Origin of the sequence: Parafrankia elaeagni (assembly GCF_000374165.1) — a bacterium.
GTDB classification, from domain to species: Bacteria; Actinomycetota; Actinomycetes; order Frankiales; family Frankiaceae; genus Parafrankia; species Parafrankia elaeagni.
In genome coordinates, this window is sequence record NZ_KB893724.1 from 1 (window position 1) to 96,320 (window position 96,320).

The following is a 96,320-nucleotide window of genomic DNA, read 5'->3' on the forward strand; positions in this document are numbered from 1 at the left end:
AAAAAGAACGTCGCGATCGTGGCGAGGATGCCCATCAGCCAGTTCCTCGCGTTGTCCAACACCGCCTTCAGATCCGGAGCGGTCGAGACCGGCGCCGGGGCCGGCGGCGCCTCCTGTCCCGTCACGACCGCCGCGGCCCCGGCCGCATCGGACAGCACGACCAGCAGGGCCAGCACGGCCGCCGCGCCGACCGCGAGCCGCAGCAGGTCCGCACGCCGCGGTGACGGGCGCGCCGCCACGCCACCGGCCTGCACCAGCAGGATCACCAGCGCGCTGGCCAACGCCGCACCCACCAGCCGCAGCACGCCCTCGACCGACCCCGGCACCAGCGCCACCACCCCGCTCGGCGCACCGCCGGGCTGCGCGAGCAGCCACCCGGCTGCGGCCAGCCCCGCAGCCACCCCCACCCACACCGCGCAGGAGACCCGCCCGAGCACACGCCGCAGCGGGGCCACCGCGGCCCGCGCGGCCGTGTCTGCCCGGCGCCGCAGGGCCTGGCCTCGGCCCGTCATCGGCCACCCGTGCCAGGGCCCAGGTCGCTGACCGCGATCGCCGCGGCCAGGCACCGCTCCGCGCGGCGGCGGCGCACCGCGAGCTCCTCACCCGGCCACTGCCGCGACGACAACTCCGCCAGCGCCACCCCCCGCAGCCGGGTCGCCACCAGCAGCCGCGCGTCCTCCGGGCTGATCACCTCCCGCTCGGTCGCCTGCGCCAGCAACCACCGCGCGTCCAGCCACGGCCACGGCGGCACCGCGCCCAACACCGGCAGATCCGTCCCAGGCCTGCCGTAGGAGTCCACCTCCGCCAGCCCCGCCCGGTACCCCCCGAACACCACCCGGGCCGCAATTCCCCGCGCCCCGGCCGGCAGCCCGGCGAACACCTCAACGAAACCGGTCAACACCTCGGCGTCGAGATCCGCGATATCCCCGCGGTACGCCGGGGCCAGCGTGGCGGCGATATGCCGCAGCGCCGGCATCGCCATCCCCACCGCCGCGACCTTCCACGCGTCCACCTCCCGCGAACGCAGGAGAAACGCCCACACCGCCTGCCGGGTCACCACAGCTGTCTGCGGCCGGTCCACCTCCACCCGCAACTCCCGCAGACCGAACCACCGGTCCGCCAGCCCCGGGAAATCGGCACCGTTCACCCCCAGGCCGCCCGGGGACTCCGTCAGGGTCAGGAACGACCTCTCGACCAGGTCCAACGAGGATTCCGCGGTGTTCTCAGACTCGTACAACACGATGGTTGGACTCCCGTCCGTAAGGGCCTGTGTTTCGCCGGCCCCAAGGACGCCACACCCCATCTGACGGTGATCTGACACTCGTCCACGCCCGGGTAGACGGCGTGAAGAGGTGTCCGGACGCGACCTGACGGTGATCTGACACATCACCATGAATCATGCAGATGATCAGGTGTCAGATCTGTGTCAGATCACCGTCAGACGCCCTGGTCTTCACTCGGACCCGAACAGCCCACGGCCACCAGCCGCCCTTTTCGCAAGCGGTGAACTGGCGGCATCCTGTTGCGGAGGAACCGAGTGCCTCAGCCCCGTCCCACCCGAACCGATCAGCCGCGGATCATCCCACTCACCGTCTGGCCCACCACCACCCCGGAAATCCCCGGGGCTCTCCCCGCCGATGCCGCGGCCCGCGCCATCGCCACCTTCAGCCACACCAGCGATCTTGTTATCGGGATCGACGACAGCGGAATCCTCATCGGTGCCGCTGACTACCTCCAGCGCCGATACCACGCGCTCCACCGCACCCAGCGGAGCGCCGCCACCCCGATTCTTCCGCACTGCCGGGAACGCAACGCCGGCCTCATCATCGACCATCCGCCGGTCACCACCCCGGATACGCTTCTCTCCGACCTGAGCGGGCTCGTGGGAATACTCCGACCAGGGGGGTATCTCCTCACCGTGCACACCCCGATCGGTGGGGAACACGACCCGCTCGCGGACACCATCACCGCCGCCCGTGCCGCTGGGCTGCGTTACCTCCAGCACATCATCATCCTCACCAGCCCCATCCAGGGCGACGAGATCCACCCGCCCGCCGAGAACCCCATCAGAATCGGGCTGGTGGAACCCGTCCACACCGACCTGGCCGTCTTCGCCCGGCCCGGCGGTGGTGCGCGTGGCTGACCGGCACACACCTGTTCCGCTCACCGTCTGGGCGGTGTCGCAGACCCACCCCCGATTCCAGCGGCTGCACCGCTACACCCCCGAATCCATGGCGCACCCCGCCCGCATGCTGCCCGCTCTCGCCCGCCACATCATCACCACGTTCACCGAGTCCGGGGATCTCGTCGTTGACCCCATGTGCGGTATCGGCACCACCCTGGTGGAGGCGGCCCATCTGGGCCGGCACGGCCTCGGGATCGAATACGAACCCCGCTGGGCCGCGATAGGCCGTACCAACGCCACCCTCGCCCGCACCCACGGCGCCAGCGGAACCATCCAGCTCATCACCGGTGACTCCCGTCGCCTGCCCCACCTCGCCCCCGAGGCTGCCCGCGGAAAAGCCGCGCTGGTTCTCACCTCACCGCCGTACGGGAAAGCGACCCACGGCGCGGTCGACGCCGACCAGGTACACGGGGTCCGTAAACGCGACTACACCTACAGCAATCGGCGAGGAAACCTCGCCGCCGCCGACCTGGACGAACTCCTCACTGGATTCACCGACATTCTCACCGGCGCCGCGGCCCTTCTCCGCCCCGGTGGACTGGTCGCGATCGCGGTCCGCCCCTACCGCCAGGACGGTGAGCTCATCGACCTCCCCGGCGCCATCCTGCACAGCGCCAGCGGGGTCGGCCTAGTCCGCGCGGGGCGCGCCGCGGCCCTCCTCGCCGGCCTCCGCGAGGACCGCCTCGTGCCCCGCACGACCTTCTTCGCGCTCCACAACGCTCGCACCGCCCACGCCACCGGCACCCCCCTCCACGTCACCGCCCACGAGGACATTCTTCTGCTCAGATCCGCCCAGTAAGACACGATAGGGCGCTGACCTGCGCACACGTGATCTGACGGTGATCTGACACAAGTTGCACACGCAACATCGGTCAGATCACCGTCAGATCGCTGTCGGGTCCCGCGCCGCCCCGGGCCGCCCGCTCGTCGCCCGATCGGTGCGAGCGAGCCCACTCGGGGCGCCTGGGACGGCGCAGCACCCCCCGCTCGATCACCGGGCGTCCTCGGGATCCTTCCGCGCCCGCCGCGGAGCCTCCCGAGGCCCGCGGCCAGAGGAGAACCCACGCATCCTCGCGAGGAGCCGAGTGAAAACGTGGACCGCACAGGACATAGAACAAATCGGCGCGACGGTCGGCATCGTCGTCGCCGGTGAAATCCTGGGAATAGGCCGGACGAAAGCCTACGAACTCGCCGCCCGCGACGAATTCCCCGTCCCCGTCCTTCGTGTCAAGGGCAGATATCAGGTCCCGACCGCACCCCTGAAACATCTTCTCGGAATCCGTAAAGAAAATGGTGGATCGGCTTGACAGGAACCGAAACGGCGAGCCTGAATCGGATGCGGCGCCGGACGGCGTATCCGATTATCCGGACGGCCGGCACCCTACCCTTCATATTCTTCTGCTGGAGTGCCCGTGACGAGCCCCATGGCTAACCCGAACGGAACTATTTACAAACGGTGTAGCTGCCGAGACCCCCAGACCGGTCGGCAGCTGGTGAACAGGTGTCCGAAGCTGCGGAGGAAGAACGGGGCCTGGCATTCTAGCCACGGCACCTGGGCCTACCGCATTGACCTTCCGACCGCCGGCGGTCGGCGCCAGGAGGCCCGCCGGTCCGGCTTGGCCACGCGCGACCAGGCTAACGCCGAGATCAGGCGCATCCAGGATCTCCTGGCCATTCCTGGCACCGACACTCACGGTATCGACCAGATCCGTACGCTCATCCTCGACGCGCTCAAGGCCGGGGATCCGTTGCCGGACCCCGCGGTCGTGAAGGAGCGGTACCGGCGCCGCGCGGACCTCAACCCACAGATCACTGTCGCGGACTGGTTGAACACCTGGCTGACGGGACGGCGCACCATCCGGCGGTCCACCCGCGAAGGCTACGAGATAACGATCCGCATGCACCTGGTGCCCTTCGTCGGAGATATCCGTCTCGATCAGCTGACCATCGGCCATCTCGATGACATGTTCGACCGGATCGACATCCGTAACGAAACGATCCGCCGGATCCGCGCCGGGAAAGACCCCGAACTCCGCGCAAGGTTCAAAGGCCAGAAAGTCACCAGCGACGCCTACAAACAGCGGATCCGCGCCACACTCCGCGCCGCGCTCAACCACGCCATCCGCATCGGGCTGATCACATTCAACCCGGCGGCTTGGGTGGAACTACCCTCCGGGAAACGCCCCAAAGCACTGCTGTGGACGAAGGAACGCGTCGCCCGCTGGCACGCCACCGGCGAGATCCCCTCACCCGTGATGGTGTGGACCCCGGCCCAGACCGGGGCTTTCCTCGACCACGCGGAAACCCGGAACGACCGCTACTACGAGCTGTATCACCTCATCGCCCACCGTGGTCTTCGCCGCGGAGAGGCCTGCGGTGTCCACTGGACCGACCTCAACCTCGACGTCGACGAGGGCAGTCTCACCGTCCGCTGGCAAATCACCCAGCACGGCGCGGACACCGTGATGGGCGCCCCGAAATCCGACGCCGGGGACCGGCAGATCTCCCTCGACGCCGACACCGTCACCGTTCTCCGCCACCGCCGTTCCCGCCAGAACGCCCACCGGCTCTCCCACGGCAGGAACTGGACCGACAGCGGCCTGGTCTTCACCGAACCGAACGGTGCGCCGCTCATCCCCGACGACGTCACCTCACACTTCAAGGAACTCGTCACCGCCGCCGGTCTGCCTCCGATCCGGCTGCACGACCTCCGCCACGGCGCCGCCACCCTCGCCCTCGCGGCCGGCGCCGATATCAAAACCGTCCAGGAACTCCTCGGACACGCCAGCATCGCGATCACCGCCGACACCTACGCCCATATCCTTCCCGAACTCGCCCGCGAAGTAGCCGAGAACGTCGCCCGCCTCATCCCCCGACAGAAAACCGCACCCACCATCAAGGCATAGCCGCACAGTGCTGATGGCCGGGCAACGTCACGTTGTCCGGCCATCAGCGCGTCGGAGGACACCCGGCAGCCCGCGTCGCCGAGGCGTGAGGGCTACTCGACCACCTGGCCAGGCTGCGCCGGCCGGACCGCGGTCCACGCCCTGCGGCTGGCCATCCGCGTTGCCGGTTAGGGTCCTTCGAGGCCGATGACGGTTCCGAACGGGTCGATGATCTGGCAGATCCTTCGCCCTTCGGACACGGTGAGCGGGCCCCGATGGTGGACGCAGCCCGCAGCGAGGAGACGCCCGCGGGCGGCGTCGAGGTCTGCGACGGCCCAGTAGACGACGGGGGAGCCGCCGCGGGGGTTGCGGTCGTCGTCGGCCTGGTGGAAGCCGATCTCGACGCCTGCGGTGGTGAGCCAGGCGTAGACCGATTCCCCGTCGATGTCGAGATGGACCTCTGCGCCGAGTTGGTCGGCCCACCAGCGCGCGGATTTCTCGGGGTCGTCGGCGAACGTCATGACGGTGGTGACGGGACCGAACATGGGGTGGGGCCTCTCCGCGGGCGGGCGATGATCTGGAGAGGCTACCCAGCCGTCTCGGGCCTGTGATCGGTTCAGAGGTCGAGTCCGTGCAGCGAGGTCAGTCCGGTGGCCGCCGCGAAGCCGCCGAGTGCTGCGAGCAGGTTTCGGTCGGTCCAGGTCACTCCGACGCGGGCCAAGTGGTGGAGGTAACGGGCGCGTACCCACGGTCCCGGCCGAGGGTGGTGTGCGCGGGTGGCCAGGTAGGCGAGTGTCACGACGTCCGGGAGGCCGGTGACGTCTGGACGTAGGGTCTCGACGTCGACGAGCGCGAGCCGTCCGCTGGACTGGCGGCGGACATGGTCGGCTGCCAGGTCGAGGTTGCCCACCGGGACATGCGCGGGTCCGTGCGCGGTGGCGACGAGGTGCAGCATCCGCCGCCACGAGGGCGCGTCCTCGACCCAGGGCGGATCCTGGGTCAGCAGGGTGTCCACCCGCCACTGCACCATCGCCTCGCGCACGGCCGGTTCCCATCGTGCGGATGCGGTGTGCACGCGTGCCACCAGGTTGATCAGGTCGTCGAAGACGTCGAGGTCGGTGAGGTCGGCTGTGTCGGGCAGGTAGTCGACGAGCAGGGTGCGGGCCTCGTCGCAGCTTCCTCGCAGGCACGGGAGGAGCCGCTCGGCAGCCAGCAGGTCGTAGGCGAGGCGTTCCCCGAGGTAGGCGGCTTCGTCCGCATGCCATTTGACGATCACGTGGGGAGGATCGCCCACGGTGAACGTCGCGGACCGGTCCCGGGTGGTGAGGCAGCATACCGGCCCGGTCGTGTCGGGATGGTGGGTGGCGAGGAGTTGGCGGGCTTGTGCGGTGACGGTGTCGCGGTCCGTGGTGAGGGGACGGGCGAGCCACCGCTGCGGGCGGGGGTGGGCTGCGCCGGCGAGGGGTCCGGCGGCGACGGCGGTCACGGCGCGCTCGGGGCCGGCGCCAGGCCGGTGAGCCGGGCGAGGCTTTCGGTGTAGCAGCGGGCGGCGAGGTCGGGGCGCTGGTGTTCGCCGTAGACGGCGAACAGGGCGTAGACCGGGGAGTCGAGCCGTTCGCCGACGTACCAGCCCTGGTAGGAGCCGCCGACGATGTCCCAGACCTGCAGGCGGCCGGCGAGCAGGGCGACGAGATCCTGGTAGAAGATCTCGATCCCGAACGGGTAGGTGGCCATGGCCTCGTCCCGCAGGGTTGTCGGGACGGGCGCGAACGCCGGGCCGGTGATGTCCCAGGCGTAGGAGGCGATCTGGTCGAGACGGCCGGGTGGGGCGAGCAGTCGCAGCAGCAGGCGGCGGCCGTCGAGGGGGCCGTACAGGTAGTCGTGCAGCGAGGTGGCGAGCGCGCCGGTGCGGGTAGCGATCAGATGCCGGGCCAGCCGCGGGAGTTCGGCGGCGACGAGCCGCTGTACGGCGGCGCTGTCCTCGGGGGGGATCGCAGGGCCGACCGGGGTCGGTTCGACCGGCCGCGGGTCGGCGAGGAAGGCGTCGAGCCTGTCGAGACCCGCCTGCTCGGCGGCGGCGTCGATGCTGACCCAGGCGGCCGAGCCGGTGGTGAGGGGCCCGTCGGGTGGGACGGTGAGCTGGTCGCCGGGCCGCGGGCCGTGGACCCGGAACAGATGCTGGAGCAGGTTCGCGGCCTGGGCGAGGGCCCGGTGGTCGGCGTAGAGGAACGGTCCGTGGGGGCTGCGGGGGGCGGTGAACCCGTTCCCGCACAGCGCCACCTCGCGGACCCCGTCCAGCGGTTCCAGATAGTCGATCAGCAGCGTGTGCAGCGCCTGGATACCGGTGGTGCGATGACGCGGCCCGTCGAGACCGGGCAGCAGGTTGACGTCCGCGCCGAGCGCGCCGTACGGCACGGACTGGGTGTTGTTCGACACGACCGCCAGCCATGGCACCGGCATTCGCCCGGCGCGGATCTGTTCCACATACAGGTCGGAGATGTCGGCATCGACACCGATGAACACATCCCGCGCCGATCCGGCGCGGCGGACGACGGGCTGCACGACCCGGCTTTCCCAGAACAGGGTGCGCGCTCCCGCCGGGTACAACCACACCTCAAGATCACCGATGGTGATGGGCTGGTGGTGGCTGTGGCGGTGGACGGTGAACCCGAGTGTGGTCAGCGCCTCGACGACGGCGGCGGGCAGCGTCTGCCCGGTGTGGATCGGGGTCGTGCGGTCCAGCAGAGCCAGTGACGCGAAGTGCAGATGGTCAAGGTGCTCGTGGGTGAGGAGGACCGCGTCCGGGGCGGGCATCGCCCCGTGATCGACGCGCCGCGGCGGCCAGACGGGAAACTCGACGGCGCCCGCGCCGAACGCGGGGGTGAGGATCGGATCGACCAGCACGACCGTGTCACCGGCGCGCAGGTGCCAGCTCTGGTGGCCGAGGAACGTCAGCTCGACGGATCCGGCAGAAGCAGCGGATGACATGCGGGGCTCCCTTCGACAACAGCGGCGACCGAGGCCGGGGCGCGGGTCTCACCGGACGGTGTCCCCGCACCCCGGCCACGGGGCTCTACCGGTGGTAGGCGACCAGGGCGGTCGAGGTGACACCGGTCCCGGCGAACGCGGCGACCCGGCGCTGGAACGCCGCGACCGCCTCCGCCGTCGGCGCGGCCGGCGGGGTACTGGTGCTGGTGGTCATGTGCACTCTCCTGTGGGTGAACCCGAAGCGGCCTGTACCGCCCCGGTGCACCTATCAGGGAAGCGCTTCCTGCCATGCAGGAACAGCTCCTGGGGTTTCTCTTGGTTTCTCTCGTATTGCGCTGTTTCTCGCGGTCCGTCATCCTTGAAACGCCCGTCTCCAACGACAGGAGAAGAGCGGATGCCTCGACCCCGCGCCACACCTATCCAGAACATGCGGTTAGCGTGTCTGATTGAGGAAACGGGACGCACCTACACCGCTATCGCCGCTATGATCCGCCGCGTCAGCGGCGAAAACGGCACCGAGACGCGGTGCACCGCCGCGTCACTGGCACGTTGGCTCAACGGCGCCGCCCCCCAGCCGGCGATCGTTCCTGCTGCGGTAGAAGCATTCGCTCGCCTTCTTGACCGGCCCGTACTCACCCCGGCTGACCTAGGCTGGTCGTCGGGCTCCACAACCCGCGATGCGCAATCCGAGGACCCCTGGCGCGGTGACCCCGTCGCCTGGGTCATCCGCCTGGGACGGACTGACATGCTCAACAGACGTGCGGCGGTCACGGCCGGCCTCTACTCCCTGGCCGCCGCCGCTACCCCACTTCCACCTGCGGCCCGACCAGCCACCCGGCCTGGCACGTCGATCCGCGTCGGTCCGGCCGACGTGACCCGGGTCCACGCGATGGCCGCGTACTTCGGTGAGATCGACGATCTGTTCGGTGGCGGCCACGCCCGCTCGGCGGTCGCCGCCTACCTCGTCAACGACGTCGCCCCCCTACTCCAGGGCGCGTCCGGCCCGATCCGCGCGGACCTGTTCACCGCCGCCGCCGAGGTCACCTACCTCGCCGGGTGGATGGCCGCCGACGACCTTCAACCCGGTCTCGCGCAGCGCTACTACATCCAGGTCGTCCGGCTCGCCGCCGAAGCCGACGCCCCCCTGATGCGGGCCACCGCGCTACGTTCCCTGGCCTCACAAGCAGTGGAACTGGGACACCCCGCCCAGGGCCTCGCGCTGGCGGACGCCGCCGCCGACGCCCTCCACAACACCGCACCCGCCCGTACCCGGGCGTGGGTGAACGGCATGCGCGCCGAGGCCCTCGCCGCCACCGGCCACAACCCACGCCGGGTGATCAGGCTGCTGGCCAGCACCGAAACAGACCTCGAACGCGCCGACAGCCCACCAGCGTCCGACCTGACCGGTAACTACCGCCGCGAAGGCTTCGAACACCAAGTCGGACTGACGCTGCTGAACATGGGCGACCTGCCCGGCGCGGAGGAACACCTCTCCGCGTCCACCGCCGCGCGCAGACCCGACGAACGCCGGACCCGCGCGCTCATCGGAACCCGCCTCGCCACCGTACAGATCCGCCAGCACCGACCCGAAGCAGCCGCGGCCACGCTTCTCGGACTGGCCGACGACCTCACAGCGGTGAAATCCGCGCGCCTACGCCGGACACTCGGTCAGATCCGCAGCTCCTGGCAGACGAGCCGCGGCGACCCGACAGTGGCTCAGGCGGATCGGTTGCTGCTCTCGGCGCGAGCCACGGGCGGGACGTAGGCGTCAGATCCGTCCGTAGAGGCGAGCCGCGCAGACGAACGTGAATGATGTTGGAGACCGCCTACTCGACTTCCCCAACTCGGTTACTCGGCGGGGCGGTACGCCTCGGTCTGCGAGCGATGGCCGGTGGAGATGCCCGCCGGAGCGGCCCCAGGCCCGATCCCCGACCAGCCGGAGGGACTCGCCGCATAAAGAGCGGCGATCGTCCGGCACACGGACCTGGGGCGGATGGACCGCGCCCTCGCTGACGCTCCACACACCACGGCGGTACTCATCCCGGCCGGGGTCGTCCTGCGAACGCCCCGGCCGCAGCCGGTTAGCCCGCGTTGTAGCGGAACGTGAAGTGGTGCCGACGGCCGCCTTCCTGCACGCCGATCGACTCGTAGTGCTCGAACAGCACAGCGAGCCGGCGGTGGGTCTCGTCCTGGCCGATCCAGTACCGGCGGGGTATGACGCCCCAGTTCGCCGCCGCGTAGACCTGGTCGGTGTAGTCGTCCTCGTCGTAGGTGGCCCGCTTGTTTCCCGTGCTGTGGATGAACACGAGGCCCAGTTCGGTCTGGATCCGGGACAGGGTCGTGAACTGTGCGGTGAGCGCGCGGACCATCTCCTCGACCGGGGCGGACACGTCGAGGTCGGCGAGGCGCTCGTCCGCGGTCAGTTCGTAGACGGCTGCCTTCATGGCCAGGACCTTCACCGCTTCGGTGACCAGGTGTGGCGCGTCGTCGTCGAGGTCCCATTCGGCGATGAGAGGAAGGCCGGTGAAGGTCGCCCAGCTGTCCGGGTACGTCAAGGTGCTGGTGCGCAGCCGGTCGAACTCGCGGTGGTTGCGGATCTCGTCGAAGATCTTCCCGGCGCGGCGCGCGACCTCGAACGAGTTCGGGAGAGCCTCCCGCCCGTCCGCGTCGGACAGCACGGCGGCGATGGTGCTGGTGGTCATGAGAGCCTCCTGGCTCACTCGTGAGGATGGGACCGGTACCCCGACGGGCTGGACGCCGACGCTGTCAGGGCAGGTGCCAGACCGGCCCCGCCCGCGGATTGGCCCAGGTCCGGGACAGTGGCCGACGTGTGTCCCGCCGTGCACGATCCATGACACACTGCGCACCAGATGCGAGACAGATTGCGTGCCGCACACGCGATATGTGCTGCCAGCACCCGCCGTGCGTGCGTGCGGCACACATCCCAGTACCGCGGTTCGGGAGGGGGCGTCCCGTGCAGAATGGCCACCGCCAGCCACGACCAGCTCGTGCGCGCTACATCGAGCACGCCGAGGCTTTGATGCGGCAGAAGCACCTCAGCTACACCAGGCTGGCCGAGGAGATGACCACGGTCGCCGGCTGGCGCCGGATCGACCGGGCCACCGCGACCGCCGCGGTTCGGGGCCACCAATCAGGAAAACCGCATCTCCTACCCACACGGGAGACCGTGGAGCACCTCGATCAAGCCCTGGGCGCCGCCGGGGAACTCGTCGCCCTGTGGTGGGACGCCTCCATGGAGGACCACGCCATTCAGATCGGGGACAGATCACCGGGCACATCCGCGGGTATAGGTGGACGTGCCGGCGCCGGTCCGGCGACAGTGGAGCGAGGCGAGGAGGTGAGTCCCACGAATCGACGCGACGCCCTACGCGGCGGGCTGGTGCTCGGTTCAACGGCGGCGGCAGCCGCACTCTCTGAACGCATCGCGGCAGCCGACCCACGCCCCGCCAAACTGGACCAGTACGAAGCCGACATCCACCACATCGCCAGGGTGTACCGCACCACCCCACATCATGATCTCGCGGAGCGCCTCGAACCGGCCTGGGCGCACACCGAAGGCTTCCTCGACACCCGTGTGTCAGCCAGGACCCGTCACCGGCTCACGTGGATCGCGGGCTGGCAGGCGTTCTACCTCGGAACGCTCGGCTTCGACACCGGCGATGACGACGCGGCACGCGAGTTCCTCTCCCTCGCAGGCCAGCACGCCACCGACATCGGCGATCGGCTCCTCGCCGGTTCGGCCGCCGCCATGCGCTCCACGGTCGCCTACTTCACCGGCGCCTACGACACAGCCGCGGACATCGCCCACCAGGCCAGGCAGAACGCCCACAGCTACACCCGGCCGGTCCTCGCCGGCTGCGAGGCACGCGCGGCGGCCCTCGCGGGCCGACCCGAGGACGCCCACACCGCACTCGCGGACATGCAGGACCACGTCTGGACCGGAGGAGTCATGCCCGGACCGAACCCAGGCGACGAAGCGTTCACCCACGCGTTCCTCGCGGTCACCTACTCCCACCTCGGAAAGGGAAAACGAGCCGAGCAGCACGCACAGACCGGCCTCGACCTCGAACTCGCCCACGGCCCCGGCCCCGGCCCCGGCCCCGGCCACTATGTCCAGGTCTCCGGGAAGTACACGGCGCTCGCGTTGACCCTCCTCCACCGAGAAGATCCCGACCCCGAACAGGCCGCCACGGCCACACGGCAGGCACTCACCGTCCTCGGCAACACACCCACCCGCAGCACGATCCAACGCGCCGGAGAGGTATGGCGCGACATGAACGGACGCTGGCACGAGCTCCCAGCCGTCCGAGACCTCGGCGAGATGATCACCCAACAGCGGCGCGCTCTCCCAGCCGCGACGGCCTGATCCCGAACGTCTGATCGCCCATGTCGCGCACATGGCCGTCCCACCGTTGAACGATCGGCCCTGGCCGACGCGGGCCGCGGCGCCTCCAGCAAGGCGATCGCGGCGCCGTCGCCAGCATGAGCCGCAGCCGCGCAGGGCCCGCACCCACCCGCGGTCAGACTCCCCGAGCTTGAGACGGACAGAACCAGCCGAGGGCTGACCGTCCGCGCTAGGACAGCACCGTTGACGGCAGACCAGCGAGCAACGCCGCGCGGTTCTCGACAATGAAATCTTTGATCGTCACGGGTCTGAGATCACACCCCGCGAGTTGATCCAGCGGAATCCGCTCCACCTCATAGCCGCCCCGAGCGACATCAATGTGCTCATCACCGCACCGCACCGCCGCGTCGAGCCCGACCAGGCGAGCCACGAAGAAGTACTGCACGGACTGACCGCCATCCACTGGTGTCGCCACCAGCGCCACCTGCCGACCCACGGCAGCCGTCGCGCCGAGTTCCTCCAGCAACTCACGTTCCAGCGCCGCCTCCCTGCTCACATCCTCCGGCTCGATCCCCCCACCCGGCGTCGTCCAGTACGGCGCCACCCCGGGCCTGGTCCGCTTGATCATCACCAGACGGGCCTCGTCATCGATCAGCACCGCCCGAACCGACCGGCGTACAACCGGCGACACCGCCATCAGCACCGGCTCGGCAGCCATCGCCTCACCGGGCAACACCGAACAGATCCCGCCGCTGCGCACCCCGACCCTCCGAGACCCGTCACAAGACCTCATCGTGCCCACCCCACCCCTTCCCACCAGGGGCAACCCAGACCACAGGTATCCGCGCGACGAGGACGCTCCCATCAACCGGGATCGAGCGACCCACCGTTCCGCCCCAGTCTCTCCGAGGCGACGGTGCGGGTTCACACCGCCGACGATCCCGACGGGTCCAGACGGTGGCACGACGAAAGACCGAACTGATGCCGAGCCGGGATGCCAGGCAAACACGCCAGGACAGCGTGCTGGCGACCTGCCGGAGGGCGCCGTCAGCAACCCGCCCGACATGGGCCACGCCGGCGAGCAAGGGAAGACAGCGACAGAGAACCCGCATCCACTATCACGACATGGACACCAGGAAGCATCGCACCGATGCCGCCATGTCCGCGTTTCGAGCCCGCCATCGGCCCTGGCGGCGCCAGGAACGTCCGATCCCACCCCGCGGTGGCCATGGGGGTGGAACGGCGGACCGGCCACCGTCAACCGGCGCGCGCCGTTCTTGCCACAGTCCAGCAACCCGGGACCGCCGATAGTAACGGAACGTAACCGCTTTAAGGGTGGCGTCGCGACCGCAGATCCCGGCCCAGCCACCCAAAGAGGACGCCCCACCGATGATCGTTCTGAGCACAAACCCGCCAAATGCGCACACAATGCGCACACAAACCCGGTTTGATCTTGTCAAAATGATCTTTAACTCTGCAAAACCGCAGGTCAAGGGCCATTCTCCTGGAGCCGGCGAGGGGACTCGAACCCCTAGCCGCTCGATTACAAGTCGAGTGCGCTACCAATTGCGCCACGCCGGCCAGTGCCACCAGCGTACCGGACGGTGTCGGTCGCCCGGGCCGACCGCCAGCCCTCACCGCACCCCCGGCCACCGCCCGCCGGGTCGACTCGAGTGTGGCCGGTTCGAGCCTGCCGGACCGGCCTGAGGAGGGCGGGGGCGCCCGCGGCCGCGAAGGCCGTCTCGCTGGCGGTTCCGGGGATCGCGAGGCACAGGGGCAACGGGCACGGAAGCCGACACGGCCCCGGTCGGCTTCCCAGCGGGTGGTGCCGGGCCGCAGGCCACTGGTCGTTCCTGCTTCCACCCCGGCTCCGAAACGCCGCCGCGGGCGGCCGTACGACACCCGGCGAAGGGTGTCGGGTACTGGACATTGAATATTCTGGACCAGGTCGGATGATCTGATCGTACATCTCTTTAGTTCCGGAGGTCTTCCCTCAAATCAGGCTGGCTGGTCCGGATTCGCGGTTATGATTCTGCCGGGCCCGCCGCGTAAGCGGGTCGAAGGACGGGGACGACGATGGTGGGAATGGAAACGACAACGGTGTTGGTCGTGGATCTCGTGGGTTCGACACGGGCCATCGCCTCCGTTCCACAGGTTCGCATGGACGAAATGATGACCGAGGCCATGCTGCCGGTTCGCCGGGTCATCGAGGAGCTCGACGGTGAGATCATCAAGTTTACGGGTGATGGCTATCTGACCGCGTTCCGGTCGGCGACGGGCGCGCTGCACGCGGCCGCACAGATCGTCAACCTGTTCATCTCCGGGCGGCGGTTGCCGATCGGCGAGTGGGTGGAGGGGTGCCGGGTCGCGATCCACACCTGCGACACGATCAGATTCGAGAACGATCTGCTCGGCGAGGGTGTTGTCGTCCCGGCCCGGATGGAGAAGCAGGTGCCTACGAACGAGGTGTACGTGACGTCGACGACGGTGGAAGCCGCGAAGTCGGCGGAGTTCACCTTCGACCTGATCGGCGATCTCTCGTTCGGCGGGATTCCGCGGCCGGTGCGCGTCCATCGGCTGCTCGCGGAACGCTACCGGGGAATCGAGCGCGAAACTTTCCTGACGGTGACCGATCTGATCGGCCTGAACGCGCTGGCCGCCCGGGTCTCGCTGACCGCGCTGAACGAACGGCTGCACAGCTGGGTCGGCATGCACCACGAGGCGCTGGGCGCAACGCGGGGTCGGCTTCGCTCCGTCGCCGGCGACAACATTCTGTCGACGCACGACAGCGCGGACGACGCAGTGGACTTTCTGGTCATGTTGGATCGTCTGGCCCGCGACCAGGTTGGCACGCCAGTCCCCGAGCAGGCCGCTGCCACGGACCCGGCAGCGGCAGGTGTGACGGTCGTTCCGGGGCCGGGCGAGAGGCTCCAGGCGCCGTTCGCCTTCAGCGCCGTCATCATCTACGGGGACCTGTTCGTCCCGGATTTCGGACTGGCCGGACCGGCCGTCAGCACTGCCTGCCGAACACTGCAGGCCCTCACACCGGGGACGAAGATCGCGGCAGCGGAGGTGCTGCGCCAGCTCACCGCGCCACGCGAGGATTTCGGCGGCGCACCACCCCCGCTGCCGGACGGTTACCACCTGTTCGGGCCCCCCGACGGCGGCGAGGCCGCCTTCTCCGGAGCCTGACCGAAGCGGCCGCAGGTCAGCTCAGGGCAGCCGCCAGCAGCGCGCCGACGAACAGGCAGCCGATGTGCAGGGACTGGTCCGCCAGGTAGATCCCGTTGAGGCCGCCGCTGTCGATCTCGGCGAAGCGGGGGGAACGCCCCCGTTGCAGGATGCGGCGGACCGGCCATCGACGATCGATGAAGGCGTGGGTGACGAACGACCAGGCCAATGCTGCCGCAACACCGGCAGGTCTCAGCGGGACATCGATCAGCACGAGCCCCAGCAGCGCCGCGCCGATACACAGGTGGTAGTTGAGCAGATGACTGGTCATCGCCCGGGCCGCCGCCCAGCCCGGACCGTGCTTGCGGGTGGCCTGCCAGTCGGTCTGCGCGACGTGATCACCAAGATGATGCCCGACAAATAGCGCGATGAACACAGCAGAGAATAGTGCGGGCTGATTCACGGACATTTCCCCCTCCTGCCGAAATCACAGTAGGACAAGAACGCGGGAGATATCCGCGGGTTCGGTGGAGAGAGGGCTCGGAACGCGCCATCTGACTGGCATCGCCGCCTCCAGTCGTCGCGCAGCCGGGCGGAACGACGAAAATCAGCGGTGTTCGTCCCGATACGTGACGACCAGCCAAGACAGAATACGCATATCTGTTTTATATGGACAGAAGCGGCAACCGGGGCCCTGCTGAGCCTGGTTCCGGCGACCAGGCGCGGCGTGCGGGCTGCCCCGCAGCGCCTCGGCTCGGAACCGTGGCCCGGTCAGGGCTACCGGCCGAAACGGAAGGCCCGACCGGTCGAACCGACCGGTCGGGCCTGACGGTGCTGCGAGGCGGTGCGGCGGTGCTACAGGGTGCGGGTGCGGGTGCCGGTGGAGCTGACCGGGCCGGAGAACAGGACGTTGCCGTTCAGGTCGTAGGCGGTGGCCGTGCCCGTGGAGGTGTACGTGTTCCACGCCGTGAAGGTCGCCGAGTGGCGGATGTCGATGGTGCCGATCACCGAGCCGTTCGGGCCGGGCAGGCTCCGGACGAACTTGTAGGTGAAGGTGCGCGGCCCGGTCGACTTCCAGCTGCCGGTGAAGGAGCCGGTCGGGGTGGCGACCTGGAGGGTGCCGTTCAGCAGGAACTTCGTCTCAACGGCCTCGGTCTGGCCGGTGGAGGTCGTCGCCGTGCCCGACCAGCAGCCGACCGGCAGGTAGTAGACCGACAGGGCCGAGGTGTCCGCGGTGGCGGGAGCCGCGGTGGCGGCCGGGGCACCGGCCAGGACGAGTGCCCCGGCCAGTGCGGTCAGGATCAGTGTCACGCGCGTGGCGGCGGCCCGGACGCGAGATCTCAACATTCATGTGCTCCTTTGTTGCCGTCATCATCGAGGCGCCTGAACACCCGGACCGACATGCGGATGCCTGGGGGATCACGTCGGTATGCGCACTCAGGCGGCGTCGCGCACACATGCCCGCCCCGCGACAGATCTGGGACTCCACGCCCCCCGTCCGTGGTGTTGGGGGTTCGTGTCGGCATTCACGGCACGAACCCCCGACCTCACGGCTGGCGGACCCCGTTCTGTCAGCATGCGGGCGACGGCGACGACGAGCGTGCAGAAAAAAGGGGGGAAGCGGGACGTGTCAACGTCCACACCGAGTGCTTCTGACCAGTCCCCCGCCGCTGGGACGACGACCTTCCAGTCGTCATCGACCCAGCCCACCCCGACCCGCATCGCCGCCGTGACGACTCCACCGCCGCCCCCGGACCGGGTGAGAACATACCGTACAACCGCGTTCCCGGATGAATAACGCTCCATCTGCCATCCGCTGGTCTCAGTCAGATCAGGAACGAAGTAGGTATGCTCCCGGATTTCTTCGGCCTCCCGGCGGATCATCGGGGTGGCCGGCGACGGGCCTGACCGTTGCCGCCTCGGCCGTCAGCAGCAGCATCGTCATGCGACGTCTCCGGGGGTGATCCGGGGGCGCGAGCTGGCCGGCGGCAGGTCGGCCAGCTCAGGGTGGTGGTCAGTGCCGGCGGCCATCCGGGCGGCCGCGAGCAGCGCGCGGGCGACCTGGGCCCATTCGCTGCAGTCGCCGCCTATTGCGCCGCGGATCGTTTCCAGGCTGTGCAGTTCATGGGAGAGGCCCCCGGCGACGTAGGCGGGCATGCGGACCATGACCGCCGGCCGCCGGCTGTTCGGCGGGTCCTCGACCTCGATCGGGTCCTCCCAGTCGACATAGATCTCCATCTCCACTCCGGGCACCCGGCCGTGCGGCCGGGGCAGGTCGAGGTCGTGGCTGGGCATGGCGGCCTCCTGCTGTCCCCCCGGACTGATCACGTCTGTCCTGGCGTTACGGGCCGGAACCGGGCCGGACCCGCATCGAAACGGTCCGATCACGGACCGTTTTGCCATGGACCATCCGCAGGCTCACCGGAAAGTGCCAGCTCCAGCGCATGGCGCACCAGGTGGACGAGCGTTGTCTGGGCACTGTCCGCACGCCGGGCGTCGCAGTACATCAGTGGTCGGTGCGGTGCGAGGTCAGCCGCATCGCGGACCATCGGGAGGGGGTACTCGCGATTGTTCGCGTCGAACCGGTTCACCGCCACCAGGAACGGCACCTGACGGTTCTCGAAGAAATCGATGGCGGGGAACGAGTCGGCCATGCGGCGGGTGTCGACCAGCACCACCGCGCCGATCGCGCCGCGGACCAGCTCGTCCCACATGAACCAGAACCGGTCCTGACCCGGCGTGCCGAACAGATAGAGAATGATGTTGTTGCTGAGCGTGAGGCGGCCGAAGTCCATGGCAACGGTCGTGGTGGTCTTGCGGTTCACGGCGGAGGTGTCGTCCACGCCGACGCTCGCGCTCGTCATGGCAGCCTCGGTGGTGAGTGGCTCGATCTCGCTCACCGCCCCCACGAAGGTCGTCTTGCCTACGCCGAAGCCGCCGGCGACGAGCACTTTCACCGCGGTGGGCGCGCGCCTAGAGAGTGGTGAGACCATGCAGAACCCTCCGTAGGAGTTCCGGGCTGGGCCGATCGGGATGTTCGGGGCGGTGGACGGAGACCATTCCGTCCCGCGCCATGTCGTCGATGAGGACCCGCACGACCATCAGCGGCAGTTTCAGCCGGGCGGAGATCTCGGCGATCGAATGGATGCGCATGCAGAGGATCGCGATGTCGTGTTCCTCGGGGGCGAGCCGGCCACGGCGCCGGATCGCGGCCATGCCACCGTCCGTCGTCGCCACCAGGGCGACGAGTTCGAGCGGCACGGCCGGAGTGGTGCGTCCCCGGGTCACCGCGTAGGGGCGGACCAGCGGTTCGGCGTCATCCCAGCTCTCGCCCGGTGCCGGTGACCCGGACCAGTCCTGCGCCACCGTGTTCCTCCTCCCTGGTCGGGCCGGTCCCCGCGGTCCGTCGTCAGGACGGCAGGGCCGCCCGCATCTGGTTGCGCAGTTCGGGGGTCAGGAAACGGCCGGCTCGGCTGACCAGGTGGGCCATCTCGTAGGCGATCTGGCCGACGTCGGCGTCGGCGGTGCTGGAGACGGCGAGGCAGGCGCTGTGCCCGACGGCCGTGATGAACAGGTAGCCGTTCTCCATGTCGACCATGGTCTTGTTGACCTGGCCCCAGCCGTGCTGCCGCGCCGCGCCGCGGGCGAGCGCGTCGAAGCCGGAGGCGACGGCGGCGAGCTGGTCGGCCGCGGCCCGGTCGATGCCGCTGGAGGTGGCCAGCAGCAGTCCGTCGGCGGACAGGACGACCGCGCAGAGGATGTCCGGCACGGTTTCGCGGAGCCTGTCGAGCAGAAAGGACAGGTCGGGCTGTCGGGGCATCGCTTATCTCCCGTCGAGGTCGTCGGCGTCACGCATGCCGCGTTCGAAAGCACTGGTGAAGCCCTGCGCGAGTGCGCGGGCGGCCTCGGGGTCGGGCGTGCGGGCCATCCGCCGGGCAGCCGGCTCGCCGGGTGCCCCACCGGGGTCCTCGCGCAGGCTTTCGGCGAGGTGTGAGCCGCGGCGACGCCGTGGGAGATCTTCCAGTCGCGGGTGACCGCCGGCGCCGGTCGACGCGGTCGACGCGGCCCCGTCGGTGCCTCGTAGTGGTCCGAACAGGGGGTCGAACATGCCGTTGTCAGCCAGCTCCGTGGCGCCGTGGGCGGCCGGCCCGGGCACCCGGCCGTCGGTACGGCGCGGCGGGGCGGCGTCGAGATCCCGGTTGAGGCGGATGTGCCGCGAGTCGTCCGCGAACCGGTCACCGACGCCGCCGGCATCCCCGTACCCGCCTGTCCGGGCCGTCTCGCCGTACCCACCGGCAACCCGCGCTCCGTCCCCACCCCGCTGGGCCGCGGGGCCGGCCTGTGCCTCCGCGGCGGCGCCGTCGAACCGCCCCGCATAGCCGTCCCGCCCGCCATAGCCGTCCCACCCCGGGTAGCCGTCTCCACCCGCGTGACCCTCCCCGCCTCCGTGGCCTTCCCCACCCGCATAGCCGTTCCCGCCCTGCCTCGCGTAGCCGTCGTGACCGGGCTGCCTCGCGTGGCCGTCGTGGCCGGGCTGACCGTCCCGGCCGGCGGAACCGTCGGGCTGTCCGCCGTAACCGTCGGGACGTCCGTTGATGTCGTCGGGACGTCCGTTGAGGCCGTCGGGACGTCCGTTGGGGCCGTCGGGACGTCCGCCGTAGGGGTCCTCCGCACGCGGGCCCAGGTGGTGCGGTGCCGTCCCGGCCGCGCCGGTCAGCGCGAGCTCCTCGGTGGGGGCGTGCATCCCGCGCATCCCGGCCCGGCCGCCGGCGCCGGCGCCGGCGCCGCTCCCCTCGCCGCCCGAGCCGAGCTCGGCCATCCGGTGGCCGGAGGCGGCCGGGCCGCCGGGCGTCGCGGCCCGGCCGGCGGGGAGCAGGGCGTTCTGGCGCGGAACCTCGGTGTGGATCAGTGCCGCGGGAATGATCGTGACCACGTGGACGCCGCCGTACACGCTCGGCTTGAAGCGCACCGCGATCCGGTGCCGGGCCGCGAGCCGGGCGACCACGAACAGGCCGATCTGGCTGCCGTGGGTGGAGGCCTCGAAGGGCGGCGGGTTGGCCATGCGCTCGTTCGTCGCGGCGTAGGTCTCGTCGTCAAGGCCGACCCCGCGATCCTCGATCTCCACCGTCCAGCCCTGGCCGACCCGGCTGGCCTGGACGGTCACCGGGGTGTCCGGCGGCGAGAACGCGCAGGCGTTCTCGATCAGCTCGGCGAGCATGTGGGTCAGGTCGCCGACGGCGGTGGCGACGATCTCGACATCCGACGTCGGCAGGTGCACGTGGACCCGGGTGTAGTCCTCGACCTCGCTGACCGCCGCGCGCAGCACCTGGACCAGGCGCACCGGCCCGCGGAACGTGCGCCCGGGCTGGCCGCCGGACAGCACGATCAGGCTTTCCGCCAGCCGCCGCATACGGGTCGCCTGGTGGTCGACACCGAACAGTCTGGTCAGGATCTCCCCGTCCTGCTGGTCGCGTTCCAGCTCGTCGATCAGCCGCAGCTGGCGCTGGATGAGCCCCTGGGTGCGCCGCGCGAGCGTCTGCAGGATCGCGCCGACACTGCGGCCCTCAGCGACCTCGTAGGCGGCGGTGATGGCCGACGAGTAGGTGACGTTGAAGGCACGCGCCACGTCACCGATCTCGTCGCCGGCCGCGGTGGCGAACGCCGGTGGTTCGGCGGCGAGATCCACGGGGTGTCCCTGCCGCAGCCTCGAGGTGATGGCCGGCAGCCTGCTCTGGGCCACGTCGAGCGCACCGGCCCGCAGCATCCGCAGCGCGCCGACCAGCCGGGAGGCGACACCGACGGACACCGCGATGGACAGCGCGAGGACGCCGGCGGCGAGCAGACCGGAGAGGATGGCCTGGCGCAGCGCCGCCTCGGCGAGGGTGCCGCTGCGGTTCTCCAGATCCTCCACGACCCGTCGCTGCACCGCGCGGGTCTGCTCGGACTTCGCTCCGCTCGCGGACGCCCAGGCGGTGAAGTCGATGCGCTCGCCGCGCAGCACCCGGTCACGCAGGTCGGTGACCGGAGCCTGGGTCGGGCCGACCAGCCGGTCGTACAGTGCGGCCTGGTCAGCCGTCGCGGACAGGCGGAACTGGGTCAGCCACGCGGTCTCGGACCCGGTCGCGGCCTGGACCCGGGTGACGCTGTCCGGCACCGCGGTGCCGAGCACCGCCGCCGAGGCGACGTACCCGTACTGCTGGCTGATCGCCTCGCCGACCCGGGAGATCGCGGACAGCGCGGTCGCGACCCGGACGAGCTCGGTGTCCTCGCTGCCGATGCCGACCATGGCGGCGCCGACGTCCAGCCAGCCGGAGATCATCTGGTTGTAGGTGACGGTGCCCGGGCCCGGCCGCAGGGTCTGCGCGTCGACACCGGCCCGGACCGTCGCCAGCCCGCCCATCTGGCCGCGCGCGGCGGTGACCGCGTCCCGGACCTGGTTACGGGGGCCGGCCGGAAGCTCGCCGGCGGCCTCCGTGACGGTCGCGAACGCTCCGTCGACCGGGCCCCGCGCGTTCATCGAGCGGACCGCGAAGTCCCGTTCCCGGTACCCGGAGCCGACCAGGCTGGAGACGGCGTACCGCTCGGTCTGCAGGGCATACACAAGATCGTTGACGTGGATGAGGAAGCGGGCCGCGGTGCGGGTCTGCTCACTCGCCTGCTGGGCCGCGAGCTGGCCGGACACGACCCAGCTCCCGAAACCGACCAGGGCCAGCAGCGGCAGGAGCAGGACCAGCGTGATCTTGTAGCGAATGGGCCAGTTCCGCACTCCGCCACCTCTCGTCGGGGACGTGGCCGTCCTCTGGACGTCAAGTCGGCCGACGGGACCGGACTGTGGCAGGGAGGGGACTCACCACGCCCAGCCGCACGCGCGCTGGGTGTCGTGGCGACTGCACGCCGATTTCAGTCGCCACACAGAGCCACGCTGAGCAGCTGCACCGATCCCGTCGGCGATTCCCGACGGTAACCGCGGCAGACGGTTGGCCGGAAGAGTAATCATGTGACGCTTAAGGGACGCCGTGTCCTGTTCATGCCATTCCGGCCGTGGATAGGCCGAACTGTTGACAGATCGGTCACCCTCGCGCGCGCTTCGCCGGTGCGCCCTGCGGCGGACGTCCCGCGCGGCCCCGGGCCCCCGCCCTCGACATCCGGCCCGGACCCCGGTCGGGCGTCCGGTGCCGCTCGGCCATCCGTCGCCGCTCGGACGTCCGGCGATAACGACGGCGACGGCGACACCGCCGGGCGCGACGGGCTCGGCGGGCTCGGCACGGCGCTCGCGCGGGTGGGCAGCCGCGCGCTGCCGGGGATCGCCAGCACCCCGCCGGTCCGGATCACCGCGGCCGGACCTGCGCCGTCCACCGCGCGGCCCGCCCCACCGGCGCCGACCCCGCCAGAGGCATCGGCCGTCCCGGCTGTCCCGGTGAGATCGGCGATCTCGGTTTCCTGGGGGGCCTGGACCAGGAAGCCGGCACGCGCGGCGGCGGCACCCAGCTGGAACCGGGTCAGCACCCCGAAGCGTTGGCACAGTTCCGCCACGTCCCGTTTCACCGTCCGGTCGGAGACGCCGAGCTCGCGGGCCGCCCGGCTGTCGTCGAACCCGATGGCCAGCAGCCGCAGCAGCGCACGCTGGCGGCGCAGCGCGGCGGGCTCGTCGACGGTCCCCGCCGGGGTTCCCCGGCGTTCGGCCGCCTGCTGCGTCCGGGTCACCATGTCCGCCACCGCCAGGACCAGCGTCGGCGCCACAACGACGAAGGCGCCCTCGTCGAGATCGTCGTCACGGACGGGGACGAGCGCCGCGGCGCCGTCCCACACGATCGCGCGCATCGGCAACGCCTGGGCCACGTGGATCTGGCCGATGGGTGGCAGCCGCCGGCCCTGGTTGCGCCGCCGGGCCGCCGAGATCGCGCTTTCGGTCCACGCGCTGGAGATCCGCACGCCGCGACCGACAGCTGGCACGAGCAGGTCTGTGACCTCGCCACCGAGCCCAGGGGGCTGCGGTCCGTTCAGCAGGAAGCGGATCGACTGGTTCGACTTCCTGGTGAACTCGGCCATCCGGGGAAAGATCTCGTCGCGGGCGAGCACCTGCACTCCGGAGCTCGTCCCGGCCCGGCGGCGGCCGGCGACGTAGTCGCCGAACAGGCCGGAGCGGTAGAGCTGGGCGCGCTCGTCGGCCATGCGGGCCCGCTCGGCCACCAGCGCCGCCTCGCGTGCCGCGTGCCGGGCCTGCAGCACACGGGCCGGGTCCTGTGGCTCCCACTGGTGCCCGACCTGGCGGACGAGGCCGGCCTCGACCAGGCGTTCCAGCTCTTCCTGGACGATCGACTCGGGTCGACGCAGCCATTCGGCAAGCAGATCGACGCCGCAGGAGGGGTGCCGCGCCACTGTGCGCCACACCTCGTCGGAGAATTCGTCCAGCCCGTCGAACCCGAGTTCGGACAGACGCATGCGCACCCCTTCCCGCGTGACCTGCCGCCACGAGCAACGAACATTCCAGATACGCCCCGGAAACACTTCGCTGGATTCACGGGAAATCGCGGTGTGCGACAGACCACACGTTGCGCTGACACACCGATTACAACTGGTTACAGCAAGCTATACCAGCCCAGCCGGTTCTTCAACGGCTTTGCACGAAATCGCAGAGAGATCCCCGCAACACCACAACGCCATCCCAAAGATGATCGATCATTTGCGTTGCCATGTTCTTGCATGGTGTGTCCGAACGCGGATATGGCCGGAATCCGGCTACCGCGATCAGCACACCAATACACGCCAACGGAGGCACATCGAAACGCCGTGCACGGCCATCCGCCCACGTCAAAAGGCCGTCGCCGACACCGAGACGCCTGGGCGGTCCGCCATGCGCCGGGCACCGAGCGGTAACTCGTCTGTTACCCGGAAGTCGCCCGGTGCCTGGGCGGGAATCACTGCTCGCCACTCGGAGAACTATTTACCGAACGGACATCACCGACCCGGAGACATCGGGTTCAGAATAGCCATCCGACGGAAATGCGGTCCTACCCGGCTCTCCTACCCACCGTGTCGCCCGTACCCACCGGTCGCCCGTACCCACCGGTCGCCCGCGCCCGGCGGCGCAGGCGCCCGGCGGCGCAGGCGCCGGGCGCGCGAAAACGTGACTACCGAGGGGACTCCCGGTCGCGCCACGGCACCGTCGCGACAACCTCGGTCGGGCCGCCGGCCGGACTCTCCAGCCGCAGTGATCCGTCCAATGCCCCCAGGCGTTCGGTGAGACCGGCGAGACCGCTCCCGATGCCGGGCCGCGCACCGCCCTTCCCGTCGTCGGTGATCCGCAGCAGGAGCCGGTCACCGGCACGGCGGACGTCGACGGTCGCCGCCGCCGCACCGCTGTGCTTGCTGATGTTGGTGAGCAGCTCGGCCGCGGTGAAGTAGACGATGCCCTCGATGGCCGCGGCCGGCCGCTCCTCGAGGTCCACCGCGACCTGCACCGGCACGGTGCACCGCGCCCCGAGCGAGGGGATCGCTCCGGGCAGACCGCGGTCGGTGAGGATCGCCGGGTGGATCCCGCGGGCCAGGTCACGCAGCTCGCGCAGCGCGAGCTTGACCTCCCCGTGTGCCTCTTCGACCATCCTCGCCGCGGCGTCCGGGTCGTCCTGGAGCTTGTCGCGGGCCATCCCGAGACCCATCGCCAGCGCGACGAGGCGCGCCTGGGCGCCGTCGTGCAGGTCCCGCTCGATGCGGCGCAGATCGGCCGCGGCGGTGTCGACTACAGTGCCGCGGTCGGCCTCGAGCTCACGGATCCGCCGTTCCATCCGGTCGGACGGTGCCAGCAACGTGCTGATCATGGCGGCGTCGGCGGCGGCCAGGGCACGTGCCACGACCGGCAGCACCGGCCAGCCGACGAGGAGCACGACGAGCACCACCACGAAGGTGAAGATCACCCAGGGGAGCCGGACGAGGAAGTACAGCGCGTGCCGCCACCCGACCGGGTCCGCCACACCGGCCCACAGACGGGCGACGATGCCGGCCGAGGACGAGCGGGGCTTCGACGCCGACGGGACGCGCACACCCAGCATCGCCCCGGCCCGCGCCCGCTCGACCGTGCCGAGAGCACGCACCCCGACCAGCCCCAGGGCCAGCAGCGGCAGCCCGACGACGGTGACGGCCAGGCCGACGCCGACCGAGAACCAGGCTGCGACGAAGACGAACCCGACCAGCCCCAGCGGGAAGTCCAGCAGCAGGAAGAGCACCCGCCGCCAGGAGCGGACATCCAACGCGAAGACGGGCTCCTCCGCGGTACCCGTCTCGCCGGAGCCGACGGGACCGCCGAGACCGATGGGACCGGTGGGACCGGCGGGACCGGCGGTGCCCGGGCTCACGTCGACGGGACCGGCCACCAGACGCTCCTCTCCGCGGTACAGCGCCGAGGGCAGGGAAGCGCGGTTTCCCGGGTTCGTCAAGCCGCTGATCCACCGGCCTTGCGGCGGCGTGGCGCCCGGCGGCGCTACGAGAACTGCCAGCCACCCAGCAAAACAGAGCATACAGATTATTTAAATTTGCTTCACGCACCTTGTCGGGACCACATTGTGAGACGGCGGGCCCGCATCGAAGAAAAGTCGGCCTTCCGTACCACCACGGTCGCACTCCGTGTAAGAATGAAGCCGAACACGCACGTCACGGGGCGCCCTCCCGCCCTGGTCCACTGAGGATTCAGCGAGATCGCCGGGATTCAGCGAGATCGCAGGCGTCGCCTCCAGCTGGCCGTCCAGCGGTTCCGGGAGGCATGCTCCATTGGGGGGAAGATCTGAATCAGCAGCAGCCGACGGGCGGCGAATCGCGCCGATGCCAGGGCGCATCGGCCACGGCCATGCCCGCAGAATCCACCTGCGCCGGCCCCATGCCGGGCAGACGGTCCGTATCGTGTTCCGAGCTCGCCGCAGCCACTGCCGAGCACTGGCCCACATGGGCAACCACTGTCCCGGAAGGCATCCGGGGAATGCGCTCGCGGCGGCGTGCGGCAACCGGCCGCCGTCCCCGTCACCACGGCCGGAACCGCAGCGGCAGCCATAAAACGGCCCAGGCGTTGACCGAATCCAGGCGTCCAGACTGGTTCTGACCGCCTGCCGGTCGGGTGTCACCGCCGAGCTTCCGTTCCCGTGAGGACGGCGGCCGGCGCCGTCACCGCGTGATTCTGCCCGCGCTTCCACAAAGACGTCGACGTTCGAGCGACACCACTCCCGCATAACATCGCGCCTTCGAATCTCCCGCCGATTCAAAGGTGTCGTCCCGGCATACCTTTCCGGGCACGGAACAGGCCGCGCCGCGCCGTTCGACACACGAGCACAGACCTGTGTTCCGCATCCGTCGTTCCGCCGCGGTGTCGTTCCGTCGTTCCCGACGCCACATCACCCGGCTCCGGCCGACGAACCACCGGTGCGCTGGCGCGCCGACGCCGCCCCCGCCAGCTCCGCGAGCCGGCGGGGGCCCCGCGTGCGCTCGGTCCCTCGCACCTGATCTCGCACGGAGGACTCATGTACGTCCCGCTGCCCGCTGCCGAAACGTTCACCCCTGCGGGGCTCGGCCCGACCGAACCGCTCCACGCTCCCGGGGCCCAGGCGGTCGCCCCAGCCACTCGCGAGGCATCGCCCGACCACGCGACCGTCCTGCTCGACCTGGTCTCCGGCCTGCTGACCGACGTGGTGGGTGTCGCGTTCCTGCTGTACCTGTCGACCGGGCTGCTCGGCATCCTGGTCGCCCTCGTGCTGCGGGCCGGCCGCCGGCCGTCCCGGCCCGGTCCCGGCCCGGCCGCGTGAACCTGCTCGACGCCGACGGCGGTGACGCCCGGCTCCTCGCCGCGATCATGATCGCTTTCGGAATGCTCTACCTGCTCATGATGCTGGTGCTCTCCCGCGTCCACCGGGCCCGGACCGGGCCTCCTCCGACTGGCATCTTCTTCGTCTTCGTGATGCCCTGCCTCAACGAGGAGGCGGTCATCGAGGCGAGCCTGCGCCGTCTCCTGCTCTCCCCCGACCCGAACCGCCGGGTGCTTGTCGTGGACGACGGCTCCGACGACCGGACGTCCCAGCTGGTGCTCGACGTGGCCGACGATCGGGTGTGGCTGCTGCGCCGCGACCTGCCGGACGCCCGGAAGGGCAAGGGCGCCGCGCTCAACGCCGCGATCGCCCACCTGGCGACCCGCGACGAGGTCGCCTTCCGCGACCCGGACAACGTGATCATCGCTGTGGTCGACGCGGACGGACGGCTTGACCCGCACACGGTGGACGCCGTCGCGCCCTACTTCGCCGACTCCCGCACCGCGGGGGTGCAGACCGGCGTGCGCATCAACAACCGCGGCGGCAGTCTGCTCGCCCGGCTCCAGGACATGGAGTTCGTGATCTACACGGACGTGTTCCAGCGCGGCCGGGGCGAGCTGGACAACGTCGGCCTCGGCGGCAACGGCCAGTTCGTCCGGCTCTCCGCGCTGCGCTCGCTCGGCAGTGGCGGGCCGTGGTCGCACAGCCTCACGGAGGACCTGGACCTCGGCGTCCGCCTGCTCCTCGCCGGCTGGCGCAACCAGTTCTGCCCGCAGGCGGACGTCCACCAGCAGGGAGTCGTCCGCCTCGGTCGGCTGCTGCGGCAACGGTCCCGCTGGTTCCAGGGCCACCTGCAGTCGTGGACGCTGCTGCCCCGGGTGCTGCGGCAGGCGCGGGCCCGGGCGCTGCCGGACATGCTGTTCCACCTGTCGAGCCCGCTGCTGATCCTGCTGGCCTCGATGCTGACAGCGGCGTTCGCGCTGAGCACCGTGGCCGTGCTGACGCGCTGGCTGGCGGGTGGGGTGGCGCCGGATCCGCGCTACTTCCTCGGTGCCTACGTGATGGCCGCCTGCCCGGCGCTGATCTGCGGGCTGATCTACCGCTCGCGGGAGCCGCTCGTCGGCCTCGGCATGCTGCGACTCGCCGGCTACGCCCATCTCTATCTGCTCTACTCGCTGGTCTGGTTCGTGGCCGGCTGGTGGGCGCTGGCCCGGGTGGTGGGACGCCGGACAAGCTGGCACAAGACCGCCCGCACCCCGGAACCGGCACGCTCCGAGCCCAGGGCGCCGGTACCCGCCATCCACGACAGCTCCGGCCGATGAGGGCCGCGACGCGGGCCGCCGCCGGACGCCAGAACGACGGGCCCCAGGCTGCCGGACGACGGGCCGCCCGACACCAGACCGCCCGACACCAGACCGCCCGACACCAGGCCGCCGGTCGAAGGCCGCCGCGACGACAGCCGAACGGGCGACCCCGCCGCGGCGCCCATCCGGTGCCGGTGGTGGTCCTGCTTCTGCTGGGCGCCGTCGCGGCGCTGACCGCGGTGTGGGCGGTGGTCCAGCTGGGCTCCGACGGCCGTCCCACCCGCTGGCGCGACGGGACCGCCCACGGCCCCTGGCAGGCGATCTTCGACGGCTACGGGCGCACCACCGGGCACACCGTCGGCGGCGATCTCGTCATCACGCTGGCCCCGCAGGTCGCCGAGGGACCCGAACACACCCACGCCGGCCTCGTCATCAGCTCCGAGGAGTACCGCGACGTGCGCTTCACGGCGCAGGTCCGCACCGTCCGCCAGCTCCGCCCGGGTTCTCCGTCCCCCTGGGAGGTCGGGTGGGTCCTGTGGAACTACACCGACTCGGCGCACTTCTACGCCTTCGCGCTGAAGCCCAACGGGTGGGAGCTCAGCAAGCAGGACCCGGCCTATCCCGGCGGCCAGCGGTTCCTGGCGAGTGGGCCCACACCGCGGGCCCAGCTCGGCAGCTGGCACACCGTCGACGTGGTCCACGCGGGGAATGCGCTGGCGGTCTCGGTGGACGGCGTCCCGACGGTGCGGACCCAGGACGCCGAGCGCCCCTACCACTCCGGAGCGGTCGGCCTGTACTGCGAGGACGCGGTCGTGGAGTTCCGCCGGGCCGGGGCCCGCAGCCTGCGACCGACCGACCGGCCGGCCTCCTGACCCACCTGCCCACCTGCCCACCTGCCTGCCTGCCTGCCACATCCGACACGCGATCAACGATGGGAGGACGACGTGACCAACAGCTTCACCGGTCACACGGTGCTGCTTGTGTACGGCACGAGACCCGAGGCGATCAAGATGGCGCCGGTGGTCCACGAGCTGCGCCGGGGCCGGTCGCTGCGACCGGTCCTGGCCGTCACGGGCCAGCACCGAAGCATGCTCGACCAGGTCAACAGTCTGTTCGGGCTGGTGCCTGACTACGACCTGGAAATCCTGCAGCACCGCCAGTCCCTGTCCGGGGTGACCACGCGTGCCCTTGCCGGCCTCGAGGCGGTGATGGCCGAGGTGCGGCCGGACGCGGTCGTCGTCCAGGGTGACACGACCACGGCGTTCACCGGCGCGCTGGCGGCCTTCTACCAGAACGTGCCCGTCGTCCATCTGGAAGCCGGGCTGCGCACCGACGACCCGTCCTCACCCTTCCCCGAGGAGATCAACCGCCGGCTCACCGCACAGCTGGCGGACCTGCACCTCGCCCCGACCCCGTCGGCCCGCGCCAACCTGCTGGCCGAAGGCGTCCGGGCGGACTCGATCCTCGTCACCGGGAACACGGTGATCGATGCCCTGCTGCAGGTGACCGCGGCGCCACCGCCCGACGACCGGCTGCTCGCCGACGTCCGGCAGCGCATCGGCGACAGCGGGCGGCCGGTCGTCCTGGTCACGGCGCACCGGCGCGAGTCCTGGGGCGAGCCGCTCGCGCGGGTCGGCGCGGCGCTGGCCCGGCTCGCGACCGAACGGCCCGAACTGTTGATCGTGCTGCCCGTCCACCGCAACCCCGCCGTGCGGGAGGCCGTGCTGCCACCACTCGCCGGACTGCCCGGCATCATCGTCGCCGACCCGGTCGACTACGCCGCGTTCGCGCACCTCATGGCCATGGCGACGGTCGTCCTGACCGACAGCGGAGGAGTCCAGGAGGAGGCGCCGAGCCTCGGCAAGCCCGTGCTGGTGCTGCGGGACAACACCGAGCGCCCCGAAGGCGTGCGGGCCGGCACCGCCCGGCTCGTCGGCACCGACCCGGGCCAGATCGTGTCGGCGGTGGGGAACCTGGTGGACGACCCGGCGGCATACGCGGCGATGGCCGGGGCCGTCAATCCCTACGGGGACGGGCAGGCTGCCCGCCGTGCGGTGGCGGCGATCGAGCACCGGCTGCTCGGCGCTCCCGTTCCGGACCCCTTCGTCCCGCATCTCCCGCTCCCGCCCGCGCGCCCGATCACCATCCCGCGCCAGCCGGCGGTTCCGGACCGCGAGCGCACCAGCACCGTGGTCGCGGCAGACCGAGAGGAAACCGGCGGATGACCTACCCCGGGAGACCCCGACACCATCTCCTCGGCCGCGCCCGAAGCGTCGGCAGCCGCCGGGTTGCCGCAGGCCGTCAGACCGTCGGCCGGAGCCGGAGCCGGAGCCGGAGCTCGAGCCGGCGGCCGGTGACGCTCGCGGCGGCCGGGCTGCTCGCGGTCGCCATGAGCGCCGGCGCCACCACCGCCTCTGCCACGGCCACCGCTCCCGGGGCCGCTCCCGGGGCCGGGGCCGGGACGGCGCGGTCATCGGTGCAGACTCCGCTTCACGCCCGGGCGGCTACCCCCCAGGTCCATCACGCTGACGCCCGGACCGACCTGCTTCCGGCACCGCCGGCGCCGCCGCGGACACCGCCGCCGCGGCGCGCGCCACGGCCGGCACCGCCCGGTAGGGGGACGGACCCGCCGCCCGCCGCGGCAGCGGCCGGTGTGGGGACGCTGATCCTCTACGACACGACCGGCGCGTGGGGCTGGCTCGGCGAGCAGTACGCCATGCAGGCGGCGAACCTCGCGTCGCGGTTCGGCACCTGGCAGGCCCGGCCCGTCAGCACCTACACCGCCGGCCAGCTGGCCGGCTACGCGGCTGTGATCTACATCGGGTCCACCTATGACGAACAGGTGCCGACAGCCTTCCTGACGGACGTCCTGGCGGGCACCCGCCCGGTGGTCTGGATGTACAACAACATCTGGCAGCTCACGGCCCAGTCGCCGACGTTCCCGGCGACCTATGGCTGGAACTGGTCGGGCTTCGACACCTCCGCCGTCGGCGCCGTTCGCTACAGGGGGACGGACCTCACCCGGTACACCGGCAACGCCGCAGGGATCATGAACTACGCGGCGGTGGACACCACCCGGGCGACCGTGCTGGCGGAGGCTGTCCGCGGCGACGGGACGAGATTCCCCTGGGCGCTGCGGGCAGGGAACCTGACCTACGTCGGTGAGATCCCGTTCGCCTACGCCGACATGACCGACCGCTACCTCGCCGTGGCGGACGTTCTCTTCGACGTGCTGGCGCCGCAGACACCGACCAGGCACCGGGCCCTGGTACGCCTCGAGGACGTCGGGCCGGATGCCGACCCGGCCGAGCTGCGCGCCATCGCCGACTACCTCTCCTCGGCGCGGGTCCCGTTCTCGGTCGCGGTCTACCCGCGGTACGTCGACGCGAACGGCACCTACAACAACGGCGTCGCACAGGACTACAGTCTCGCCGCACGGCCGGACGTCGTCTCCGCACTGCGCTACATGACCCAGCGCGGCGGAACGCTGATCATGCACGGTTGGACGCACCAGTTCTCGAACGCGGCCAATCCCTACTCCGGGGCGAGCGCGGACGACTTCGAGTTCTTCCGGGCCCATGTCGACGCGCAGGACAACGTCGTGTACGACGGGCCGGTCCCCGGTGACAGCCAGGCCTGGGCCACCAGCCGGATGAACGGCGCCGCGGCCGCTTTCACCGCGGCCGGGCTGGCTGTGCCGACCGTTTTCGAGTTCCCGCACTACGCCGCTTCCGCACCCGACTACGCGGCGGCCCGGGCGAAGTTCCCGCGCCGGTATGACCGTGGGCTGTACTTCCGCAACCAGCTGGCCGGCGGGACCGTCGACCACACGAAGTACGGAGGTCAGTTCTTCCCCTACCCGGTCACCGACGTCCACGGGTCGTTCGTGATTCCGGAGAACATCGGGAATGTGGAGCCGGCGGCGTTTAACAACCACCCGGCGCGGCTGCCCGCGGATCTGATCGACGCGGCACGGCGCAATCTCGTCGTCCGGGACGGGTACGCCAGCATGTTCTACCACCCGTATCTTGGCGTCGACTACCTGCGGCAGACCGTCGAGGGTGTCAGGGCGCTCGGGTACTCCTTCATCGCCGCCTCGGCGGTCTGAGCGCAGGGACCCGCCGGCGGGGAGGGCGTGGGAACCGGAGTTCCCGTGCCCTCCCCGCCCGCCCCCGCCCTCACACCGGCCGATGCGAGTCAGGCCGGGGGCTGCCGGTCAGCGCCCGCCCGCCCGGTGGCCGTGACCGTGACGCGCGCGTCGACACCGGTCAGGTAGAGCGGACTGGTCTCGGTGAAACCGGGGCCGTCCTCCTCCCCGATGTAGAGATCGAGCCGACGCTCGCCCCCGAACCCCGGGGTGAACTCGTCGCGCACCTCCCAGGTCGTGCGCCGCAGCGCCTCGCAGGCGGCCGGGTCGATCGCGGACCCGTCCTCCTCATGGCCGCAGTCGTCGATCACGAAGGCCGTCCCGGCGGGAAGGGTCGACGGATCCGCCGCGGCGCTGCGGAAGGGAACCAGGGCCCGGCCGGCGGTGTCGCTGGGAATGTGGTCGAGCCAGAAACCGGTGTCGAAGGACCAGTTGAGCATCGACCCCGATCGCGGCCCACTGGTGATACGCCCCGTCCCCTCATCGCGTACCGCGTCGACGAAACCGGCGGGAAAGGCCCCGAGAAGCTCGTCACCGAAGGCGCAGTCACGCTGCGGGCAGCCGCGCACCGTCGTCAACGGCGTATTCGTGTGAAAACCTTCCACCGCGGTGTAGTAGACGGTGAGATGCCAGCCTTCACCCGTTCCGCCCGTAACCTGGCCGCCAGCAGGCTCCGTGCAGGAGACGGTGCCCACAGCCGATGTCAGCAGCACCGCCCCGGCCAGGATCCGCCGGCGCAATCCCCGCGGGAATCTCACAGACGACGCCCGGATGTTTTCCGCAGTTTTCACAGCCACCACTCTGCGGGCACCCCCCGGACGCCGGCAATGCTCCGGTTCAACCGGGTCACCACAACGCCAGGAAGGCCACAGCCGCCGACTTCGGCCCCATCATCCCGCGATGGGACGGGAATCAGATACCAGAAGCGACGAAGTGCCGGGATGAAACGCGGCCGATCCTGCCGGTGCGGGCCGATCAGACCATTGCGGCAGATTTCGGCGGGCCCTGTGCCAGCGGGAGGCACCGGCAGTGCGCGGGCAGCGGCAGCGGGCCCGGCGGACCCAGGAAGTCGCCCTGGCCCTGGTCCACACCGGCCGTGGTCAGCACCCGCATCGCGCCGGTCGTCTCGATACCGGCAGCGACCAGGGTCGCCCCGATCTGCCGGGAGAAGTGCACCAGTGCCTCGACCAGCGCACGGCGGGCCGTGTCCGCGCCGACCTCGGCGGAGAGCCAGCGGTCCATCTTCACGACGTCCGGCAGGATCTGCACGAGCCGGCGCAGGCTGGCATAGGCCACGCCCACATTGTCGACCGCGACGCGGACGCCCAGATCCCGCAGCTCCTGCAGCCGGCCGAGCGTGCCGGGCAGGTCGTGGATGCCCTCCCGCTCGGTGATCTCGACGACCACCTGGTCGGCGGCCGGCCCGCTGAGCAGCTCGGTGAGACGTCCGGAGGCGATGGTCGCCGGTGCGGCGTTGACCGCGACGGACAGGCCACGCGGGAACCGGGGCAGCACCGCGAGCGCCGCCCGGATCGCCGCGAGCTCGAGATCGATGCCCATGCCGACCGACGTCGCGTAGGCGAACCACCGCTGGGGGGCCAGGCCGCCGTACTCCGGCCGGCGAGCCCCGTTCCCGGTCCCGATCTCGGCCCCGGCCCCGCTCCCGGCCCCGATCTCGGCCCCGGCCCCGGCCCCACCACCGTCACCCTCCTGGCCGCCCGGCGGCGGGAAGGAGGGGAAGCGCGCCAGTGCCTCCGCCCCGACGATCCCGTGGGTCGGCAGATCGAACACCGGTTGGAAGACCATCTCCGGACCACCGCGGTCGATGATCCTCCCGATCACCGACCGGAGGTGGTCGTCGTCCGCGCCGCTTCGGTGCAGTGCCGACACCGTCTCGGTCAGGGCCTCGGCCAGCAGCCGCAGGAAGTGACCGTCCCTGTCGCTCAGCTCCGGGTCCGGGTCGGTGCCCAGCGCGCACAGCATGCCGTAGAGGTCACCGGAGTCCAGATAGACCGGCGCTCCGACGTAGGAGCCGATCCCCAGCTCCCGGGTGACTGCCAGGCCGGCGGTGCGGCTGTCGGCCCGCGCGTCGGGAATCACCGCCGGCAGCCGCCCGTCCAGCACCCGGGCACAGTACGTGTGCTCCTGGTCGACCTGACGCCCGACCAGGCTCTCGACCAGGGCGCCGTCGCCGGCGACCAGGTCGATGACCTGGTTCTGCCCGCTGAAGCGGGACAGCCAGGCGACGTCGGTGCGCAGGTGGCGGCGGGCCAGATCGAGCACCCGCGCCATCTCGTCGGTGTGCTCCCGCGCCGCCCGGCCCCGGTCGCGCCCGCCGTGCCGGTCGCTGTCCGCACCGCCAGGATTCGCCTGCCCGCGCACGGCCTCCCGTCTGCCGTTGGCCACACGCTCACTCACGGGTGCACCTCCCGCTCCCCGGCCGCCGGCGCCGACCGGCGGTCCTGCCCCGTCGGTGGCGCTTCGTGCCGTCGCTGCTCCCCTGGCCGCTCCTCTGTTCATGGTGCGCCGGCCCGCGTGCCTGCGCAGCTCCGCCGGCCCGCAGGCCTCCGCGGCTCCGCGGAGCCCGGCCGGGGGAGCTCAGCCGGCCGTGAGGGCCTGCCGGCGACGGCGGGCGATCTCCGCCAGTGCGACGCCGGCCGCGACACCGGCGTTCAGCGACTCCGTGGCTCCCGCCATCGGAATCCGGACCCTGAGGTCACAGCATTCACCGACCAGCCGGGAGAGCCCGCGGCCCTCCGACCCGACAACGACGACCAGCGGGTCGGTGGCGACCTCCAGGTCGTCGAGGCTGACCTCGCCGTCCGCCGCCAGACCCGCGACGAACAGGCCCGCTTCGGCGTACGACCGCAGCGTGCGGGTCAGATTCACGGCGCGCGCGACCGGCAGCCGCGCCGCCGCGCCCGCGGACGTCTTCCAGGCCGCCGCGGTCATGCCGGCGGCGCGCCGCTCCGGCACCACCACCCCGGTCGCGCCGAAGGCGGCTGCCGAGCGGACGACCGCCCCGAGGTTGCGCGGGTCGGTGACGCCGTCGAGTGCGACGACGAGGCCGGGCTGCGCGCCGCGGGTGGCCGCGGCCAACAGGTCGTCCGGGTGGGCATAGCTGTACGGCGGGACCGTCAGCGCCAGCCCCTGGTGCGGGGCGTTCGGGCAGAGCCGGTCGAGCTCGATCCGCCCGATGTCGACGACGCTCAGCCCGGCCCGGCCGGCGAGACGGCGGGCGTCGGCGACCCGCTCGTCGAAGTCGAGACCGCCGGCGATCAGCAGCGTGGTCGCCGGCACGCCGGCACGCAGCGCCTCGACCACAGCGTTGCGGCCGACCACGTACTCGTCGGACTCGCCGCCGCGCCGTGCGGCGTACGCCGCCGAGCCGCCAGCCGGGCCCGCCGCCCCCGCGCCGGCGCCGCCGCCGGCGGCACGCTCCGCCCCGGGACGCCCACGCGCCCCCCGGGTGGCCGCGTTCGCCGCCGCGGCTGCCCGGCGCTGGGCCGGATGGCCCGGCCGCATCTGCGCCGGCGGTGTCGCGCCCTTGCCCTCCAGCGCCTTGCGGCGCTGCCCGCCGCTGCCGAGCGCCGCGCCCTTACGGTGGGAGCCCGCCTTCCCGGCCCGGCCCCCCTGCCCACCGCGGGCGATGCCGCCACCGCCCCGGCCCTGGCCACCGGCCATCACAGACCACCTCGTCACTCACGCGTCGGGCCGTCGACCCGTCTGCGAGCCAACGATCATCAGACCGCACCCGGGTGCCGGCGCAGGCCGGCGGGGTGTTGTCGTCCATCAACGGTATCCGCCGACATCACGCCACGCGGCGGACACCGTCACCGGCGCCCCTCGGCACCTCCACGCCCCGCCGGGCGCCGGAACCACGGCCCCGATCGGCCCAGACGGGCCCAGGCCGGCCCGCGGCCGCGCCGACCGGCCGCGCCGACCGGCCGCGCCGACCGGCCGCGACTGACCCGGTCGGGGCACCAGTTGGCCAGGACGTACGCCGGAGCGGCGCCTTGCTACCTATCCTCAGGGTGATGCGCGGACCGACATCTGGAGGGCAGGTGGCAGGCTTCTCCGGAGCGGGAGCGACGGATTCCGACCCGTCCGGCGCTCGCCCTCCCACCCGGTCCCACACCCATGCCCGCGCCACCGCTGCCGGCGCCTGGCGACGGGCACACCCCGCCGTCTCCTGCCCGGTCTGCGCCAGCCCACTGGGCCGCGCCGCCGGCCGCGGCGCCGGCCGGGCCGGCGCCGGTGGGCACCTGCGGGAGAGCGGCTTCTGCCCGCGCTGCCGGACGCCCTACTCCTTCGCACCGCCGCTGCGCGCCGGGGACGTCGCCGGCGGCTACGAGATCGTCGACTGCCTGGGCGCCGGAGGCCCGGGGCCAGGCGGCTGGGTCTTCCTCGCCGTCGCGCCCGGCGGCCCGGTGGGCGCCGGGCGGCGGGTGGTACTCAAGAGCCTGCGGCGAGCGGGGGCACGCCCGGCCCCGCTGAGCACGCGGTTCTCCCGACGCCCGCTGCCGGATCCCCCACTGCGGCATCCGGCGATCGTGGAGACCCTCGGCGAGGTGCGGCACGGCAACATCGTCTACACGGTGATGGACTTCGTGCCCGGCCCGTCGCTGGCGGAGCTGCTGCGGTCCAGGCGGCTCACCCGCGGCGCGGCGGGCGCACCGCTGCCTGTCCCGGACGGGATCGCCGGCGCCCTGCGGCTGCTCTCCGCCCTGCGGTACGTGCACGAACGCGGCTACGTCCACGGCGACCTCGCGCCGGGCAACGTGGTCTGGAACGGCGACCAGGTGACGCTGATCGATCTCCAGTCGGTGCGCCAGCTCGGCCGGCGCTGCGGGGCCTTCCACGTCACGGCTGGATTCGACGCCCCCGAGCTCGCCATGAGGCCCCCGTCGGTGGGTTCTGACCTCTACGCTCTCGGCAGGCTCTTGGCAACCGCGGTGCTCGATTTTCCACACCGTGCGTCAACATATCGCTACGCTCTTCCGGCGGAGGAGGTCCACCAGGTGCTGGCCCGGAACGAATCCCTGCACCGGTTCCTCCTTCGTGCCACCGCGACCGATCCCGCGCGGAGGTTCGGCACCGCCGGTGACATGACCGCGGCGCTCGCCGCGGTGGCGGCGAACGCTGCGCCGCAGCGCCCCGCCGACGCCGAGCCTCGCCCGGCCGGAGCCCAGCAGAGGCCGCTGACCAGGCAAAAGGCCTGGGGGGCAGCGGAGGTTCCGGAGCACGCGCGGGCGGCGGGCGTACTGCAGGGGAGAACTTCCGGCATTCCACGCAGGACGGGCGGACGTTGACACCGAGGCAGACACCGAGATCACCGGCGTCGACGCACCTGGCGGACCATGCCACTATTCATCTCGGCGTCCTTGGATCTGAGCAGGTCGACGTGATATATCCGGTCCCCACAGGACGGGCAGGAGGCACTTACCACATGGCTCCGCGCCAGACGGCTCCGCGCATACCGCCCAGACTCGCTGTCACTGGCGGGCCGCTGCCGCGGCCGGTGGCCTGACTGTGGACCTCAACCCCCGCCCGGGGCAGAGCTATCCCGGGCACGGCTACCCGCCGGAGAGCCCGGGTGCCCCCCGCCCCGGTGACGGCTACCCCGACGAGTCGGGCCAGCAGGGCCGGTACCAGGGTGGCGATCTGCCGCCGGAGGGCTACCCGACGGAGGAGTTCCGTCCGGAGCACCGCGGGGAGGCCTACGCCGCGGGCCACTTCCAGGACGCGCCCTATTCCGGGAACGGCTACCCCGAGAACAGCTACGGCGAGGGCGGCTACCCGGAGAACGCCGGCTACCCGGAGAGCGGCTATCCGGGCGGCGCGGCCTATCCCGGTGCCGGCTACCAGGCAGAATCGGGCACCTATCGGGACAGCGAGTACCGGGATGGTTACACGGAGCGCGGTTACGAGGCTGGGACCTACCCGCCCGGCGGTTATTCGGACGGTGACTACTCCGGCGGCGGATTCACCGACGACGGGTACAGCCCCGACTCCGATCCCGCCACGATGCTCCTGGGCCACCGCGCCTCGCCGGTGAGCGAGTCCGCTGCCGGTGAGGAGGTCGTCCGCTGCCCGGTGTGCGCGGCGCCCAACTACAGCGACGCGCGGTACTGCGAGGCGTGCGGCTTCGCCTTCACCGGCGCGCCGGTGGGTGGCGGCGACGCGGACCACCGCGAGATCGACCTGGGCCCGCTGGCCGGGGTGTGCGACCGCGGGGTCCGGCACACGACGAACGAGGACTCGATGGGCGTGGCGATCGTCCACGGAACGCTCATCGCCGTGGTCTGTGACGGCGTCTCGACGACCCCGGGTTCCGGCGAGGCGTCCGCGGCAGCCACCTCGACCGCGACGGCGATCCTCGCGGACGCGGTGCGCGCCCACGGGCCCGGCGAGACCGTCCCGTACGAGGAGCGCACCGAAAGCTCCGCGAACGATGTTCTGGACGTCCTGGAGGAGTACACCGAGTACGACGAGCCGCGTACCGCGCCGCGCCGGATCTCCGGAGGTTTCGGCCCGGACGAGGCCGACGCCGCCCTGCACGCCGCGGTCGAGGCTGCCCAGGCCACCATCGCCCAGCTCAGCGCGGCCGAGGGCCGGATGGCTCCGTCCTGCACCATCGCCGCGGCGATCATCACCCCACCCTCGGTGGACGGCCCGGGCATGGTCACCGTCGGCTGGGTCGGCGACAGCCGGGTCTACCTGCTCGGTCCGCGCTGGTGCGAGCGGCTGACCGCGGACGACACCTGGGCGGCCGAGGCGGCCCGCGCCGGGCTGATCCCCGCCTCGGAGGCCGAGACGCACCGGCGTGCCCACACCCTGACCCGCTGGCTGGGTGGCGACGCCGAGGACGTCACCCCGCATACGGCCGCCTTCCCGATCGAGACGCCGGCCACGGTGCTCGTCTGCAGCGACGGGCTGTGGAACTACTCCTCCCGGCCGGACGTGCTCGCCGCGCTGGTGAACCAGCTCGACCCCGGCGCCGCCGCGCTGGACGTCGCCCGCCACCTCACCGACTTCGCGATCGACCAGGGCGGCCATGACAACATCACCGTGGTCGCGGCCAGGGTGACCAGTCAGTGACCTTCCACGGCCGGCCGGAAACGGCCCGGGGCGGGGATGCCCGGCCGTCGACCGCGGCGACACGGCTGCCAGACCGGTGATCCGGCCAGGCGATTCGGGAGGCCCTCACCTGGGGCAACGACGCAACCCACCGCCTCCTACAGGAGGCGGTTCACATCGACATTCCAACAACGGGTACGGTTCGTCTGAAGAAATACGTCGAGAAGATGGACGAGATGGTCCGCGACTCGTCGATGTCGGCCAGGACCGTTCGGGTGAACAGGTGATCAGGTGAGCGCACGCTGCCCGGAGGGGCACCTGTCCCACGATCCTGACTACTGCGATCAGTGCGGGCTACGGATCGTGGGCGGTCAGGATCGTTATGGTTTCCGCCAGGACGATGGCGGCCGTGATCCCGCGTACCCGGCGGGCGCACCCGCCGGCCGGGCGGCGGACCCGTACGCGCGACGGGCACCGGAGCGGGACCCGTCGGTTCCGCCGGGTCCCGACGGCGCCCAGGGCGGCTACGACCCGCTCGGGATCCGGCGCGCGCCGGCCGACGCCCCCGGGGTGGCGGACCCGCCCCGCGGCGCGGGCCGCGGCGGTGACCCGTACGGCGGCTACGGCCGCGAGGGCTACGCCGAGGAACCGCGCTCCGCTCGCGGTGGCTACCCGGCGGACCCGTACGCCCGCGAGGGCTACGGGCGGCCGGAGGAGCGCGGGCGTCCCGACGCCCGCGGTGAGCGGCACGACCCGTACGGGCGTGAGCCCGACGAGCGCGGCGCCGGCTTCGGCGGCCGTGACGACCGGACACCACCCGGGTACGGCCGCGAGAGCCGGGACGGGCGGGACGGGCGGGGCGGCTACCCCGTCGGGCGCGCCGAGCCCGACGGCGGGTTTCCCCGCGGCCGTGACGACCGCGGCGGCTACGGCGGGCCTGAGGGCCGGCCCGACGGCCGCGGCGGGTACGGCGCGGGCGAGCCGGCCCGGGTTGCCCCGGACGCCGACCCCCGGCGCGGCTACCGCGACGGCGGGTCGTTCGGTGCACCGCCCGGCGGCGGCTACGGCGCCGACCCACTGGGCGCGGCGGGCGCCGGCTCCACGCCGGTGCCGGCGGGGCCTGCCGGGCCGGGTGTCCGGGACCGTGCTGCCGACCGCTACGCGCCCTGCCCCAACTGCCGGTCGCTGAACGACCCGTCCGCACGCTTCTGCGAGAACTGCGGGCTCGACTTCAGCACCGGCCAGCTGCCCGCCCCGGCGGGCGCCGCCGGGCTCGACGACGCGGGTGTCACCTCGCGGCAGCCCGGGCCGCGGCGCGGCCAGGAGGCCCGCCACGCCACCGATCCGAGGATGGCCGACCCACGCCTCGGTGACCCCCGGCTGGCCGACCCGCGACTGGCCGACCCGCGGATCGGCGAGCAGCGCCGCGACGACCCCAGGATGGGCGACCCGCGCGCGGGGAGCCGGGGCCACGACTGGGACGCGCCGCAGGCCGGCACCTGGGAGGCTGTCGTCGAGGCCGAGCGGGAGTACTACGACAGCGGCGACGACCACCGCGTCCCGTTCCCGGCCTTCTACCCGCGCCGAGTCTTCGCGCTGACCGAGTCGCAGATGCTCATCGGGCGGCGCAGCGAGTCCCGGGGCATCAACCCGGAGATCGACCTGTCGGGCGCGCCGGAGGACCCGGGGATCTCCCGGGCCCACGCGACGCTGGAGCGGATGCCCGACGGAACGTACGCCGTCCGGGACCCGGGGTCGACCAACGGAACCCGGCTGAACGACGAGCCCGACCCGATCGAGCCCGGCCGCCCGATCCCGCTGCGCGACGGCGATCGCGTCTATGTCGGCGCCTGGACGAGGATCACCGTCCGCGCGCAGTGAGAACCGCCGTCCAGGCTGTGGCCTGAAGCCTCGGCACGGCCCCGGCCCGCGCCGCTGTCACCAGCGGGCGCGGGCCGGGGCCGTTTCCGGGCGGGGGCCGTGTTTCCGGGCCGGGGCCGGGGCCGTTTCAGGCGAGGTGCCAGCGCTGGCCTTCGGGCGCGTCCTCGATGACGACGCCGGCGGCGGCGAGCCGCGAGCGGATCGAGTCCGCCTCGGAGTAGTCCCGCCGGGCCCTCGCCGCCGAACGCAGATCGAGCAGGACGTCCATGACGCCGTCGAGCGCCGGGCGCAGCTCGGCGCCGGCTGTCGGCCACTGCTCCACCGGGTCGAGCCCGAGCACGGTGAGCATCCGGCGGGTGACGTCGACCCAGCCGGCCAGTTCCCGGCTGTGCGTCTTGGAAAGCACCTGGTTGCCGCGGCCGACCACGCCGAACAGCGCCGCCAGCGCACGGCCGACCGAGAGATCGTCGTCCAGCGCCGCCGCGAACTCGGCCCAGGCCTGACGGGGCGTCAGGTCATCGCCTGCGGGCGCGGCCGCAGCCGCCAGCCTCCCGGGCGGCAGGCCCCGCTGCGCCGGCCCCGCGGGACCGCCTCCCGGATCCGTGCCGTCGCGGTCGGTCTCCGCGGCGAGCGCGGCGGCCTCGTCCGGCCCGCCCAGGATGTCGAGGGCGTTGCGGACGAACGTCTCCACCCGGTCGTGCGCCGCGCCGGACTCGTCGAGCGTCTGCGCGCTGTACTCCAGCGAGGAGCGGTAGTGCGCCGAGAGAAGGTGGTAGCGCAGCACCTGCGGGCGGACCGCGGCGAGCGCGTCCGTCACGAAGAACGAGTTGCCCAGCGACTTGGACATCTTGGTGCCGCCGGTGGTCAGCAGACCCACGTGCAGCCAGTAGTTGGCCATCTCGGCGGTGTCTGGACCACCAGCCGAGCAGACGGTCTGGGCACGCTCGTTCTCGTGGTGTGGGAAGACCAGATCGAGCCCACCGCCGTGGATGTCGAAGACGTCACCGAGGTACTTGCCCGCCATCGCCGAGCACTCCAGGTGCCAGCCGGGACGGCCAGGCCCCCAGGGCGACGACCAGGAGGGCTCACCGGGCCGCGCCGCCTTCCACAGGGCGAAGTCCCGGGGATCGGACTTGCCCGGCTCGGCCTCCGGAGACGGGTGCATCGACGCGGGCCGCTGGTGGGACAGGGCACCGTAGTCCGCGTAGGAGCCGACCCGGAACCACACCGAGCCCGCGCCCGGGTAGGCCAGCCCCCGCTCCACCAGGACCGAGACCATCTCCAGCATCTCCGGGATGTGCCCGGTGGCACGCGGGGAGATCGTCGGTGGCAGGACGCCGACAGCCCGGTAGGCCTCGTCGAACGCCCTGGTCTGCCGGGTGGCGAGCTCCCAGACGGTGGTGCCCGCGAGGTCCGCGTTGACGATGATCTTGTCGTCGATGTCGGTGACGTTCTGCACGAAGGTCACCGCGAGCCCGCCCTGCGTCATCCACCGCCGCAGCAGGTCGAACGCCAGCGCGGTGCGGATATGGCCCACATGCGGCGGTGACTGGACGGTGGGCCCACACACGTACACGCCCACATGACCGGGGCGCAGCGGCACGAACGGCCGCACGCGCCGGGTGCGCGTGTCATAGAGGCGAAGACCCATCTGTCAAGGGTACGGCCCCCGGCGGTCACCACGCCGAAGGGAGGTACTGGAATGGGGTCGCGCCGGGGTGACAGGGCGCCGCATCGCGGAACCGACCCCCCTACGACGGGAGCCGCGGGCGGTGCCAGCCCGTGGTGAGAAGGTCAGCCCGTGGTGAGGACGCGCTCCGCGATGACGCGGATCACCAGCCTGACCTCGTCCGGCCCGTCCCAGCCGTACGGAGAGCCGGTGTACTTCGTGGACAGCAGGTCGATGAGCTCCTTGCCGCCCTCCTCGGAGAGCGAGGCCACACCGCGGATCTCGACGTAGGCGTACGGGTCGCGCTGGTCGAGAAACATCAGGCCGACCCGAGGGTCCCGGGCGATGTCCCGCTCCTTGGCCCGGCCGCGCACCGTCGACAACAACAGGTCGTCACCGTCCCGCGCGATCCAGAGCACGGTGAGGCGCGGCGCGCCGTCCGGACGGATCGTCGCCAGCGTCACGTAGGTCGGAGCATCCGCGAGTGCCCTGACCGCCTCCGGGAGCCGCGCCGCCATCACACTCCTCCGAGACTCGCTCACCGGGCACACCTTCTCACTCCCCCAGCATCAAACTACGTCCGATGCCAGTCAGGCATGCCAACAATCCGGCAACCGCGCCTGCCACCCGGGAGCGCGAACGCCGCCGGCCGAGGCCGGCGGGAGTGGACTCAGAGGCGAGCGACCAGGGCCGTCGCCACCGCGGCCAGCCCCTCACCCCGCCCGGTCAGGCCGAGGCCGTCCGTGGTCGTCGCGGACAGGTTGACCGGGGCGCCCAGAGCCGACGACATCGCCTCCTGCGCCTCGAGCCGCCTGGCGGCCATCCGGGGGCGGTTGCCCACCACCTGGACAGCGACGTTGCCGATCAGCCAGCCGCCCTCCGCGAGCAGCCGGGCCGTCTCGCCCAGCAGTGCGGCGCCGGAGGCACCGGACCACTCCGGGCGGCCCGTGCCGAACACCGCGCCGAGGTCGCCGATGCCGGCGGCGGTGAGCAGCGCGTCGCAGGCCGCGTGTGCGGCCACGTCACCGTCGGAGTGCCCGGCCAGGCCGGTCTCGCCCGGCCACTGCAGGCAGGCGACCCAGCAGTCGCGCCCTGTCTCGAAGGGGTGGACGTCCACCCCTGTGCCCACACGGGGCAGCCGCGGCGCGGTCATCGCTGGCCGTCCCGGGCCAGCGAGTCGGCCAGCAGCGCCTCCGCGAGGACCAGATCGACCGGCCGGGTCACCTTGAACGCCTCCTCCGCGCCGGGAATCGTCGTCACCGGCACCCCGAGCGCCTCGACGAGGCCCGCGTCGTCGGTGACGGGCAGGTCGCGGTTCGCGTAGGCGGTGCGCAGAATGTCCCGCCGGAAGCCCTGCGGGGTCTGCACCGCGCGCAGCATGTCCCGGCGCGGGGTCCGCACCACCCGGCCGTCCGCGTCGATCTCCTTGACGGTGTCGGTCACGGGCAACACGGGGATCACCGCCGGATGACCGGCGAGCACCGCCGTCGCGACCGCGTCCACCAGCGTGGCCGGCGTGAGCGGCCGGGCCGCGTCATGTACGAGGACGACCCCGATGTCATCGTCCAGGGCGTCCAGCGCGGTACGCACCGAATCCACCCGCTCCCCGCCGCCCGGCACCACGCACACGCCGGGGCCGAGGATCTGCCCGACGACATCCACCAGCGTGGGTGGCGCCGCGACAACGACCTGGGTGACGTGCGTGGACGCCAGAAGGGTCTCCACCGCCCGCAGCAGCATCGGACGGCCGGCGAGCGGCCGCAGTGCCTTGGGCGTGCCGCCACCGAGGCGCTCGCCCCGGCCGGCTGCCGGCACGACCGCCCCCACTCGGGTGCTCACCACCTACGGCCTCCGCGGCGTCCGCCTGTCGCGACCCGGTTGATCCGGGCAGGCGAGAGGCCCCCTTTCGGGGGCGCTCCCACAGGTACGGAAATCTGCCGCAACCACGATTCGGTCGGGAACATCAAGCCTTCCGCTGACGTCGAGCGGCGTGTGCAAAGCCGCCCTGGTGTTGCCGACCGTGCAGGTCCGAGGTGGCGCCGGTATCAGCCGGCGAGGACCTCGTCGAGCATCGCTTCGGCCTTGTCCTCATTGGTTCCCTCAGCGAGCGCGAGTTCACTGACAAGAATCTGCCGCGCCTTGCTGAGCATGCGCTTCTCACCTGCGGAAAGACCGCGCTCGCGATCACGCCGCCAGAGATCGCGAACCACCTCGGCGACCTTGTTCACGTCGCCGGAGGCGAGCTTCTCCAGGTTGGCCTTGTAACGCCGTGACCAGTTGGTCGGCTCCTCCGTGTGCGGGGCGCGCAGCACCTCGAACACACGCTCCAGGCCGTCCTGGCCGACAACGTCACGCACGCCCACCATGCCGACGTTGTCGGCTGGAACACGGACAGTGAGATCGCCCTGAGCGACCTTCAGCACGAGATAAAGTTTCTCTTCACCCTTGATGACGCGCGTTTCAATCGCATCAATCAGAGCAGCACCATGATGCGGGTAAACAACGGTCTCGCCGACTTGGAACGCCATGTGTCACGTGCCCCTTCCGCCTCTACCAGCGTAACACGCACGCATCGCCGCAGGTCAGACGCGCACTCCCGGCCGGCGGGGGAAGAGCGCCGCCGTCGTGTTCCGGCCACCCTCCGGGACGGACGGCTGCTGCATGCGACCGGGTCGGTGCGCAGGCCGACCGGATCCGTGCAGGTCGGGGCCTATCAAGAGGCGGATCGACCCGGCTGGCGAAACAGATGGCGATGCGGCGGAAGTTGTCCGGTTGTTGGTATCAAGGGCGTCGCGACACTACCGCTCCGGCCACGCGTCCCCCCGCCGACCCGCCGGATGTCCCCCCGGCACCGGCCGCGCCGGCCGGGCGTGTCGCACCGCCGCCCCCAAAGGTCTGGCACCCCACCCGTTGGTTCCGGGCACGGTCCGGCCCCGTCCGACAGGTGCACCGGCGCCCCGCGCGGACGCCGGCGGACCGCCCGGCCGCCCGCCGATGATCATCGGCCCGAGGTGGCCAACGGCCCGCGATCCCCGTGTACTGCGGCCTTTTCCGGCCGGACCGGCGGGGACCAGGCGGCCTCCCCCGCGCGTGCCAGGCCCGGGCGGGCCCCCCTTTCCGCGGCTCCACCTTGGCCGGAGCGGACGGGTCCCGAGCGGCGGCGCACACCGTGGACATCCGCGTCCTGTTGCGCGAGCCAGGGCCGAAACGCCATGCTCTCGATCGCTCGCCCCCGACCCCCGCCGGCACCCTTCCGCCCGCTCCACCTGCCGGCCGGCTCCAGGGGGGCCTGGTCAGACCGGCACCGGCGGCCGCCACCGGCCCGGGCCCGGCCCGGCCGGACGGCGGCGTTCCTGCCGCGGCGCCCCGCCCGGGCCCGCGGACGGTTTCGTCTGGGCCGTTCGGGCGGCGCCGAGCCGTCCGAACGGTCCAGATGTCGAGCCCGACACGTACCAGACGCACATTGAGGGCCGGGATGGCTAGTGTTAGCCCCGCACCCGCGGCCCGACCTGGGTCTCGCGGGTGACCGGGTGCGCTCCCGGTGTGCCATGGACGATCCACCGGCTGGACTCTCCACGGCCCGCGGGGGAGCACGCCGGCCGCTGCGGATTCCCGCAACGGCCACCTGACCGGTCACGACCGTTCGGCACCGGCGCCAGCCGCGCCGGTCCCTGCGCAGGAGGAGCCACCGAGCCGTGAGCCGCCGTCTGGGTGCTCGTTCCGCGACGTCCACCACCATGGGGACGCCGCCCGTCGACGCCACCGATACCGATGGCCCCAGCCACGCACCGCGAGCCGGGGTCGGCGCACCCGCCGCCCGCCGCAGCGGCACGCGCAGGCGGGCCGCCATCGCCGCGTCGTCCGTCGCCGCGGCCATTGTCACCGCCACTCTCAGCGGCTGCGCGTCCGGGACGGACGCGGTCACCAACTCCGCCCGCACGACAACCAACTCGGTGAGCGGATCCGTCGGCTCCGTCACCCTGCGGAACGTCTACGTCGCCGGGCCCGCGGACGAGGGCGGCACCGCCCAGATCATCTCCGCGGTGTTCAACGGGGGCGCCGAGGAGGACAGTCTCATCACCGTGTCCTCGCCGGCCGCGAGTGGCGGGCAGGCACCGTCACCGTCGATCATTCGTCCCGGCGGCGGCAACATCTACATCGCCAACGGCTCGGCCCCGACACTGACCGGCCTCACCGAGGACCTGATGGTCGGCGCCGAGATCCCGGTGACGTTCACCTTCGCCAAGTCCGGCAGCGTCACGCTCGACGTACCGATCGAGCCGCCCGCTCCCGGCGCCTCGGCGGCCGCGACAGCGAGCACGACCCTGCCCGCCACGGAGCCGGCGACGACGTCACCGGCCACCGCCGGCGCCCCGCCCGAGGCCGGCGCCGGGACACCTGGAGCCGGTGGGACCGCACCCGCGCCCACGGCACCCGCGGAGACCGCACCCGCGGCCACGGCGCCCGTGCCCACCTCCTGACCGGGGGCTTCCTGACCCCGCGGCGCCGAGGGCGCAGGCCCGCCTCGCCCGAGCAGGCCGCGGGCCCTGACTGGACGGCGCGCAGCCGCCGGGCCCGAACTGTCGGACCCGGCGGCTACCGTGGCCGTCATGTCCTCTGTTGGCCCTGCGGGGCGGTCGGCCGGTGGCCTGGGGCGGGCTCCGTCCCGCGGCGCGAGCTCCCGCAACCCCGCCGGAGGCTTCCGCTGCTCCGCCTGTGAGACGGAGACCGTCCGCTGGGCCGGGCGGTGCCCACGCTGCCAGGCCTGGGGCACGCTCGAGGCACAGGCGCCGTCCACCCGCCGCCCCGGCGCTCTGAGCGGTGGGCTGGGCGGCGGCGGGCTGGGCGGCGGAGCGCGGCTCGGGGCCGCCGCGCCGGTGACCGCGCCGGCGACTCCCGTCACCGCGGTCGACACCACGGCCACCCGCATGCGTCCCACCGGCATCGGTGAGCTCGACCGGGTCCTCGGCGGCGGGCTGGTGCCGGGCGCGGTGATCCTGCTGGCCGGCGAGCCGGGGGTCGGCAAGTCCACACTCCTCCTGGAGGTGGCCGCGCGCAGCGCCTCCGGCGGCTCCCGGGCCCTCGTCGTGACCGGCGAGGAGTCCGCGGCCCAGGTGCGCCTGCGCGCCGGTCGCATCGGGGCGTTGCACCCCGACCTCTGGCTGGCCGCCGAGACCGACCTCGGCGCCGTGCTCACGCACGTCGAGGAGGTCCGTCCGGAGCTTCTCGTCGTCGACTCGGTGCAGACGATCTCCTCGTCGGGCTCCGAGGGCTCCGCCGGCGGCGTCACGCAGGTGCGCGAGGTGACCGGGGCACTGATCCGCACGGCCAAGGCGCTGGGCCTGGCGACCGTGCTGGTCGGCCATGTCACCAAGGAGGGCACGGTGGCCGGCCCGCGGCTGCTCGAGCACCTCGTGGACGTCGTCCTGCACTTCGAGGGTGAGCGGCACTCCACGCTGCGGCTGGTGCGCGCGGGCAAGAACCGGTATGGCCCGGCCGACGAGGTGGGCTGCTTCGAGATGCACGACTCGGGCATCCGCGAGGTCGCCGACCCCAGCGGGCTGTTCCTCTCCCGGTCCGGCGGTGCGGGCCCGGCGACCGTGGCCGGCACCTGTGTGACGGTGACGGTCGAGGGCCGCCGGCCCCTGGTCGCCGAGGTCCAGGCCCTGGTCGCCGAAGCGTCCGCGCAGGTCCCCCGCCGGGCCGTCTCCGGGCTCGACGCGGCCCGGGTCGCGATGATCCTCGCTGTCGTGGAGCGGCGGGCCCGGGTCCGCTTCGGCCGGGCCGATGTCTACACCGCGACCGTGGGCGGGGTTCGGCTCGCCGAGCCCGCCGCCGATCTGGCCGTGGCGCTGGCCACGGTGAGCGCCGCGCGGGACCATCCCCTCCCCGGCGACCTGGTCGCGATCGGCGAGGTCGGCCTGGCCGGCGAGGTGCGGTCGGTGGGGGCGGTGCGGCAGCGCCTCGCCGCGGCGGCCCGGCTGGGCTTCCGGCGCGCGCTCGTCCCCACCGGCTCCGGTGAGGCTCCGGAGGGCCTTGTGGTCCAGGAAGTGCCCGATCTTATCGCGGCCATTGCGCACATGTACGACGAATGAACATGCTTTGGCGATTGCCGGATATGGTGAGATGGCGCTGAGCCTGCGCTCATCCGCACGGGGCCTACCGATACCATCAGGGCGACAGGCACGACACGACGGGGGCGTTCGACGCACAGGACGTCGGAGAACAACGAGGGAGCCTGATGGCAGGACCACCCGGGGATGACATCTTCCGGGCGACACTCGCCGCGGTCGCGCCCGGAACTCCGTTCCGTGATGGTCTCGAGCGCATCCTGCGTGGTCACACCGGAGCCCTGATCGTGCTGGGCCACGACAAGGTCGTGGAAGGTCTGTGCACCGGCGGGTTCGAGTTCGACGTCGAGTTCTCCGCCACCCGCCTGCGCGAGCTGGCGAAGATGGACGGCGCGATCGTGCTCTCCTCCGACCTCACCCGCATCGTCCGGGCAGCGGTGCATCTGGTCCCCGATCCGACCGTCCCGACCGAGGAGTCCGGCACCCGGCACCGCACCGCGGAGCGGGTCGCCAAGCAGACCGGCTTCCCGGTGATCTCCGTCAGCCAGTCGATGCACATCATCGCCCTGTACGTCGCCGGGCGGCGCTACGTCCTCGACGGGGCGGCGGCCATCCTGTCCCGCGCCAACCAGGCGCTGGCGACGCTCGAACGGTACAAGCTGCGGCTCGACGAGGTCGCCGGCACGCTGTCCGCGCTGGAGATCGAGGATCTCGTCACCGTCCGCGACGCCATCTCGGTCAGTCAGCGCCTCGAGATGGTCCGGCGGATCGCGGACGAGATCGAGAGCTACGTGGTCGAGCTGGGCACCGACGGCCGCCTGCTGTCCCTGCAGCTCGAGGAGCTGATGGCCGGGGTCGAGACGGAGCGGGAGCTCACCGTCCGCGACTACCTGCCGGTCGGAGCCCGGGCCGGGAACGCCACGCAGGTCCTCACGGAGCTCTCCGCGATGTCCCCGACCGACCTGCTCGACCTCACCGTGATCGCCCGGGTGATCGGCTTCTCCGGCGGGGCGGACATCCTCGACCGCCAGATCAGCCCGCGGGGCTACCGGATGCTGGCCAAGGTGCCGCGCCTGCCCCGGATGGTCGTCGACCGCCTCGTCGACCACTTCGGAACGCTGCAGAAGCTGCTCGCGGCCGGTGTCGACGACCTGCAGGCCGTCGAGGGCGTCGGGGAGGGCCGGGCACGGGCCGTCCGCGAAGGCCTCTCCCGGCTCGCCGAGTCCAGCATCCTCGAGCGCTACGTCTAGCGTCTGGCGGCGGTCACCGCGCCAGTGCCGTACGGCAGGTTTCGGGTTCGCCCGGCGCCGATACCGGGCGCGCCGGGAAAGATATCAGCACCAATAACGGCACCATTGTTCTTCGAACGGGAGAATGCCTTTCTGCTCCGCGGCATTTCCGGTCCGCCGGGAATACGTCCTCGCCGCGATGCCGAACCGGGCTGCCGAACCCGGGCTGCCGAACCGGGTACCGAACGACAAACGGACCAGCGACCTGATCCGGGCACCCGGATGGCACGATGGAGCCGATGACATCGACGACGACATCCGGGATCGAACCGGCCGGAACGGCCGACCCGACGCCGGCACTCGCGGAGCGCGTACTGGGCTGGTTCGGGGCCCACGCCCGGGAGCTGCCGTGGCGGCGGCCGGAGACCGGCCCGTGGGGCGTTCTCGTCAGCGAGTTCATGCTCCAGCAGACCCCGGTGAACCGGGTCCTGCCGGTCTGGGAGCTCTGGCTGCGCCGCTGGCCCACCCCTGCGGATCTCGCCGCCGAGCCGTCCGGTGAGGCGGTACGGCAGTGGGGGCGGCTCGGCTACCCACGCCGGGCGCTGCGCCTGCACCAGGCCGCCGTCGCCATCGTGGAACGGCACCGCGGGGCCGTTCCGGACGACCTGGACGACCTGCTGGCACTGCCCGGGGTCGGCAGCTACACCGCCCGGGCCGTCGCCGCGTTCGCCTTCCGCCAGCGCCACCCCGTGATCGACGTCAACGTCCGGCGTTTCGTCGCGCGGGCCGTCGAAGGCGTGGCCGAAGGGCCGGCCGCGGTGTCGCGGCGGGATCTGGAGCTCGTCGCCGGCCTGCTGCCGGCGGACGCGGAGACGGCGGCCCGGGCGAGCGCGGCGTTCATGGAGCTGGGCGCACTGGTCTGTGTGGCGCGCACGCCACGCTGCCCGGCCTGCCCGGTCAGCGATCTCTGCGGGTGGGCGGCGGCCGGTAGCCCGCCTTCGAACGTCCCGGCCCGGCGCCCGCAGGCGTACGCCGGAACCGACCGTCAGGTCCGCGGGCGGCTGCTCGGCGTGCTCCGCGACGCCACCGGCCCCGTCGAGCAGGCCGTTCTCGACCAGGTGTGGGACGAACCTGTCCAGCGGGCCCGCGCGCTCGCCGGGCTCGTCACGGACGGGCTGGTCACCCAGCTGGCACCCGGCGTCTACGCCCTCCCGGGCTGAGTGGTTCCTCCACCGGACGGGGCGGCTCCCGCGGGCCGGCCCACCCTCACACCAGAGGCCAGAGGCCGGGCTTCCAGGTCAGGCCGGGCCTCCAGGTCAGGCCGGGTGCGGTGAGGGCGGTCGGAAGCGGTATCCGACGCCCCTGATGCTCTCGATGAAAGGCGGGCGGGTGGGAAGGAGTACCCGTGCCGTCACGATCGCCTTCGAAGAGCCAGGAGCCTGGGGCACCAGGGCGGCGGCTGCGCCGCCCGTGGGCGGGGCGGTCCCGGGCTCCTCCCCCATGGTGGTGGAGATCGAGTCGCCGAGGCGGCGCCGGAGGCGACGCACGTGTACCGCCAGCGTGTTCGGGTCGGTGTCCGGAGATCCCCAGACCTCGGTGAGCAGGGTCTCCCGGGTGACGACCCGGCCGGCGTTGCCGAGCAGCAGGTGGAGCAGCCGGAACTCCCGCGGCGGCATGTGCACGGCCCGACCGGAGACTGTGACCTCGTGCGCGTCGACGTCGAGCACGACCGGACCCACCCGCAGCACCGCCGGCCCGGGTCTGGGTCTGACCAGTCCGGGCCCGGTGACTCCGGCCGGTTCGCCCTGCCCGCCCGGGGCACCGGCCATGGTCGCGCTCGCCCCGCCGGCGGCACCTGCGGCGCCGACCATGGCCAGCACCTCGTGCACGCGGTAGGGCTTGCCGACGCAGGCGCTGGCCCCCGCCTCCAGGGCGGCCGAGGCCTGCTCCCGGTCGTCCGCGCCGACCGCGAACAGGATCGGGGTACCGGTCCGCTCCGCCACCGAGCGGACGGTGCGGATCAGGGTGACCCCGTCCACGATCGGCAGCCGTGCGCTGATCAGGATCACCGACGGATCGAGACGCCCGATCTCCAGGAGCGCCAGCGCCCCGTCCGTGACGACGCTGACCTCCATTCCCTGGTCCCGCAGCGCGGGCAGCAGCTCGTCGTCCGCCTCGTCGTCCGCGATGAGCAGCGGCCGCTGCCGACGGCCGCCACCCGCCGACGCGACCAGGTCGTCGCCCTGGTCACCGTCTGCTTCCCACCTCTCGGAACCGATCAACCGAACCGCCTTAGACATAGTCCGACCGACCAGGTGGAAAGCCTGGCCTCTCGGGCTGCTCAACGGCACAGCGTCCCCGATCCGCTGAACCCTGCTGCTGACAGCACGCTGGAAGGCAGACGCGCCGCAGGTAGAACGCGCCGGCCGATCCGACCTTCTCCGCACCGGCGGCCGGCGCAGGACATCCGGCACAGGACTTCCATCCGGCACAGGCCCTCCGGGCAGGTCCGCTCAGCCGAAACGGCCGGTGACGTAGTCGTTGGTGGCCGGCACCTTCGGGTTACTGAAGATGATGCTGGTCTCGTCGATTTCGATCAGCTTTCCGGGCTTTCCGGTGCCGGCGATGTTGAAGAAACCGGTGCGGTCGCTGACCCGGGACGCCTGCTGCATGTTGTGGGTGACGATGACGATGGTGAACTCGGCCTTGAGCTTCTGCATCAGATCCTCGATGGCGAGGGTGGAGATCGGGTCCAGCGCCGAGCAGGGCTCGTCCATCAGCAGCACGGCGGGCTTGACCGCGATCGCCCGGGCGATACAGAGCCGCTGCTGCTGACCACCGGAGAGGCTGGAGCCGGGCCGGTTGAGCCGGTCCTTGACCTCCTCCCACAGGTTGGCACCCCGCAGCGTCTCCTCGACCAGGCTGTCGAGGGCCGCCTTGCGCATGCGGCCACCGTTGAGCTTCACCCCGGCCACCACGTTGTCGTAGATGGACATGGTGGGGAACGGGTTGGGACGCTGGAACACCATGCCGACCTGCCGGCGCACGGCGACCGGGTCGACCCCGGTGCCGTAGAGGTCCTCCCCGTCGATGAGGACCTTGCCTGACACCCGCCCGCCGGGCACGACCTCGTGCATCCGGTTGAGCGAGCGGAGGAAGGTCGACTTGCCGCAGCCGGACGGGCCGATCAGCGCCGTCACGGTTCGTGGCTCGATTTCCATGTTGACCTGCTCTACGGCTTTGAAATCGCCGTAGAAGATGTCGAGGTCGGAGACCTGGATGCGCTTTGACACCGCGGCGCCCTTTCCGTGTTCCGTGTGCAGCGGCTGGTTCAGCGGCTGTTCGGCAGCGAGAAGATCCGGGAGATGAAGCGAGCGATCAGGTTCAGCAGCATCACGATGATGAACAGGGTGAGCGCCGCCGCCCACGCGCGATCCACGCCGAACTCCGGACGTGCCCCGGGAATGCTGTAGGAGCTGTAGGTGAAGACGGGGAGCGACGCCATTCTGCCGTCGAAGAGGTCGTAGTTCACCCTGGTCGTGGCGCCGACGATGATGAGCAGCGGCGCCGTCTCACCGATGACCCGGGAGATGGAGAGGGTCACACCGGTCGCGATACCCGCGGCGGCGGTACGCAGGACTACCCTGATGATTGTGAGCCACTTTGGCACGCCGAGCGCGTAGGAGGCCTCCCGCAACTCGTTCGGCACCAGCTTGAGCATCTCCTCGACCGAGCGGATCACGATCGGCACCATCAGCACCGAGAGCGCGACGGCGCCGCCGATACCGAACCGGACACTCGGCCCGAAGAAGATCGAGAAAAAGGCGAAGGCGAACAGGCCGGCGACGATCGACGGGATGCCGGTCATCACGTCCACCAGGACGGTGACCGCCCGGGCCAGCCGGCCTTTGCCGTACTCCACGAGGTAGACGGCGCACATGATGCCGACCGGCACGGAGATCACCGCCGCCGCCGCGGTGATCAGGAGGGTGCCGATGATGGCGTGCAGCGCCCCGCCGCCCTCACCGACCACGCCCACCATGTCGGAGCTGAGGAAGGTCCCGTCGAACCGCGCGGAACCGTTCTCGACGACGGTGACCAGCAGCGACAGCAGCGGAAGCATGGCCAGCGCGAAGGCGAGCGTGACCGTGACGGTGGCGAGCCTGTCCCTGGCCCGGCGAGTCCCTTCGACCTGCCAGGAGACGACCGGCAGGATGATCAGGTTCAGCACTCCGGCGACCATGAACATCGCCAGCGGGGTGAAGCCGAGCAGGAGACCGAGGAGCAGGGCGACCGCCAGGCACCCGCCCACCACGGCCCAGGGTGCCCAGCGGGGAAGCGATCCCCGGGTCAGCTGTGACAGGGTGACCGGCCCGGGCGGAACGGCGGTGGTCATGCGTTCGCTCCCGAGAATTCGCGCCGGCGGGCGATGACGGCCCGGGCGGCGAAGTTGACGACGAAGGTCAGCACGAACAGCACCAGACCAGAGGCGATCAACGCGTTCACCGCCAGACCACTGGACTCGGGGAAGTCGAGCGCGATGTTGGCCGCGATGGTGTTGGAGTTGGTTGTGCCAATCAGGTCGACGGTGACGATGCTGGAGGCGGAGAGGACCATCGCGACCGCGAGGGTCTCGCCGAGCGCGCGGCCGAGGCCGAGCATGGAACCGCTGATGACCCCGGAACGCCCGAACGGCAGCACCGTCATCCGGATCATCTCCCAGCGGGTGGCGCCGAGCGCCAGGGACGCCTCCTCCTGCAGCCGCGGTGTCTGCAGGAAGACCTCCCGGTTGACCGCGGTCATGATCGGAAGAACCATCACGGCGAGCACCAGCCCGGCGGTGAGCGTCGTCCGCCCGGTGGTCGACGCCGGGCCGTCGAAGAACGGGATGAACCCGAGGTTGTCGTCGAGCCAGCGGTACACCGGCACCAGCTCCGGGGCCAGGAAGAAGATGCCCCACAGCCCGTACACGACGCTGGGCACCGCGGCGAGCAGATCGACCAGGTAGCCGAGGAACGAGGCGACCCGGCGCGGGGCGAAGTGCGAGATGAACAGCGCGATGCCGATCGACAGCGGCGCGGCGAACACCAGCGCGATCAGGGCGGCGAACACCGTGCCGAACAGCAGGGGGCCGACGAACGACAGGAAGCCCTCACCGCCGGGCAGATCCTCGCCGTCCGCGGTGAGGGCGGGGAAGCCCTCCACGATCAGGAAGATGCCGACGGCCGCGAGGGTGAGCAGGATCAGGATGCCGGCGCCGACCGCGGTGCCGGCGAAGATCCGGTCACCGATCCGACCGCGGGAGCGGTCCAGCCCCAGAGCGGGACCGCCGGAGGTCTCTTCCGATGACTTGCCGCCCGGCGACGCGCCACCTGAGGGCGGGTCGGCGGAGGGGGTACCGCTTTTCGCGGTGGCGGGTTTCGTCACGGATTATGCCTCCTCGGGCCGTGGCGTGACGGGTGGTGCGGGAGATGACCGCGGGTCTGGGCGGCCATCTGGTGACCGCCCAGACCCTGGATCAGGAACCTGGGAAAAGGTTCAGAGCCTGGAAACCGAGTGTGTCGAGCTCAGGAGGCGGTGATCGCGTCGATCGCGCCCTGGGCCCTGCCGCGCAGCTCGTCGGAGATCGGGGCGGAGCCCGCGTTCTCCGCAGCGGCCTGCTGCCCCTCCTCGCTGATCACGTAGCCGAGGAAGGCCTTGACCAGGTCGGCCTGCTCCTGGCTGTCGTAGTTGGCACAGGCGAGCTGGTAGGAGACCAGCACGACCGGGTAGACGCCGGCCTCGGTGGTGTCCCGGGGCAGATCGACGGCGAAGCTGTACTCCGAACGCCCGGGCACGACCTCGGCGGCATCCACGACGGCAGCGGCGGCCTCGGGCGAGTACTCGACGAACTCGTCACCCACCTGGACGGCGGCGACGCCCAGGTCACCGGCCTGCGATGCGTCGAGGTAGCCGATGGTGCCCTCGCCGCCGCGCAGCGCGGCGGCCACACCCTGGGTCTGCGCGGCGGCCTCGCCACCCTGCACCGGCCAGTCACCGGAGACCTCGTGCGGCCAGTCCGCCGGGGCGGCCTTGGAGAGGTAGTCGACGAAGTTCTCGGTGGTGCCGGACTCGTCCGAGCGGTGCACCGGCGTGATGTTGGTGGACGGCAGGTCGATGCCGTCGTTGAGCTCGACGAGCGCCGGGTCGTTCCACATGGTGATCTTGCCGTCGAAGATCCGGGCCATCACCGACGGGGTGAGCTTCAGGCCCTCGACACCCGGCAGGTTGTAGGCCACGGCGATCGGGCTGATGTACCCCGGGAACTCGATGAAGCCGTTCGGGCCGCAGGTCTCCTCGGCGGCGGCGATCTCCTCGTCGTCGAGGTAGGCGTCCGAGCCGGCGAACTGGACACCACCGCTGGTGAACTGCTCGCGGCCGCCACCGGAACCAATCGGGTCGTAGGTGACCGACGCGTCCGGAGCGACCTCCGCGAACCCTGCGATCCACGCCTCCATCGCCGATCCCTGGGCGGAGGAGCCGGCGCCGGCGAGGTCACCGCTGACAGAGGTGGTCTCGGTGCCGTCAGCACTGTCGGTGCTGCTGTCGTCGTCATCACCGCACGCGGCCACGGTGAGGGCGAGCATGACGGCGACCGGCAGGCCGGCCAGCCGGAGGAGCTTACGGTTCACGACGAGTTGCCTCTCTGAGGTCGGGTGGCGGTTCACCGCCCGCAGGTGGGGCGAATTACCGTCTCAAACGCCGAGCAAGTTATGAGCTGCGCCTGAACTACCAGCCGGAGCACGCGGAACGCAAGATGAACGAAACATGTCCTTTGCCCCACCCTGAATCACTTCATGGTCACGACCCGAAGGTCAACACCACGCCAGACTCCCACCAGGACCCCGGGCTCCAGAGCCCGGAGCCACCCGGTCTACCCATAGGGCCCCTTAAGTAGTATCTTGGAAGTTTTGCCATAGAACTGGCATCGACCTTCAGTCCGCGTGATCCGTCGCGTGGCACGGAATGACCTCACGAACGAGCGATGGGCCGCGCCGGAGCCGCTGCCGCCCCGCCGTCGCGGGCGAGCGCCCCGAAGGCCCGACCGTCGGCGACGATCGCCCCGTTGCAGCGAGACCACCGTCAGACACGAGAGCGACCACGCCGAGCGCGATAACTCGCCAAGGCGTCATATCGGGCGTCTAGTTACCCAGACGGACGAAAGATTCGCTCTGCGTGACGAGACGTCCACTCTGCCCCGAGATCACCACCCACCTTCCCTCTCGCCACCTCACTTGCTATAAAGCAAATCAGCGGTAGCTGACAGCATTAGCCCGTACCCACAGAGTCAGGAGGCGCCCGAGGTTCGATCCGCTCGCACGCCACGGCGAAACGACGCCAGTCCAGTCCGCGCCAGGCTCTCCGGGTACCTCACGGACCCCTCGGACGCCCCGTCACGCCTCCGCACCGGTGCCCAGCGATCACGCCGTCCCACCGTCACCGTTCAGTCACCGTTCAGTCGATGATGGTTCACGTCAGGTTTGGTGACGGGCCGCCCGGCCCCACCAGGCGACGCGAACGCCCTCCCGCCCCACCGAGCCAGGCACGGCTGTTCCAGCCATCCCCGGCGGCACCCCCAGACCCGCCGGTGAGCCCCCTTCCCCGAGCACGGAGCCAGGCCACGGTGGCGAACCTGCGCGCTGAACGCGTCGGTCTGACGTCTCCGCCCACGCCCATGCCACCGGTCTCGGTGACCGCCAGCAACAGGAAGGCAGCGCGCACGATGAACACCGTCGACACCGGCGAACTCATGCCGGAGCCCAGACCCGTATCCGGTGGTCCGCCGCCGTCGCTGGCGGAGGTCGTCACCGTGCGGGCGGGATTACTGGTCGAGCACGAGCTGGTGCTGTCCCCCGGCGCCACCGCCGCCGACCTGACCAGCGCGATGATCCTGGTCCCGCCGACCGCCGCCCTCGTCAGCCACCATGGCGACGTGGACCTTTCGCTGGTGTTCCGCGAGGTGCCCCGCCCGGCACCGGAGGCTTCCTCCGAGCCTCGCTGACACCGCGAGCGGAGCGGCCCGTCCACGGGGGGCGGGCCGGCTCCGCCGTACTCCCGCTCCGAACCAATATCGTGGACGACGTGGCTGTTATCACCCCCCGCTCCACCGACTTCCCACGCTGGTACCAGGACGTGCTCGAGAAGGCCGAGCTCGCCGACAACGGGCCGGTCCGCGGCTCGATGGTCATCAGGCCGTACGGCTACGCGCTGTGGGAACGGATGCAGGCCGACGTCGACGCCCGGATCAAGGCCGCGGGCGCGGTGAACGCCTACTTCCCCCTGTTCATCCCGGAGAGCTACCTGCACCGGGAGGCCGAGCACGTCGAGGGGTTCAGCCCGGAGCTCGCCGTCGTCACCCACGGCGGCGGCAAGGAACTGGCCGAGCCGGTCGTGGTCCGCCCCACCAGTGAGACGGTCATCGGCGAGTACATGGCCAAGTGGACGCAGAGCTACCGCGACCTGCCGCTGCTGCTGAACCAGTGGGCGAACGTCGTCCGCTGGGAGCTGCGCCCGCGGCTGTTCCTGCGGACCAGCGAGTTCCTCTGGCAGGAGGGCCACACCGCGCACGCCGATGAGGCCGACGCCGCCGCGTACGCCCGCCGGATCGCGCTGGAGGTCTACCGGGACTTCCTGACCTCGGTGCTCGCGCTGCCCGTCTTCGTCGGCGCCAAGACCCGCAAGGAGCGCTTCGCCGGCGCCACCAACACGATGACCTGCGAAGCGATGATGGGGGACGGCAAGGCCCTGCAGATGGCGACCAGCCACGAGCTCGGCCAGAACTTCGCCCGTGCCTTCGAGATCGACTTCCTCGGCGCCGACGGCGGCCGCCACCTGGCGTGGACGACGTCCTGGGGCTGCTCGACCCGCATGGTCGGTGGGCTGATCATGGCCCACGGGGACGACAACGGCCTGCGGGTCCCGCCGACGCTGGCGCCGACCCAGGTGATCGTGCTGCCCGTCCGCGATGACGAGGCCGTGGTCGCGAAGGCCCGTGAGATCACCGAGGCGCTCACCGCGGCCGGCGTCCGGGTGCGTCTCGACGCCCGGCCGGGCCTGTCGTTCGGCCGCCGCGTCACCGACGCCGAGCTCAAGGGCATCCCCGTCCGGATCGAGATCGGGCCGCGCGACCTCGCCGCCGGAAACGTCACCGTGGCCCGGCGGGACACCGCGGAGAAGTTCCCCGCGCCGCTCGCCGAGGTCGTCGCGCGGGTGCCGGCGCTGCTCGACGAGGTGCAGGCCGATCTCCACGCCCAGGCGCTGGCCCACCGGGACGCCCGCACGGCGGATGTCACCTCGCTCGCCGAGGCGGTCGAGGCCGCCGCGACCGGCTTCGCCCGGCTGCCGTGGCGCCTGGTCGGCGAGGACGGCGAGGCGCGACTCGCCGAGGACTCGGTCACCGTCCGGTGCCTGCAGACGGCCGACGGCGAGCTGCCGGCCGCGGGCACTCCGGAGGACGATCTCGTCTGCCTGGTGGCTCGCTCCTACTGAGCACCGTGGCGCCGGCCGGCCCGCCCTGCGGCGGAACCCGGCCGGCGCACCACGGCACGAGATGCTATACGCTCGGTCAACAGCATCGACGGCGCGCATCGGTGGTCTTTTTCGGCAGCCCGTAAAAGTCGGCCGTGCAGATCGTGGTACAGGTCCGCAATAGACCTCCGGTGCGATCTTCGAATGTCGGGTGAGAGCGGTGGCGGCTCACCTGCCTCCCCGACTCACCGCCCGGAATTGTGCCGGCCGGGGCCGCGAATCCGCAGCCGGAGAATGCGTGACGGATTCGTGCGCGGCCGGTTTCGGGTGGTGCGTCGCCGGCGACGGAGGGCGACTCCGGAGTTCGGATGCACCATCCCCGGCACGGACAGGGCACGGTCAGCCCGGGGCCCGCCCACGCTTCCGTGGGCCGGCTGCCCTGCAGGTGACGAGGTGACTGCCGGCCTCGGGACCCGGTGTCGTGCGCCGTGCCGTCGATCAGGCCGGTTGCTCCGGTCGCCGGCCGGCCTCTTGGTCCGGTCGCTGAGCAGTCTCTCGATCCGGTTGTTGGACCGGGTTGTCGGGCGGCTTGTTGATCCCAGCCGCGGGCGTGGGCCACCGCCAGAGCAATCGGTTGACTCCGAATTCGGCGCAAGTAGAATTACGACACGAATGCGACGTGACGGCGACGTGACGGCACCGTCTCACCGTGGCTCCGGTCGGGTCGTCGACTCCGGGCGGGTCATCATGGACTACCGACATCAATGAGGAGCGGCTGTGAAGCGGTTGCTGATCGACGGGCAGCTTGTCGAGACCGAACGATCGGTCGACTCGATAAACCCCGCCACCGGTGAGGTCGTCGGCACGGCCGCGGAGGCGACGGTCGAGCAGGTCGAGGCGGCGGTCAAGGCGGCCCGGCGGGCGTTCGACACGACCGACTGGTCGACCAACGTCGAGTTCCGCGTCCGCTGCCTCAACCAGCTGCACGAAGCCCTCGTCAAGCACCTCGAGGAGTTCCGCGAGCTGACCATCGCCGAGGTCGGCCACCCCCGCATGATCACCGAGGGCCCGGCCCTCACCGACCCGGTGAACCTCGTCAAGTACTACGCGGACGTCGCCGCCGGCTACTCCTTCACCCAGGACCTGGGTGTGGTCGAGGCCCGCGGCGGTCAGCACCACCGCTGGATCGAGCGGGAGCCCGCCGGCGTCGTCTCCGCGATCGTCGCCTACAACTACCCGACCCAGCTCGCGCTCGCGAAGCTCGCCCCGGCGCTGGCCGCCGGCTGCACCGTCGTCCTCAAGGGCGCGCCCGACACCCCGCTGCTGGCGCTGGCTCTCGGCGAGCTGATCCTCAACGAGACCGACATCCCGGCCGGCGTCGTCAACGTCGTCACCGCCGTCGACGTCGCGGCCGCCGAGGTGCTCACCACCCACCGGGACGTCGACCTGATCACCTTCACCGGCTCCACCGCGGTCGGCCGCCGGATCATGGCGGCGGCCAGCGACACGGTGAAGAAGGTCTTCCTGGAGCTCGGCGGCAAGTCGGCACTGATCCTCCTGGACGACGCGGATCTGGACCTCTCGGCGATGATCGCCGCGTTCACGATCTGCTCGCACTCCGGCCAGGGCTGCGCCATCACCTCCCGGCTCGTCGTGCCGCGCGAGAAGCACGACGCCGTGGTGGAGAAGGTCGCGGCGATGATGGGCAACATCAAGGTGGGTGACCCGACCGACCCCGCCACCTACATGGGGCCGCTGATCAGCGAGAAGCAGCGCGAGAAGGTCGACGGCATGGTCCAGCGCGCGGTCGCGGCGGGCGCCACCCTGGTCACCGGTGGCAGGAAGATCGACCCGGGCTTCTTCTACGAGCCGACCCTGCTCGCGAACGTCGACCCGAACAGCGAGATCGCGCAGGAGGAGATCTTCGGCCCGGTCCTCGCCGTCATCCCGCACGACGGTGACGACGACGCCGTGGCGATCGCCAACAACTCGATCTTCGGCCTGTCGGGCGGCGTGGTCAGCCCGGACCAGGAGCGGGCGCTGGCCGTCGCGCGCCGGATCCGCAGCGGCACCATCAGCGTCAACGGCGGGAACTACTTCTCGCCGGACGCGCCGTTCGGCGGCTACAAGCAGTCCGGCATCGGCCGCGAGAGCGGCATCGCCGGCCTGGAGGAGTTCCTGGAGATCAAGACCATCGCGACTCCCGCCCAGTCCGCCTAGTACGGCCCCGTCCGCCGGGTCCGCCTGGTGACGGCTGGTTCGCCTGGTGCGGCCCGCCGGTGGCCGGACGGCTCCCTGACTCCGGGAGCTCGTCCGGCCACCGGCGGCCGGTCACGCCGGGCGGATCGCGGTCACGCCGGCCCCGCGCCGTCGCGGACGGCCGCGACCACACCGCCGTCGACCAGGACGTCGATCCCGGTGACGAACCGCGCCTGGGCCGACAGCAGGAACGCGACCACGTCGGCGACGTCCGCCGACTCCCCACGCCGGCCCAGCGGCGTCCGGTCGACCAGCATCTGCATGCTGCCGTGTTGCTCCGCCTCCTGGCGGCCCTGTGGGGTGTCGATGACCCCCGGGGAGACCGAGCACACCCGGCCGCCGAGCGGGCCGACGCGCACCGCCTCCTGCCGGGCGAAGCGGTGCACCCCCCGCTTGGCCCAGGAGTAGGCCCAGCCCGGATCCTCCACCTGGGTGCCGAGCACATCGTGGAGCCGGTCGAGGAAGTCGTCCGCGAGCGGATCGGCCAGGACGGCGTCCGCCTCCGGATGCGGCTCGCTGAAGGCGAGCAGCGGCGCCATCGAGGCGAAGTACACCGACGCCGTGCCGGCGACGGTGAGCGGGCGCAGTGCCCGCGCCAGCAGCGCCGTGCCGATCAGGTCAACCTGGAAGATCCGGCGCCAGTCGGCCATCGTCGGGGAGATCCCCGCGGCGTGCGCGACGGCGCGGAGCTCCCCGAGCTCACCGACCCGCTTCGCCAGCCGGTCGATCCCCTCCGCATCGGTGACGTCGAGGACGAAGCCCTCGACGCGCGCCGGGGTGCGGCCGCCGAGCTCGTCGGCCACCGCACCGACCGATTCGTCCCGGTCCACCAGCAGCAGGACGTCGACCATCTCCGCCAGCCGTTCGGCGCAGACGAACCCCATCCCCCGCCCGGCGCCGGTCGCGATGCCCACGGTCGTCACGGCTCCACCACCACCCGCAGCGCGCCGGCCGCACGGTCGGCCGCGACTCGGAAGGCCTCCGCGGCGTCCTCAAGGGGAAAGCGGTGCGTGATCAAAGTCCGGGCAATCTCCGGCTCGGCGGCCAGCATCGCGGCGGCACTCTCCATCTCACGCCTGTCGTCATGGACTCCGTAGCCCATGGAGGGGATAAGTCGTGCCTCCCGGTGGAACAGCGTCCCCCAGTCGACCTCCACCCGGCCCAGCCGGACACCGATGCAGACCACGGTGCCGCCCGGCGCCACCAGGCTGATCGCGCGGTCCAGCCCGCTCTCTGATCCGGCGGCCTCGACCACCACGTCGTACAGCCCCGTCGGGCCGACGGTGGCGCCCAGCCGCTCGGCGGCTTCGGCCTGGTGGGGATGGCGAGCCTCCACAGCCACCTCCGGCGCGCCCTGGGCACGCGCTCCGGCCGCCGCCATCAGGCCCAGCGCGCCGGTGCCGACCACGGCGACCCGGGTGGCCGGGCCGGTCCCGGCGATCCGGACGGCGTGCCAGGCGACCGAGGCCGGCTCGACCAGCGCGGCGTCACGGACATCGAGCCCCTCGGGGAGCGCCACGAGGTGCTCGGCAGGCACCCGGAACTGCTCGGCCATGCCGCCGTCCGCCGTCGAGCCCAGGGCCCGCTGGCGGTGGACCGAGCAGAGGTTGTACCGGCCGGACCGGCACAGCTCGCACTCCATACAGCCCATGATCGCCTCGACGACGACGGCGGTGCCGTCGGCGCGGACGCCGGCCAGCTCATGGCCGACGACCCGCTCGCAGCCGAGGCGGATGTACAGCAGGTCCGAGCTGCAGATGCTCGCCGAGCTGATGGTGAGTAACTCCCCGGTGCCGGGCGGTTCGTCGACGTCGACGACGCCCACGGCCCCGGCCCTGGAACGCACAGCCTTCACGAAAACTCCCTCGCGGTGGTACGAAGCCCGGCGACGCGACTGCCCTGCGGTTACCCGGAGGGCAGAACGCAGTTCCTGTTATTGAGAAGGTTCTTCCGCCGGACGGGAATCGTAACCCGCTTCGCCTGCCATGGGATACCCGCGCGGCGGGCCGTCATCGGCGGGTCGACCGCCCGAAACCGGACCCGGCTCCGGGTGCGGGTGCGGGCGCGGGCGCCACGGGCGAACGACGAGGCGCTCCGGCCGGCAGCCGCCGCCCAGCGCTCATCACCGGGCAAAAAAACAGGGGCATGACCCAGAAATGGATCATGCCCCTGCGTTGGTCGGGGTGGCGGGATTCGAACCCACGACCTCTTCGTCCCGAACGAAGCGCGCTACCAAGCTGCGCCACACCCCGCGACCGTGGCTCAGTGTACTAGAAAGCCCGGAGCATGGGACGAGACGGGCCCCCCGAAACCGAACGCCGGCGCCACGACCCCACCGCGCCGGCGGTCACTGCGGGCCGGACAGGGCGAGCAACGTCGCCTCCGGGCGGCAGTTGAGCCGGAACGGCGCGAACGGCGAGGTCCCGAGCCCGGCGGAGACGTGAAGCCAGGAACGGCGTCCCGCGGCCTCGTGCCGGGACAGGCCCCAGGCCCGCCCGCGGTCGATGCCGCAGTTCGTGACCAGCGCTCCGACCCCCGGCAGCCGGATCTGCCCGCCGTGCGTGTGCCCGGAGAGGATCAGGCCCACCCCGTCGGCGGTGAAGGCGTCGAGGACGCGCGGCTCGGGGGTGTGGGTCAGGCCTAGCGCCAGCTCGGTGCCGGGCTCCGGCGGGCCTGCCACCAGCGCGGTCCGGTCACGGCGCAGCCGGGCGTCGTCGACGCCGCGCAGGTCGATCCCGCGCCCCCCGATCTCCAGGCGCGCCCGGATGTTCGTCAGTTCCCGCCACCCGCTCGCCGCGGCCAGCTCGCGGGCGAACCCGGGCCAGTCGAGCGGCGTGCCGCGGCGCGTGGGCTGGTTGTTCCGCTTCAGGTAGTGGTGCGGACTGCGCAGTGTGGGTGCGTAGTAGTCGTTGTTGCCCGGGACGAAGAGGCCGGGGAAGGCGAAGAGGGGCTCGAGGGCGGCGAGCAACGGCTGCCGGGCCCGCGGGTCGGAAAGGACGTCCCCGGTGAGCACGACGAGGTCGGGGACGAGCCGGGCCAGATCCGACAGCCAGGCGAACTTGCCGTGCTGGTTCGGGGTGACGTGCAGGTCCGAGAGGTGCAGCACGCGCAGGGGCACGCTTCCGGGCGCCAGCACGGGCACCTCGCGCCGACGCAGGGTGTAGGCCGTGCGCTCGTGGACGCCCCCGTAGAGCGCGGTCCCCACCCCCGCGGCGACCAGCCCCGTCGCCGCCCGCACCGCCACCGCGCGCCGCCGCACCGGCGGGCGGCGCTGAACGTGAACGGGTGCACGGGTTCCACGTCTCGATCGCATCACTCCAGTCTCACCCAGCCGTGCGACACCGCCGTCTCCCGCCCCGGAACGCTCCCCCGTGTCTCCCGCCAACCCGGTGTCTCCCGGTGTCTCCCGCTGTCCCCCGCCGGCCCCCGCCGGCCCGGTGTCTCCCGCCGGCCCGGGCCGCCGCCCGCCACTCCCCGCGTGGGCGGCGGAAATGGCGTGGCCCCCCGTCCGGACGGGCCGTAGGCTCGATCACCATGAGCACACTCAAGGAGCGGCTGCGCAGCGATCTCACCAGCGCCCTGCGCGCACGTGACGAGCTGCGGCTGTCCACGCTGCGCCTTGCCGTCGCCGCGGTGAAGGACGCCGAGGTCGCCGGAGACGCGGCCCGCGAGCTCGACGACGCGGAGGTCGAGAAGATCCTGGCCCGGGAGGTCCGCAAGCGCCGGGAGGCGGCCGAGGCGTTCGCCGGGGCCGGGCGCGCCGAGCAGGCGAGCCGGGAGCACGCCGAGGGCGACGTGCTCGCCGGCTATCTGCCGAGTCAGCTCGGTGACGAGGAGCTCGCCGCCATCGTCGACAGCGTGCTCGCCGAGCTCGGCCTCTCCGGCCCGAAGGCCATGGGGCCGGTGATGAAGGCGACCCAGGCACGGGTCGCCGGGCGGGCGGACGGCCGCCGGGTGTCCGACCTCGTCCGCGCCCGCCTCACCAGCGGCGGCTGAATCCGCCAGCGGCGCAACCGCGGATCAGCCGTTGAGCTGGTCCCGCAGGTCCGGCGGCCGGCCCGGCCGCAGGCGGTCGTTCACCGCGGGCGGCCAGACGGGCTGACCGGGGCGCGGGGCGATCCCGTTGGGCAGCAGCGTCGCCCCGGTGAGGCCGCCGGACACCTGCAGGACGATCTCGGTGTCCACCGAGACCTCCCCCGGGCCGGGCGCCATGCCCACGACGGTGCCGGGCGGCGCGATGTGCGGCACGATCTCGGACCTGACCCGGAAGCCCTGCGCGCGCAGCGCGGCCTCGGCCGCCTGCTGGGCCTGGCCGCGGACGTCCGGCAGCGGCTTCTTCGGCACCACCGGCTGCGTGTTGTCCGGCGCGGGCAGCGGCGCGACGGGCAGCTGGAGGCCGTCGATCGTGCGGGTCATGGTGCGGGCCCAGATCTGGGCGGGGAAGCCACCACCGAAGACCTGGCGGCTGCCCAGGACGTTTCGCAGCTGATGGGTCGTCGGCCCGCGCGGGTCGGCCAGCGTCACGGCGGTCGCGAGCTGCGGGATGAAGCCGGCGAACGACGCCGTGCTGAATCCTTCCGCGGTTCCGGTCTTACCTGCCGCCGGACGTCCGATCCGGGCGTTGCCCGAGGCTGTTCCGTGGTTGATGACCCCCTGCAGAACCGCGGCGACGCTGTCGGCGATGCCCGGGTCGAGAACCTGCTCGCAGGGCTTTCCGGCGTTGAACGCCAGCGGCCGGTCCGCGGATCCGACGCGCTGCGTGATCGACTGGACCACCCGCGGGTCACACCGGTTCCCGCGCGCGGCCAGGGTGGCATAGGCGGTCGCGAGGTCGAGAGTGCTGATCTCGTTGGAGCCGAGAATCGCCGACCCGTCGACAGCGCTGATGCCGTTCACACCCTCGCATTCGGGGTCGTTCTCACCGGCGGGCCGGATGCGGCAGGAGCTGACGCCGAGCCGGCGGGCCATCTCGGCGGTCTTCATGACACCGAGCCGTTCGGCGAGCTGGATGTAGTAGGTGTTGACCGAGCTCCAGGTGGCCGTGGTGAGCGAGTAGAAGCCGTCCTCGCTCGGGTCCGCGTTGCTGTAGCAGTTCTTCCCGCCCGGATCCGGATTGGGGAACTTGCCCGACCGGTAGCAGAGGGGTGAGTCGAAGGTGGTCGACAGCGGGATGTTGTTCTCCAGTGCGGCCGCCAGTGTGAAGACCTTGAAGGTGGAGCCAGGTGAGAACGAGTCGGTGTCGACCGGGTAGATCTCCTTCGTGTGCACGAAGTCGCTGGTGAGCGCTGGCGCGAGATTGTCCGCCGGTGTCCCGTACTCCCGGTTGACGGCGAGCGCGAGCACGTTGCCGGTGCCCGGCTGCACCATCGCGACCCCGGCGGCGACCCGGTCCCCGATCGGGATCACCTCCGACGCGGAGGTCTGTGCCGCCGCCTGCGCGACCGGATCGAGGGTGGTCCGGATCGTCAGCCCGCCCTCGAACAGCAGGCGGCGGGCGTCCTCGGACGTCGCCGCGAACGTCCGGTCGGCGAGCAGGAGCTGCCGGACGTAGGAGCAGAAGAACGGCGCGGACGAGTCCCCGCAGGCGTCGGCCGAGCGGGCCGGCCGGTCCAGGACGACCTCCTCACCACGGGCGGCCTGCCAGACACCGGTCTCGACGTGTCCCAGTTCGTGCATCCGGCCGAGAACGGTGTTGCGGCGTTCGCGGGCGGCCTGCGGGTGCAGGACCGGGTTGTAGGCGGTGGGGTTCTTCACCAGACCGGCGAGCAGCGCCGACTGGGTGAGCGTGAGCTTGCTGACGTCGATGTTGAAGTAGTGGTGCGAGGCCGCCTGGATGCCATACGCGCCGTCGCCGAAGTAGGCGATGTTGAGGTATCGCTCGAGGATCTCGTCCTTGCTCAGGTGGTCTTCCAGGTAGAGCGCGTAGCGGGCCTCGCGGAGCTTGCGGTCGACCGTCTGCTCGGTCGCCTGCTCCTTCTCCTCCGCCGTCCGGGCCTGGGCCAGCAGGACGTTCTTCACATACTGCTGGGTCAGCGTCGAACCGCCCTGCGTGACCTCGCCGGACTCCTGGTTCGCCAGGTAGGCACGGATCATTCCGCGGTAGTCGACGCCGGTGTGGTCGTAGAAGCGGGCGTCCTCGATGTCGATTATCGCCTGGCGCATGTACTGGGGAACCTGGGCGAGCGCGACGAGCTCGCGGTCCTGTTCGCCGCGGAGCACCGCGATCTCGTTTCCGGCGGCGTCCAGAATGCGCGACGGCTGCGCCAGCGGAGGTACCGTCAGATTCGCCGGCAAGGACAGGAAATGGTTCGCACTGCTCTTCGCGGTGACGCCGGCCAGCCCGATGACGGGCAGCGCCAGCATGCTGACCAGAACGCCCGCGGCGACGCTGGCGGCAAGCACACCGAGAAGTCGCTTCGGGGTGGCGCGGCGCCAACCCGCCGACGATGGCCTGGTTCCGCCCACGGGGGCCGCCCTGTCCGGGGCCGGACGGCCGTCAGGGCCCCGCCGCGTCACCGCATCCGTGCCTGGGAGCTTCACGGGCACTCCTCGCGTACGCCGCGGGGCGCCGCAACCGCGCCCGTCCGATATGTCGGGGCCGGCCACTCTGGCAGCTGCCAGGTCTCAACGCGGGCCCACCTGCCCGGAACCGACGCCCGACCGATGGTTCGGCCTGGTATGAACACTGAGCCCGGGACCCTCCGCTCGAGTCCACCGCCGCCGTCGACGATGTCGGCTTTCGGCGGGCACCCGCACCGCCCGTGGCCGAGGCGTTGATCCAGTACTGCGTTGATCCACACCCTGTGATCCAACAGATGACTTGGCTGATGCGCCACTTCATCGAACTAAGACTACGACGCCACAGCAGAGTCACGGTCGCGTCACCGAGGCGACACATGGCTGTCACAGACCGCACTACTGCGGCGATCGGGATCAATGGCCCGGACTAGTCATTTGGACAACCACCCGTGTGGGGTCTGTGCCGTGGCCACGCCACTCCGTACGGTTTCGGTTCAACGCCACGTCACCACCCGCACGGGCCCCCTGACCCGGACTCGAGAAGAAAGGCAGGTGGCATGACCAGAAGCCTGACCCCCACCGTCAGCCTGTCACGCCGTACCAGTACGACCGGGCTCGTCGGCTCCACCGCCGACGGCGACTGGACGGCTCACGCCGCCTGTCGCGACCTCGACCCGGACGAGCTCTTTGTTCAGGGGGCAGCCCAGAACAGGGTGAAGACCAGGTGCTTCGGATGCGTGGTCCGCACCGAGTGCCTCGCCGACGCTCTCGACAACCAGGTCGAGTTCGGCGTCTGGGGCGGGATGACCGAACGGGAGCGACGCGCTCTGCTGCGCCGCCGACCGGACGTCACCTCCTGGCGGAAACTGCTCGCGGACGCCCAGGCGGACCACCGGTCCGCGTCCGCCGGCTAGCTCCGGCCCGTAACCCTCACCCGGCGGTGTCCGACGACAGCGGGGTCGAACGGACGCCACCACACCAGGTAACACCGGTAACGCACAGTTGTTTCCATCCGAGTCGCGTATAGCCCGGATGGGCGGTGAATGCTCCACCAGTGGCGCTAGTCCCCACCAGCTCACGGTCCACACGGTCTCCGTGTATGGCCCGAATGGGCGGAGGGCGCACTTCAAGGACCCGGGTTCACATCGCACCGGCGCGATTCCCGGGGCCGTATCTCGACCTCCGGTTTTCAGGCCCCAGATCTGCCTGCTCCGTTCATGCCCGGCTGCTCAGCACGCGGTTCCTTCTCCCGGCTGAACATCCCGTCATTCCGTTCCGGCTGGTCAGCGCGGTTGTCGCCCCTTCGCGGTTGCCTGGACAGGCCCGCGGTGACCACCCCCTCGTGCCTACGGCAGGACCCGCCAGGTGCCTACGCCAGCCACCGTCCTATTGCTGCTCCCCGGCCAGCGCCCGTCCGATCTCCCGAAGACCCGCCAGGTCGTGCACGTCGCCCGACAGCGCCTCGACCTCCACCAGCGCGGTGTCGGGATGGGCGCTGGTGAAACGCTCACGCAGCCGCGTCTCGCGCTCCGCCAGCCGCGCGCGGTCGGCGTGGATCCGCAGCACCGCCGCGGCGAGAGGATGCTCCCCGTGTTCGGCCAGTGTCTCCGCACCGGCCAGCCCGCGCTCGACCGTCAGCGCGGACGCCTCGGAGAAGTGCATCCGGTTGACGATCAGGCCGGCCAGCGGCATGCCGTCCGCGTCCAGCCGATCGACGAAGTAGGACGCCTCCCGCAGCGCCGCCGCCTCCGGCGCGGCCACCACGACGAACGAGGTCCCGGGCGCCGCGAGCAGCCGGAAGGTCTGGTCCGCGCGGGCACGGAACCCACCGAACATCGTTTCCAGGGCGGCCACGAACTGGCTCAGGTCGGCGAGGAGCTGGGCACCCAGCACTTTGGTGATGACCCTGGTGAACATTCCAAGGCCCGCACCCAGCACTTTCGCGTATGCCCGGCCGCCCGCCTTGGCCGGCGCGAGCAGCACCCGCAGCAGGCGGCCGTCGAGGAAGTCCCCGAGTCGGCCCGGCGCGTCCAGGAAGTCGAGCGCGGAGCGGGTCGGCGGGGTGTCGACGACGATCAGGTCCCAGACGCCGCTGGCGTCGAGCTGGCCCAGCTTCTCCATCGCCATGTACTCCTGTGTGCCGGCGAAGGAGGACGACAGCGACTGGTAGAACGGGTTCGCGAGCAGCGCCTCGGCACGCTCGGGCGTGCTGTGCTCCAGGACGATCTCGTCGAACGTCCGTTTCATGTCGAGCATCATCGCGTCGAGGCGGCCGCCGGCCGAACCGTCGACGCCGCTGACCTCACGCGGAGTGTTGTCCAGGGCGGTGAGACCGAGCGACTGCGCCAGCCGGCGCGCCGGGTCGATCGTCAGCACGACGACGCGCCGGCCCCGCTCGGCCGCACGCAGCGCGAGCGCGGCCGCGGTCGTGGTCTTGCCGACACCACCCGACCCGCAGCACACGATGATCCGCTCGCTGTCGAGCATGTCGTCGACGTCCAGCCGCGGAACGCCGGACGGATGCGGCCGAGGCCCGGGCCGGCTCGGCGCCGGCCGCTGGCCCCGTCCCGTGGCCCGACGGGTCCCGGCCGGCTTCCGCGCCGGTCCGGACGCCGGCTTCACCCGCCCCGGGGAGGTCTTTCCGGTGGTACCGCCACCGGTCCGCGCGCCGGAGCCACCGGTCTTCGCACCGGAACCGGTGGCCCTCGAGCCCGGGCTGGTGGACTTCGAGTCGGCGCCGGCGGCCTTCCCGCCGGACCTGCCGGAACCACCTGGCCTGCCGGAACCACCTGGCCTGCCGGAACCACCTGACCCGGCGGAGCCGGCGGGTTTCGCCCGGGTGCCGCCGGTCTTCGCACCGCCGGCCAGGGTGCCCCCGCCTCCGGCACCACCGGTTCCGGCCGCACCCGCCGACGTCCCGCCCGCCGAGGCTCCGCCCGCCGACGTGCCGCCCGCCGACGTGCCGCCCGCCGACGTGCCGCCCGCCGACGTGCCGCCCGGCCCCGGCCCGGATCCGCTGTTCTCGGGGCCGCTGTTCTCGGGGCTCACGGGTTCATCCGCTGGGACCGCAGCAGCTCGGCGATCTGGTACACCGTGCCGACGTCCACACCGTCCGCGGCCATCGGCACCTCGCAGACCGGACGGTCCAGGCCGGCGATCTCCGCACGCTGCGCGGTCTCCAGTGCGACCCGCTCGGCATGCTGGGCGGCCTCCCACGCCAGGTTCTCGATCAGCTCCTCGGTCGGCTCGATGCCGGCCTCCTTGACTCCCGTGACCAGTTCCTCGTAGTCGAGCTGGCCGTGCCGGGCCAGGTCCAGCTCGGCCGGCGCGAGCAGCGGCCTGCGCACCATGTTCACCACGACCGCGCCCACCGGCAGACCGACCTCGCGCAGCTCGCGTATCCCGTCCACCGTCTCCTGGACCGGCATCTCCTCCAGCAGGGTCACCAGGTGGACAGCCGCGCGCTCCGGAGCCAGCACCTTCATCACGCCCTCGGCCTGGGCGCGGATCGGGCCCATCCTCGCCAGCCCCGCCACCTCGGCGGTCACGTTCAGGAAGCGGGCGATCCGGCCCGTGGGGGGCGCGTCCAGCACGACCGCGTCATAGGCGAGCCCGCTGGGCCTGGTCCCGTCCGGGCGGTTGACGGCCTCCTTCACCTTGCCGGTGAGCAGCACATCCCGGACTCCGGGGGCGACCGTCGTGGCGAAGTCGACCGCGCCGACGCGCCCGAGGGCACGTCCCGCGCGGCGCAGGTTGTAGAACATCTCGAGGTACTCGAGCAGAGCCTCGTCCGCATCGATCGCCAGCGCGAACACCTCGCCGCCGCCCGGTGCGCTGGCCACCTTGCGCTCCCGGTAGGGCAGCGGCGGGGTGTCGAACAGCTGCGCGATCTGCTGGCGCCCCTCGACCTCGGTCAGCAGCACCCGGCGCCCGCCGGTGGCCAGCGCGACGGCCAGCGCCGCGGCGATCGTGGTCTTGCCCGTCCCGCCCTTGCCGGTGACGATGTGCAGCCGGCGGTCCCACAGAGCCACGGCCGTCTCCCGCGCCAGGTCGTCACCGCTCACGTGCTCGACCGTACCCGGGGGCCGTCACTCCCGACCGCCGCACCCGCGGCCCGCGTCATGACAGATGCTCCCGCCCACCCGGCCGGGCAGCAGGGCGGGGATGCTCTAGGGTCCAAGGTCATGCAGACCACGTGGGAGTACCTGACCGCCCCGCTCCTGATCCACGCCACCAAGCAGATCCTCGACAACTTCGGGGCGGACGGCTGGGAACTCGTGCAGGTCGTGCCCGGGCCCAACCCGGAGAGCCTGGTCGCGTACTTCAAGCGGCCGAAGGCCCAGTAGGCCGGGCCCGGCGATGGCCCCGCCCGAACCCCCCACCCCGGCCGGCGCAGGCGCAGGCGCGCGCGCCGCGTCCCCGGAGCCCGATGGCACCACGCCGTCCGCGCGGCTCGCCGAGCTCGGGCTGGTCCTGCCGGCCGTGCCCACCCCCGCGGGCGCGTATGTGCCGGCCGTGCGGGACGGCGACCTCGTCTGGACGGCCGGGCAGATCCCGCTCGTCAGTGGCCGGCTCGTCGAGACCGGCGTCGTCGGAGCCGGGATCAGCACCGGGCGGGCTGCCGAGCTGGCCCGGCTGTGCGCGCTGAACGCGCTGGCCGCCGCGGCGGAGGCGGCCGGCGGCCTGGACGCCATCATCCGCATCGTCAAGGTCGTGGGATTCGTCGCGAGCGGGCCCGGTTTCGTCGAGCAGCCCCTGGTGGTCAACGGCGCCAGCGAGCTGCTCGGCGCGGTCTTCGGGGATGCCGGACGGCACGCCAGGTCAGCCGTGGGCGTCGCGGCGCTGCCGCTCGGGGCCCCCGTGGAGATCGAGCTGGTGGCCCGGGTGGCCAGCTGAGGCCGCCGCCCGCGGGCCGCGGGACGAGCGCGCGATGAGTGCCCCCCGCCAGGTCACCGGGCTGGCCGCCGTCGCCCTCGCGCCGAACCCCGGCCCGATGACCCTCGAGGGGACGAACACCTGGATCCTGCGGGCCCCGGGCGAGGAGGGCTGCGTGGTCGTCGACCCGGGGCCCGACCACGACGAGCACCTCGCCCGGGTCGCCGCCGCCGGGCCGGTGCGGGCCATCCTGCTGACGCACGGCCACTCCGATCACAGTGCGGGCGCCGCCGTCCTGCACGCCCTGACCGGGGCGTGGGTGCGCGCGCTCGACCCGGCGCACCGGCTCGGCTCGGAGGGCCTGGCCGCCGGGGACGTCGTCGCCGAGGCCGGCGTCGAGCTGCGCGTGCTGGCGACCCCGGGGCACACCGCCGACTCGCTGTCGTTCGTCCTGCACGGTGACGGTGAGCCGCCGGCGGTGCTCACCGGCGACACGATCCTCGGCCGCGGCACCACCGTGGTCGCCCACCCGGACGGCCGCCTCGACGACTATCTCGCCAGTCTGCGGCTGCTGCGCGAGCTCGGCGACATGGCGGTGCTGCCCGGGCACGGCCCGGAACTGCCGGCCGCCGGCCGAGCCGCCGAGGCGTACCTGGCCCATCGCGCGAACCGCCTCGAGCAGGTCGCCGCGGCGCTGGCCGAGCTGGGCCGGACCGCCGACCAGGTCTCCCCGGGCGACGTCGTGCGGCTGGTCTACGCGGATGTCGACCGGGCGCTGTGGCCCGCGGCGGAGCTCTCCGTACGCGCCCAGCTCGACTACCTGAGCACGTACCTGCGCACGCACTGACCTCACCGGCAGCAGCACCGGCCTCACCGGCAGTGGCACCGGCTCCACCGGCAGCGGCACCGGCTCCACCGCCACGGGTGGCGCGGGCCACTCCGCCGGGCGTGACGTCCACCACGGCCCGCTGCCGCCGTCCCGCGGGCGGGGGGTCTCGTCCGGGGGCGGAGGGACGTCCACGGGGTGGCTGGAGGGACGTCCGCCGGATCGGGTACCCCAGAAAACAGGTCACGGAGTGACCTGCGCCACAATGGAGCCCCGACCGGCCGTTGTCCCGGACTCGGCCCACCGGCCCAGGTCAGTCATCCGACACAGCTTGATCCAGAAAGGGAGACGAAGGCCACTAAACTTTCCGGCGGAGGGGACGGCTCGTGCGCTTTGTGACCATTCGGCCCACTGGTACCGCCCGCGGAACCTCGGGTTCGCGGGGCGTGGCCCACCGCGCGCGATCCGGCGCCGGCCATCGACCGACCGCCTGTTCCCGCGGCCAGCGGGGATCCCACCTCCCACGCGGCTCGTGCCGCCCACGCGCCTGCGCGATCATCCGGCGGAGAGGAACCGGTCCAGAATGGTGATCAGCTCTCCCACGCCCGGCCCGCTCGTGTGTCCTCGGTGCGGCACCCCGACCGTCCCCGGCGGGCGGTTCTGCTTCAACTGCGGCCTTCAGTTCACCCAGACCGACACCCCGCGCGCGGAGGCGGCGGAGCGGCGGGTCGTCACCGTGCTCTTCGGCGATCTCTCCGACTTCACCGCCTGGGCGGAGGACCGTGACCCCGAGCGGGTCGGCGAGGTCACCGACCGGGTGCTCGCCGCGCTCGCCCGCGAGGTCGACGAGGTCGGCGGCCGGGTCGACAACCTCAGCGGAGACGGGATCATGGCCGTCTTCGGCGCGCCGACCGCCCACGAGGACGATCCCGAGCGCGCCGTGCGCGCCGCCGCCGCGATGCAGGAGACGGTCCGTCGCCTGATCATGGACGAGGGTGGCGACAGCAGCCCGCTGGGCCTGCGGGTCGGCGTCAACACCGGAGAGGTCCTCGCCGGGGTGCAGGCGGCCCTGTCGTACACGGTCATCGGGGACACGGTGAACACCGCCGCCCGGCTGTCCGGTGCGGCCGCGGTCGGCACCGTCTACGCGGGGCGGGACACGGTCACCGCCACCCGCTCGGTCGCGACCTGGCGTGACCTCCCGCCGTTGATCCTCAAGGGCAAGCGCGAGCCGGTCCCGGCCTACGAGCTGGTCAGCCTGCGCCCGTCCAACATCGCCCGCCCCGGCCTGGCCGACGACGCGACCTTCATCGGGCGCGAGCGGGAGCTGGCCGAGCTCTGCGGCTACTTCACCGGGGTGGCCGACGGCGGTCGCCCGGACGTCGTGGTGGTCACCGGCGAGGCCGGCATCGGCAAGACCCGGCTGGCCCGCGAGCTCGCCGAAAGCGCCGTGACGGCGTCCGGCGCGACGGTGCTGTGGGGGCGCACCGTCCGGCACGGCGACGTGCGGGACCTGGCCCCGCTGATCGACCTCATCCGCGGCGCCTGCGGCATCACCGACGGCGACAGCCTGGACCGGGTGGCCGAGCGGGTGCGCCGCAAGGTCGCCGCGCTCACCCACCCGATCTTCGGGACGAAACTCCCGTCCGGCATCGGCGACCGGCTGCTCGGCATGCTGGGCGTGCCGCCGGACCGCCGGCCGGGCGCGGTCGGGGTGCCGCCGCCGGGCGATCCGGTGGGCCGGGCCTCGCACGGCGAGGCGCTGCAGCGGGCGGTCGACGACGCGGTGGAGACGGTCGGGCTGCTGCTGAGCGCGGTCGCCGTGCAGGGCCCCGTGCTGGTCATCATCGATGACCTGGAATGGGCGACGAGCCGGCTGACCATCGCACTGCGCCGGCTCGCGACCGCGCTGACCGGCCCGGTGATGCTGCTGCTGCTCGACCGGGAGAACCCCCGCTTCGCCGACCTGGCCGCCGCGCGGCGGATCGCGCTGACCCCGCTGCCGGAGAACGCCGCCCGCGCCCTGCTCAAGGACTATCTGGGCGAGCCGGGCCTGTCCCGGGCCAACCAGGCGGGTCTGCTGGCCCGGGTGCACGGCAACCCGTTCTTCCTCACCGAGCTGCTGAACCTGCTGGTGGACAGGGGCCTGCTGCGCCAGGTGCCCGACCCGGACGGGGAGGGGATGCGCTGGGTGCTGGAGGGCTCCCTGGCCGAGACGGTGCTTCCCGCCGGCGTCCAGTCGGTGCTCGCCGCGCGGATCGACGACCTCGACCCGTCGTCGAAGGCGGCGTTGCGGGCCGCGGCCGTGCTCGGCCCCCGGTTCCCGGCCGAGGCGCTGCAGGCGGTCGGGGAGCGCCCCGCGGCCGAGGTCGAGCGGGCCCTGTCCGTCCTCACCGAGCGCCAGCTCGTCCGGCCGCCGCGGCAGGGCGAGACGCTGTGGCGGTTCGTCCATCCGATGGCCCGCGACGTCGCCTACTCGGGCCTGCCGAAGGTCGAGCGGGCCCGCCGGCACGCGACCGCCGCCCGCTGGGGGGTGACCGCGATGGTCGGCTCGTCCCGGGAGGTGTCGACCTTCGTCGCCGGGCACGCCCTGCGGGCCTACGACCTGGCCGCGTCGATGGCGCTGCCGGCCGACGACCCGGCCTGGTCCGCGCGGGAGGCCGGCTTCCACGCGCATGTCCGGCTGGCCCGCTCGGCGCTCGCCCGCGACGACCACCGGGCCGCCGCCGACCTGCTGGCCAACGCCCGCCGACTCGGGCGCGACGTGGTCGACGGCGACGACGACATCAAGGTGCGCATCCTGCACGCGGAGGCGCTCGTCTGGCTGCGCCGGCTCGACGAGGCGGAGCGGGTGCTGCGCCCGGCGCTGCGGCTCAACACGCCCGCCCAGCGGGCGTCGGCCTACGCCGTCCTCGGTGAGCTCCGGCAGAAGCAGGGGCGCGGCGAGGAGGCGCGGCAGTCCCTGATCACCGCCCTGGACGCCGCGCACCGGGCCGGTGACGACCGGGCCGTGGCCGCAGCCCTGCGCCGACTCGGGCTGCTGGAGTACTCGGCCGGCCGCATCCAGGCGGCTGAGGAGCGCTACAGCGAGGCGCTGACCCTCGCCCGGCGCGTCGACGACCCCCGCGGCGTCGGCTGGGCCCTGCAGCACCTGGCCTGGAGCGCGACCACCCGCGGCGACTACGGCCGGGCCGAGCGCACCCTGCGCGAGGCCTCAGCCCTTTTCGAGCGGCTCGAGGACGCCGGCGGCCTCGGCTGGTGCTCCGGCACCGAAGCCCTCGTGCTGCTGCTCTCCGGCCAGCTCACCCGGACCCGCAAGGTCTCCCGGGTGCTCATCAACCTCGCGGAGTCGATGCGGGAACGCTGGGGGCAGGCCGTCTGCCTGACCATCGACGCGGTCGCCGCGGCCGAGCTCGGCGACATCGAGACCGCCGAGGCCGAGGCGGCCCGCGCGGCGGAACTGTTCACCGAGACGGGCGACTCCTGGGGGCACACGCTCACCCTGATCGCCCGCGGCCTGGCCGCCCGCGGCGCGGGCGAACCGCAGCGCGGCGCCGACCTGCTCACCGAGGTGTGCACCGAGGCAGCCGCCACCGGGCATGTGATCATCGGCGCGTTCGTGCAGGTGCTCCTCGGCCTGACCAGGCTGGACGCTGGTCAGGTGGACGCGGCCGAGGAGGCGGCCCGCCGCGCGCTCGCCGATCTGGACCGCCTGGAGCTGCGCCCGCACGCCCAGCTCGGCGCCAAGGTCCTGGTGGCGCAGATCGCCCGGGCCCGTGGCCGGTTGGACGAGGCCATCGCCGGCCTGCGCGGTGCGCTCGCCGTCAGCGAGCCGGCGACCCTGATGTTCCCCCGTCGGCAGGCGTACGCCCACCTCGCCGGCACCCTGCTGGACGCGGGGGAGCCCGACGAGGCGCTGCGGGTGGCCCGGCGCGCGGTCAGTGTGGACGCTGAGGACGTGCGCGCCCAGGTACTGGCCTACCGGGCGCTGGGCACGGTGCTGGCGGCCCACGGGGACGTCGAGGGCAGCCGCGAGGCCTACCAGCAGGCCCTGGCGGCGGCGACGGCCACCGGCGCGGTCAGCGAGGCTCCGCAGACCCGGCGGCTGCTCGCCGCGCTCCCGCCAGCCGGGCCCGGCGACGACGATCCGTCGAAGGACGACGGCGCGCCGTCGAGGAACGGCGGCGCAGCCCGGGACGGCGGCTTCGGGATCACGAACGAGGGCCGCCTCGGCGTCGCGGAGAACGGGCTGGGGAAGACGCCGCTCCCGGATCCGGCGCCCTTGGCGGATCCGGGAGACGGCCGGGTAACGGACATGCCGGCTCCCCTACCGGCGGTGAGTTCAGCGGGCCCGGCGGGCGAGCCGCTCACGATCGAGCAGCACGACGGCGCGTGAGTCCAGCCGCAGCCACCCTCGGGTGGCGAAGTCGGCCAGGGCTTTGTTCACCGTCTCCCGCGAGGCACCGACCAGTTGTGCCAGTTCCTCCTGGGTGAGGCCGTGTTCGACCCGGACCCCCGCCGCCTCGTTGCCCGGCTGGGCCGGCTCACCGAAACGGTCGGCCAGGTCGAGCAGCGCCTTCGCCACCCGGCCGGGCACGTCGGTGAAGACCATGTCCGCCATCGTGTCGTTGGTCCGCCGCAGGCGGCGGGCCAGCACACGCAGCAGCAGCGCCCCGGCCTCGGGCCGGGAACGCAGCCACGGCCGCAGCGCGGTGTGGTCGAGTGCGACGAGCGACGCATCGGTCACGGCGGTCGCCGTGGCGGTGCGCGGCCCGGGATCGAACAGGGAGAGCTCTCCGAACAGATCTCCCGGCCCCATCACGTACAGCAGGTTCTCCCGCCCATCGGCGGACTGGCGTCCTATCTTGACCTTGCCGGAGAGAACCACGAAAACGCGGTCACCGACATCCCCTTCGCGGAACAGCACATCGCCACGGGTCACGTCCTGCCGGTCCAGGTGATCGGAAAGCGCCTGGCGGTCGGGCTCGGACAACCCGGCGAACAGCGGAACGCGGGCTAGCAGATCGTCCACGAGGTGAGCATGCCAGGGTGCGGGGCTTTGGGCACGGCCAGGGACCCCCATCGGCCTGGTCAGGTCACGCAGATGTACCCGAATACGTCGTTCTGATACGCAAAGTGACAGCAGAAGCACCACCAAGGTGGCGTGAGTCACAATCCGCGCAGCACGGCCGATCTGTGGGCCTGCGCACCGTGCGACCGCTCACGGCGACGGTCACGCCGTCAACCGAACAGGCCGAACAGGCCGAACAGGCCCGATCGGGTCAGTCGGACAGGTTGGGCAGGTTGGAAAGGTTGGGCAGACCGAGATGGCGGCCTCGTCGGGCGTCAGGCGTCAGGCGTCGGGCGTCAGGCAGCGCGGTGCTTGCCCGGCGGAGTGCGGCGCAGCCGGCGCCGGTAGCGCTCGAGCGCGGCTGGCAGACCCTGTTGGACGAAGGTCGCCACCTCGTCGGGCCGGGCGCTGTCGAGAAAGCCCTCAAGCCCCTTGCCCGTGTCGGCAGCGTTGAGGGGGCGCTCCACCCGCTCCATCGCCAGGAGGAGCCCGAGCAGCACCAACGGGAACGTAACCACAGCAAAGGCAAACATGACGAACCCATGGTCCACGATGGCGGCCGGTGGCATGCGTTCGGGGTGGCGACGCGCCATCGCGGACCACCATCAGGCAACCGGTCCCGGCCAGGGCACGGCAGATAACCTGCGGAGTATGGCAATCACCGTCGACGCGTCAGCCGAGACGGCCCTGGCCCGTACCCGGCGCGCACGCCGCATCGTGCGCGCGCTCGGCGAGCTCCATCCCGACGCGCGGATCGCGCTGCGCTTCGGCAACCCGCTGGAACTCCTGGTCGCGACGGTGCTGTCGGCCCAGTGCACCGACAAGAAGGTCAACGAGGTCACCCCGGCCGTCTTCGATCGCTACCGGGACGCGGGCGCCTACGCCGCGGCGGACCGCGAGGAGCTCGAGGCCCTGCTCCGCCCCACCGGCTTCTTCCGGGCGAAGGCGAACTCGCTGATCGGCATCGGCACCGTCCTCGCCGAGCGGTTCGGGGGCGAGGTACCCGGCCGCCTGGCGGATCTGGTGACCCTGCCCGGCGTGGGGCGCAAGACCGCGAACGTCGTCCTCGGCCACGCCTTCGGCGTCCCCGGCATCACCGTCGACACCCACGTCGGCCGGCTGTCGCGCCGCTTCGCGCTGACGACCGAGACCGACCCGGTCCGCGTCGAGAGCGACCTGGCGGGCCTCATCGAGCGGCGGGACTGGACGATCGCCTCGGACCGCATGATCTTCCACGGCAGGCGGATCTGTCATGCCCGCCGGCCCGCCTGCGGGGCGTGCGCGATCGCCCCGCTGTGCCCGTCCTTCGGGGAGGGCCCGACCGACCCGCTCCAGGCCGCCCGCCTGGTCCGCGGGGATGCGGAGGCGGCCCGGTGAGCGCCCCGCGCCGGTCCGGCCCGGGGCGGCCCGGCCCGGGGCGGGCGGCGGCTGCCGGTGGCTCGCCTGTCCCGGACTGGCTGACCGCGCTGGTCGGTGCGGTCGGCGACGGCATCCCCGTCGAGACGTCCCGGAGCCCGCAGCAGCGGCAGCCCGGCCCACGGCGGCGGGCGGCGGTCCTGATCCTGTTCGGCCAGGGGCCGGGCGGGCCCGACATCCTGCTGCAGCAGCGCGCGGCGGACATGCGCGACCATGCCGGGCAGCCCGCCTTCCCCGGCGGCAGTGCCGACGAGACGGACGTCTCGATGGCCGCGACGGCGCTGCGCGAGGCCGAGGAGGAGGTCGGCCTCGACCCGGCCGGCGTCGAGATCCTCGCCGCCGCCCAGCCGCTCTACCTGGCAGCGAGCCACTTCCTCGTCACCCCGGTGCTCGCCTGGTGGCGCACCCCGAGTGCCGTGCAGGCGGTCGATCCGGCGGAGACGTCGTCGGTGGCGCGGGTCCCCGTCGCGGAGCTGGCCGACCCGGCGAACCGGATCCTGCTGTGGCACCCGGCCGGGTTCGGCAGCCCGGCCTTCCGGGTGCACGGCATGACGGTGTGGGGCTTCACCGCCGGCATCCTCGACGTGCTGCTGCGGCTCGGCGGGTGGGAACGCCCCTGGGACACCACGACCCCCGTCGACGTGCCGGAGATCACCTCCGCGATCACCAGGGCCATGGTCCTCCCCCGAGCGGTGGTGGAGCCCCGGGCCGCGCCGGGCGAAGCGGACGGTACGGCGGACGGTACGGTCGGAGGATGACTGTCCGATCCGCCCGATCCGCCAAAAACGCGCTGGTCGCGCTGGTCGCGGCCGTCATGCTGGTCACCGTCGCGGCGGGCTGCGGCGGAGGTGGCGGCGGGGGCGAAGCAGCTGCCACGGCGACGCTGACGCCGACCGTCCAGGACGGGGTCCAGGTCTTCGACGTCGTCGGCCAGGCTGACCTGGCCTTCTCCGCCCGCGAGCTGGTCGCCAGCCCCGGCCGGATCCGGGTCGACTTCTCGGTCGCGAAGGGCTCCGCCCCCCACAACTTCGTCATCTCCCAGCTGCCCGGGGCGAGCACGGACATCCTGAGTACCGGCGAGTCCCAGACGATCACGTTCACGGCCACCGAGCCGGGCGAGTATCCCGTGATCTGCACTCTGCACCCGGCCATGACCGCCACCCTCGTGGTCCGCTGAAGCACCGACGCGGCCCTCGGTGAACCTTCTCGACCTCGTCCTCATCGCTCTGGTCGTGATGTTCGCGATCTCCGGGTACCGGCAGGGGTTCGCCGTCGGTGCCCTGTCGTTCGTGGGCTTCCTCGGCGGCGGTGTCCTCGGCGCCAAGATCGCGCGCCCGTTCGCCGAGCTCATCGGGCGTGAGGACGACGGTGCGGTGGTCGGCCTCATCGTGGTCGTCGGCCTGGCGCTGATGGGGCAGATCCTCGGCACCGCCCTGGGCGCGATCCTGCGCGGCCGGCTGACCTGGCGGCCCGGGCAGCGGCTCGACTCCGTCGCCGGCGCCGTGCTGTCCGGGTTCTCGGTACTGCTGGTCGCCTGGCTCATCGCCACCGCGGTGGACCGCTCCCCGTTCCAGACCCTCGCCCGCGCCGCCCGCGGCTCGGAGATCCTCGGCGCCGTCGACACCGAGATGCCCGACGACGTCCGGCACACCTTCGCCGACCTGCGGCGCCTGATGGACGACCAGGGCTTCCCCGAGGTCTTCGCCGGCCTCGACGGCGAGCGCATCGTCGCCACCGACGTGCCCGACCCGGCGGTTGTCGGCACGGCCGGGATCCAGAACGCCGCCGCGAGCATCCTGAAGATCCGCGGGCAGGCACCGTCGTGCGGCAAGCAGGTCGAAGGCACCGGGTTCGTCTTCTCGCCGCAGCACATCATGACGAACGCCCACGTCGTGGCCGGGGTCAGCGAGGCCGTCGTCGAGCTGGACTCCGGCTCGCTGCCGGCCGAGGTGGTGCTCTTCGACCCCGGCCGGGACGTGGCGGTGCTGCACGTCCCCGGCCTGGTCCGCCCGCCGCTGCGGTTCCACTCCTCGCCCCCGGCCGAGCCGGGTGACTCCGCCGTCGTCGCCGGCTATCCCCAGGACGGGCCGTACACGACCGAACCCGCGCGGATCCGCAACCAGCAGAACGCGAGCGCGCCGGACATCTACTCGCGCGGCACGGTCCGCCGGGACATCTTCGCGATCCGCGGGCAGGTGCTGCCCGGCAACTCCGGCGGCCCGCTGCTGTCCGAGTCCGGCACCGTGCTGGGAGTCGTCTTCGCCGCGGCGACGGACGACGACGACACCGGCTACGTGCTGACCGCTCAGGAGGTCTCCGTCCCGGCGCAGCGCGGCGCGCAGGCGACCATCCCGGTGAGCACGCAGAGCTGCGACTGACGGCGGGTCGCCGGCCGGTCGGCGCGCGGCGGGTCAGCCGGCCGGGTCAGCCGGCCGGGTCAGCACGCGGCGGATCGGCCGGCCGGGTCAGCGGGTCGGGGAGTCCTGGGCCGTCTGCGCCAGCCAGGCGACAAGATCACGGGTGATCGTGTCGGGATCCTCCTCGTGGGGGAAGTGCCCCAGCCCCTCGTAGGACCGCCAGGTGTAGGGCGCGGCGACATGGCGGTCCGACCCGAGTGCTGTCGAAAGCAGGAGGCAGCGGTCGAGGCAGCCGTGCAGCTGCAGGGTGGGGACCCGCACCGGCGTCCGCAGGAGCTCGGCGAACCGCGCGCCGTCCGGGCGGAACAGGGATCGCACCGCCCACCGGTGGTACTCCAGCGCGCTGTGGGCGACACCGGGGATCCGCATGGCGCCGCGGTACCGCGCCTCCGTGTCCGGAGCCGGGTAGCCCGGCCCGCCCCAGGCCCGCAGCAGCTCGGCGACGTGGGCCGCGCCGTCCGCGACGAGCCGGCGCTCGGGCAGCCACGGCAGCTGGAACGCCCCCAGATAGCGGCTGGCCAGGCCCTGCCCACCCGGGTCGGCGGCGACCTGGCGCCGGATCCGCAGCGGGTGTGGCATACCGATGACGGCGAGGCCGCGCACCACCCGGGGCCGGCGCACCGCCGTCGTCCAGCCGAGAAGGCCGCCCCAGTCATGGCCGACGATCACCGCGTCGCGCTCACCGAGGGCCCGTACCAGACCGGCGACGTCGTCCGCCAGGGTGAGAGCGTCGTAGCCCCGGGGCGGCTTGTCGCTGGCACCGTACCCGCGCAGGTCCGCGGCGACGACGCGGTAGCCGGCACGCGGGAGGTCGCGCAGCTGCGAGCGCCACGTCCACCAGAACTGCGGGAAGCCGTGCAGCAGGAGGACGAGCGGCCCCTCGCCGGCCTCGGCGACATGCAGGCGGGTCCCGTTGGTCGAGACGTCCCGGTGCCGCCATGGCCCGTCAACGAGGACGGTGGCGGGCTCGGGGGGGGCATCCTCCATCGCCTGCAAGGATGGCAGACCGGCGGACACCGCCGGGGAGGTGGTGCTCGGGCCCGGGACAGCCGCGCCGCTCAGCCGGCGTGCCCGCCGCCCTCGCCCTGCCTCGCCCGTGCCCTGCCAGCCGGGCTGCGCAGCAGGGTGACATCGTCACGCAGGGTCTGGATGGTCCGTTCGGGCGGTGACAGCTTCTTCAGGCGGGTCACCGCGAAGATCGACAACAGCCCCGCCAACGCCAGATAGAGCAGGGCCGTGAGCAGGTAGGCCCAGAAGCGCTCGACACCGGCCCAGGTGAACAGCTCACCGATGAAGATGGTTCCGGCGATGAGCGCGCCGAGCCCCAGGCCGGCCGCCGCCACGAGGAAACCGATCCCGAGCCCGGCGGACACCGCCTGACGGGCGAGCTCGGCCTTCGCGAGCTCGATCTCCTGGCGGACCAGCAGGGACATGTCACGGGTCGCCAGGGCGACCAGCTCCCCCAGCGTCGGCTGCTCGCGCTCCGCCCCCGAGCTGTCCGTCCTCATCGGCACACCGGCCCTCCCTCGTGAAACCGGCCCGCGACCCGCCGATCAGATCCGGTACCGGCGGCGCCCTTCAGCCGGGTGCGCGGGCATCGCCGCGCGGCCCCCGCCCACGCGGACGGCCCCGTCCTGATTCCCTGTGCACAGTGTGGCCCGCGACGAGGGGACAGGTGCGGCAACACCGCGATCGAAAGGTGTGATCCGAAGGACGATGCGCCCTGGCACTGGTCGTGGTCCCGGCGAGGCCAGCCCCGGCAAACCCGGGCGGGGTAGCGTCTGCGAGGTGACAGCACGTTCGGCAGTACCTGTCGCCGCGGCGGACCCACTGAGCCAGGTCGCGGCGATTCCCGGCGTCGGCGACGCCGCGACGGCCGCCCGCGCCTCCGTGGACACCCTCCTGCGGCACCGCATCCTGCGCCGCCGCAGCGCGGAGGTGACCGCGGAGGCCTCACTGCGCGCCGCCCGCGCCTCCGCCGCGCTCGAAGGCCACGACGTGCCGCTGGACGTCCTGAGAGCCCACCTCAGCGATCAGCTGCCCGCTGGTGAGGTGGCCGGCGAGGCTGCCGTGGGGCCCACCGGCTCCGGAGGTCCCACCGGCTCCGGAGGCCCCGCCGCCGGTACCGACGCGGAGAACCTCGGCGTGACGTTGGGAACGGTCCGGCTCTACGCGGAGCTGGGCACGCTGGCGCCCGCGTGGGAACGCGCGCCGCGGCAGGCGCTGGCCCGGATGCATCTCCTCGCCGGGCGGGGCCTGCTGCCCGACACCGTGCTCGGGCGGCCCCGCACCGCCGGCAGCGATGCCGTCGCGGGAGGCCGTGCCGCGGCCGCGGCGGGCGGCAGTGCCGCGGCAGGCGGCAGTGCCGCGGCGAGAGGCGGTGCCGCGGCGAGAGGCGGTGAGCCGGTGTTCGCCGGCGGGCTGAGCCTGCCGACGGTTTCCGCCCTGGAGATGTCGGCGCGCCTCGACGGGCTCACCGCGGTCCTCACCGCTCCGACGGCAGCCCCCGCGATCGTGGTCGCCGCAGTGGTCCACGGCGAGCTCCTCGCGATCCGTCCGTTCGGGGCCCTGGACGGGATCATTGCCCGGGCGGCCGCACGGCTCGTCCTGATCAGCCGCGGCCTGGACCCGAAGGCCCTGGTCGCCACCGATGTCGGGCACCTCGAGCTGGACCGGCCGGCCGGCGGCACGGGGGACGACGGTGGCGACGAGCAGGCAGGGGCGTACAGCACGGCGCTGGCCGCCTACCTGGCCGGCGGGCCGGACGGTGTGGGCACCTGGGTACGACACTGCGCAACCGCTGTCGGGCTGGCTGCCCGGGAGTCGCTCGCGGTCTGCGAGGCGCTGTCCCGCGGCTGACCGCCACGAGAACCGATTTTTATAGCACGGTCCCGCCCGCATCGAAGATCCACACCTGCCAGGGGCCCTGGCGCATGGTGGCCGCACACAGCCACCCGCGCCGAAGGGACGGGCCCGCCATGACCCCAGCGAAGCCCCTCACACCCGCGGACGACGCACCGCGCGGACGTCCGCTCATCGTCACCGACTCGCCGGACCTGCTCGACGACCTCCTCCGGCTCGCCGCCGCCGCCGGCGCCGCCGTCACAGTGGTACCGACCGCCCGGGCAGCGGGCCGGTACTGGGCGAACGCGCCCCTCGTCGTGGTCGGCGCCGACCGGGCCGCGGCCTGCGTCGCCGCGGATCTGCCGGCTCGTTCCGACACCGTTCTGGTCGGCACCGACGTCGACGACCGTCGGACCTGGAGCCTGGCGCTCCTGCTCAACGCCGAGCACGTCATCTTCCTGCCCGAAGCTGAGACCTGGCTGGTCAACCTGCTCTCCCGCGCGACGGACGCGGCCCGGAGCCGGTCCCGGACCGTGGGCGTGCTCGGTGGCCGCGGCGGTGTGGGCGCCACCACCCTGGCCGCGGCGCTGGCGCGGGCGGGGCTGCGGCACCGGGTCCGCTCGGTCCTGCTGGAGATGGACCCGTTCGGCGGCCTCGCCATCGGCCCGGACGGTTCTCCGGGCAGCGACAGCACGCCGGCGGGCGGTGCACCCGGCGCCGGCGGCAGGCGTGGTGTGCATGGCGTCCACAGCCTGGACGATGCCCGGGCCGGGCAACCCCGGCCCAGGGCGGCTTCCGATCCGGCCGCCGGGTCCGGATCGGAGCTCGGGTCCGGATCGGAGCTCGGGTCCGGGCCGGGCTCCAGGTCCAGGCCGGGGTCCAGGTCCAGGCCGGCGCCAGGGCCGCTCGACGGTGACGACGACCTCCTCGACCACTTTCTCGCCGGGCCGCCCATGCTTGGCGGTGACCTGCCGGTGTTGTCCTGGGACCGCGACCAGATCCCGGTCCTGTCCCCGCCGGCCGTCAGCGCACTGTTCGCCACCGCGCGCGGCAGCGCGGATCTGATCGTCGTCGACCTTCCCCGCTCGGCCGATGCCGCGGCCGACGTCGGCCTGTTCCTGTGCGAGACGGTCCTGATCGTCGTGACCGCCGATCCGCCCGCCTGCGCGGCGGCCACCCGGATCGCGGCGCACGCGACGCGTACCTGCTCGGACGTCCGGCTGGTCGTACGACTGCCCGAGCCGGGCCCGACGCGGCACGCCACCACCGGCCTCGCCTCCCGTGCCCGGCCCGGTGAGCCCGCCGGTGCGGCACTGGCCCGCGCGGTCGCAGCCGAGGTCGGCCTCCCGCTCGGCGGAATGATCCGGCATGAGCCGGCCGCGACTCCCACGGCGATGGCCGCTCCGGGCCGGCGGGCGACGACCGGATTCGAGGGAAACCGTCCGACCACACGCCGACCCCCGGGCGATTCCGGCTCAGATCCCACAGACGGGACCACAGGACGTCCCAGCAGGAACGCGGTCGCCGGGGCGGAACCGGCCGAGCCGACCGAGCCGACCGAGCCGACCGTCGGAGAGTCGATCATTCAGTTCAGCGACCGTTTCCTGGCGGATCTCGGTCTCAGCCGTGGCGAGCACCCGTGAGGACCAGCCGTTCGCTCGCCGGCCCACGGCAGCGGCCGGATCCCGGCCCGCCACTCGTGCCCGCCCCACCCGAGCCATCCCCCGCCGGCCCACACCGGCCATCCACCCCGGCCCCGCCGCCCGCTCCGCTGCCCACCATGACGCGGACCGCCGCGCGGCAGACGTACAGTCCGCTCTCCGCGGCGGGCGGCATGCCCCTGGCCGCCGGAACCGTGCTCTCGGAGCATCTGGAGCGGCTGGGGCCGCTGGCAGCCCTCCTCCGTGACCCGGAGGTGACCGACGTCCTGGTCAACAGCCCGGACAAGGTCTGGATCGAACGGGCCGGCCGGCTCCGCCTCACCGGTGTTCGGTTTCCCGACGACGGCGCCGTCCGTGCCCTCGCCGTGCGACTCGCCGCTGGCGGCGGGCGCCGGCTCGACACCGCGATGCCGTTCGCCGACGTCCGGCTGCCCGGCGGAATCCGGCTGCACGCGATGCTCTCCCCGCCGGCCCTCAGCGGCACCTGCCTGTCCCTGCGCAGGCCGCGCCCCCGCCCGTTCACGCTGGCCGACCTCGCGGCGGCGGGCACGGTGGGGCCCGACGCGGCGGCGGTCCTGCGGGCTGTCCTCGACGCCAGGCTGACCGCACTGATCAGCGGCGGAACCGGGACGGGGAAAAGCACCCTGCTCGCCGCACTCCTGGACGCCGTACCTGCCACGGAACGGATCGTGCTGGTGGAGGACACCGCCGAACTGGTCCTGTCCCGGGTCAACGTCGTCCGGATGGAGGCCCGGCCCGCCAACATCGAGGGCGCCGGGGAGATCACGCAGCGGGACCTCGTCCGGCAGTCGCTGCGCATGCGGCCCGACCGCCTCGTCGTCGGCGAGGTGCGCGGGCCGGAGGTCCTCGACCTGCTGATGGCGATGAACACTGGTCACGAGGGCGGTATGGGGACGGTGCACGCCAATGCCGCCGAGACCCTCCCGGCGCGGCTGGAGGCGCTCGGCACGCTGGCCGGGCTGCAGCGCGCCGCCCTGCACAGCCATCTCGCCGCGGCTGTCCAGGTGGCCATCCACCTCGGGCGTGACGGCGCCGGCGCCCGCCGCGTGGTCAGTATCGGTGTGCTCGGCCGTGGTGCCGACGGACTCGTCCAGGTCGTCCCGGCGCTTGTCGCGAGCAGTGGGAACACCGCGTCACACAGCCGTCGGCGGGACGAGCGCAGCCCCGGCCGACCCATGGCAGCCGAAGGTCTCCCGGTGCTCCTGCGCCTCCTCGAGGATCGCGGCGTGCGCCTCCCGCCCACCAGGCTCACCGCACCGTCCACACCGACCGCACCGACCGCACCGGCGACACCGGCGACACCGGCCGCACCGGCGACACCGGCGACACCGGGCCTGCGCGGTGCGCGGTGATCTCCGGTGTCGGGCTCGCCCGCCGTGCCGCGCAGGCCGGTGCGAGCCTCACGGCGGCGGCTCTCGGCGGGCCGTTGGCGGGGCTCGCGGTCGTGCTGGTCTGCTCCGGGTACCGCGCGGTACGCCGGTGGGCACTCGCCCGCTACGAAACGCAGCTGCGGGGGGCGGCGGAGGACGTGCTCAGCGCGCTCGCCACCGAGCTGGACGCCGGCGCGGCTCCGGGCGACGCGTTACGGACGGCGTTGGCCTCGGTCGGCGACCTGCCGGCGCACCCTGCCGGCGAACGACACGGCCCCCGCCCCGGGCCGGTGCCCGTACCGCCCCGGGGCGGGAACAGCCCGGCGGAGCACGGACTTCTCCGGGCCCGACGGACCTCGCGCGCGGCACGCAGGCCACCGGGCGGCTGGCTCGACCTGCCACGGCTACAGGAGCTGCTGGTCAGCGCTGACGATCCGGCCAGGTTGCTCGCCCGGTGCGACGCGGCCGCGCTCCGGCAGCTCGCGACCGCCTACCGGGTCTGTCAGCTCGCTGGCGTGCGGCTCGCACCGGTCGCGACAATGCTCGCCGACGCCGCCCGGTCGGACGCGGCCCGGGCGGACGAGCTCGCGTCCGCGCTTGCCGGCCCACGCTCGTCCGGCCGTCTTGTGGCCGGGCTACCCGTGCTCGGCGTGCTCCTCGGCGTGCTCCTCGGCGCCTCGCCTCTGGTGGTCCTGGTGACGCCGCCGGTCGGGACGGCGTGTCTGGCCACCGGGGTGCTGCTCGACCTCACCGGGCTGCGCTGGCTGCGCCGGATCGCGGACGGCGTCCAGGCCCGGGTGCCTCCGGTGTGTGCCGGACCAGTCGAGCCCAGGCGAGGCCGGTCTTCACGGAACCGGTCTCGTCCAGGCAGGTCGACGTCCCGCGAGTACCGGCGCCGGCTGCTCGCCGACCTGCCACTCGCGCTCGACCTCGTCGCCGCGTGCCTGCGCGCGGGGGCCACCACGCAGCACGCGCTGGAAGTGGTCGGGGCGGCGACGGGCGGCCCCGCCGGGGCACAGCTACGGGCGACCGGCCACGCCCTGCGGCGCGGCCTGCCCGCGGACGAGGCCTGCCAACGACTGCTGGACACGGTCGGCGCGCGGCGCCCGGCGAAATCCTCGAGGGGGCGCCGGACCGGTGGTCGGCGACATCCCCGGCCGCACCGTGTCGCCTCCCGACCTGCGCGGGCAGTGTGGACGGGCCCGCTCCCGGGCAGATCCAGGCCGGCGCGGGGGCACGAGACGCGGGCCGTGCTGGCCGCGGTCGCAGCCATCGGTCGGACCGAATCCTCTGGTGCCAAGCTCGCGACGACGCTCACCAGGATCAGCGCCCGGGCCCGGCAGGATGCCCACGCCGCGGTCATCACCGCGGCGCGGCGGGCGGGTGTGATGGCTGTCGCTCCCCTCGGGTTGTGTTTCCTACCCGCCTTCCTGCTGCTGGGGGTCGTGCCGGTCGTCGTCGGTTCCGCCCCGGACCTCGGTCCCGGTCTGACGTTCCCCGGCCGTGGCTGAGGCCCGCCGCCGCCGTCCCCGCGCCGGCCGTCCCCGCCCTGCGTTGGCCAGCACGCGCCCCGAGCCGGGCGGGGTCGGGCGGGCGCAGGGCTGTGGACGAGATCGGGCTGTCCACAGGGACCGTGTTTCCGGCCTGACCGAGGCGTCCGCGGATGACGATCAGTGGGCACAACCACTCGATCGTCCGATCCTGACCCGGAGGCCAACGATGCGGCTCCTGCTACCTCTGTCTGTCCTGGCGGCGTTCCTCGCCGTCTCGCAGCCGCCCCGTTGCCGGCTGCCGCTCGACCCGAGGCTGCCGACTCGTCCAGGGCTCACCTTCGGCTCGTGGCTGCCGTCCCGTCCATGGCGGCCCGCCCGCGTGGAGGGGCCGCGGCGGCGTCCACCCAGGCTCTCAGGCATCCGCTCTGGTTCTGCCGACGCGGGGATGTCGACAGCCGAGTACGCCGTCGGCACGCTCGCCGCCGTCGCCTTCGCGGGGGTGTTGTACGCGGTGGTGTCGAGCTCGGCGACCCGGTCCCTGATCGCCTCGGTGGTACAGCGCGCGCTGACGGTCTCGTTCTGAGGCCATGTCGATGAAACCGGCCAGGCTGGCGACCAGCCGCGACGACAGGGACCAGGGCCAGGTGACAGCCGAGCTCGCCATGGGCCTGCCGAGCCTGGTGGCCGTGGTGTTCCTGCTCCTGTGGATGATCAGCGCGGTGTCGGCGCAGACGCGGTGCGCCGAGGCTGCCCGGCTGGCGGCCCGGGCCGCCGCCCGCGGCGAGACGCCGGCGGCGACCCGCGCCTGGGCACTGCGGGCCGCCCCGCCCGACGCGGTGATCGACATCGAGGAGGTCGAGGGAGGAGTCCGTGTCCGTGTCACCGCCACCGTGGGGGCGGGTGGAGCGGGTGCGATCGCACCGGCGGTCACGGTCTCCGCGTTCGCGGTCGCCGCCGTCGAGGCCACGGCCCGGGACCATGAACAGTGACATCGACCTTCCCTGGCGCATCGCCGCCGGCCGCCGACCAGGGCTCCGCCACCATCTGGCTGCTCGGCGGGCTGATGGTGCTGATCCTGGCGGGGTCGACGGCGCTGAGCCTTCTCCAGGTCGACTCGGCCCGCCAGCGGGCGGCGACCGCCGCGGATCTCGCCGCGCTCGCCGCCGCGGCGGACCGCTCGGCCGCAGCCGACCTCGCCTGTCAGCGGGCCCGGGACACCGCCCACGCGAACATCGCGCGGATGACGTCGTGCGAGATCGACGACACCGGCGTCACCGTGGCCGTCGAGGCGGATCTGCCCGGTCCACTGCACGCGTTCGGCCCGGCGCGGGCCAGAGCCCGCGCCGGGCCGTGGGAAGGGGCACCGAACGCCTACACGGCGGCCACGCCGACGCGAGTCGGCGCCGGCCAGCCGGAGGGTCAGCTCGTTCGGGCGCCGGTGGTGGACGCGGAGGTGCCGGCGGGCTCGCCACTCCCCGGCGTGTCACCACCAGCCGCCCCGTCGGCGGGACGCGACTCGTGCTTCTTCCGGCGCAGGTCGGCGACCCGTGCGACGACGCGGTCAGCACGCGGTGTCGGAGGCTTCGGCTCAGCCGGCCGTGGGGAGGCGCCCCCCGCCCGGCCGGCGGACGGCACGGACTGGGCGGCGGGGACGACGGCGCCCGGCGCCGTCGCCGCGACAGCGGGGCCGGCCTGCTGCGCGGGCGAACTGGTCACGGCAGCCGCGGGCCGGGCGTCCCGCGGGCTGGCCGACCCGGTTGCCCGGGGCCTCGTCGCCTCCGGCGCGTCGGGGCCAGGGCGGCCCATCGACAGCGGTTCGGTGGGCACGGTCACGGAGCCGGCCGCCCGACCAGCCGGGGCCGGGGGCGGGGCGGTGACGCGGGGCGCAGTGCCGGGAACGGGCATGCCGGCAGGCACATCCGCGGTTCGGGCCCGGCTCGGCGCCGGCCCCGGGCGGGGGTTCGTGCCCGCCTGTCCCGTACGGGCGGGAGCGGCACCCATGGAGGCCGGCACCGGGGTCGGGGCCGTCCGCGCGGGCACTGGCTGCGGCGCCGGCACCGCGCGGGTCATCGCCGCCAGGTCCCGGGCACGCTGGCGCTCTTCTCTGCGCCGCTGCCGGTCCCGTGCGAAACCCTGCAGCCCGATCTGCACGCCGGCAACCACCAGGACGCCGGTGGCCAGGCCCAGCACGAACAGGCCCCAGATGTCGAAGGACAGCGACTGCCCCATGATCATGACTTCGGTCTGGCCGGAGTTCTCCAGCACGATGTCGGCGGTGAGAACACCCGCCAGTAGCAACAGGACCACGCCGACGGTGACCACCGGGACCTCCAGATTCCTGCCGTGATTACGGGATACCAGACCGCTTCGCGTATCCGACAGAGGGCGGTCTACCCCCGATACGGTCGTCTGCACCCCCAGCCCACGAAGGTGTCTATTCCTGTCGGGACCCCAGCGCTTTCTGCCGGCCGCCGTCCACCGCGGCGAGCAGAGCATCCAGCAGCCGCACGGCCGCCGCCTTGGCGAGAGGCTCGTTCCCGTTTCCGCACTTCGGCGACTGCACACAGGACGGGCACCCGGCGGGGCACTCACACGCGGCCACGGCGTCCCGGGTCGCCCCCAGCCACTCCGCCACCCGTTCGAAGCCCCGCTCGGCGAACCCGGCGCCACCCGCATGGCCGTCGTAGACGAAAACGCTGGTCAGGCCAGTGTCCGGATGCAGAGCAGTCGACACTCCGCCGATATCCCACCGGTCACAGGTCGCGAACAGCGGAAGCAGGCCTATCGCCGCGTGCTCGGCGGCGTGCACCGCGCCGGGCACGTCGGCGGGCTCGATTCCAGCCGCCGCCAGCAGCTCGTCGGTCACGGTGTACCAGACGGCCCTGGTCCGCAGATGGCGTGGCGGCAGGTCGAGCGGCTCCCGCCCGAACACCTCGCCGGTGGCGAGCCGGCGTCGCTGAAAACCGGTCACCTGATGGGTGACCTCCACCGTGCCAAAGTGGATCTCCACAGCGCCGAACCGGGCAGCACGGGTGGATTCGACGACCCGGATGTCGGTGTGCTCTCGCGCGACGGTCGTCCAGTCCGGCGCCGCCACCTCGACGAACGCGACCGCGTCCTCGAGGTCCAGCTCGGCGACGATGAAGGTAGCGCCCTGGTGCACGTAGACCGCCCCCTGGTGCACCGTCGAATGCGCGGTCGCGTTGTCCTCGGTGCCGAGCAGGCGGCCGGTTCCCGCCTCGACGATCCGGACCGGAGGCCCGCCGGCCCCCCGGATGTCGACATCCGGTCGGTGGCGCTGGGTCCAGAACCAGCCGGTGGGTCGGCGCCGGAGCTGGCCGCGGCGGACGAGGTCGTCGACGGCCGCGCGGGCGCCGGGGCCGAAAAGCGCGAGATCGTCCTCGGCCAGCGGCAGCTCGCTGGCGGCGCACTCCAGATGCGGCATGAGCACATACAGGTTGTCCGGATCGAACACGCTCGCCTCGACCGGCCGGCCGAAAACGGCCTCCGGGTGGTGCACGAGGTAGGTGTCCAGCGGGTCGTCCCGGGCGACGAGGACAGCGAGTGCGCCCTGCCCGGCCCGTCCGGCACGGCCGGCCTGCTGCCACAGCGACGCGAGCGTCCCAGGAAAACCGGCGATGACGGTGGCGTCGAGCCCGCTGATGTCGACGCCGAGCTCCAGCGCCGGCGTGGCGGCCACGCCGAGAAGCTCGCCGGTCCGCAGCCGGCTTTCCAGATCTCGGCGTTCCTCGGCGAGATAGCCGGCACGGTAGGCGGCGACCCGGGTGGCCAGATCCGGGGACACCTCACCCAGCCCGCGCCGGGCCGCCGCGGCGACGACCTCCGCGGCCCGCCGCGACCGGACGAACACCAGCGTCCGCGTGCCGTCCGCGACGAGATCGGCCAGCAGGTCCGCCGACTCGGCGGTCGCGGCCCGCCGGACCGGCGCGTCGTTCTCCCCGCGCGGGATCGGGAGGTCCTGCGCGATCTCGCCGGAGCCGCCGGCTCCGGAGCCGGCGGCGGTGAAGCCGGCAGCGGGTGGAGCCGGCTGGCGGGAGCCCGCTCCGAGCAGCGGAGGCTCGTAGAGAGCGAAGTCCATAGGCCCGCGAGGCGAGGCGTCGATGTCGACCACCTCCACGTCCACGCCTGTCAGCCGGGATGCCGACACCCCCGGGTCGGCGACGGTCGCCGACGCGAGGACGAAGACCGGCCTGGATCCGTACCGGGCGCAGACCCGCCGCAGCCGGCGCATGATCAGCGCCACGTGGGCGCCGAACACACCCCGGTAGCCGTGACACTCGTCGATGATCACGTATCGCAGACCGCGGAGGAACGGTGCCCACCGACGGTGGCCCGGCAGGATCCCCCGGTGCAGCATGTCGGGGTTCGTCAGGACGAACGTGGCGTGCGCCCGCACCCATTCACGCTCTGAACCTGGCGTGTCACCGTCGTAAGTCGAGGCGCGGACGCCGGTCAGCCGCAGTGACCGCACCGAGCGGAGCTGGTCGTGGGCCAGTGCCTTGGTCGGCGCCAGGTAGATCGCGCGGGCCCCCGGCTCCGCCAGCAGGCGGGACAGCACCGGCAACAGATAGCCCACCGACTTGCCGGAGGCGGTGCCTGTCGCAAGCACGACATCACGGCCCTCGTGGGCCGCCTGGGCGGCTTCGGCCTGGTGTGCCCACGGCTGCTCGACACCCGCGGCGCGCAGCCGGCCGACCAGAACCGGGTCCGCCCACTCCGGCCACGGCGCGGTCTGGCCCCGGCGGGCCGGCACGTGCTCGACATGGGTGATGTTGCCTGCCCGGCGGCTGTCCCGGGCGAGTCGGGACAGCACGCTGCCGGCGCGGGAGAAGTCCTGCGCAGCGGCTGCCGACGAACCCACGCCCGCCACGATAGGCCGTCCCGGACAACCCACGTGTCCCACCACCGCCGGGGTACGGCGGCCACGGCGGACCTTGACGGTCACGGCCCTAGATCGGCGATAGCATCATCCGAGGTGCACCGCCCCCAGGGCTGCGCAGAGATCGCACCAGGTTGTGATCAGTGACGTTCCGTAGCCACGTTGTGGGGCGCCTCAAGGTGCCTTGCGCGGAGCGGAGCGAGTTGGATGCGATCCCGCCACGCTCGCCCGGGATGGGCCGCACAAATCAAGGCCACGCACACCCGGATCAAATTCCGAGGAAACGACGCAGAGCTTCACCGGAGAAACTCCGGCAGCCGAATTACCGAAAACGTGGCCAGCCGTAGTGACGGAAGTGGCCTTCCAGTCGGATGATGAA

The 96,320-nt window shown here is 72.4% G+C and carries 81 protein-coding genes, 2 tRNA genes and 1 pseudogene; 40 read left to right on the forward strand and 44 right to left on the reverse strand.

The window, feature by feature from the left end:
• Both B207_RS34020 and B207_RS0115025 read right to left on the reverse strand, forming a co-directional pair.
• Positions 1-512, reverse strand: a 512-nt coding sequence (locus B207_RS34020; protein WP_035740776.1) for a hypothetical protein, incomplete at its 3' end; no start/stop codon positions are given.
• Positions 509-1,240: a hypothetical protein gene (locus B207_RS0115025; RefSeq protein ID WP_230205028.1), complete on the reverse strand. Its 732-nt coding sequence runs from the start codon at positions 1,238-1,240 to the stop codon at positions 509-511. The genes B207_RS34020 and B207_RS0115025, both read right to left, overlap by 4 nt.
• A gap of 297 nt (positions 1,241-1,537) precedes the next feature.
• Between B207_RS0115025 and B207_RS0115030 the strand changes: the two genes are divergently transcribed.
• The 4 genes from B207_RS0115030 to B207_RS0115045 all read left to right on the forward strand — a co-directional run bounded on the left by B207_RS0115030 (position 1,538) and on the right by B207_RS0115045 (position 5,091).
• On the forward strand, positions 1,538-2,143 hold the full coding sequence (locus B207_RS0115030) for a hypothetical protein (protein ID WP_018637371.1): 606 nt from the start codon (positions 1,538-1,540) through the stop codon (positions 2,141-2,143).
• Complete coding sequence (locus tag B207_RS0115035) at positions 2,130-2,984, forward strand: TRM11 family SAM-dependent methyltransferase (RefSeq protein ID WP_035740789.1); 855 nt, start codon at positions 2,130-2,132, stop codon at positions 2,982-2,984. The genes B207_RS0115030 and B207_RS0115035 overlap by 14 nt, the downstream gene beginning before the upstream one ends.
• Before the next feature lie 286 nt (positions 2,985-3,270).
• Complete coding sequence (locus B207_RS39785) at positions 3,271-3,492, forward strand: DNA-binding protein (protein WP_154675371.1); 222 nt, start codon at positions 3,271-3,273, stop codon at positions 3,490-3,492.
• A 117-nt stretch (positions 3,493-3,609) separates the two neighbouring features.
• Positions 3,610-5,091, forward strand: a complete 1,482-nt coding sequence (locus tag B207_RS0115045; RefSeq protein ID WP_026311077.1) for a site-specific integrase — start codon at positions 3,610-3,612, stop codon at positions 5,089-5,091.
• Between the two features lie 167 nt (positions 5,092-5,258).
• Here B207_RS0115045 and B207_RS0115050 read toward each other — a convergent pair whose 3' ends face one another.
• The 4 genes from B207_RS0115050 to B207_RS42320 all read right to left on the reverse strand — a co-directional run bounded on the left by B207_RS0115050 (position 5,259) and on the right by B207_RS42320 (position 8,272).
• The gene (locus B207_RS0115050) at positions 5,259-5,615 is read right to left on the reverse strand and encodes a VOC family protein (RefSeq protein WP_018637375.1); all 357 of its coding nucleotides are present in this window, start codon (positions 5,613-5,615) and stop codon (positions 5,259-5,261) included.
• 71 nt (positions 5,616-5,686) lie between these two features.
• The gene (locus B207_RS0115055; RefSeq protein ID WP_018637376.1) at positions 5,687-6,556 is read right to left on the reverse strand and encodes a hypothetical protein; all 870 of its coding nucleotides are present in this window, start codon (positions 6,554-6,556) and stop codon (positions 5,687-5,689) included.
• Positions 6,553-8,058: an MBL fold metallo-hydrolase gene (locus B207_RS0115060; protein WP_018637377.1), complete on the reverse strand. Its 1,506-nt coding sequence runs from the start codon at positions 8,056-8,058 to the stop codon at positions 6,553-6,555. The genes B207_RS0115055 and B207_RS0115060 overlap by 4 nt, the downstream gene beginning before the upstream one ends.
• 85 nt (positions 8,059-8,143) lie before the next feature.
• Entirely contained in the window at positions 8,144-8,272 is a 129-nt protein-coding gene (locus B207_RS42320) for a hypothetical protein (RefSeq protein WP_018637378.1), read from the reverse strand.
• 531 nt (positions 8,273-8,803) lie between these two features.
• Here B207_RS42320 and B207_RS0115070 point away from each other — a divergent pair.
• Positions 8,804-9,823 (forward strand): hypothetical protein, encoded by a 1,020-nt coding sequence (locus B207_RS0115070; RefSeq protein WP_018637379.1) that lies wholly within the window; start codon positions 8,804-8,806, stop codon positions 9,821-9,823.
• A 316-nt stretch (positions 9,824-10,139) separates the two neighbouring features.
• Here B207_RS0115070 and B207_RS0115075 read toward each other — a convergent pair whose 3' ends face one another.
• Positions 10,140-10,760 carry a hypothetical protein gene (locus tag B207_RS0115075; RefSeq protein WP_018637380.1) on the reverse strand — a complete coding sequence of 207 codons (621 nt, stop codon included), beginning with the start codon at positions 10,758-10,760 and terminating at the stop codon, positions 10,140-10,142.
• Between the two features lie 272 nt (positions 10,761-11,032).
• Here B207_RS0115075 and B207_RS0115080 point away from each other — a divergent pair, with 272 nt between their 5' ends.
• Positions 11,033-12,445, forward strand: coding sequence for an XRE family transcriptional regulator (locus B207_RS0115080; RefSeq protein WP_154675372.1), 1,413 nt, complete (start codon positions 11,033-11,035; stop codon positions 12,443-12,445).
• Between the two features lie 208 nt (positions 12,446-12,653).
• On the opposite strand, the gene B207_RS0115085 is transcribed toward B207_RS0115080, so the two are convergent.
• Positions 12,654-13,115, reverse strand: coding sequence for an NUDIX domain-containing protein (locus B207_RS0115085; RefSeq protein ID WP_154675379.1), 462 nt, complete (start codon positions 13,113-13,115; stop codon positions 12,654-12,656).
• 814 nt (positions 13,116-13,929) lie between these two features.
• Positions 13,930-14,005 (reverse strand) — tRNA-Thr (locus B207_RS0115090).
• Positions 14,006-14,509: 504 nt separating this feature from the next.
• Between B207_RS0115090 and B207_RS0115095 the strand changes: the two genes are divergently transcribed.
• The gene (locus B207_RS0115095) at positions 14,510-15,616 is read left to right on the forward strand and encodes an adenylate/guanylate cyclase domain-containing protein (protein WP_018637383.1); all 1,107 of its coding nucleotides are present in this window, start codon (positions 14,510-14,512) and stop codon (positions 15,614-15,616) included.
• Positions 15,617-15,632: 16 nt separating this feature from the next.
• Here the strand turns inward: B207_RS0115095 and B207_RS0115100 are convergent, their stop codons facing one another.
• From B207_RS0115100 to B207_RS0115140, 9 genes are all read right to left on the reverse strand, one after another.
• Positions 15,633-16,058, reverse strand: coding sequence for a DUF3307 domain-containing protein (locus B207_RS0115100; RefSeq protein WP_026311080.1), 426 nt, complete (start codon positions 16,056-16,058; stop codon positions 15,633-15,635).
• Positions 16,059-16,450: 392 nt separating this feature from the next.
• Positions 16,451-16,942 (reverse strand): hypothetical protein, encoded by a 492-nt coding sequence (locus B207_RS0115105; protein WP_035740780.1) that lies wholly within the window; start codon positions 16,940-16,942, stop codon positions 16,451-16,453.
• 594 nt (positions 16,943-17,536) lie between these two features.
• Positions 17,537-17,890: a hypothetical protein gene (locus B207_RS0115110; RefSeq protein ID WP_018637386.1), complete on the reverse strand. Its 354-nt coding sequence runs from the start codon at positions 17,888-17,890 to the stop codon at positions 17,537-17,539.
• An 89-nt stretch (positions 17,891-17,979) separates the two neighbouring features.
• Complete coding sequence (locus B207_RS0115115; RefSeq protein WP_035740782.1) at positions 17,980-18,588, reverse strand: GTP-binding protein; 609 nt, start codon at positions 18,586-18,588, stop codon at positions 17,980-17,982.
• Positions 18,569-18,961, reverse strand: a complete 393-nt coding sequence (locus B207_RS0115120; protein WP_018637388.1) for a DUF742 domain-containing protein — start codon at positions 18,959-18,961, stop codon at positions 18,569-18,571. Before B207_RS0115120 ends, B207_RS0115115 begins: the two co-directional genes overlap by 20 nt.
• A 43-nt stretch (positions 18,962-19,004) precedes the next feature.
• Positions 19,005-19,415, reverse strand: a complete 411-nt coding sequence (locus tag B207_RS0115125) for a roadblock/LC7 domain-containing protein (protein WP_018637389.1) — start codon at positions 19,413-19,415, stop codon at positions 19,005-19,007.
• A gap of 3 nt (positions 19,416-19,418) precedes the next feature.
• Positions 19,419-22,361 (reverse strand): sensor histidine kinase, encoded by a 2,943-nt coding sequence (locus tag B207_RS0115130; RefSeq protein WP_018637390.1) that lies wholly within the window; start codon positions 22,359-22,361, stop codon positions 19,419-19,421.
• Between the two features lie 227 nt (positions 22,362-22,588).
• The gene (locus tag B207_RS42325) at positions 22,589-24,037 is read right to left on the reverse strand and encodes a LuxR C-terminal-related transcriptional regulator (protein ID WP_018637391.1); all 1,449 of its coding nucleotides are present in this window, start codon (positions 24,035-24,037) and stop codon (positions 22,589-22,591) included.
• A gap of 689 nt (positions 24,038-24,726) precedes the next feature.
• A complete protein-coding gene (locus B207_RS0115140; protein ID WP_018637392.1) occupies positions 24,727-25,965 on the reverse strand; it encodes a sensor histidine kinase in 1,239 nt (412 codons plus the stop codon).
• 1,134 nt (positions 25,966-27,099) lie between these two features.
• Between B207_RS0115140 and B207_RS0115145 the strand changes: the two genes are divergently transcribed.
• The 5 genes from B207_RS0115145 to B207_RS0115170 all read left to right on the forward strand — a co-directional run bounded on the left by B207_RS0115145 (position 27,100) and on the right by B207_RS0115170 (position 32,793).
• Positions 27,100-27,381: a hypothetical protein gene (locus B207_RS0115145; RefSeq protein ID WP_018637393.1), complete on the forward strand. Its 282-nt coding sequence runs from the start codon at positions 27,100-27,102 to the stop codon at positions 27,379-27,381.
• Positions 27,378-28,703: a glycosyltransferase family 2 protein gene (locus B207_RS0115150; RefSeq protein WP_018637394.1), complete on the forward strand. Its 1,326-nt coding sequence runs from the start codon at positions 27,378-27,380 to the stop codon at positions 28,701-28,703. Before B207_RS0115145 ends, B207_RS0115150 begins: the two co-directional genes overlap by 4 nt.
• Positions 28,704-28,882: 179 nt before the next feature.
• The gene (locus B207_RS34025; RefSeq protein WP_230205031.1) at positions 28,883-29,557 is read left to right on the forward strand and encodes a family 16 glycoside hydrolase; all 675 of its coding nucleotides are present in this window, start codon (positions 28,883-28,885) and stop codon (positions 29,555-29,557) included.
• Between the two features lie 72 nt (positions 29,558-29,629).
• Positions 29,630-30,910 (forward strand): non-hydrolyzing UDP-N-acetylglucosamine 2-epimerase, encoded by a 1,281-nt coding sequence (wecB, locus tag B207_RS0115160; RefSeq protein WP_018637396.1) that lies wholly within the window; start codon positions 29,630-29,632, stop codon positions 30,908-30,910.
• 428 nt (positions 30,911-31,338) lie between these two features.
• A complete protein-coding gene (locus B207_RS0115170; RefSeq protein WP_018637398.1) occupies positions 31,339-32,793 on the forward strand; it encodes a DUF2334 domain-containing protein in 1,455 nt (484 codons plus the stop codon).
• A gap of 89 nt (positions 32,794-32,882) precedes the next feature.
• Here the strand turns inward: B207_RS0115170 and B207_RS0115175 are convergent, their stop codons facing one another.
• The 3 genes from B207_RS0115175 to rlmB form a co-directional block, all read right to left on the reverse strand.
• Positions 32,883-33,572, reverse strand: coding sequence for an RlpA-like double-psi beta-barrel domain-containing protein (locus B207_RS0115175; protein ID WP_018637399.1), 690 nt, complete (start codon positions 33,570-33,572; stop codon positions 32,883-32,885).
• A 235-nt stretch (positions 33,573-33,807) separates the two neighbouring features.
• Complete coding sequence (locus tag B207_RS0115180; RefSeq protein WP_230205032.1) at positions 33,808-35,250, reverse strand: sensor domain-containing phosphodiesterase; 1,443 nt, start codon at positions 35,248-35,250, stop codon at positions 33,808-33,810.
• Between the two features lie 180 nt (positions 35,251-35,430).
• Entirely contained in the window at positions 35,431-36,516 is a 1,086-nt protein-coding gene (gene rlmB, locus B207_RS0115185) for a 23S rRNA (guanosine(2251)-2'-O)-methyltransferase RlmB (protein ID WP_018637401.1), read from the reverse strand.
• A gap of 380 nt (positions 36,517-36,896) precedes the next feature.
• On the opposite strand from rlmB, the gene B207_RS34030 reads away from it, so the two are divergent.
• From B207_RS34030 to B207_RS0115205, 4 genes are all read left to right on the forward strand, one after another.
• Positions 36,897-38,144, forward strand: a complete 1,248-nt coding sequence (locus tag B207_RS34030; protein WP_018637402.1) for a protein kinase domain-containing protein — start codon at positions 36,897-36,899, stop codon at positions 38,142-38,144.
• Between the two features lie 220 nt (positions 38,145-38,364).
• Entirely contained in the window at positions 38,365-39,933 is a 1,569-nt protein-coding gene (locus B207_RS0115195) for a PP2C family serine/threonine-protein phosphatase (protein ID WP_018637403.1), read from the forward strand.
• Between the two features lie 92 nt (positions 39,934-40,025).
• Entirely contained in the window at positions 40,026-40,199 is a 174-nt protein-coding gene (locus B207_RS42330) for a hypothetical protein (RefSeq protein ID WP_195905297.1), read from the forward strand.
• A 4-nt stretch (positions 40,200-40,203) separates the two neighbouring features.
• The gene (locus B207_RS0115205; protein WP_018637405.1) at positions 40,204-41,793 is read left to right on the forward strand and encodes an FHA domain-containing protein; all 1,590 of its coding nucleotides are present in this window, start codon (positions 40,204-40,206) and stop codon (positions 41,791-41,793) included.
• Positions 41,794-41,920: 127 nt separating this feature from the next.
• On the opposite strand, the gene cysS is transcribed toward B207_RS0115205, so the two are convergent.
• From cysS to B207_RS0115230, 5 genes are all read right to left on the reverse strand, one after another.
• A complete protein-coding gene (gene cysS / locus B207_RS0115210) occupies positions 41,921-43,444 on the reverse strand; it encodes a cysteine--tRNA ligase (RefSeq protein WP_018637406.1) in 1,524 nt (507 codons plus the stop codon).
• A gap of 143 nt (positions 43,445-43,587) precedes the next feature.
• Positions 43,588-43,980: a PPOX class F420-dependent oxidoreductase gene (locus B207_RS0115215; protein ID WP_018637407.1), complete on the reverse strand. Its 393-nt coding sequence runs from the start codon at positions 43,978-43,980 to the stop codon at positions 43,588-43,590.
• 152 nt (positions 43,981-44,132) lie between these two features.
• The gene (gene ispF, locus B207_RS0115220) at positions 44,133-44,615 is read right to left on the reverse strand and encodes a 2-C-methyl-D-erythritol 2,4-cyclodiphosphate synthase (RefSeq protein ID WP_018637408.1); all 483 of its coding nucleotides are present in this window, start codon (positions 44,613-44,615) and stop codon (positions 44,133-44,135) included.
• On the reverse strand, positions 44,612-45,301 hold the full coding sequence (gene ispD / locus B207_RS0115225) for a 2-C-methyl-D-erythritol 4-phosphate cytidylyltransferase (protein ID WP_026311081.1): 690 nt from the start codon (positions 45,299-45,301) through the stop codon (positions 44,612-44,614). The genes ispF and ispD overlap by 4 nt, the downstream gene beginning before the upstream one ends.
• 206 nt (positions 45,302-45,507) lie before the next feature.
• Positions 45,508-45,990 carry a CarD family transcriptional regulator gene (locus B207_RS0115230; protein ID WP_006545253.1) on the reverse strand — a complete coding sequence of 161 codons (483 nt, stop codon included), beginning with the start codon at positions 45,988-45,990 and terminating at the stop codon, positions 45,508-45,510.
• 1,167 nt (positions 45,991-47,157) lie between these two features.
• On the opposite strand from B207_RS0115230, the gene B207_RS0115235 reads away from it, so the two are divergent.
• From B207_RS0115235 to B207_RS0115250, 4 genes are all read left to right on the forward strand, one after another.
• Positions 47,158-47,943: a copper chaperone PCu(A)C gene (locus tag B207_RS0115235; RefSeq protein WP_018637411.1), complete on the forward strand. Its 786-nt coding sequence runs from the start codon at positions 47,158-47,160 to the stop codon at positions 47,941-47,943.
• Positions 47,944-48,072: 129 nt separating this feature from the next.
• Positions 48,073-49,557, forward strand: a complete 1,485-nt coding sequence (radA, locus tag B207_RS0115240) for a DNA repair protein RadA (RefSeq protein ID WP_154675374.1) — start codon at positions 48,073-48,075, stop codon at positions 49,555-49,557.
• A 146-nt stretch (positions 49,558-49,703) separates the two neighbouring features.
• Entirely contained in the window at positions 49,704-50,783 is a 1,080-nt protein-coding gene (gene disA, locus B207_RS0115245) for a DNA integrity scanning diadenylate cyclase DisA (protein WP_018637413.1), read from the forward strand.
• Between the two features lie 278 nt (positions 50,784-51,061).
• Entirely contained in the window at positions 51,062-51,982 is a 921-nt protein-coding gene (locus tag B207_RS0115250) for an HhH-GPD family protein (protein WP_154675375.1), read from the forward strand.
• A gap of 96 nt (positions 51,983-52,078) precedes the next feature.
• On the opposite strand, the gene B207_RS0115255 is transcribed toward B207_RS0115250, so the two are convergent.
• The 5 genes from B207_RS0115255 to pstS all read right to left on the reverse strand — a co-directional run bounded on the left by B207_RS0115255 (position 52,079) and on the right by pstS (position 57,433).
• On the reverse strand, positions 52,079-53,044 hold the full coding sequence (locus B207_RS0115255; RefSeq protein WP_018637415.1) for a response regulator transcription factor: 966 nt from the start codon (positions 53,042-53,044) through the stop codon (positions 52,079-52,081).
• A gap of 231 nt (positions 53,045-53,275) precedes the next feature.
• Positions 53,276-54,055 carry a phosphate ABC transporter ATP-binding protein PstB gene (gene pstB / locus B207_RS0115260; RefSeq protein ID WP_018637416.1) on the reverse strand — a complete coding sequence of 260 codons (780 nt, stop codon included), beginning with the start codon at positions 54,053-54,055 and terminating at the stop codon, positions 53,276-53,278.
• A gap of 38 nt (positions 54,056-54,093) precedes the next feature.
• Positions 54,094-55,158, reverse strand: a complete 1,065-nt coding sequence (pstA, locus tag B207_RS0115265; RefSeq protein ID WP_018637417.1) for a phosphate ABC transporter permease PstA — start codon at positions 55,156-55,158, stop codon at positions 54,094-54,096.
• Entirely contained in the window at positions 55,155-56,081 is a 927-nt protein-coding gene (pstC, locus tag B207_RS0115270; RefSeq protein WP_026311083.1) for a phosphate ABC transporter permease subunit PstC, read from the reverse strand. The genes pstA and pstC overlap by 4 nt, the downstream gene beginning before the upstream one ends.
• A gap of 248 nt (positions 56,082-56,329) precedes the next feature.
• On the reverse strand, positions 56,330-57,433 hold the full coding sequence (gene pstS / locus B207_RS0115275) for a phosphate ABC transporter substrate-binding protein PstS (protein ID WP_018637419.1): 1,104 nt from the start codon (positions 57,431-57,433) through the stop codon (positions 56,330-56,332).
• 1,091 nt (positions 57,434-58,524) lie between these two features.
• Between pstS and B207_RS0115280 the strand changes: the two genes are divergently transcribed.
• The 3 genes from B207_RS0115280 (at position 58,525) to B207_RS0115290 (ending at position 62,489) form a co-directional block, all read left to right on the forward strand.
• Entirely contained in the window at positions 58,525-58,803 is a 279-nt protein-coding gene (locus B207_RS0115280) for a hypothetical protein (RefSeq protein ID WP_035740797.1), read from the forward strand.
• Positions 58,804-58,883: 80 nt separating this feature from the next.
• On the forward strand, positions 58,884-60,290 hold the full coding sequence (gene proS, locus B207_RS0115285) for a proline--tRNA ligase (RefSeq protein WP_018637421.1): 1,407 nt from the start codon (positions 58,884-58,886) through the stop codon (positions 60,288-60,290).
• Positions 60,291-61,046: 756 nt separating this feature from the next.
• On the forward strand, positions 61,047-62,489 hold the full coding sequence (locus B207_RS0115290) for an aldehyde dehydrogenase family protein (RefSeq protein WP_018637422.1): 1,443 nt from the start codon (positions 61,047-61,049) through the stop codon (positions 62,487-62,489).
• A gap of 131 nt (positions 62,490-62,620) precedes the next feature.
• On the opposite strand, the gene B207_RS0115295 is transcribed toward B207_RS0115290, so the two are convergent.
• From B207_RS0115295 to B207_RS0115310, 4 genes are all read right to left on the reverse strand, one after another.
• Entirely contained in the window at positions 62,621-63,451 is an 831-nt protein-coding gene (locus B207_RS0115295; RefSeq protein WP_018637423.1) for an SDR family oxidoreductase, read from the reverse strand.
• Entirely contained in the window at positions 63,448-64,383 is a 936-nt protein-coding gene (locus B207_RS0115300) for a zinc-dependent alcohol dehydrogenase (RefSeq protein WP_026311085.1), read from the reverse strand. Before B207_RS0115300 ends, B207_RS0115295 begins: the two co-directional genes overlap by 4 nt.
• A 320-nt stretch (positions 64,384-64,703) precedes the next feature.
• Positions 64,704-64,780, reverse strand: a tRNA-Pro gene (locus B207_RS0115305).
• 95 nt (positions 64,781-64,875) lie between these two features.
• Positions 64,876-65,772: a metallophosphoesterase gene (locus tag B207_RS0115310; protein WP_035740799.1), complete on the reverse strand. Its 897-nt coding sequence runs from the start codon at positions 65,770-65,772 to the stop codon at positions 64,876-64,878.
• Between the two features lie 290 nt (positions 65,773-66,062).
• Between B207_RS0115310 and B207_RS0115315 the strand changes: the two genes are divergently transcribed.
• Positions 66,063-66,524 carry a GatB/YqeY domain-containing protein gene (locus B207_RS0115315; protein ID WP_018637426.1) on the forward strand — a complete coding sequence of 154 codons (462 nt, stop codon included), beginning with the start codon at positions 66,063-66,065 and terminating at the stop codon, positions 66,522-66,524.
• Between the two features lie 24 nt (positions 66,525-66,548).
• Here B207_RS0115315 and B207_RS0115320 read toward each other — a convergent pair whose 3' ends face one another.
• Entirely contained in the window at positions 66,549-68,891 is a 2,343-nt protein-coding gene (locus B207_RS0115320) for a transglycosylase domain-containing protein (RefSeq protein WP_051102541.1), read from the reverse strand.
• Between the two features lie 713 nt (positions 68,892-69,604).
• Between B207_RS0115320 and B207_RS0115325 the strand changes: the two genes are divergently transcribed.
• The gene (locus B207_RS0115325) at positions 69,605-69,961 is read left to right on the forward strand and encodes a WhiB family transcriptional regulator (RefSeq protein WP_018637428.1); all 357 of its coding nucleotides are present in this window, start codon (positions 69,605-69,607) and stop codon (positions 69,959-69,961) included.
• A gap of 472 nt (positions 69,962-70,433) precedes the next feature.
• On the opposite strand, the gene B207_RS0115330 is transcribed toward B207_RS0115325, so the two are convergent.
• On the reverse strand, positions 70,434-71,669 hold the full coding sequence (locus B207_RS0115330; protein ID WP_230205038.1) for an ArsA family ATPase: 1,236 nt from the start codon (positions 71,667-71,669) through the stop codon (positions 70,434-70,436).
• Positions 71,670-72,091: 422 nt separating this feature from the next.
• Complete coding sequence (locus B207_RS0115335; RefSeq protein WP_018637430.1) at positions 72,092-73,111, reverse strand: ArsA-related P-loop ATPase; 1,020 nt, start codon at positions 73,109-73,111, stop codon at positions 72,092-72,094.
• A gap of 120 nt (positions 73,112-73,231) precedes the next feature.
• On the opposite strand from B207_RS0115335, the gene B207_RS40665 reads away from it, so the two are divergent.
• From B207_RS40665 to B207_RS0115355, 4 genes are all read left to right on the forward strand, one after another.
• Positions 73,232-73,393 carry a DUF4177 domain-containing protein gene (locus B207_RS40665; RefSeq protein ID WP_018637431.1) on the forward strand — a complete coding sequence of 54 codons (162 nt, stop codon included), beginning with the start codon at positions 73,232-73,234 and terminating at the stop codon, positions 73,391-73,393.
• Between the two features lie 13 nt (positions 73,394-73,406).
• Positions 73,407-73,943 carry a RidA family protein gene (locus tag B207_RS34035; RefSeq protein WP_018637432.1) on the forward strand — a complete coding sequence of 179 codons (537 nt, stop codon included), beginning with the start codon at positions 73,407-73,409 and terminating at the stop codon, positions 73,941-73,943.
• 34 nt (positions 73,944-73,977) lie between these two features.
• On the forward strand, positions 73,978-74,769 hold the full coding sequence (locus B207_RS0115350) for an MBL fold metallo-hydrolase (RefSeq protein WP_018637433.1): 792 nt from the start codon (positions 73,978-73,980) through the stop codon (positions 74,767-74,769).
• Between the two features lie 562 nt (positions 74,770-75,331).
• A complete protein-coding gene (locus B207_RS0115355) occupies positions 75,332-79,144 on the forward strand; it encodes a tetratricopeptide repeat protein (RefSeq protein WP_018637434.1) in 3,813 nt (1,270 codons plus the stop codon).
• Here the strand turns inward: B207_RS0115355 and B207_RS0115360 are convergent.
• Positions 79,091-79,780: a Crp/Fnr family transcriptional regulator gene (locus B207_RS0115360; protein ID WP_018637435.1), complete on the reverse strand. Its 690-nt coding sequence runs from the start codon at positions 79,778-79,780 to the stop codon at positions 79,091-79,093. The genes B207_RS0115355 and B207_RS0115360 overlap by 54 nt on opposite strands.
• A gap of 335 nt (positions 79,781-80,115) precedes the next feature.
• Positions 80,116-80,352, reverse strand: a complete 237-nt coding sequence (locus B207_RS0115365; RefSeq protein ID WP_026311087.1) for a hypothetical protein — start codon at positions 80,350-80,352, stop codon at positions 80,116-80,118.
• A gap of 118 nt (positions 80,353-80,470) precedes the next feature.
• Here B207_RS0115365 and nth point away from each other — a divergent pair, with 118 nt between their 5' ends.
• From nth to B207_RS0115385, 4 genes are read left to right on the forward strand one after another with little or no spacing between them, the layout of a single operon-like run.
• Positions 80,471-81,196, forward strand: coding sequence for an endonuclease III (gene nth, locus B207_RS0115370; protein ID WP_018637437.1), 726 nt, complete (start codon positions 80,471-80,473; stop codon positions 81,194-81,196).
• Positions 81,193-81,993 carry an NUDIX hydrolase gene (locus B207_RS0115375; RefSeq protein ID WP_018637438.1) on the forward strand — a complete coding sequence of 267 codons (801 nt, stop codon included), beginning with the start codon at positions 81,193-81,195 and terminating at the stop codon, positions 81,991-81,993. Before nth ends, B207_RS0115375 begins: the two co-directional genes overlap by 4 nt.
• Positions 81,990-82,412 (forward strand): cupredoxin domain-containing protein, encoded by a 423-nt coding sequence (locus tag B207_RS0115380; protein WP_018637439.1) that lies wholly within the window; start codon positions 81,990-81,992, stop codon positions 82,410-82,412. Before B207_RS0115375 ends, B207_RS0115380 begins: the two co-directional genes overlap by 4 nt.
• A gap of 19 nt (positions 82,413-82,431) precedes the next feature.
• On the forward strand, positions 82,432-83,613 hold the full coding sequence (locus B207_RS0115385; protein ID WP_018637440.1) for a MarP family serine protease: 1,182 nt from the start codon (positions 82,432-82,434) through the stop codon (positions 83,611-83,613).
• An 87-nt stretch (positions 83,614-83,700) separates the two neighbouring features.
• Here the strand turns inward: B207_RS0115385 and B207_RS0115390 are convergent, their stop codons facing one another.
• Entirely contained in the window at positions 83,701-84,639 is a 939-nt protein-coding gene (locus B207_RS0115390; protein WP_018637441.1) for an alpha/beta fold hydrolase, read from the reverse strand.
• A gap of 71 nt (positions 84,640-84,710) precedes the next feature.
• The gene (locus B207_RS0115395) at positions 84,711-85,160 is read right to left on the reverse strand and encodes a phage holin family protein (protein ID WP_018637442.1); all 450 of its coding nucleotides are present in this window, start codon (positions 85,158-85,160) and stop codon (positions 84,711-84,713) included.
• Positions 85,161-85,440: 280 nt separating this feature from the next.
• On the opposite strand from B207_RS0115395, the gene B207_RS0115400 reads away from it, so the two are divergent.
• The 7 genes and pseudogenes from B207_RS0115400 to B207_RS42880 all read left to right on the forward strand — a co-directional run.
• Positions 85,441-86,511 carry a hypothetical protein gene (locus B207_RS0115400; protein WP_018637443.1) on the forward strand — a complete coding sequence of 357 codons (1,071 nt, stop codon included), beginning with the start codon at positions 85,441-85,443 and terminating at the stop codon, positions 86,509-86,511.
• A gap of 119 nt (positions 86,512-86,630) precedes the next feature.
• Positions 86,631-88,139, forward strand: coding sequence for a septum site-determining protein Ssd (gene ssd / locus B207_RS0115410; protein WP_018637444.1), 1,509 nt, complete (start codon positions 86,631-86,633; stop codon positions 88,137-88,139).
• 137 nt (positions 88,140-88,276) lie between these two features.
• Positions 88,277-89,530, forward strand: coding sequence for a TadA family conjugal transfer-associated ATPase (locus B207_RS0115415; RefSeq protein WP_154675377.1), 1,254 nt, complete (start codon positions 88,277-88,279; stop codon positions 89,528-89,530).
• On the forward strand, positions 89,527-91,059 hold the full coding sequence (locus B207_RS34040; protein WP_018637446.1) for a hypothetical protein: 1,533 nt from the start codon (positions 89,527-89,529) through the stop codon (positions 91,057-91,059). Before B207_RS0115415 ends, B207_RS34040 begins: the two co-directional genes overlap by 4 nt.
• Before the next feature lie 361 nt (positions 91,060-91,420).
• Positions 91,421-91,624 (forward strand): DUF4244 domain-containing protein, encoded by a 204-nt coding sequence (locus tag B207_RS42875; RefSeq protein WP_407671420.1) that lies wholly within the window; start codon positions 91,421-91,423, stop codon positions 91,622-91,624.
• Positions 91,625-91,628: 4 nt separating this feature from the next.
• Positions 91,629-92,030: a TadE family type IV pilus minor pilin gene (locus tag B207_RS0115430; RefSeq protein ID WP_018637448.1), complete on the forward strand. Its 402-nt coding sequence runs from the start codon at positions 91,629-91,631 to the stop codon at positions 92,028-92,030.
• Positions 92,027-92,380 (forward strand): annotated as a pseudogene (locus B207_RS42880) (Rv3654c family TadE-like protein); the annotation flags it as partial. The gene B207_RS0115430 and the pseudogene B207_RS42880, both read left to right, overlap by 4 nt.
• 80 nt (positions 92,381-92,460) lie before the next feature.
• Here B207_RS42880 and B207_RS41485 read toward each other — a convergent pair.
• Both B207_RS41485 and B207_RS0115440 read right to left on the reverse strand, forming a co-directional pair.
• Positions 92,461-93,363, reverse strand: coding sequence for a hypothetical protein (locus B207_RS41485; protein ID WP_230205033.1), 903 nt, complete (start codon positions 93,361-93,363; stop codon positions 92,461-92,463).
• Positions 93,364-93,475: 112 nt separating this feature from the next.
• Complete coding sequence (locus B207_RS0115440; protein ID WP_018637450.1) at positions 93,476-95,932, reverse strand: DEAD/DEAH box helicase; 2,457 nt, start codon at positions 95,930-95,932, stop codon at positions 93,476-93,478.
• Between the last annotated feature and the right edge of the window lie 388 nt (positions 95,933-96,320).

Excerpts from the sequence above, each read along its gene's own strand:
- B207_RS0115320 (WP_051102541.1), bottom strand. The coding sequence starts at position 68,891 with ATGCTGGCGCTGCCCGTCATCGGGCTGGCCGGCGTCACCGCGAAGAGC.
- B207_RS0115390 (WP_018637441.1), bottom strand. The coding sequence starts at position 84,639 with ATGGAGGATGCCCCCCCCGAGCCCGCCACCGTCCTCGTTGACGGGCCA.
- B207_RS0115325 (WP_018637428.1), top strand. The coding sequence starts at position 69,605 with ATGACCAGAAGCCTGACCCCCACCGTCAGCCTGTCACGCCGTACCAGT.
- nth (WP_018637437.1), top strand. The coding sequence starts at position 80,471 with ATGGCAATCACCGTCGACGCGTCAGCCGAGACGGCCCTGGCCCGTACC.
- B207_RS34035 (WP_018637432.1), top strand. The coding sequence starts at position 73,407 with ATGGCCCCGCCCGAACCCCCCACCCCGGCCGGCGCAGGCGCAGGCGCG.
- B207_RS0115095 (WP_018637383.1), top strand. The coding sequence starts at position 14,510 with ATGGAAACGACAACGGTGTTGGTCGTGGATCTCGTGGGTTCGACACGG.
- B207_RS0115105 (WP_035740780.1), bottom strand. The coding sequence starts at position 16,942 with ATGTTGAGATCTCGCGTCCGGGCCGCCGCCACGCGCGTGACACTGATC.
- B207_RS0115115 (WP_035740782.1), bottom strand. The coding sequence starts at position 18,588 with ATGGTCTCACCACTCTCTAGGCGCGCGCCCACCGCGGTGAAAGTGCTC.
- B207_RS0115355 (WP_018637434.1), top strand. The coding sequence starts at position 75,332 with ATGGTGATCAGCTCTCCCACGCCCGGCCCGCTCGTGTGTCCTCGGTGC.
- B207_RS40665 (WP_018637431.1), top strand. The coding sequence starts at position 73,232 with ATGCAGACCACGTGGGAGTACCTGACCGCCCCGCTCCTGATCCACGCC.
- B207_RS0115280 (WP_035740797.1), top strand. The coding sequence starts at position 58,525 with ATGAACACCGTCGACACCGGCGAACTCATGCCGGAGCCCAGACCCGTA.
- B207_RS0115365 (WP_026311087.1), bottom strand. The coding sequence starts at position 80,352 with ATGTTTGCCTTTGCTGTGGTTACGTTCCCGTTGGTGCTGCTCGGGCTC.
- B207_RS0115145 (WP_018637393.1), top strand. The coding sequence starts at position 27,100 with ATGTACGTCCCGCTGCCCGCTGCCGAAACGTTCACCCCTGCGGGGCTC.
- rlmB (WP_018637401.1), bottom strand. The coding sequence starts at position 36,516 with ATGGCCGGTGGCCAGGGCCGGGGCGGTGGCGGCATCGCCCGCGGTGGG.
- B207_RS0115045 (WP_026311077.1), top strand. The coding sequence starts at position 3,610 with ATGGCTAACCCGAACGGAACTATTTACAAACGGTGTAGCTGCCGAGAC.
- B207_RS0115315 (WP_018637426.1), top strand. The coding sequence starts at position 66,063 with ATGAGCACACTCAAGGAGCGGCTGCGCAGCGATCTCACCAGCGCCCTG.
- B207_RS0115415 (WP_154675377.1), top strand. The coding sequence starts at position 88,277 with ATGACGCGGACCGCCGCGCGGCAGACGTACAGTCCGCTCTCCGCGGCG.
- cysS (WP_018637406.1), bottom strand. The coding sequence starts at position 43,444 with ATGGGTCTTCGCCTCTATGACACGCGCACCCGGCGCGTGCGGCCGTTC.
- disA (WP_018637413.1), top strand. The coding sequence starts at position 49,704 with ATGGCAGGACCACCCGGGGATGACATCTTCCGGGCGACACTCGCCGCG.
- B207_RS0115250 (WP_154675375.1), top strand. The coding sequence starts at position 51,062 with ATGACATCGACGACGACATCCGGGATCGAACCGGCCGGAACGGCCGAC.
- B207_RS0115350 (WP_018637433.1), top strand. The coding sequence starts at position 73,978 with ATGAGTGCCCCCCGCCAGGTCACCGGGCTGGCCGCCGTCGCCCTCGCG.
- pstA (WP_018637417.1), bottom strand. The coding sequence starts at position 55,158 with ATGACCACCGCCGTTCCGCCCGGGCCGGTCACCCTGTCACAGCTGACC.
- B207_RS0115230 (WP_006545253.1), bottom strand. The coding sequence starts at position 45,990 with ATGGCGTTCCAAGTCGGCGAGACCGTTGTTTACCCGCATCATGGTGCT.
- B207_RS0115050 (WP_018637375.1), bottom strand. The coding sequence starts at position 5,615 with ATGTTCGGTCCCGTCACCACCGTCATGACGTTCGCCGACGACCCCGAG.
- B207_RS42325 (WP_018637391.1), bottom strand. The coding sequence starts at position 24,037 with ATGCGTCTGTCCGAACTCGGGTTCGACGGGCTGGACGAATTCTCCGAC.
- ssd (WP_018637444.1), top strand. The coding sequence starts at position 86,631 with ATGACCCCAGCGAAGCCCCTCACACCCGCGGACGACGCACCGCGCGGA.
- B207_RS0115215 (WP_018637407.1), bottom strand. The coding sequence starts at position 43,980 with ATGGCGGCGCGGCTCCCGGAGGCGGTCAGGGCACTCGCGGATGCTCCG.
- B207_RS0115125 (WP_018637389.1), bottom strand. The coding sequence starts at position 19,415 with ATGCCCCGACAGCCCGACCTGTCCTTTCTGCTCGACAGGCTCCGCGAA.
- B207_RS0115070 (WP_018637379.1), top strand. The coding sequence starts at position 8,804 with ATGCTCAACAGACGTGCGGCGGTCACGGCCGGCCTCTACTCCCTGGCC.
- B207_RS0115395 (WP_018637442.1), bottom strand. The coding sequence starts at position 85,160 with ATGAGGACGGACAGCTCGGGGGCGGAGCGCGAGCAGCCGACGCTGGGG.
- B207_RS0115110 (WP_018637386.1), bottom strand. The coding sequence starts at position 17,890 with ATGCCCAGCCACGACCTCGACCTGCCCCGGCCGCACGGCCGGGTGCCC.
- B207_RS42320 (WP_018637378.1), bottom strand. The coding sequence starts at position 8,272 with ATGACCACCAGCACCAGTACCCCGCCGGCCGCGCCGACGGCGGAGGCG.
- ispF (WP_018637408.1), bottom strand. The coding sequence starts at position 44,615 with ATGACCGCGCCGCGGCTGCCCCGTGTGGGCACAGGGGTGGACGTCCAC.
- radA (WP_154675374.1), top strand. The coding sequence starts at position 48,073 with ATGTCCTCTGTTGGCCCTGCGGGGCGGTCGGCCGGTGGCCTGGGGCGG.
- B207_RS0115380 (WP_018637439.1), top strand. The coding sequence starts at position 81,990 with ATGACTGTCCGATCCGCCCGATCCGCCAAAAACGCGCTGGTCGCGCTG.
- B207_RS0115430 (WP_018637448.1), top strand. The coding sequence starts at position 91,629 with ATGTCGATGAAACCGGCCAGGCTGGCGACCAGCCGCGACGACAGGGAC.
- B207_RS0115060 (WP_018637377.1), bottom strand. The coding sequence starts at position 8,058 with ATGTCATCCGCTGCTTCTGCCGGATCCGTCGAGCTGACGTTCCTCGGC.
- B207_RS0115075 (WP_018637380.1), bottom strand. The coding sequence starts at position 10,760 with ATGACCACCAGCACCATCGCCGCCGTGCTGTCCGACGCGGACGGGCGG.